We start from the raw sequence: 113,797 nt of genomic DNA, 5'->3' as shown, positions 1-113,797 counted from the left end.
TTGGAAACGTTTCACCGATTGACCGCCGCAGGGTTGCCGCTCGCCCTCAGCCTGCTGCTTGCCGCTTGCGGCGGTGGCGACAACAACGCGCCCGCCAGCGAACAACGCGCGCCCAGCGCCATGAAGCGCATGGGCGGCGCCATGGCGTCGGCCGAACCAGAAGTGGCGCTGACGCCGGTGGCCGCCACCGCCAGCGGTTCCGAGCGCGGCGACCTGTCGGCCGCCGCCGCCATCGACCACAACCCATCCACGCGCTGGGGCAGCCTGTTCAGCGACGACCAGTACCTGACGCTGGACTTTGGCGTGTCCAAGCCGATCAACCGCGTCCACATCGAGTGGGAAAACGCCCACGCCACCCAATACCTGCTGCAGGTGTCGGACGACAACGCCAGCTGGACCACCATCAAGACCGTGGACAACAGCCAGGGCGGCATCGAGGACTGGACCGGGCTCAGCGCGCAAGGCCGCTACCTGCGGGTGCAGGGCGTGAAGCGTTCCACCAACTACGGCTATTCCATCTTCGAGATCCAGGCTTACTCGGGCGGCTCGGGCGCCTCCACGCCGACCGATCCGACCACCCCAACCCCGGACCCGACGCCGGTCGACACCACCAAACCGGGCGTGCCGCTGAAACCTATCGCGGCCACCTCGTCGCCGGTGGAAAACGGCGCCAATTCGGCCGCCAACGCCATCGATGGCAAAACCGCCACCCGCTGGGCCAGCGCGTTTGACGACGGCGCGTGGATCCAGTTCGACTTTGGCGTGAAGACGCAAGTCGGCTACATGAAATTGCTGTGGGAAAACGCCTACGGCAAGCAGTACAACCTGCTGGTGTCGGACGATGGCAACAACTGGACGCAAATCCGCACCGTCACCAACGGCCGGGGCGGCACCGAGGAGTTCTACAACCTTGGCGTGAACTCGCGCTACATCCGCCTGCAAGGCGTGGCGCGCTCGACGCAGTACGGCTACTCGCTGTTCGAAGTCGAGTTCAAGACGCCGGGCAGCGACAACACCCTGGGCACCACGACCACTTCGGCGTTGAAGTTCCCCGCCAGCGGCGCCGGCTGGGCGCCCTTGCCTGCCGCCGCCGAGCCGATCGAATCGCTGCAGTTCACGCTGGCCGACGGCACGCTGGTCACCCGCTTCGGCGCGCGCGGTTTGGCGCGTCACGGCCGGGAGCGCGGAGAGGAATGGAATGAAATCGGCTATGGCCCCAACGAGACCGTAGACCCGGTCACCGGCCTGCCGGTCGACAAAGGCCCGGGCAACTACCTCACCTTCGTGCCGCAGTATTTCAAGAACCGCACCTGGGGCGTGGAGATCATCGACAACAGCAAGGTGGCTGGCGTGACCAAGCCGCAGCTGATCGTCAACCAATACACCACGGTCGATTTCCTCAACGGCGGCGTGGCCTTCTTCCGCGCCATCGACCGGCCGGGCGTGACCGGCTACGGCTGGATGGCGCCGGGCCAACTGGTGGACGACAGCGTCAAGGTCTGCAAGCCGATCGCCTACCCCGCCAACAACAAGCTGGCCAGCGCCAACGGCATCAACAGCGCCTGCACCTTGCTGGTCAAGGACTATCCGGGCATGACGGCGCTGGACGCCAACGGCTTCCCGATCGCCGGCAAGAACATCAACGCACGCCCGCTGGTACAGGGCGATGTGATCGAGGTGTCGCCATCGATGTTCTCGACCACCGAATCGATGCAATCCAAGGGCGACAACGGCGGCATCCGTTACTACTCGTACGAGTGGGTGTACGTGGTGGGCCAGGGCCTGAAGCCATGGTACGGCGTGCAGCCGCGCCTGAACTCCGTGCCGCTGCCGGCGGAGACGCTGTCCGGCGGCCTCGGTTCGGTCGGCTACAACTATTCGGACAACGCCCTGTTCATGTTCCAGCAGCCGCACACCAACATCGGCATGCAGAACATGCAGCGCTTCGTCGAAGGCCGCCGCCTGTTCCACACCAACTTCACCACCGGGGACCATAACGAGCCTGGCAACGACCGATACGATGCGGCGGTGGGCCTGCAAGGTCCGCACTTCAACCAATCGTCGTGCTTCGCCTGCCACGTCAACAACGGCCGCAGCGTGGCGCCGACCGCGTTGAACCAGCAGCTCGACTCGATGTCGGTGCGCGTGGCCACCACCAACGCGTCCGGCCAGCAGCTGCCGCATCCGGTGTACGGCACCACGGTGCAGATGAACGCCGTGTCGTCCAGCGGCGCGCCGCAGAACTGGGGCACCGGCGTGCGCGTCGGCGGTTTCGAAACCACCAGCAAAAAACTGGCCGACGGCACCACCGTCGAACTGCGCAAACCGAAGCTGGCGTTCGAAGGCCCGGTGCCGGACACCGTGTCGCTGCGCGCGGCGCAGCCCATCATCGGCGCCGGCCTGCTGGAAGCGGTGGCGGAAGCCGACATCCTGGCGCGCGCCACCAGCACCCCGGACGTCGATGGCGTGAAAGGCGTGGCCAACTACGTGTTCGATCCGGAGACCGGTGCGGTGCGACTGGGCCGCTTCGGCTGGAAGGCGTCGAAAGCGACCCTGCGCCAGCAGGCCGCATCGGCCCTGCTGCAGGACATGGCGGTGACCTCGCCGGTGTATCGCAACCGTTCGTGCAACACCGATCCCGCCGGCTGCGCCGCCGCTCCGGCGCAGAAAGGCATTACCGAAGCGGACCTGCAATCGCTGTCGCGCTACCTCGCGCTGGTGGCGGTGCCGGCGCAACGCAGCCTGGCCAGCGGCTTCCCGAAAGGCGTGGCGCCGATCGAAGAGCTGAACGTGGATCCGGCCAAGGTGGCGGCGGGCGCCAAGGTATTCACCGGCATGCGCTGCGCGGCTTGCCATACGGCGGAAATGAAGACCGGTAACGGCCACCTGTTCGCGGAGTTGCGCAACCAGACCATCCGTCCGTATTCCGACCTGCTGCTGCACGACATGGGCACCGGACTGGCCGACAAGTTTGTCGAAGGCCAGGCCAAGGGCAACATGTGGCGCACCGCGCCGCTGTGGGGCATCGGCTACACCGAGAAGGTGATGGGCAACGCTGCCAAGGTAGGCTACCTGCACGACGGCCGCGCACGCAACCTGACAGAAGCCATCATGTGGCACGACGGCGAAGCCGCCAAGTCACGCCAGCGCTTCGAGGCACTGTCGAAGACTGACCGCGACGCCTTGCTGGCCTTCCTGAAGTCGCTGTAACCGAAGGTCCAGGGTTTACAATTGACGCGGCAGATGTGGCGCCAAGCTGCTGACCAGCAGCTTGGCCTCCGCCTCATCTAACGACGAACCAGTCCGGATTGTTCTGGCCCCGTAATCAAACGCTATGAGGCCATGCCCGGCGCCGAAGAGCGGCGGGAACAATACGCGCTGGTTCGACGTAGGCGACGCGGGGCGTTCGGTGGCGCGGAGATTCTTGATACCGGATGCCGCATAGGAGCGGTTAACACCAAGGCCGAAGATCTCAACCCTATGTATGAGCGCTGTAGAATTGGCGGTAAGGACTTCGCGGCCTGCCAACTGCCAGAGGACACTGCCGAGGGCGAAAATGCCGCCAAGGGTCCAAGCGACTAGCCAGAAGACGAGAAAGGCGGCGGCTGTTTTTCCCCCGCCGTGGAGTAACTGGCCGGCTACGTTTGTTTCGCCCATTGCCCAACCGCCGAGCCACGCCGACAAAAAGAGCACGGTAACCCAATTTCTCCTGGCGGGAATGACGACTTTGAGTCCGTCAGCTGTGGCTTCGGTGTGAAATCGAGCTGCCTGCGGTTGTATGTCCATGTGATCACCTATTACGTCGAGTTAACTGCAAAGATGAAGAGCCGACAAATCCTAACGCCGCCCAAAACCCGCCAGTACAAATTTATTGACTACGCCGGCCAGGGAGGCCGCTTGGTCCTGCAGGGCCTCCGCCGACGTCGCCGATTGTTCCACCAGCGATGCGTTCTGCTGCGTGACGCCGTCCATTTCCAATATCGCCCGATTGACTTGTTCGATGCCCGCGCTCTGCTCACGGCTTGCGGCGGCGATGTCGGAGATGATGGCGCTCACGCGGCGCACGCTGTCAACCACTTCGCTCATGGTGCTGCCGGCATGGTCCACCAGCTGCGTGCCTGAATCCACCTTGCTCACCGAATCGTCGATCAGTTCCTTGATCTCTTTGGCTGCGGCGGCGCTGCGGTGGGCCAGGTTGCGCACCTCGTTGGCCACCACCGCGAAGCCGCGTCCCTGCTCGCCGGCCCGCGCCGCTTCGACGGCCGCGTTCAAGGCGAGGATGTTGGTCTGGAAGGCGATACCGTCGATCACGCCGATGATGTCCGCGATCCGTTTCGACGAGGCGTTGATCGCTTCCATGGTCTGTACTACGTTGGCGATCACGGCACCGCCCTTGCTGGCAACCTCTGAAGCTTTGGCGGCGAGACTGTCGGCCTGACGTGCGTTGTCGTCGTTCTGCCTGACCGTGCTGGTCAGTTCTTCCATCGACGATGCGGTTTCCTCGAGCGCGCCGGCCTGCTGCTCGGTGCGCGCGGACAAATCCAGGTTGCCTGCGGCGATTTCCTGCGACGCGCTGCGGATGGCATTCGTTCCCTTGCGGACCTGGCCGACAATGGTCTGCAAGCCAAGATTCATCTCCTTTAGCGCGGCCAGCAGCATGCCGGTTTCGTCGCCGCTGTCGACCACGATCTTGCTCGACAGATCGCCGCTGGCCACGGTCTGCGCGATGACCACCGCGCGCTCGATTGGAACGACAATGCTGCGCGTGATCAGCACCGAGACCACCGCGCCGGCCAGCACCGCCGCCAGGCCGATGCCGATCATGAGATTGCGCGCCATGCTGTAGGCCGAGTCGGAGGCCGCGGTTTCCTCCTCGTTTTGACGGTGTTCGCTCGCCACCAGCGCCGCCAGCGCGGCCTGCCATTTGTCATGCACCGGGCGCAATTGGTCGATCAGCATGGCCGTGGCCTCGGCGTTCTTGTTCTCCAAGCCGAGCGCCTGGATTTTTGCCATCAATGGCAGCGCGGCGTTGGATTGGGCCTTGGCCTCGTCCAGCAGGCGACGCTCGTCGTCTTCGATGCCGTGGACGGCGAAGGTGTCGAGCAGCTTGCGCTCAGCCTCGTCGTAAATTTTTTCCTGCGCGCGCATGCGCTCCACGTGCTCGCGCATCTGCGCCGGGTCCTCCAGCAGAATGACGTTGCGCAGCGCAAGCATGCGGTCTTCGACGCTGAGGCGCATGTCTTGGGCCAGGTTGGCCTCCACGTCGTTCCCTTGCGTGATCTCGGTCATGGAGCGGCGTATCGCCGACATCCGGTTGACGCCAACAGCGGCGACGATCATCAACATCAGCAACAGCACGCCAAACGCCGTGGCGAGGCGCGCGCCTATTTTCAAACCGGTGAAATGCATGTTCTGTCTCCTGGCGGGTTCGACCTCGCGAACCGATGAAATTCATTCTACGATGATTCCACCAGGGAAATTTCATCCTTTCCAAAAGGATAGGATTGAGGCCGGACACGAGGGTGTTGCGTATCCGGCCATGCTGTTATTTTTTCATTTCGTCCTTCTTCATCTCGTCTTTTTTCATTTCGTCCTTTTTCATTGCATCTTTCTTCATTTCGTCCTTTTTCATGCCGTCCTTGGCCATCTTGTCCTTGGCCATTTTGTCCTTCTGCATGGCCGGTTCCTCCTTCTTCATGGCGTCCTGCGCGTGGACGGCGCCGGACATGGACAGGAAAGCTGCGATCAGTGCGATGGTGATTTTTTTCATGATGATTCCTCTGTAAAGTGAATGAGGGTTCAGCTGCCGCCGAACCAGTTATACCCCTGGTCTTCCCAGTAGCCGCCAGAGTAGGTATTGGTGACAAAAATGGCTTGTACGTGCTTGGGATTCTTGTATCCGAGCTTGGTCGGCATGCGCAGCTTCATCGGGAAGCCATACTTCGGCGACAAAGGCTGGCCGTCATAGCTCAATGCCATGATGGTTTGCGGATGCAACGCGGTCGCCATGTCGATGCTGGTGAAATAGTCGTCGGCGCATTTGAAGCCGACATATTTGGCGCTCAGGTCCGCGCCGACGCGGCGCAGGAAGTGGGCAAACGGTACACCGCCCCACTGGCCTATCGCGCTCCAACCTTCCACGCAGATGTGGCGCGTGATTTGCGACTGCTGTGGCAATGCGCGCAGCTGTTGCAGTGTCCACGGCTTGCGGTCGGCGATCAGGCCACTAAGCTCCAGCCGCCACGCCTCGCCGTCCACCACTCGGATTTCGTCCTCGCCGTAATAGGCGTTGAACGGGAATGGCCACGTGATCATGCTGGCAGCATAGGTCGGCGCCAGGCGCGTCGGATCGAACAGCAGCGCCTGGGCGCAGTCGTTGAAACGCGACATGGCGGCCAGCGCGGTCTCCACGCTCTCGCTGTCGGTCAGCGAGCACCCGGTCAGCATGCTCAAGCCTCCTAGCGTCAGGCTACGCTGCAGGAAAGCACGGCGTGAAGGTTGGGCGACGCGGGCGATGGCGTCCTTGAGAATCAAATCGCGGTCGTTGGGCAGGATAATTTTCATGATGTTCAGCGGCCACGCAGCATGGCCAGCAAAGTACGAGGAACCAGCGCCACCATCACCACATGCACGGCGATGAAAACACATAGCCCGGTCATGGCAATGAAGTGCACATAGCGCGCGCCTTCATAGCCGCCCAGCAGTTCGCGCAACAGCGGGAACTGCACCGACTTCCACAGCACCAGCCCTGACAGCACCAACAGCGCGCTGTCCAGCATGACGAACACATAGGCCAGCCGCTGCACGCTGTTGTAGTGGCGCGGATCGGCGTGGGACAGCTTGCCGCGCAGCGCCGCCATCAGGTCACGCAGCAGTTGGCGCGGAGAGATCGGAAAGAACTGCCGGCGCAAGCGGCCTGACATCAGGTTGACGAGCAAATACAGCAAGCCGTTGGCGATCAACAGCCACATGGCGGCGAAGTGCCACTGCAACGCGCCACCGAGCCAACCACCTAGCGTAATATCGCGCGGGATTTTGAAACCGAGGAAGCCGGTGGCGTTGTAGATGCGCCAGCCGCTGCCGATCAGCAGCAGCACGGCGATGGCGTTAAGCCAGTGCGTGCAGCGCAGCCATGCCGGATGGACCGGTTTTGACTTGTCGGCGTCAGTCGGCATATCATGCTGACGCGGATTCGAACGTTTCATTGTGCATTACCTGCATTGTGGGGACAGTGACAGGTAATTCGCTGCAACCGGCGACAAGGTTACAGCGGCGAACAAAAATATTTTTGAATGAGACTGTTACCAATGGCGCCCATGGAACGAATAACAGAGCAGAACCCGCTGCGCCATACCGAGTTGCGCCTGCACGCGCTATTCCTGCAAGGACTGGACGGCGACGCCCAGGCCTATCGCCGCTTCCTGCAGGCCACCACGCCCTACCTGCGCGCCTTCCTGCGCCGCCGCCTGGGCGCGTGGCCGGACCAGGTGGAGGATCTGGTGCAGGAATCGCTGCTGGCCATACATAACCAGCGCCTCAGCTACGACAGCGGCTTGCCGGTGACGGCGTGGATTTACGCGATCGCGCGCTATAAGCTGATCGACTGGCTGCGTCGCTACGCGCGCCAGGACAGCCTGCATCAGCCTATCGACGATGAAGAGGCCCTGTTCGCCAGCGCCGACCAGGAAGCCGGCGACGCCCAGCGCGACGTGGAAAAATTATTGGCCACACTGCCGGACAAGCAGCGCGACGCCATCGTTTATACAAAGCTGGACGGCTTGTCCGTGCGCGAGGCGGCGCGGAAATTGAACATGTCCGAAGCCTCGGTCAAGGTGTCGGTACACCGGGGCTTGAAGGCGTTGGCGGCAACTTTGCGGGAAACGAAATGAAGACGGATGACCTGATCGATATGCTCTCCAGTGGGCCGGATGCCGGCCCTCCTCCGACGCGCACCCTGCTGCTGCCATTGTTAGGCGGCCTGCTAGCCAGCGGCGTCTTGATGCTGGCGCTGCTGGGCGTGCGTCCCAACCTGTTGGAAGAACTCACGTGGCCTGCGTTCTGGGGCAAGCTGGTATTCTCGCTGGCCCTCGCCGCCGCCGGCTGGCTGGCGGCCAAACGCCTGTCCGCGCCCGGCGCGCGCACCGGCGCGCTGCCGTTCCTTGTGAGCGGCCCGGTGTTGGCGGTGTGGATCGCGGCCGGCGTGGCCCTGGCGAACGCCGTGCCGGAAGCGCGCGCCGGCTTGTTCTGGGGCGCCACTTGGCGCTACTGCCCCTTGCTGATCGCTTTGATTTCGCTGCCGATGTTCGCCGCCGTGCTGAACGTGATGCGCAAGCGCGCGCCGACGCGGCTGCGTCTCGCTGGCGCGGCGGCCGGTTTCGCCGCAGGCGCCGCCGCCGCCGTCGTCTACTGCCTGCACTGCCCGGAACTGAGCATCGTGTTCGTCGGTTTCTGGTACCTGCTGGGCATACTCATTCCCACCGCGCTGGGCGCGTTGCTGGGACCGCGTCTGCTGGCGTGGTGACGCCAGCGCTCACGCGTCACGTCAGTTCCATCAGATCTTCTTGATGGCCTGGTTAATCGCCTTCATCGACCGTTCGTTGCGTTCGCTGTAGCGGTCGGTGAGATAGTCGGCCCGGCCGCGCAGCAATAGCGTCATCTTGAACAATTCCTCCATCACGTCGACCACGCGATCATAGTAGCCGGACTGGCGCATGCGGCCTTGCTCGTCAAATTCCTTGTAGGCCATCGGCACCGAGGACTGGTTGGGGATGGTGAACATGCGCATCCAGCGGCCGAGCAGGCGCAACGTGTTGACCACGTTGAACGACTGCGAACCGCCGCACACTTGCATGACGGCCAGCGTGCGCCCCTGGCTGGGGCGGATCGCGCCCATTTCCAGCGGTATCCAGTCAATCTGGTTCTTCATCACCGCCGTGATCGCGCCGTGGCGCTCCGGGCTGCACCAGACCTGCCCTTCCGACCACAGGCACAGCTCGCGCAACTCGGCCACTTTGGGGTGGTCTTCCGGCACGCTGCCCACCATCGGCAATTCCATGGGATTGAAGATTTTCACTTCGGCGCCGAAATGCTCCAGAATGCGGGCCGCCTCCTCGGTGAGGTAGCGGCTGAACGAACGCTCGCGCAACGAGCCATACAGCATCAGGATGCGCGGCGGGTGGTTCATATCGCCGACCGGAGCGAGCTTGTCCAGCGTCGGCAGGTCTAGCTGCGATGGGTTGATATTAGGCAGGTTGTCGATTTTGTCCATGATGTCTCCGTTAAGCGAGGCGCACCGCCAACGCGGCAAGAGTGATGGCGAGCACCGGCAAGGTCAGCACCACGCCAACGCGGAAGTAATAGCCCCACGATATCCGGATGTCCTTGGCGGCCAGCACATGCAGCCACAGCAGCGTCGCCAGGCTGCCGATTGGCGTGATTTTCGGCCCCAGATCGCTGCCGATCACGTTGGCATAGACCATCGCCTCGCGCACCACGCCTTGCGCTGAAGTGGCATCGATCGACAGCGCGCCAACCAGCACCGTCGGCATGTTGTTCATGATAGAGGACAGGATGGCGGTGATGAAGCCGGTACCAAGCGCGGCGCCCCACACGCCGTACTTCGCGCACTCATTAAGCAACGCGGTCAGGTAGCCGGTCAGCCCGGCGTTGCGCAATCCATAGACCACCAGGTACATGCCGAGCGAGAACACCACCACCTGCCACGGCGCGTTGCCCAACACCTCGCGGATCGAAATCCGGTGGCCGCGGCCGGCGACGATGAGCAGCAGCGCGGCGCCTGTCGCGGCGACGGCGCTGATCGGCACGCCCATCGGCTCCAGCCAGAAGAAGCCCATCAGCAGCAAGCCCAACACCCACCAGCCGGCGACGAAGGTGGCGCGGTCGTGAATGGCCTCCTCGGGCGCTTTCAGCTGCGCCAGATCGTAGCTGGCCGGGATGTCCTTGCGGAAGAACAACATCAGCGCCGCCAGCGTCGCCGCCACCGCCACCAGGTTCACCGGCGCCATCACGGCCGCGTAGCGCGCGAAACCGATCTTGAAGTAGTCGGCCGACACGATGTTGACCAGGTTCGACACCACCAGCGGCAGGCTGGACGTGTCGGCGACGAAGCCGGCCGCCATGACGAAGGCCAGCGTGGCCTTGGCCGAAAACCGCAGCGCGCGCAGCATGGCGATCACGATGGGCGTGAGGATCAGGGCCGCGCCGTCGTTGGCGAACAAGGCGGAGACCGCCGCGCCGAGCAAGACCAGCAGCACGAACAGGCGGCGTCCGCTACCCTGCCCCCAGCGCGCGACGTGGAGCGCGGTCCATTCGAAGAAACCGGCCTTGTCGAGCAACAGGCTGATGATGATAATCGCCACGAAGGTGCCGGTCGCGTTCCAGACGATGTGCCAGACAGCGGGAATGTCGGCGGTATGGATGACGCCAGCCAGCAGCGCGGTGAAGGCGCCGGCCGCCGCGCTCCAGCCGATGCCGAGGCCGCGCGGCTGCCAGATCACCAGGATCAGGGTGGCGAGGAAGATCAGAGATGCGGTGAGCACGTTTGTCCTTTATGGCTTATGCCGCGATGGCGCCGATCTTGTCCAGTTCCGCCTTCAGTTTTGTCTTGTCGTTGGCCAGCGTGGCCAGCGGCAGCGCCAGGAAGGCCTCGATGCGCGCGCGGATGATGCCGTATGCCGTTTCGAACGCCGCCGTGATTTCCTCCTCGGTGCCGACCACGTGGCTCGGATCGTCGACGCCCCAATGGGCGCGCAGCACCGGTCCCAGATAGGCAGGGCAAGTCTCGCCGGCGGCGCTGCCGCAGACGGTGACGACGATGTCCGGCGTCGCCGGCAGGTCGTTCCAGGATTTGCTGTAGTAGCCCTCGGTGGAGATGCCCTTGCTCTGTAGCAGGGAGAGCGCGCGCGGATGGAGCTTGCCGGCCGGTTGGCTGCCCGCGCTGATCGCCTTCAGGCCAGCCGGCGCCAGGTGGTTGAAAGTGGCTTCGGATATCACCGAGCGGCAGGAGTTGCCGGTGCAGAGAAACAGAATGTTCATGGTCAGGAGATGGGTCAGGTGGAAGTTGGGTTGGTGGCGCAGCCGGCGGGACCGCAAGGCGCCCCGCCGCAGCAGTTTTCGGTCAGGTAGCCAATTAGGCCGTTCATCACCGCGATGTCCGCCGAGTAGATGACAAAGCGGCCCTCGCTGCGCGAGGAAATGAGTTTGGCGTGGGTCAGCTCTTTCAGGTGAAACGACAGCGACGACGGCGCGATGTCGAGCTGCTCGGCGATCCTGGAAGCGGCCATGCCGTCCGGGCCGGCCTGGACCAGCAAGCGAAATATCGCCAGCCTGCTTTCCTGCGCGATCGCCGCAAGAGCGGCCAGAACGGCTTGGGTGTCCATCATCACACTTCCATAATTCAATAAATATCGAAATAATACCACAATAAAAACGGCGCAGCCCGCCCGGGACCGCGCCGTTGAATACTGGGCCGCTTACCTGGCGGCGTTGACGATGGCGCTGATCACCGCCGGATACGCTTGCGCGCCGGTGGAGCGGTTGAACAATCCCGACTGATGGTTGCTGGTCGGGCCATTGTCCCAGTACACCGGTACCAGACCGCGCTGGTACGCTGACTTGGTGATGTACTGGTCCCAGTACTGGCGGTATTTGCCGGGCGCATCGTACTCGGTGCGCAGGCTGGCCGCGTACTCGCCCAGGATCACGGCGACGCCGTTGTCGATGAAGCGGGTCTTCATCTTCTGGAACTGCGCATCCACATACGCTTCGTTGGCCCAGGTCTCGGTCGCGGTGGCGTCGGTGGCGATCGAACCCCATTGCCAGATCTTGCTGTCGGTGTTGAGCGTGAAGTTGTACGGATCGTAGAAGTGCACCTCCATCATCAAGCGCTTGGTGGCCGAATCGCTGGGCACCGTGTTGGTGGCGTAGGTGTAGTCGATATTGGTGTTATAGCCCTGCACGATCAGGTGGCGCTGGCCATTGTTGCCGCCGGTGCCGCGCACGGTGTTGACGAACAGCTGATTGAAGCCGTTTTGCACCGCGATGTTCTCCGCCGTCGGCGCGCTGTACACATTGGTCACCATCACCTCGTTCGTGCCGGCGAACAGCAGGTAGTCGTCGTAGTATTTGAAGGTGTTGGCGATCTGGGTCCAGAACTTGGCAAGGCGCGCGTTGGCGGCCGATTGCGCCGCGTAGGTTGGCTGCAGCCAGCCGCCATCCCAGTGCACGTTGATGATGACGTACAGGCCGGCGCCGCGCGCGGCGTCCACCACTTCCTTCACGCGCGTCATCCAGCTGGCGCTGATGTTGTAGTTGGCGTCCGCGTACTGGCTCCACGACAGCGGAATGCGCACGGTCTTGAAGCCGGCCGCTTTCACGGCGTTGAACAAGGCCTGGTTGGCGGGAGGATTGCCCCATGCGGTCTCGCCGCCGATGGCTTCCAGCGAATTCCCCAGATTCCAGCCCGGCGACATCTGCGCCGACAGCTGCACGCTGGTCAGGTTGCGGATCACGCCCACGCGCACCGCCGTGGCGGAACCGGAGTTGGAGCCGCCGGTGGCGGTGGTGAATTTCACCCAGTACCAGTATGGCACGCCAACCGCCGCCGTGGTATCGCTGTAGCTGGTGGCGCTGGCGGCGGGGATGGCGATGCGGCTGCGGCCATTGGCGTCGCCGTCGGTGTCGCGGTAGATTTGCAGGCCGGTGACGGCGCCGCTCACGGTCCAGTTCAATTTGATGTTGTCGGACGAACCAGTGGCGCTCAGGCACACGGTGGCACCGCCGCCGGTGCCGCAGTTTTGCGCCTGCGCGGCGCCGCAGGTCATGGCCAGCAGGGCCGCCGGCAACAGCAGGCGGCGGCGCGCCAGGCCCACCACCGTTGCCAGTCCGGCCAGCAGCAGCATTACGCCGCTGGGCTCCGGCACCGGGCTTTGCATGGTGAAATCGTCCATCACGAACCAGCCATCGTCACGCGCGATGGTCAGGTGCGAGACGCCGGAGAAGTTGGCCGAGATCCACTGGTAGCCCTGGCCGATGCCGACGTTGCCGGTGCTGCCGATCACGTGGTTGGCCGCGTCGTAGGCGGTGATGTTGATCCAGCTGGCCACCGCGCCGTTGGTGTTCGGCGCGGCGAACCAGGCGCCGGCGAAGTTGAAGGTGGTGGCGCTGCTCACGGTCAGGTTGTCGACGCCAAAGCCGTTGGTGACGAACGAGGTGCCAGAGTGCGCGCCATTGTCGTAGCCCTCAATCGTGGTGTCGCCGTAGTACCAGTCCTCGCTCCAGTTCAGGCCAGCGTACGGGCTGACCAGGGCGGCAAAGTCGCCGTCCGCGTGCAAGTCTTCGAAATCCACCGGCGCGGATTGCGCCTGCGACGTCAGCATCAGAGTCATGCCGGCGAACAGGCCGATCAGGAATTTTTTCATGGTGTCCCCTTGGTTAATTGCACGCATCGCCGGTAACCACGGGGATGGCCGAACCGCTGACGGTCATGCCGAATTCCACTGTATTGCCGGGGTAGATGTCGTGATTCCATGACTGGTTAGGCGTGGCTGTATAGGTCGGGCTGCTGCCTGTAACGGCGGCGTTCCAGTACCCTTGCACGACTGAGTTGTCCGTATAGGTCCAGCTGACCGACCAGCCGCTGATCACTGTGTTGCGATTGTTCGTGATGCGTACCGCCGCGTTGTAGCCGCCGTTCCACGACGCCGTCACCACGTAGCTGCATTGATTGACCGGTTGCGGATTGGGCGGCGGGCCGGCGGTGACCGGCGTGACCGGCACGTCGCCGTCCGCCGCCACGCTGCCGTAGGCAATGCCGCGGCCGGCGGTGCTCATGTACACGCGGCCGAACACGTTCAGGTCGCCGTTGATCATGTGGGCGTTGCCGCTGCCGCCGTACTGGTGGGCGTCGTCATTGACGCGCACCCAGGTGGCGCCGGCGTCGGTCGAGCGCAGCACGCCGCGCGTGCCGCCCACGGTGCCGAGCAGGTACAGGGTCGGATACGCCGCATCCGGCGAGGCCTTGCCGAAGCCGATGCCGCCGCACTGGTTCACGCTGGCGACCTTGGTGAAGGTGGCGCCAGAGTCGGTGGAGCGGGTCAGGCCGCCACCGTTCAGGCACACCCACACGTCCCCTTCGCGTCCCGGCGCCAGGCGGATCAGATTCGAGCCGCCGCTGCCCGGATTGCCGGAGGCCGCGAAGCTGGCGCCACCGTCCACACTGGCCAGCAGGCTGCCGCCGTCATAGGCGTAGAACTTGTTGGGGTTGACCGGGTCGGCCACCGGACGCGCGTTGTTCGCCGTCAGGCCGGCGATGGCGGTCCAGCTGCCGCCGAAGTTGGTCGAGCGGTAGCTGGTGCCAGAGTTGGCGGGACTGTGCAGCAGCACCGCGCCATCCGCCGACAGGGCCAGTTGGCCTTGCGAGCCGTTGAACGACGCCGACTTGTTCCAGCTTGCGCCGCCATTGGTCGAGTAATACAGCGACGAGCCGGCGCGCGCCATGATGCGCCCATCCTGCGGCGCGATCGCTAGGCCGCTGGTGGTGCCCATTTGCGGGTTGTGTTGGACGCCGTACTGCGCCGGGTCGGTGTTGGTAAAGCCGTCGAAGTCACCGATGGTCGAGACCAGCGGGCCGTCGGGCACCGTTTCAAAGTTGAACGGCACGGTTTCTTCCAGGCCGGCGACGTTGAAATTCCAGGTGGCGGTTGGCGCGTCGATATCGGTGGTTTTAAACAGGCCGTTGCCCGAGCCCACCCACACTTTCTTGGTGTCGAAGGGATCGAACTCGATCGAGCCGGCCCAGTGGATGGACTGGCCGTTGATCCAGTTGGCGCCGCCGCTATCGAGCGCGAAGCCGCGCGCCACCACGTCGGTCCAGGTGCGGCCGGCGTCCAGCGAGGTCAGGATGCGGTCGCCGTAGGCGCTGCCGCCCTGCTGCATCCAGGTGTTGATGGTGGACGCCACCAGGTGTTTGGGGTTGGCCGGATCCACGCTGATGCCGCCGAACGGACGCGCCAGGCCGGCCGGGGTGATGTTCACCCAGTTGCCGCCGACCGCGTTGTACTCCCAGATCTGGCCATTGTCCATCGGCTCGCCGTCGCCCGGATGCGGGCCGGCGCCGTTGGCGTAGGTGATATACAGCTTGCCCTTGGATGAAATGGCGGCGCGCTGCGGCATCAGGCTGCCGGTCGGCCCGCCTTTCACGGCGGTGAAGGTGTTGCCGCCGTCGGCGCTGAAGTACAGGTTAGGCGCGGTCGACGCGAAACGCGACACGCCCACGAACAGGCGCTTGGCCACGCCGCCGCTCACGCTGGACGGATCGGGCAGCACGAAGCTGATGCCGTTGTCGTTGGGCGTGGTGGTCACGTCCAGTCCCGCCAGGCGGTTCCAGGTCGCGCCGGAGTCCACGCTCTTGAACAAGCCGTTGCGGCGCGTGCCGACGTACAGCACGTTGCTGGAGCCGGGGTCGATCTGCAGTTTTTCGCCGTTCTGGCGTCCCATGCCATTGCCGTGCGCCTTGAACTGCGCGCTCACGTCGGTGACGGTGAAGGTCTTGCCATAGTCGCTGGAGTGCAGGATGGCGGTCTTGCCGCCGCTGAAGTAGCTGGTGCCGGCCAGCATATAGATGTTGGCGGCGTTGCGCGGGTCCACCGCCAGCGACTCGATGCCTAGCAGGCCGATGTCGGCCTCGCCGATCCAGTCATTGAGCGGGATCCAGCGGGCCGCGTTCTCGTCCCAGCGGTAAGCGCCGCCGACGTCGGTGCGCGCGTAGACCACGCCGCGCTCGGATTTGCTCGGGATGATGCCCGATACATAACCGCCGCCGCCGATGGCCACCGAGTCCCAGTGATAGTTTTCCGCCGTACAGGCGAGCGGCATCGACAACGCTGCCATGAGCAGCGCCAGGCTGTGTTTGACCTTCATTTTTCGTCTCCGTCGTTTTATAGTTATCGCGTATTGGCACGCGTGAAATCATTCTGCAACTGGTTTAATGCCGCCGCAATTATGAAATCCACCAACCCCGAGAACGAAATTTGGCAAATCACACATGAATATAGTCCCCACCATCGCCTGTTTCGCCTTCGCCGGAGTGTCGGCGGTGCTATGGCGGCGCCAACGACGCGCACGCCGCGAAGCCTATATCCGCGACTTCATCCTGCCGCATGGCCTATTTGACAAGCTGCGCGCGCGTCACCCTGACCTCAGCCTGAAGGACTGCCAACTGGTGGCCCAAGGACTGCGCCAGTTCTTCCTCGCGCATCTGAAAAGCGGGCGCAAATACGTGTCCATGCCCTCACAGGTCGCGGACGACTTGTGGCATGAGTTCATCCTGTACACCAAGAATTACGAGCAATTCTGCCGGCGAGCGTTTGGCCGCTTCCTGCATCACACGCCGGCTGCGGTGCTGGGCAAGGGCCAACAAGGGAATGCAGGCATACGGCGTACTTGGTTTTATGCCTGCCACGAGGAGAACATCAATCCCCACAAACCCACTCGCCTACCGCTGCTGTTCGCGCTGGACGGCAAATTGAACATTCCGAACGGCTTCGTGTACGTCCCGGATTGCCATGGTTTCCAGCGCAAGGATGATGTCGTCGGCGCCACGCCTTATTGCGGCGCGGACCTGGGGAACGCCAGTGGCGGCTGCGGCGGTGGCGATGGAATGGACGCCAGCGACTCCGGATCGGACGGCGGCGGCGACAGTGGAGGCGGCGGAGACGGCTGCGGTGGCGGCGGCTGCGGTGGAGACTGAGCACCGATCATAAAAATGATTAGATCGCGCAGGCCGTTGACACTTTGAGCACGAATCCCGATACTAACCCTGCACTCCTTCCCTGCCGGCTCACACTCTCCCTCGTCTCTTCGGCCGGCAGGGCTTTCTACTTAATCCAGCGGCGTCAGCTCCACGCGACGCAGTTCGTAGGGCGTGCCTTCCAGTTGGAAGCCGATCCGTCCCGACGCAGGCGCCACATGCGAGACCCGATTTTGCGGCACCCCATTCAAGCTCACTTCGACCACGCCGTCACGGCTGACGATATCGCATTCGTTCCATTCGCCCGCAGGCTTCTCGCTGTCCGGCGCGGTATGCGCCTTGATGCGGGTATCCGCGCCCGGCGCGCTGGTCAGCGGCTCGGCAAAGCTGGCCGCCGCCATCGGCAGCAGGTCGCCGGCATTGCCAAACTTGGTCTGCACCTGCAGGCTGACCGGCCACACCCGGTCGAAGGCGCCGGGGCTGATGTGCAGCAGCACGCCGCCGTTGCCCGGCTTTCCGGTCCAGCGCCACTCGACGTGCAGCTTGTAGTTGCGATAGCTCTCCCGCGTCGCCAGAAAGCCGGACGGCTTGCCGGTAGATGCGATCACGCCATCCGGCAGCACGTGGAAGGCGTCCGCGATCGCGGCGGCCGGCGTGGTTTGCAATTCCCAGCCGCTGAAATCGCGGCCGTTAAACAAGGCAACCGCGCTTGCGTTATGCGCGCAGACGGTTAATATCACGGCACCCAACAACTTGTTCACACTGTCTCCCCTATGAAAAAGATACTGCTTATTCTGATGCTCAGTGCCGCGGGATGGTCGTCGGCGGCGACCAATGTCATCACGCTCTGGCCCGAAGGCGTGCCGGGCAAGCGCGACATCGGTCCCGAGAAGGTTGGCGATGGCTACACCTCCAACGTCAGCGAGCCGACGCTGACCATGGTCGGGCCGGCGATCGATCATCCCAACGGCACGGCCGTCATCATCTGCCCCGGCGGCGGTTACGTGCGCATGGCGACCGCGCGCGAAGGCGATCAGTATGCGACGTGGCTCAGCACCCTGGGCGTGACCAGCTTTGTGCTCAAGTATCGCATGCAGGAGTACGGACATCCAGCGCCTTTGCAGGACGTGCTGCGCGCGGTGCGCATGCTGCGCTCGCGCGCGGCGGAATTCGGCATCCGTCCGGACCGCATCGGCGTGATGGGCAGCTCGGCCGGCGGCCACCTCGCGGCCAGCGCCGGTACCCTGTTCGACAATCCCTTGGGCCGCACTGGTGCGGCGCTGGACAGCGTCAGCGCCCGGCCGGACTTCCTGATGCTGATGTACCCCGTGATCACCATGCAGGACCCGGCCGCGCACGCGGGTTCGCGCAAGTCGCTGCTGGGCGCGACGCCATCGGCCGAAGCGTTGAACTTGATGTCGCTCGAAAAACAGGTGACGCCGGCCACGCCGCCCACGCTGCTGATCCACACCCAGGCCGATACCGCCGTCCCGGTGGAAAACAGCATCCTTTTCTACCAGGCCCTGACCAGGGCCAAAGTCCCTGCGGAGATGTATTTGCTGGAACACGGCGGCCATGGCATGGGCATGCGCGATGGGCTGGGCACCTCATCGCTGTGGCCGCGACGCGCGGAGGAATGGCTGCGCGATCGCGGCTTGCTAACGCCAGCTCAGGCGAAGTGAAACACCTGCTGTAACGGCCACTCGCGTGGCCGGTTGCCCGGTTCCACTTCCATCAGGTCCGCCATGTAGTCCCACCAGCGCCGCATGACGGGCTTCAGTGGAAGGTCATCGATCTTGTGGTCCGGCCAGAGCTTGAACACCGCGAACAGCTGCAGCGATTCCTCGTCCAGGAAGATCGAGTAATCGTAGATGCCCGCATCGCGCAGTGCCTTGGCGAGATGCGGCCACAAATCGTCATGTCGCCGCTTGTACTCGGCCGCCGCGCCAGGTTTCAACTGCATGCGGAAGGCGCGCATGCTCAGACGATGCCGCTGCTGCTGGCGCCGGCCCTGGCTGGCCGCGCTTCCGCCGCCTGCTCGCGATAGCCGCTGCCGCGGTAGAACGCCACCGGATCGATGGCGCCGCCGGCGCGCAGCCGCACCATCGCCAGGATCGGGCTGACGTCGGTGCGGTAAGCCTGCTTGAGCGTCTGCGCCGATTGCAGCGCGTCGTTGGCCTCCTGATACTGGCGCAGCGCCGCGCGATCCACCAACTGCGCCTGCACGAAGGCGCGCTGCACTTCCACCGCGCTGCTCATCAGGCTCTCGATTGGATCGGTCACGTTGTGCGACTGGTCCAACATATAGGCTGGCTTGAAGGATGCGCCATCACGCTCGGCCGCGTCGGCCAGCTCGTTAAACACCAGGAACAGCTGGAATGGATTGATGCTGCCCGAATCCAGATCGTCGTCGCCGTATTTGCTGTCGTTGAAGTGGAAGCCACCCAGCTTGCCGAATTGCGCAAGACGCGCCACGATCATCTCGATATTGGTGTTCGGCGCATGATGGCCCAGGTCGACCAGACAGCGCGCCTTCTCGCCCAGCGTCTGCGCGCAGGCGAAGCTGGTGCCCCAGTCGGCGATGGTGGTGGCGTAGAACGCCGGCTCGAACAGCTTATGTTCGATGAACATCAGCCAGTCCGCCGGCAAGGCCGCGTAAATCTCGCGCATGCTGCCCAGGTAGCGTTCCAGCGCGCCGCGCAGATTGTGCTGGCCCGGGAAGTTGGCGCCGTCGCCCACCCACACCGTGAGCGCTTTCGAACCGAGCGCCCTGCCCAACTCGATGCACTCGATGTTGTGGGCCACCGCCTGCGCGCGGGTGGCGGCGTTGACAGCGGTCAGGCTACCGTATTTATAGCTGTGCTCCTGCCCTGCCTGATCCCGGAAGGTGTTGGAGTTGACCGCGTCGAAATACAGGCCGTGGCTTTCGGCTTGCTGGCGCAGCGCGGCCGGATCGGTGGTTTTATCCCAAGGGAAGTGCAACGACACGCCCGGCGTGGTGCGCGTCAGTTGATGAATGACCGCGCAGTCGTCCAGCTTTTCAAACACATTGCGCGGCTCGCCCCGGCCCGGAAAACGCGCAAAGCGCGTGCCGCCGGTGCCGACACCCCAGCTGGGCAAGGCCACGGCGAAGCCTTGCGCGGCGGCTGTCAGTTTTTCGATGTCCACGCCGCGGCGGGCCAGCATGCCGCCCAGCGCCTCATAATCCGCATTCAGTCCGGCGCGCAGTTGAGCGTTGTGCTCGGCCACGCGGCCGCTGTCGATAATGGTGCTCACATTGTCTCCAATTCTTTTTATCGCGTGAACGCGCCCGCGTTGCCGGCGTCCACGTTCAGGATATTACCAGTGCTCTTGGCCGCCTTGTCGCTGGACAGGAAGTACACCGCCTCGGCGATATCCTCCGGCAGCACGCTCAGTTTCAGCATGCTGCGGTCGCGGTAGAAGGCCTCCACGTCATCGGCGTCGATCTTGTTCGATTGTGCGCGCTCCTGCTTCCATTTGCCATCCCAGATACGCGAGCCACGGATCACCGCGTCCGGATTCACCACGTTGACGCGGATGCCATGCGGCGCCCCCTCCAGCGCAACGCAGCGCGCCAGATGGATTTCCGCCGCCTTGGCGGTGCAGTAGGCCGACGCGCCGGCCGACGCCACCAAACCGTTTTTGCTGGCGACGAAGACCATGCTGCCGCCCAGCTTTTGCAGCTTCATGATGCGGAAGGCTTCGCGGCTGGCCAGGAAGTAGCCCTTGACCAGAATGTCCTGATTGCGCTGCCAGACGTCCATGGTGGTGTCTTCCAGCGGTGAGGAAGAGGCGATGCCGGCGTTGGACACCAGCAGATCCAGCCCGCCAAAGCGCAGCGACGCCGCCTTCAGCACGTTCTCGACCTCCGCCTCGCTGGTGATATCGGCGACCACGCTGCCGACATTGTCCTTGCCGCCGGCCTTGGCCAGATCCTCGTGCGCCTGCTCAAGCGCTTCCGGATCGATATCGGTCAGCATCACGCAAGCGCCCTCCCGCAGAAGCTGCTTCGCCACCGCCTGGCCGATGCCGCCGGCGCCGCCGGTCACCAGCGCGATGCGGCCAGCAAGGCTCTTGGGCTTGGGCATGCGCTGCAGCTTGGCCTCTTCCAGCAGCCAGTATTCGATATCGAAGGCTTCCTGCTCCGGCAGGCCGACGTAACTATCCACGCCGTTCGCGCCGCGCATCACGTTGATGGCGTTGACGTAGAACTCACCGGCGATACGCGCCGTCGCCTTGTCCTTGGCGAAGGACAGCATGCCGACGCCGGGGATCAGGTAGATGATGGGATTCGCATCGCGCACGGCCGGGCTGTTGGCGCGCTTGCAGCGATCATAGTAGGCCTTGTAGTCGGCGCGGTAGGCTTCCAGCGCATCATCCAGCCCGGCCACCAGCTTGTCGAAGTCCGGGTTCGCCGGATCGAAGTCCACCACGAACGGCCGGATCTTGGTGCGCAGGAAGTGGTCCGGGCAGGAGGTACCCAGTGCCGCCAGCGGCTGCAAGTCGCGGCTGCACACAAACTCCAGCACCGCCGCGCTGTCGTCGAAGTGACCGAGCTTGTATTCGTCTCGGCTGATTTTCCCGCGCAGCAGCGGCATCAGGCGCGCCGCGAACGCGCTGCGCTCCTCCGCAGGCAGTGGCGTGATCGCGGTGCCGCCGAACACCGGCTGCTTGACGTTGGCCGCCAGCCATTCCTCCGCGCGCTTGATGATGGCCAGCGTGGCTTCGTAGCAGGACTTGGCGGTGTCGCCCCAGGTGAACAGGCCGTGGCCCTCGAGAATGATCCCCTTCAGCTGCGGCTGCGATTGCGACAGCGCTTCCAGCTTGAGGCCGAGGTCATAGCCGGGACGCTGCCATGGCAGCCATCCCAGTTCGCCCTCGAAAATCTTTTGCGTCAGCGCCTGGCTGCTGGCGCAGGCGGCGATCGCGATCACCGAATCCGGATGCATGTGGTCGACGTGCTTGCGCGCGATGTACGCGTGCAGCGGCGTGTCGATGCTGGCGGCGCGCGGATTCAGGTTGAAGGTGCAGTGCGGCAGGTAGGCCACCATTTCATCCTCGTGCGCCAGCCCGCGATAGCGGCCCTTCAGCGCTTGCAGCTTGTCCATGTACAGCGTGGAGAAACCATCAATCTTGATGCTGCCCAGGTCACCACCGGAGCCCTTCACCCACAGCACCTCCACCTGCGCGCCGGTGAGCGGGTCTTCCATCATCACCTTGGCCGAGGTGTTCCCGCCGCCGAAGTTCGTGATGCGCAGATCCGATCCAAGCAGATTGGAACGGTATAGCAGCAGTTCCGGTTCGCTCATGCTGGCCGCCGCGGCGTCGTCCCACAAGGAAGTGATCGGGGGTTCTTTCATTGCTGGTCTCCGTGTTTGTGTTTTTACTTTATTCAGTAGAAACCGGCGCGCCATGGGTGTCAATGCGGAAGCAATCAAGATGATGAGCAAGAACGAAATAATCACATCGGTGATTAAAACCTGATCAGAAATGGTAGCGTGCATCAAAACAATCACGAAATTGATTGATCTGTGATTGACGGACGATTTGGAAGCGTTTAGCCTCTGTCGTTAATAAACGGGCACGCCGCAGCAATGACGGCAGTAGCACTGAATAAAAGGAGACTTAAATGGTAAATCACAAGCGTCGCAAGCGTTTGTTGAAACTGCTTGCCGAACATAATACGGCCAGCGTGCCGCAGCTGGTCGACTGGCTGAACGCCTCGCCGGCCACCGTGCGGCGCGATATCAGCTGGCTGGCCGCCCGCAGCCTGCTCACCCGGACGCGCGGCGGCGCCGCCAACCTTGAGCAGAAAAAACGCGGCTTCACGCTCACCAGCGAGACCTTCCAGAACAATATCCAGTGCCGCGCCGAGCACAAACGCGCCATCGCCCGCTACGCGGCCGGCATGTGCAACGAGGGCGAAACCATCATCATCAACGGCGGCACCACCACCTTCATGATGGCCGAATTCCTGACCGACCATCACCTCAAGATCCTCACCAACTCCTTCCTGATGGCCGAGCGCCTGCTGGTCTCCAGCGAGAACGAGATCATCGTCCCCGGCGGCAAGGTGTACCGCGAACAGAACGTCATCCTCAGCCCCTTCGACAACGACATCACCCAGCACCACTACGCCGCCAAGATGTTCATGAGCGTCTACGGCCTGTCGCTGCTTGGCCTGATGGAGGCCGACCCGCTGCTGATCCAGGCCGAGAAGCGCCTGATCTCGCAGGCCGAGGAACTGATCGTGTTGGCCGACAGCTCCAAGTTCGCCAAGAAGGCGGGCCTGATCCTGTGCGGCTTGAACCGCGTGTCGACCGTGATCACCGATACCGAGGCATCCGATGCGGCCGTGCAGCTGCTGGAACAATCCGGCGTGCGCGTGGTGACGGTGGAGCGTGAAGCGCTGCCGGTGCAGATGGCGCCATCCTCATTCAATGCGCCGTACGGCTATGAGGCCGTGGGCATGTTCCAGCCGGAGGCCACGCATTGAAGCTCAGGAAGATCGTATTGGCGGCCGTTGCCGCCGGCCTGCTCGCAGCCATCGCTGGCTGCAAGGAGAAAGCGCCTGACCAGATCCGCATCGCCATGGTGGTGAAAAACCTCGGCAACGGCTTCTTCGACGCCGCCCACACCGGCGCCAGGGACGCGGCCAAGGAACTCAAGAACGTCGAGATCATCTACACCGGCCCCACCACGCCCAGCGCGGAAGGCCAGATTGAGATCATCAATTCGCTGATCAGCCAGAAGGTCAACGCCATCGTCATCTCGGCCAACGATCCGAACGCGCTGGTGCCGATCACGAAGAAAGCCATGGCGCGCGGCATCAAGGTGATTTCCTTCGACAGCGGCCTGGCGCCGGAAGGCCGCTTGATGCAGCTGAATCCCTCCAACGCGGATCTGATCGGCGAGAAGCAGATCCAGATGGCGGCCGATGCCATCGGCGGCCAGGGCGAAATCGCCATCCTGTCGGCATCGGCGCAGGCCACCAACCAGAATATCTGGATCGGGGTGATGAAGAAGACGCTGGAAAAACCGGAGTACGCCAAGATGAAACTGGTGGCCACGGTCTACGGCGACGACCAGTCCGACAAGAGCTACCGCGAAGCGATCGGCCTGTTGCGCAGCAATCCGCACCTGAAAGCCATCATCGCGCCGACCACGGTGGGGATCAACGCCGCCAGCAAGGCGGTGGTGGATGAGCATTTGGTGGGCAAGGTGTTCGTCACGGGCCTGGGGCTGCCGTCCGAGATGGCGGGCCACGTGAAGAGCGGCGCGGTGCGCGAGTTCGCGATCTGGAATCCTATCGATCTTGGCTACGCGGCCACCTACGCGGCGTATGACTTCGTGAAGAACCAGCCCACCGCGCGTCCGGGCGGCAGCATCTCCGCCGGCCGCATGGGCAGCATCGCGATTGACGACAAGGGCGAAGGCGCGATGGCGCCGCCGTTCACCTACGATAGAGGCAACGTCGACAAATTCTCCAAGATCTTCTGAGCTGGAAGTCCTATGACCACGAATACAAGCCCGGTCCTGCGGCTGACCGGGATCTGCAAGCGCTTTGCGGGCATCGTCGCGCTGAATCAAGTCGCGCTGACGGTGCGCGCCGGCGAAGTCATGGCGCTGATCGGCGAGAACGGCGCGGGCAAATCGACACTGGTGAAAATCCTGACCGGCATTTATCAACCCGATGAGGGCAGCATCACGCTGGCTGGCCAGCCGGTGGCTTTCGCCAACGCGCAGGACGCCATGCGGGCCGGGATCACGGCCGTGCACCAGGAAACGGTGATGTTCGACGAACTGACGGTGGCGGAGAATATCTACGTCGGCCGCCAGCCGGTACGCGGTGCGCGCATCGATTGGAAACGGATTGAGTCCGAGGCGGAAAAGCTGTTCCAGCGGCTGGAGGTATCGCTGCCGGTGCGCGCCCGCGTGAAGGATTTGAGCGTGGCGCAACGTCATTTCGTGGAGATCGCGCGAGCGCTGTCGCAGGATGCGCGGGTCGTTATCCTGGACGAGCCGACCGCCTCGTTGTCGCAACGCGAGATTCAGGAACTGTATCGCATCATCCGCCAATTGCGCGCCGCCGGCACAGCGGTGATTTTCATCTCGCACAAGTTCGACGAAATCTTTACCGTCGCGGATCGCTACACGGTGCTGCGCGACGGTCAGTTCATCGCGGAAGGCGCGCTTGCCGACATCACGGAGCCGGAGCTGGTGGCCTTGATGGTCGGCCGCTCGGTCAAGGAAACCTATCCGAAAGCCGATGTGACGCCAGGCGACGTCGTGCTCGAGGTGCGCAACTTCAGCCATCCAAGCGAATTCGATGATGTGAGCTTCTCTTTGCGTCAGGGTGAAATCCTTGGCTTTTACGGTCTGGTGGGCGCCGGCCGGTCCGAGGTGATGCAGGCGCTGTTTGGCTTGACGCCAGGCGTGCGCGGCGCCGTGTCCATGCACGGCAAGCCGGCCGCCATCGGCTCTGCGGCGGACGCCATCGCCCATGGCATCGCCTACGTGCCGGAAGACCGCCAGCATCAGGGCGCGCACTTGACGCTGCCCATCCTGCACAACATCACCTTGCCGATCCTGTCGCGGGTTGGCTTCTTCCTGCGCGGCCGACGCGCGCAGGAGACGGCCATTGCGCGCCACTACGCGGAGCAGCTGGAACTGAAAGCGGCGCACCTGACGCAGAACGTGTCCGAGCTTTCGGGCGGCAACCAGCAAAAGGTCGTGTTGGGCAAGTGGCTGGCGACCGATCCCAAGGTGATTATCCTCGACGAACCGACCAAGGGTATCGACATCGGCTCCAAGGCCGCCGTGCATCGCTTTATCAGCGAGTTGGTGGCCAAGGGCCTGTCCGTGATCCTGGTGTCGTCCGAGCTGCCGGAGGTGATGGGTCTGGCGGACCGCATCATCGTCATGCATCAAGGCCGGATCGAGAGCGAATACCAGCGCGGCGAAGCCACCCCGGAGATGATCGTGGCCGCGGCTTCCGGCTGCGCGCTGGCGGTGGAGGAATGCGTATGAAGGCGCTGTTGAAAATGCGCGAAACCCAGCTGGCGCTGTGCATCGTGGCGCTGGTGGCGCTGGTCGGCGTGCGCGCGCCGGTGTTCGTGACGCCGGGCAGCCTGGCCAACCTGCTGACCGACAGCACACTGCTCATCATGCTGGCGCTGGCGCAGATGCTGGTGATCGTCACGCGCGGCGTGGATTTGTCGATGGCCTCCACGCTGGCGCTGGCGGGCATGATGTCGGCGCTGCTGGCGGCGCGCTTCCCTTCCCTGCCGCTGATGGTGGTGGTGCTGGCGGCGCTGGCCATCGGCCTGCTGCTTGGGCTGGTGAATGGCTGCCTGATTGGCTACCTGGATCTGCCGCCCATCGTCGTCACGCTCGGCACGATGAGCGTATATCGCGGCATGGTGTTTGTGCTGTCCGGCGGCGCATGGGTATCGTCGCACCAGATGCCGGCCGGGTTCATCGCCTTCCCGCTGGCGCGGCTGCTGGGCGTTACCCATCTGGTGTGGATCGCGGCGCTGACCGTGCTGGCGGCATGGTACGTGGCGCGGCACAGCCGCTTTGGCCGCGACCTGTACGCCATCGGCAACGAGCCTTCGTCGGCGCGCTATGTCGGTATTCCGATCGCGCGGCGCCTGCTGTGGACTTACGGCCTGTCTGGAGCCATGGCCGGCTTGTGCGGCTATCTGTGGGTGGCGCGATATGCCGTGGCCTACACCGAAATCGCCTACGGCTTCGAGTTCACCGTGATCGCGGCCTGCGTCATCGGCGGCATCAGCATCGCCGGCGGTTGCGGCAGCGTGGCCGGCGCTGTGCTAGGCGGCCTGTTCCTCGCGGTGATCGGCAACGCCCTGCCGGTCGTGAAGGTATCGCCGTTCTGGCAAAGCGCGCTGACCGGGATCGTGATCCTGACCGCGGTACTGATCAACGCCCGCAATGGCAAGCAAGGCGGCCGGCAGATCCTGCCGCTGCATGGGAGGAGCGTGGCATGAACGGCAGCAGCTTGTTATCCGACGCGACAAGGCCAGGCGGCGACGCGGTGCGCGCCAGCGGCCCGCCGTCGCGCCACGTCATCGCGGACCGCCCCGGCTTCCGCATCCGCGCGTTGCTGGGCCGGCGCGAGAGCCTGCTGGCCTTCCTGCTGCTGGCGGCGTTTGTGGCAAACAGCATTCTGCTGCCGAACTTCCTCGATCTGGACAACCTTGCCGACGGCACCTTCAACTTCAGCGAAAAGGCGCTGATCGCGCTGCCGATGGCGTTGCTCATCATCTGCCGCGAGATCGACATCTCCGTCTCCGGCATTCTTGCGCTGTCCTCGGTCGCGATGGGCTGGGCCAACGTCAACGGCGCACCGCCGGAGGCGCTGCTGCCGATCGCCCTCGCGACCGGCGCGCTGTGCGGCGGGCTGAATGGCGTCACGGTCACGCGCTTTGGCCTGCCGTCCATCGTGGTCACCATCGGCACCGTATCGCTGTTCCGGGGGCTGGCCAGCGTGATACTGGGCGATCAGGCCTACACCGGCTATCCGCAACTGATGGCCGACTGGGGCCAAGGCTACTTCTTCGGCAGCCTGCCGCGCGAATTCACCATCCTGCTGGTCTGCGCCGCGCTGTTCGCCGTGATACTGCACGCGACAAGCTGGGGGCGTCGCATCTACGCCATCGGCAACAACCCGGTCGCCGCGCGCTTCTCCGGCATTCCGGTGGACCGCTACCGCCTCGCGCTGTTCATCCTGACCGGCGCCATGGCCGGCCTGGCGGGCTACCTGCTGACGGGCCGCATCGGCAGCACGCGCCCCAACATCGCCATGGGCTGGGAGCTGGAGATCATCACCATGGTCATCCTCGGCGGCGTGAGCATCGCCGGCGGTGCGGGCACCATCGGCGGCGTGATGCTGGCCGTGCTCACGCTGGGCACCGTGACCTATGGGCTGTCGCTGGCCAACGTCCCCGGCATCTACATGACCATCGTCATTGGCATCCTGCTGCTGGCGACCATCGCCCTGCCACGGCTGCTGCGCGGACGTGGAAAATGAGCGCCACCATCGTTCTCGATATCGGTAAAACCAACGTCAAGCTGGTGCTGCTCGATGATGCGGGCGCGGTGCTGGCCGAACAGCGCAGCCCCAACACCATCGCGCGCGAGGGCCCCTATCCGCATCACGACACGGAGCGCATCTGGGAATGGATGCTGGACGGGATGCGGGATTTCGCCCAAATGACGCCGGTGGGCGCCATCGTCCCCGTCACCCACGGCGCCACCGCCGCGCTGGTGGATGAGGAGGGCCTGGTACTGCCGGTGCTGGATTACGAATACGAGCTGCCGGCCTCCCATCAAGCGCATTACGCGGTGGAGCGCCCGCCTTACTCGGCCACGCATTCGCCCAAGCTGCCGGCGGGCCTGAACCTCGGGCGGCAACTGGTGTGGCAATCGCAAGCCTTCCCCAAGCAGTTCCGCCGCGCGCGCCACATCCTGATGTATCCCCAATACTGGGCATGGCGGCTGTGCGGCGTGCCGGCCAGCGAGGTCACCTCGCTCGGCTGCCATACCGACTTGTGGCAACCATCGCGCAAACAATATTCATCGCTGGTGGAGCGCATGGGCTGGACCCGTTTGTTCGCGCCGTTGCGGCCTGCCTGGGCGCCGCTCAACGTCATCAAGCCGGAGCTGGCGCTGCGTACCGGCCTGCCGCCGGAATGCCGCGTGCTGTGCGGCATCCACGACAGCAACGCCTCGCTGCTCAGGCATCTGACCGCCACGCCATCGCCGGCCGTCCTGTCGACCGGCACCTGGGTGATCGCCGCCGCTCCCGGCATGCCGCTGGATAGCCTGCGCGAAAACGCCGACATGCTCGCCAACAGCAATGCGCTGGGCGAGGCCGTGCCCTGCATGCGCTTCATGGGCGGCCGCGAATTCGCGGAGCTGGCCGGCGGCGACCCCGAGCCATGCGGCATCGCCGATCTACAGGCCGTGATTGAACAAGCCACGCTGGCCCTGCCCAGCTTTGCCGGCGCGAGCGGCCCGTTCGGCCATCGTGCCGGCGCCATCGCCGGCCCCGTGCCGGCCAACCCGCGCCAGCGCTATGCCCTGGCGACGCTGTACTGCGTGCTGATGAGCGATTACTGCCTGGATGCGCTGGGCGTCCATCACGACGGCGCCGCCATCGTCATCGAAGGCAGCTTTACCGGCAATCCGTGGTTCGGGCCACTGCTTGCCGCATTGCGCCCACGCCAGCGAGTCAGCAGCACAGACGACAGCAGCGGCACTACCTGCGGCGGCTGGATGCTGCATCACTGGCGCCGCGTGCCTCCCGATCGCAAGCACACCGCCAGGCCACTCCATTTGGCCGGGTGGGACGACTACAAGCGACACTGGCTGAAAGTATTACTTTAGCATCTGGCGAGCAGCGGAAATTTCGCGCTAGACTATGGCCCATGGCCATCTACGACACTTTCAAAACCCGCACCGCGCAGGCGCTGCCCAAGTTAAACGCGACCGAGATCAAACGCGTCCAGCGCTTCGGCACCCTGATGTGCTTCCGCGATGGCGAGCGTTTGTTCGAGGCAGGCCTGACCTACTTCGGCATGTACGTGGTGCTGAAGGGCGGCATCCGCATCAGCCGCTACGACGGCCTGGGTAACTCCTCCATCATCACCGAGCACGGTCCCGGCGAGTTTGCCGGCGAAATCAGCCAATTGGCTGGCGCGCCCACGCTGGTCAACGGCCACGCCATCGGCGACGTGGAAGCCTTGATGCTGACCGTGGAAGGCCTGCGCGCGCTGATTGTCGCGGAGGCTGAGCTGGGCGAGCGCATCGTCCGCGCCTTCATCCTGCGCCGCGTGGAACAGATCGAAAACAAGGAAGGCGGTTTGGTGCTGGTGGCCACGCCGGGCCATCCGCGCATGCACGCCCTGCAGGGCTGGTTGTCCAGCAATGGTTTGCCACACCGCGTGCTCGATCCGCGCAGCGACCAGCAGGCGCGCGCCCTGTGCGAACACTATCAACCGGACGCGCAAGACTGGCCGCTGGCCGTGTGCCCGAACGGCGATGTCAAGAAAAACCCCAGCGTGGTCGACCTGGGCCGCTGTCTTGGCACGCTGCCGGAACTAAGCCCGGACGATGTCTGGGACGTGATCGTGGTCGGCGCCGGCCCGGCCGGACTGGCCACAGCGGTGTACGCGGCGTCCGAGGGTTTAACTGTACTGGTGCTGGAGACCCGCGCCTACGGCGGCCAGGCTGCCGCAAGCGCGCGTATCGAAAACTATCTCGGCTTCCCGACCGGTATCTCTGGCGGTGCGCTGGCCGGACGGGCTTTCGTGCAGTCGCAGAAGTTCGGCGTGAAGATGGCGATCCCCGCGCCAGCGGGCCGCCTGCTGTGCGACAGCTATCCAATACAGGTGGAAATGTGCGGCAGCCTGACGCACTTGCAGGCCCGTACAGTGGTGCTGTCGTGCGGCGCGCGCTATCGCCGCCCCTCGCTGGCCAATCTCCGGCAGTTCGAAGGCAAGGGCGTGTACTACTGGGCCTCCCCGCTGGAAGCCGGTTTGTGCGCATCCGAGGAAGTGATCCTGGTCGGCGGCGGCAATTCGGCCGGCCAGGCGGCGGTGTACTTGTCCGCCCACGCGGCCAAGGTGCACATCCTGATCCGCAAGGACAGCCTGGCTTCCACCATGTCCAGCTACCTGATCGACCGCATCGCCGCCACGCCCAATATCGAACTGCATACCGAATCGGAAATCGTCGCGCTGGAAGGCTCGGACGAGGAAGGCTTGCAGCAAGTGCGCGTGCGCGACAATCGCACCTCGCTGGAAAAGGACTATGACATCTGCCGTGTATTCCTGTTCATCGGCGCCGACCCTAACACTGGCTGGCTGGGTGATTGCGGTGTACAGGTCGACGACAAGGGCTTCATCCGGACGGGGTTCGACGTCCGCGACGGCGTCGCGCGGGCGGCGCTGGAGACCAGCGTGCCCGGCGTGTTTGCGATCGGCGACGTGCGCGCCAATTCCACCAAACGGGTGGCGGCCGCCGTCGGCGAAGGCGCGGCCGTGGTGTCGCAAATTCACGCCTTCCTTGCTGAAAAAGCGCGTTAACCTGGCTCAATCATTGCCCGCGTTCATCCACGCGCGCGTTTGATTTTTCTCAAACCTGAGCAGGAATCTCCCTGCGAAGATGGCCTCCGCTGCTACACCGGAATGGAGGCCGTCATGTTATTGGCTGAGAACGTCATCGGCGTCTGGCTATTCGCCAGCGCGCACCTGGCGGCGCCACAAGTGAGCGCCACCTTCACCTTGCGCCTGCCCGCGCCCAAGAGCGTCTACACGCACATCTCGCTCGCGCGCGATATCGAGGAAGGCGCGTCCTTCGGCATCCCCGGCGGCGACGTGCCGACCGAAATCCTGCCGCCCAGCCGCCTGTCGGCCTACATCCTGCGCTGGAGCAAATTCGACGACCAGGGTTTCGGCGGCAATGGCTTCGAGACCGGCGCCGAACCCAGCATGCTGTGGATGGCCGACTGCGTGGACATCACCTTCCAGCTCGATGCGCTGTTCCGCACCGGCGTGGCCACCGCCACAGTGATGGCATTTGACTAGGAGCGCATCATGAAGCAGACACAGGGCGATCTCAGCACTTGCGTGGTGTATGACGCCAGCACCGGCAATATCGTGCATACCCACTCCGTCATGGCGCTGCCCGGCGCGCCGGTCCCCACGCCGGACGAACTCGAAAGCGAGGCGCTGCAACTGGCGCGCAACCACCACGGGCGCGACGCGGCGCAACTGCGCGTGCTGCACGTGCCGCCACAGCAGCACATCAATCTGCGATCCGCGCGCCGGGTCGATCTTCAGCATCAGTCCCTGATCTAGGAGCACATCATGAATACGGCAAACATGGAAGAACAGTCGGCACGACTGATCCTGCTGGACGGCGGCGACGCCGGCGGTCTGTATCTGGACGCCACCGGCGTGCACACCCTGCCGCCACTGGCGCCGGCCATCCTGGCGCAGCTGCGCGGCGTCGCCAACCTGCTGCGCTCGGCGCAGGACGAGGCGCTCGACGAGCACATGGGGCAGGAACTGAACGCCCTGCTCACCCGCGTGTCCAACCTCGCCATCGAGCGCGTGGAGGCGGCGGTCGGGCCGCTGGCCGGCGAGGACGCGCTGGTGTATCTCGAGTATGACGACGGTTTCATTTGCGGCTCGACCGGGGCGCCGCCGCGTCCGCTGCCGTGGCCCACGGTGGGCTCGCCATCGCTGCCGGACCTGAGCCAGCACAACCAGCTCACCGCCGAAGTCAGCAACTTCCTCGGCGCCGCCAGCGCGGCCGGCGTGGCGACGGCGGACGTGTTTGAAGACCCCAACGCCACAGCGGAAAAGCTCGGCTTCCGCCTGTCCGAACATGCGGCGGCCAGCCTGCGGCAGGTCGCGCCCTCGCAGTTGGAAAGCATCACGGACCCGGTGAGCCGGGAAGTGGTTGAGCTGTACCACAAGGTCGCCGCCGACGGCCGCTTCATCGACCGCTGGACCGCGCAGCCGGCCGCCGTGGCGGAATCGCTGGGCGCCAAGCTGAGCGTCGACGCCATCGACCGCATACTCGGCAGCGCGGCCATCACGGGCGGGCCGGTCAGCACGCCGGAGGTGGTGACCGACGTGGTCATCATCGTCGGCGTGCTGCTCACCTTGCGGCCGGGCGGGATTATCGAGGATCGCTCGGGCCAGCCGAAATTCTAACGGCGCGCATCATGCACCAACGCGTGATCCCCATTCACCGGCCGCTGGCCATGGCGCCGCCGGCGCGGAAGGCGGCGCCGGCCGCACCGTCGCCGCGCGTGCTGCTGGTCAGTCCGCCGTGGACCTCGCTGAACGAGCCCAGTCTCGGCCTCGGCCTGTTGCGCGCGGTGCTGGACCGGCACGGCGTCGCCAGCCGCGTGCTGCACCTGAACCTGTTCGCGCTGGACTGGCTGCGCGGCGACACCTACGACGCGCTGGCCGACGTGTATGGCTTGAACGACTTCCTCTTCAGCGGCATCCTCGACCCCGTGGTCACGCCGGCCCAGCGCCGGCTGCTGTGGCGCAAGTGCGCGGAGCTCATTGCCGACGAGCGCATCGACCATCGGCGGTACGGCGGCATACCCGGCGTGGCGTCGCATATCCTTCATTTGCGAGAGCATGTGGTGCCGGCCTGGGTGCAAGCGCACGCGGACGACATGCTCGCATGGCGGCCCACCATGGTGGGCTTCACCTGCATGTTCGACCAGACCATTGCTTCGGCGGCGATCGCCGCCCGCCTGAGACAGGCACGTCCGGACCTGCTCATCGCGCTGGGCGGCTACGCCGTGCGCGAGCCCACCGGCAGCATGCTGCTGAAGGCCTTCCCGTGGATAGACTGCGTGTGCACCGGCGAGGGCGAGCCATGCATCGTGGAGCTGGCGCACGCCTCGGTCCGCCTGCCACGCGACTTCCAGCGTGTGCCCAACCTGCTGTATCGCGACGCGGCCGGCCAGGTCGCGCGTACGCCACCGGCCCCGCTGGTGGACATGAACGCGCTGCCGGATCCCAACTTCGACGATTTCTTCGCCGACCTGCGCCGGCTGCGCGATACCAGCCGGATCGACATCCTGATCGACCGCCTGCCGGTTGAAAACTCACGCGGCTGCTGGTGGGGCGCGGCGCACCACTGCGTATTCTGCGGCATCCACGACGACGACCTGCAATACCGGGCGCGCGGCGCCGACGCCGTGCTGGCCACGCTCGACCGGCTAAGCCGGCGCTACGGCTCGCACGGCTTCCGTTTCGCCGACTACATCATGCCGCAGCAATACTACGCCACCCTGCTGCCCCGGCTGGCGGCGCTGGGCGCGCCCTACCACATCAAGTGCGAGCTCAAGGCCAACATCACCGGTGTGCAAGCCCGGCTGCTGGCCGCCGCCGGTTTTGTCGAGGTCCAGCCCGGCATCGAGTCGTTCTCCACGCCCGCGCTCAAGCGCATGGACAAGGGCGTGTCGGGCATACAAAACGTCCACCTGTTGCTGCTGGGCCGGCGCCATGGCATCGTCATTCTGTACAACCTGCTGTTCGGCCTGCCAGATGACGACGTCGACGCCTATGCCCGGATGGTGCTGCAGCTGCCCCGCCTGGCACACCTGGCGCCGCCCGCCAACCGCACCCGCATGCTGGTCACGCGCTACGCGCCAATGCAAACTGAGCCGCAGCGCTTCGCCCTGCGCCCGACCGGCCACGAGCCCTCGTACGACCTGATTTTCTCGCCATCCTACCTGCGGCAATCCGGCTTCGACCTGGACCGCTACTGCTATATTTTTGACTCGTCGTTCGAACCGCCGCCGCGCCTGTCGCGGCTGTACCGCGACATCGATCGCCTGTGCGGCGCATGGAAGGCCACCTACTGCGAACGCGAGCCCAGCCTGCTTTACGAGCTGGACGGCCAAGGCCGCATGCGGCTGGACGACCAGCGATACGCGACGCCACGCCTGCATCAGCTGGACGCCGACGCCACCGCCGTCATGCTGGCGGCCGAACGGCCGCGCACCGCCGAAGCGCTCGCCAAGGATTTGCCGCAACTGGCGGACATGGAGGCGACCATCGCCGCGCTGGATGCGGCCGAACTGATTTACCGCGACAACCACCGCATCCTGTCGCTGGCGTTGCCGCGCAAGGATGTCGCGCCACGCCGTCTGTGGAGCGACAACTACGAACAACGCTGGCAGGCGCTGCCGAAGGAATTTTCCTGGGCTAACTGACGTCCGGCTCCTGATGCAGCGCGATGTGCAGATGCAGCGGTTTGCCGCGATGGAACACGCCACGCAGCTGGTTGCAGACATTCCACACCCGTTCGTAAGGATCGGCCACCTCCACCAGCGCCCAGGGATTGTCATCCATGCCCTGGCGCACCATCTCGACATGCGTGACGTGCAGATAAGGGGCCAGCTCCCTGGTCACGCTTTCCTCGCTGTCGTCGCCGTGCAAGCCGCGGAGGATGAGCTGCATCGGAGATTCCTTTCAGGCGATGATGTTGAGGCCGCCGTCGACATACACGGTGCTGCCGGTCAGCCGCCGCGCGTACGGTGAAGCCAGATAAGCGCAGGTGTTGCCCACGTCGATAATATCCACCAGCTCGCCCAGCGGCGCGCGCGCGACGGCGTCGGACAGCAAATGGTCGAAATCCTTCAGGCCGGAAGCGGCACGCGTCTGCAACGGCCCCGGCGAGATGGCGTGCACGCGGATATCCTTCGGACCCACTTCATAGGCCAGATACCGACAAGCCGCTTCCAACGCGGCTTTCACCGGCCCCATCACGTTGTAGTTGGGGACCACTTTATCCGCGCCGTGGTAACTCATGGCGAACATGCAGCCACCCTCGCTCATCAGCGGCGCCGCCAGGCGCGCCATGCGGATGAAGGAATGGCAGGAAACGTCCATCGCCTGCAGAAAGCCTTCCAGCGAACAATCCAGCAGTCCGCCCTGCAGGTCAGCCTTGGGCGCGAAGGCGATGGAATGAACCAAAATATCCAGCTTGCCCAGCGCGCCAAACACCGCCTCCATTTGCCCAGGCTGGGTGACGTCCAGCGGCAGCAATTGCGCGTCGATCTGTTCCGCCAGCGGCGCCACATGTGGACGAGCCTTGTCGTTCAAATAGGTCAGCACCACGTCGGCGCCCAGCTTGCGGAACGCCAGCGCGCAGCCCCACGCGATCGAGTGCTCGTTGGCCACGCCAACCACCAACGCACGCTTGCCAGTCAAAATCGGATACACGGTTTCCGTGCTCATGCCGCCTCCACCAGTTCCAGCGCGTGACGCGCGATCATCAACTCCTCGTTGGCCGGCACCAACCACACAGCCACCTTGCTGTCGGCCGAACTGATGCGCGTTATCCCTGGCGCCGGGGCCGCGTTGGCCGCCTCGTCCAACGCGACGCCCAGCCACGCGGCATCACGGCAGACCGCCGCCCGCAGGCTGGCGCTGTTTTCACCTATCCCGCCCGAGAACACCAGCGCGTCCAACCCGCCCAGCGCCGCCGCCAGCGAGCCGAGCTCGCGGCCGATGCGGTACACCATCAAGGCGATCGCCGCCTTCGCGCGCGGATCGTCGCTCCGCTCGAGCGTGCGCATGTCCGACGAAATGCCGGACACACCCAACAACCCGGACTCCTGGTACATCAGCTTCTGCACCGCAGCCACGTCCATGCCGAGCTCCTGCATCAGATAGAGCACCACGCCTGGATCGAGCGCGCCGCAGCGGGTCCCCATCGGCAGGCCATCGACCGCGGTGAAGCCCATGGTGCTGGCCACGCTGCGCCCGGCCCGCATGGCGCACATGCTGGCGCCGTTGCCTAGATGGGCGGCCACCACCTTGGCGTGCGTGAGCGCCGGGTCCGCCTGCGGCAGCACGCTGGCAATGTATTCGTAAGACAAACCGTGAAAGCCGTAGCGACGCACACCCAGACCGGTAATCCGCGCCGGCAGCGCGAAGGCTTGCGCCTCCTCCGGCTGGCCAACGTGGAAAGCGGTATCAAAGCAGCCGATTTGCGGCACATGCGGCGCCATCGCCAGCAGCGAGCGCACCGGCGCCAGATTACGCGGCAGATGCAGCGGCGCCAACGGCACCAGCTTCTCCAGCTCGTCCACCAACGCCGCATCCAGCAGCTCTGGCCCGCTGTGCGCCACGCCGCCGTGCACAATCCGGTGGCCGACCGCCACCACGCGGTGTCCGGCGAGATGCGTCTGGGCGAAATCGAACAGGAACCGCATGCCGCCCTCGTGATCGAGCTGCCCATCCCGCCAATCACGCTCGCCAACTGTACAGCCGTCCGCGTCCTGCGCGATGAAGCGCGCCACGCCGCTGTACAGGTTCTCTATCTTGCCGCGCAGGGTCAGTGCCAGCGCCGGGCCGCTGAACATCGAGAACTTGATGCTGGACGAGCCGGCGTTAATCACGATGATGCTGTCGTTGGCCCGCATGCCGTCAGCCTCCGGCACTGTGCGCCACCAGTACAGCCACCGCACACGACGCCAACCGTGCCTGTACAGTATCCGCACGGCTGGTGAGGATCACCGGTACACGCGCGCCAAGCACGATGCCGGCCGCGCTGGCGCCGGCCATGAAGGTCAGGCTCTTGGCCAGCATATTGCCAGCCTCCAGGTCGGGCGCCACCAGCACATTGGCCTGGCCGGCCACCGGCGACACCAGGTGCTTGATAGCCGCCGCCTCCGGATCGATGGCGTTGTCCATCGCCAGCGGACCATCGATCAATGCGCCGGTAATCTGGCCGCGATCGGCCATCTTGCACAGCGCGGCGGCGTCGATGGTGGAAGGCATTTTGGCGCTGACCGTCTCCACGGCGGCCAGTATCGCCACCTTGACGGGATCGAAGCGCAACACGCGCGCCAGATCGATCGCGTTTTGCACGATATCGACCTTGTCGTTCAAAGTGGGAATGATATTGACGGCGGCGTCGGTGATAATCAGCGGCTCGGCGCGGCCCGGCACGTCCATCACAAAACAATGGCTAAGCCGGCGCGCGGTGCGCAGGCCGGTGGCGGTGTCCACCACGGCGCCCATCAGTTCATCGGTGTGCAGGCTACCCTTCATCAGCGCGGACGCCTGCCCTGCGCGCACCAGCTCCACCGCCTTCGCGGCCGAAGCGTGACTGTGCTCCGTGTCGATCAGCGGCAGCGCGGAAATGTCCAGCCGCGCCGCCTCGGCCGCCTGGCGGATACGCTCGCGCGGTCCCACCAATATCGGCTTGATGATGCCGATTTTGGCCGCATCGAGCGCGCCCTCCAACGCATTGCGGTCGCATGGATGGGCAACCGCCACGGTCACCGGCCCTGCGTGCCGCGCCGCGGCAATCAGTCTATCGTAGTGCGGATGTGATACTTCCATGCGATCTCCTTGTAGGCAGCATGGAAATCATATCAACCCATGCAAATAAATCAATCGTTTTTTGTGCGCCGCCGCAAGCCATACCAGCAGCACAGCAGCACCGGCACGCCGAGTGCGACGGCGGATACATGATCCCAGACGCCATCACCGACCAGCGCCGACAGCAGTCCGATGACGGTCAGGATGGCCAGCGCGATCGGCGCGCCCCACATGCGCATGAATGGACCGTTCATGCCGTCGCCTCCAGCGCCTCTTCCTTGACGGCGGCCGCAGTCCGCGCCGGCGCCGGCGCGCCGCGCTTGAGCCACAGATACAGGCCGCTGCCCAGCACAAAAATCGTTATCACATCCAGCGCCGCCCACAGGAACTGCATCCACGCGCCGCCATAGTCACCGAAGTGCAGCGGCTGCGAAATCAACAGACCGGTGAGATACCACGGCAACTCGCGGCGATCCGTGATCTCGGTGGTTTGCGCGTCGATCAACACCGGCTTGTACAGGCGCGACGTCAGCGCTTCGTCCCCGCGCATGAAAATACCGTAGTGGTGAGGGCTGGTAAACGGCGTACCCGGGAAAGCCACGAAGCCGATCTTCATGCCCGGTTCGACCGCCACCGCATGCTCCAGCGATTTCTGCATCGAACCCAGTTGCGTTGGCGCCGGCATGCCTTTGTAAGGCGCCACCATCTCCGCCATTTCGGTGGCCTGCCAGTACTTCAGCATCAGGTCCGCCCAGGTGTTGATCATGCCGGTGGCGCCAACCACGAACGCCCAGGTCAGCGTGACGATGCCCAGCATATTGTGCAGGTCCAGCCACTTCACGCGCGGACCACGCTCGCGCCGCACCTCGCCGAAATCGAGCTTGCGCATGAACGGCGCGTACAACACCACGCCCGAGATAATCGCGATCACCAGCAGCAGCCCCATGAAACCGAGGAACAGCTTGCCCCACAGGCCCGCGTACAAGTCCACGTGCAGGTGGAACATCACGCCCAGGAAGCTGCCCTCGAACGAGGGCTCGCCCAGCACCTTGGCGGTGCGCGCATCGACCGCGATCGACTTGAATTTCTCGTCGGTCGGATTGTCACCCATGGTCAGGTACCAGATCGCCGGTTCGTCCGCCTCCTGCGACAGGTACATCGCCACCTTGTTCGGATACAGCGACTTGCCGGCGGCGATCACGTCATCCAGGCTGGCCTTCGGCGTGTCGGCCGGCATGGCTGGCGCCTCGATGGCGTTGCCCAGCGCGTGGTCGATCTCGTGGTGATAGATCAGCGGCAGCCCGGTCACACACAACAGCAGCATGAACACGGTGCAGACCAGGCTGCTCCACTTGTGTACCCATGCCCAGCGGCGGACGTTGATTGGTGTCATTTTGTTATCCAGTTACTGTACTTAGGCTCCAATGGTAATGCAAATCACTCTCATTTACCATCGAAAAAAGTGCAACTGAACGGGCTCTAATAGATCTCGCGGCGCAGGCGTTGCATTTGCTGGTCATGGCGATCCACCCAACGGCGGGCATCGTCCAGCTGGCGTTCAAGCCGCTGCAGGTAATCGTTCAACTCGCGCCGCTCCTGTTCGCGGCGCCGGTCCTGCTTGGCCGTTTCGTCGTTGACGGGACGGTCTTTCTGTTCCAGATTGGCGCGAATCTCGCGTTCCAGTCTTCCCAGGCGTCCGCGCGCATCGCGCACCCGACTGGCCAGTTCATTGGCCTCGTCCACCGCCTGGCGGTGCTTGGCCGCGGCGATCTCGAAATCCTGACCGCTCACATAGGCGTGCTTCAACTGGTTTTGCAGCGCCGGGGCGCAAACCTCCACCGCCATGCCGCTATTCGCGCGGCCGCGCTCAAAGGCATTGTCCGGCGTGCAGTAGCGCGCGTTCTCCGCCCGCCATGCGTTGGTGTACGCATCCTGCGTGCCTGGAATGACGAACACGCCATCGCGGCTCGCATTGCTGATGCGCTGCTCCAGCATGAAGGGATGGCCATAGCCGTCGGCCGCGCCGGTGTCGCGCCAGTACGTGAGCAGGCGCGCTTCCCACGCTTCGCGGTATTCGCGCTCATGGATTTTCAGCCCCTTGGCCTTGGCTTCGCGGCCACGCGTGCCAAATTCCTTGCCGCTGGTGGCGTCCTGCGTACCGAGATTGCGCCAGTAGTTGACGATTTCCGCATTCCACGCGGCGCGGTAGGAATCTTCCTGCACGTCGACGCCGGCGCTGCGCGCGGCGGCCGCGCGGTTGCGGAACTCGCTGTCAGGAATGCCGTTGCGGGCATCGTTGGCGCCGGCGTCCGACCAGAAGGTGCGATTGCCGGCGCGCCAGCCGTTGGTGTAAGCCTGATCGTCAAACCGCAGCTGCGCGGCGGCCGCCTTGCCACGATTGGCTTCCTTTTGTGTCAGCGCCTGGCCGGCGGCGCCTTCGCGCAGGCCGACGCCGCGCCAGTAGTCGGAATTCCCAGCCAGCCAGCCGGCGTCGTAGGCGGCGGGATTAAGCGGCGTCTTGTGCTTGCGCACGTCCTCGCTGGCGGCATGACGCTCGTACTGCGCTTGCGCGCCGGCCTTGCCATCCGTGCCGCCACGGGTGTACCACAAGTCCCAGTTCCCTTGCGCCCAACCGGTCGCATAGCGCGTGGCGGCACCCGTCGCCGCCGGCTTGTCGGCGTGGTCGTCGCAAAAGTCCTTGCGCTCGGCATAGTTGGCAGGCTCGCCGAGCAAGCCGTCCTTGTGGCCGATGGCGTTCCAGTCACCGACCTTGCAGTCGGCCACGCGCTGCATGTGGGACTGGCAGCCGGCCAGCAGCAGGATCAGGGGTATCAGGCGCAATGAAGTTTTCATGGCCTGAATTATAGTGCCAAATTGCTATCCTCAGGCTGCTATCGCCGTATGACTTTCCCTGTACTGGATGGCGTGCGCGAGGAAGGCGGCGGCGCTCAGCGGCTTAGCGAAGTGATAGCCTTGCGCCAGGTCGCAGCCCCAGTCGCGGATCAGGCCCAGCGACTGCTCGGTCTCCACGCCTTCGGCCACCACCAGGTAATCCAGCTCGCGCGCAAGCCCGATCAGCGAACGCACGATGCGTTGATCGCGCGGGTTGGCGTCGACGTTGCGTATCAACGATTGGTCCACCTTCACCACAGTGGCCGGCACCTTCTGCAGATACGCGAAGTTGCTGTAGCCGGTGCCGAAATCGTCCAGCGCGAGGCTCATGCCCAGGTCGCGGATGCCGTGCAGCGCTTTCAGGATGCCGGGACCTTCCATCCAGATGCCCTCGGTGCACTCGATTTCCACGTAGCGCGGATCGACGTCAAACTCGCGGCAGGTGGCCGCCAGGCGTTCGACGATATCCGGCTCCTCGAAGTTGTACGCCGACAGGTTGATCGCCACCTTGATCGAATTGCCCGCCGCATGCCATTCCGCGATTTGCCTGATGGCCGTGCGTATCACCCAGTGGCTCAAGGGTCCGATCAGCGCCGTCTTCTCGATCAGCGGAATGAACTCCGCCGGCGACACCGGCCCCAGTTCCGGATGGGCCCAGCGCAGCAGCGCCTCGGCGGCCAGGCAGGCGCCGCTGCCCAGTTCGTGCTTGGGCTGGTACACCAGCTCGAAATGGTCGTTGGCGATGGCATGACGCACGTCGTTCAGCAAGCGGAAGGCGCGCTTCTGTTTTTCGTCTTCGGTATTGCTGTAAAGGCTCCAGCGCCGCTGGTTGACCAGCGACAGGTTGATGGCGGAAGCGGCCTTGCGCGGCGCGTCCTTGGCCGAATGGGCGCACAGGTCGAACACCACGATGCCGCCGAAGCTGGGCAGCACCATCGGGATATTCAGGCTGTTGAAAGGCGCCAGCAACTCCGGCTCAAGGCTGTGCAGGTACTCGATGAAGCGTTCGGTCTCCTCATCCCTTGAGAGAACCGCGAAGCGCGCGTCGGTCAGGTGATACACATGCGCCCTGCCCTCGAACAATCGCACCAGGCGGGCGCCGACTTCACGTACCAGATCGTCGTACACCGCCACGCCCAGCACACGGATGATCTCAAAGGCCTTGGCGGCGTCGGGCATGTCGATGTCCGCCAGCACGCGCCGCTGGCCGGCGTGATCGCGCGCTTGCGCGGTCAGGTCTTCAAACAGCTGGTACTTGTTCGGCATGCCGCTCACCGCATCCACATGGCCGACCGCGCGGCCCAGCGTGATGTGGGCCATGACCATGCCGGCCAGCGTCGTCAGCCTATCCTTCTCGGCGGCGGTCAGGCTGCGCGGCCGGGTATCGATCAGGCACAGCGCGCCGATCGCATAACCGTCGTGCGTGATCAGCGGCGCGCCGGCGTAGAAGCGCACGGCTTGCGGTCCGGTGACCATGGAGTTGTTGACGAAACGTTCGTCCAGCAGCGTGTCCTCCACCACCAGCACGCTGGCTTGCTGGATGGTGTAGGTGCAGAAGGTCTGGTCGCGCTGCGTGTTCGGCGGACAGAAACCCACGGTGGACTTGAGCCACTGGCGGTCGCTGTCCAGCAGTGAGATGTAGGAGCCGGCCACGCCGTACATCTCCATCGCCAGCCTGGTGATGCCGTCGAAATACTCGCTGGTGTTGGTATTCAGGATGCCCAGTTGCTGGAGCGCCCGCAGGCGCTCGGGCTCCGACTGCTTGAGCAGGATTTCCCCCATCGTCAGGCTCCAACGGGCGCCGGCAGCAGGCCGGCCGTGGCGCGCACGCCGCCCGCCGGCGCCGCACTCGCCAACGCGGACGCGCCGTGCCAGCCATCGCGCTGAGTCTTGAACACGCTGACCGCGTGATTCAGCTGCGCCGCCTGGTCCTGCAGCACCTCCACTTCGCCGGCCGCGTGTTCGACCAGCGCGGCGTTTTGCTGCGTCACCTGGTCCATCTGCGAAATCGCGCGGTTGACTTCCTCGATGCCCTGGCGCTGCTCATCGCTGGCCAGCGTAATCGCTCCCACCATATCACTCACCTGTTTGACGCTGTCGACAATGTCACGCATTGTACTACCAGCGTGTTCCACCAGCTGAGTGCCGGCGTGGATCTTGGCCACCGATTCGTCGATCAGCGATTTCACCTCGCGCGCGGCGGTGGAGCTGCGCTGCGCCAGATTGCGCACCTCGGTCGCCACCACCGCGAAGCCGCGTCCCTGCTCGCCGGCGCGCGCGGCTTCCACCGCCGCGTTCAAGGCCAGGATATTGGTCTGGAACGCGATACCATCGATCACACTGATAATCTCCTCGATCTTGCGTGAGGATTCATCGATCGAGTTCATGGTCTGCACCACCTCGCCGACAATCTCGCCGCCTTTGCTGGCGATGTCGGACGCGTTCTGCGCCAGCGTGTTGGCGTCGCGCGCGCTGTCGGCGTTCTGTTTGACGGTGGCGGTCAGTTCCTCCATGGCGGACGCGGTTTCCTCCAGCGAGCTGGCCTGATCCTCGGTGCGGCTCGACAAATGCTGGTTCTGTTCGGAGATCTGATCGCTGATGCTGCTCACTGCCACCGCCGCCTCGTGCACCTCGGTCACCGTGGTGCGCAGGTTGCGGCTCATCTTCACCAGCACCGCCATGATGCTGTCTTGGTCCCGCCCGCGCGGTTCCACCTCGTGATACAGCTCGCCGCGATCGACCGCGTTGGCCAGCGCCTTCACCTCCGCCGGCTCGGCGCCCAGCGCGCGCAGCAGATACCGCGTCACACGCCACGCCACCACCACACCGATGGCGATGGCGATCGCCACCGCGGCCAGCGCCAACGATTGGAAGTTATGCGCGCCATGACGCGCCAGGGCCGATTCGGCCTCGGTCATGTCTTCCTCCTGGTCGATAAAGCCGTTGATGCTGGCCAGCCAATCGACGAAAGCCGGCTTGGCCTGCTCCAGCATCATCTTGCGCGCGCCCTCGATGTCGCCGGCGCGCCGCGCGTCGATAATCTTCCTGATCAGCGGCGTGGTCCGGGCCTCGCTTTGCTTGATCTTCTCCAGCCAGTCGCGCTCCCGCGGCAGGATTTTCGCCTTGGCGTCGCTGAACAAGGCGTCCAGCGGCTTGGCGGACAGCTGGTATTCGGTATCCAGCTTGTCGATCAAGGCCGTCACGCTGGACAGCTCGGCGTCGCTGACCAGCGTCACGTCGCGCAGCGCGATGGCGCGGTCATGCACGCTGCCGCGAAAATTGATCGCGTAGCGCTGCTTGACGTTATTCACCTCGCTGATGTGCAGCAGGCTGTTGTCGATGGCGTTCACCTTGAACACGCTCAGCACCGACAGCACCAGCATCATTGCCAAGATAATGCCAAAGCCGGTCCCTAGTCGCGCGGCCACGCTGATTTCTTTTTTATTGACTTCCATTCAAGCTCCTCTGGCAGATTATGAAACTGGATGAAACTTTACTACTTGAAGCCAGTTAAAACACCTCTCTAACGAGGGATGCTGTGCTACCGTTCGCCATGGAGACAACAATGTAAAAATACTATGCGTATCAATTCTGTCGATGCCGTGCGCGGCCTGACCGTTGCCGCCATGCTGCTGGTGAACGATGCCGGCGACTGGTCCCACATCTATCCCTGGCTCGAGCACGCACCGTGGCATGGCTGCACTCCGGCCGACTTTATCTTCCCGGTTTTCATGCTGATTGTTGGCATGTCGCTGCAACTGGCGCTGGGCCGCCAGCTCGATGCCGGCGCGGCGCCCGGGCCGATGGCGCGCGCAGTCCTGCTGCGCGGCGCCCGCATCGTGCTGCTTGGCGTGGCGCTGAACGCGATCTCGCTGTTGACCATGGGCGGCCATGGTTTCCGCCTGCTTGGCGTCCTGCAGCGCATTGGCATCTGCTTCGCGCTCGCCGGCATGATGGCCATCTACCTGCGCGGCGCCCGCACGCAGTGGACCGCGCTTGGCGCCATACTGCTGGGCTACTGGGCCCTGCTGGCCGGCGGCGGTGGCGTCGAGCCCAATCTGAATCTGGCGGACCGCATCGACACCGCGGTGCTGGGCGCCCTGTCCTACCAATGGGACGCCGCCACCGGTCTGGCGCACGAACCGGAAGGCATAGTAAGTACCTTGCCCTCGCTCGGCACCGTCATCCTCGGCATGCGCGCGGGCGACTGGCTGCGCAAGGGCCGCATCGGCGCGCTGGCCGCGGGTGGCGCGACGGCGATGCTGATCGGCGCCGCATGGTCGCTGGCGCTGCCGTTGAATAAGCAGTTGTGGACCTCGTCGTTCGTTTTGTGGACCGGCGGCTTCGGCATGCTGGCGGTCGCCCTGGCCTATCAATTGATCGACGTGCGCGGCTGGCCGCCATTGGGCCGCTCCATGGGCGTGAACGCCATCACCGCCTACGCCGGCTCCTGGCTGGCGGCGTGCGCGCTGGCTGCCAGCGGCGCCATGGGGCCGCTCTACGAACACGCGTTCCGCGCGCCGCTGGCGCCATTGTTCGGGCAGGAGTTCGCGTCGATGGCGTTCGCCGCCGCCTTCACGGCCGTGTTCTGGATCGCCATGGCCTACGCCTACAAGCGTGGCTGGCGCATCAGCATTTAAAACCGCCAGCGCAGCGACACGGTGAGGCTGCGTTCCTTTTGCAGTGGTGGCTCGCCGATCAACACACGCGCCGAACGGTCGCTGCGCACCAGCAGCGCCTCGGTCATCAGCGACAGGGTCTCGGCCAGCGGCCAGTCGTAGGCCAGCGCCACGCCGTAACCGGTTTCGTTATTCGGGTCCGAGGGCAGCAGGTCATGCTCACGAGTGCGGAAACGATCGTAGCGCAGCGCCGCCGTTCCGGGCCCCAGCGGATGGCTGACGAGCGCAAACCACGAGCTGAAATCGAGCGACACCGCGTCCGGCCCCATCAGCGTGTCGCCACGCATGGCCTGCATGGCCAGTTTCCATTGGCCTTGCGGACGCCACACCGCGCTGACATGGTCGAAGCGCGTGCGCCAGCTGTACTGCCAATCCTTGACCACCAGCGGGTCGCCGCGATTATCGTAGCGCAGTGCCGCCAGTTCCAGCCGCGAGCCGAAGTTCAGGTTGGCGCCCAGGTAGTAACCCAGCTTGCCGTCCACCTCGCGGAAAGGATGAATGTCGCGCCACTGGCGAGGGATTTCTCCGCTGCGGCGGTACACCGGCAAATCGGCCAGCTTCAGCGTGTCGAAACGGCCGGCGATGCGGTCGCTGATCGACCAGCCGCGCCATGCGAGCAGTGTACCGGTGGGGTCGTTGCCGGTGTAAACGGCGGCCAGTACACCCACATCGTAGGGCGCGCCACTGTACCGGCCCAGCCGGCGCGCGCTCCATTCCACGCCGTTGGTGCGCAGTTCCTCGCCGATCCAGCTGTTGATGGCGGAACTGGAGATGGTGTGCTTCGGCACCCAGCCCATGCTGTCGTAATCGATTTCCACGCTGGTCGGCGCGAAGAAGAAGCCGGCGCGTACGCGGGTTTTCCAGGCGCCGTCCGGCACCGGGCTCCAGCTCAGGAAGGCCTCGCGCACGTCGACCACGCCGCGATGCTGCTGGTCCGCGCTCAACTCCAGCGTGCCGCTGATGCTGTCGCTCAGGTCAACGTCGCCGCGCAGCACGGCCTGGCCGATGCTCAGGCGCGGCGAGTTCTCGTCATAACGGGTCTTGGCCAGGCCGCTGTCCAGGAAACCGCGGCCGGCGTCGGAATCGACCGCGCGCAGGTCCACAAGGCCGCGCCATTCGCTGGCGTGGGCGTTGACGGTGAGCGCCAGCAAAATCAAGGTTGGTAGCTTCATGCCATCATCATACACGGCTATAATCCAGCGTCCCCAACCTGGAAGAAGAAAGAAGCTTCGGATGATGAAAAGTACACGTATCGCCGGCGCGCTGCTGCTGGCAGGCCTGTCCGGCGCGGCCTTCGCCGAGACCATAGCCCCCGCGCCCCTGAACGAAGTATGGCTGAACGGCGGCTTCTACACCTGGCACTTCCAGCGCGACAAAGACCTGAACGGCGCCAACGGCGGCATCGGCGCCGAGTGGCGCTTCAACAGCGTGGCCTCGGTCACGGCCGGGCGCTTCTACAACAGCGACCGCGCCTACTCCAACTACATCGGCGCCTATTACCAGCCGTGGAAAATCGGACCGGTGCGCATCGGCGCGGTGCTCGGCGCGTTCGACGGCTACCCCAAAATGCGGAATGGCGGCTGGTTCCCCGCCGCCATTCCAACCCTCAGCTACGAATACGAACGCGTGGGCGTCAACGTCGCCATCATCCCGAGCTACAAGGACCGCCTGTACGGCGGCATCTCCGTGCAGCTCAAGCTGAAGGCGTTTTAATTACGCGCCTTGGTCACCGCGATCTGGTCGAGGATGTGCTTGGGCACCTCGGCGTAGTGCTTGAACTCCATGGTGTAGGTGGCTCGGCCCTGCGTCAGTGAACGCAGGGTGGTCGAGTAGCCGAACATCTCGGCCAGCGGCACCGAGGCCCGGATGATCTTGCCGCCGCCACCCGGAATCTCGTCCATGCCCTGCACCATGCCGCGCCGCGCCGTCAGGTCGCCCATGGCGTTGCCCATGAACTCTTCCGGCGTCTCGACTTCCACCTGCATCACCGGCTCCAGCAACACCGGGCCCGCGCGCTTCATGCCCTCCTTGAAGGCCATCGAGCCGGCCATGCGGAAGGCGTTCTCGTTCGAGTCCACATCGTGGTACGAGCCAAACGTCAGCGTGGCGCGCACGTCCACCACCGGATACCCCGCCAGCACGCCGGCGCGCAAGGTCTCCTGGATGCCCTTGTCGACCGCCGGGATAAACTCGCGCGGCACCACGCCGCCCTTGATGGCGTCCACAAACTCATAGCCCTTGCCGCCCGCCTCCAGCGGTTCCAGCGTCAATACCACGTGGCCGTACTGGCCGCGCCCGCCGGACTGCTTGACGAACTTGCCCTCGACGTCGGTCGCGGTCTTCGTGATGGTTTCGCGGTAGGCCACCTGCGGCTTGCCGACCGTCGCCTCCACACCAAACTCGCGCCGCATGCGGTCCACCAGGATCTCCAGATGCAGCTCGCCCATGCCGGACATGATGGTCTGGCCCGATTCCTCGTCCGTATGCACGCGGAACGACGGGTCCTCCTGCGCCAGGCGGTTCAGGGCGATGCCCATCTTCTCCTGGTCGGCCTTGGTCTTCGGCTCCACCGCCTGCGAGATCACCGGCTCGGGGAAGATCATCTTTTCCAGCACGATCACGTGATCCGGCGAGCTTAAGGTGTCGCCAGTGGTCACGCCCTTCAGCCCCACGGCCGCCGCGATATCGCCGGCGTAGACCTCCTTGATCTCCTTGCGCTCATTCGCGTGCATCTGCAGGATGCGGCCCAGCCGCTCCTTCTGCGCCTTGGTCGGGTTGTACACCGTGTCGCCGGAGTTCACCACGCCCGAATACACGCGGAAGAAGGTCAGCTGGCCGACGAACGGATCGGTCATGATCTTGAACGCCAGCGCGGAGAACGGGTCGCTGTCGGTCGGATGGCGCTCGATCGGCTTGTCATCCTCGTCGTGACCGGCGATCGCCGGCACGTCCACCGGCGACGGCAGATACTCGATCACCGCGTCCAGCATGGCCTGCACGCCGCGGTTCTTGAAGGCGCTGCCGGCCAGCATCGGCACGATCTCGTTGCGGATGGTGCGCAGGCGCAGGCCGGTCTTGATCTCGTCCTCCGTCAGCGTGCCGCCGTCCAGGTATTTTTCCAGCAGCTCGGGCGTGCCCTCGGCGGCGGCTTCCACCATCTTGTCGCGCCATTCCTGCGCCAGCCCTTGCAGGTTGGCCGGGATGTCCTCATAGGTGAACTTGACGCCCAGCGTCTCGTCGTCCCAGTTAATCGCGCGCATTTTGACCAGGTCCACCACGCCGTGGAAGTTGTCCTCGGCGCCTAGCGGGATCTGGATCGGAACCGCCACGCCTTTCAGGCGGTTGGCGATCTGCTCGCGCACGCGGAAGAAGTCCGCGCCCACCCGGTCCATCTTGTTGATGAAGGCGATGCGCGGCACGTGGTATTTATTCGCCTGGCGCCACACGGTTTCCGATTGCGGCTGCACGCCGCCGACGGCGTCGTACACCATCACCGCGCCATCGAGCACGCGCATCGAGCGCTCGACTTCAATCGTGAAGTCGACGTGGCCCGGCGTGTCGATGATGTTGATGCGGTGCTCGGCGAAGTTCCCGGCCATGCCCTTCCAGAAGGCGGTGGTGGCGGCCGAGGTGATGGTGATCCCGCGTTCCTGCTCCTGCTCCATCCAGTCCATGGTGGCGGCGCCATTGTGCACTTCGCCGATCTTATGGTTGACGCCGGTATAAAACAGGATGCGTTCCGTGGTCGTGGTCTTGCCAGCGTCGATGTGGGCGCTGATGCCGATGTTGCGGTAACGCTCGATGGGGGTCTTGCGGGTCATCACAATCTCCTTAGTGTGCGACATGATTAATGGCAACTAATGTAACCTCTTGCCTAACTCTACCTATTTGGGACCAATGGTATGCAATTGCAAGCGAAAAACATCCTCTTCCTATCTTTAGGCATGGCCCCGGCTCTGGCTTTGGCGCAGGCCTCCGACCTGGAACTGCGGCTGGAACGCTGCGCCGTGCTGGGAGACGCCAGCGCCCGCCTGGCCTGCTACGACGGCCTGGCCAAGACCACGCCGGCGGTGCAGGCGGCCGGCGACAACGCCATCGCGGCCCCGGCCGCCGGCAGCGAACCAGCCCGCACCCAGCCGGCCGCGCCGCCGCCCGCGCCGCAGGTGCCGGCCAAGGTCGCCGCGCTGACCACCATCCCGCCCGAGGACACGGTCTCGCGCATGGTGCAGGAGTGGGAACTGGACCGCTCGGCTAAGCGCGGCGTGTTCAACTTCCGTCCGCACAAAGACACCTACCTGCTGCTCGCCAATTACAGCACCAGCTCCAATGATGCGCCTTTTCAGGACTTTACGCCCGCCGGCATCAAATCCAAGCACGTGGAATTGACGTACCAGATCAGCTTCAAGATGAAGCTGATCGAGCAGTTGATGAGCACCCCGGTCGACCTGTGGTTCGGCTACACCCAGAACAGCTTCTGGCAAGCCTACAACCGCGCCGCCTCCAGCCCCTTCCGCGAAACCAACTACCAGCCCGAGCTGATGCTGACCACGCCGCTGGCGCTGGACCTGGGCGTGCTGGACGTGCGCTACCTGACGCTGGGCCTGAACCACCAGTCGAATGGCCAGACCTCCACGCTGTCGCGCAGCTGGAACCGGATTTACGCGGAGGTGGGAGCGGAAAAAGGCAAGTTCGGCGTCTCATTCCGCCTGTGGAAGCGGCTCGACAACGCGCGTTCGGACAACGACAACATCGACATCACCGACTTCCTCGGCCATGGCGACCTGACCGCGACCTACCGCTTCGACGGCCACGAGCTGTCGGTGATGGGCCGGCGCAACTTCAGCACGCGCCACGGCGCGCTCAAGGTGGGCTGGGCCTTCCCGCTGGCCGCCAATCTGAAAGGATATGTGCAGGGCTTCAGCGGCTACGGCCAAAGCCTGATCGACTACAACTATTCGCAGAAATCCGTGGGCGCCGGATTCCTGGTCGATTTCTAACGCGGGCTGCCACCCAGGATGCGCGCCGGCAGCATGACGATGGCGCGCAGCAGCTCAAACACCCCCTCCACGCCGATGCCGATCAGGCGGAATGGCAGGGTGATCAGCCACAGCAGCGGATACAGCACCAGCGCCAGCAAGGCCAGCGGCCAACAAAGGAACAACAAGCCTAGCCAAAGAATGAAACTCAGCATGAGAAGCTCCCGATACGATTGATTTATTATCTATAATGTCACTTTAATAGAGCGGCGGTCCGGGTGCAATTACCGTGCGACCAGCTGCAGATATCGGCGATCAATCGCCGGTTTTCGGGGACAAACGGAAAAATCATGCTAAAACCTTGGTACGCCGCGATATTGCTGGGTAGCGCCAGCCTGATGAATGCACACGCGCAGCAGGAAGCGCCAACGGCGCCCAGCGTGGTGGTGGCGGGCCAGCGCAACGCCTCCGAATGGTTCCGCGTCGAGAGCCAGCACTTCGTGGTGTATTCCAACACCAGCAATGACGACGTGGCCGTGCTGCTCAATCAGCTGGAGCGGCTGGACTTCATGCTGCGGATTTACACCCAGCCCTTCCTCAAGGCCAACGGCGCCGAGCCCAAGCTGACGTTCTACTACCATGACGGCGCGGTGGCCCTGAACGCCCTGGCGCTGAGCCAGCCGGCCAACGCCATCGGCCTGTACAACAGCTGCAGCGCCGGCGTGCAGGGTTTTGGCGCGCGGCTCGATACCAGCGACGAAGGCCTGTCCTACCTGTACGAGGCCTATACCCGCCACTTCATCTACCGCTACACGGACATCCGCGCGCCGATCTCGTTCATCGAGGGCCTGGCCCACTACTTCGCCAGCGCGCGCTTCACCGACACCCAGATGTCGATCGGCAAAACGCCGCTCAACGTCGGCCGCTACCTGGCCTTCCTGGACAACGGCCGGCGCTACAGCCTCGATTACAAGGACATACTGGAGCAAAACGACTCGCGCGGCGTGAACTACGGCTCGACGGCTGGCATCAAGCTGGAATTCGCCGCCCGCTCGTGGGTGCTCACGCATTACATGCTGTCCACCGAGGATAACCGCAAACGCATGGTCAACTATCTGAGCGCGGTGTACCGCGACGTGCCGATCACGCAGGCGTTCGAGCAGGCTTACGGCATCAAGCTGGCGGATCTCGGCAACACATTGTGGCGCTACCGCCTGCAGGCGGTGAAGGTATTGCTGGTGGACGTGCCGGACCTGCCGCTGGCGACCATGGAATTCAAGAGCCTGCCGCAATCGTCGGGCGAATTCGTGCTGGTCGAAGCGGCGCTCAAGTCCTGCCCGGCCCGCAAGGAAGGCGAAGCGCTGCTGCGCCGCGCCGCCAGCGCGGCCGCGCAATATCCATCGAATGACTACGCGCAGCGCGTGCTGAGCCGCGCCCAGGTGGACTGGGGCAATCCGCAGGACGCGCTGCCCTACCTGAGCGCCGCCGCCAAAAAGCCGGACGCCGAGGCGGCCTACCTGCTCGGCCAGGCGTATCTGCGCCTGTCGCGGCCGGACGCCGCGCGCGCCAGCCTGCAACGCGCGCTGGAACTCGACCCCACGTCGACCGAAGCCGCGTACGCGTTATATCAGCTTGGCCTGCAATCGGGCGCCGCGCCGGACGAGGCCACGCTGCAAGCGGCCATCGCCGCCTTCCGCAACGCGCGCGAAGTCAACACCCTGGCCCGTTCGGCCGCGCTGGCCTACGCCTACGCCGGTGACAACGCCCGTGCCCGCAACGCCCTCAAGCTGATGGCACACAACATCCGCGCGCCGGAAATGGCGGCGTGGGCGAAAACGTGGCTGGATAAGGTGGCGGCCGGCGTGGGACAGGCCGAGCTGCTGGCCGAGATGCGCACGCAACCGGCGGCCGGCACAGTGTTCAGGGAATGGACGATCGCCAACGCCGTGGTCATGCAGGATGTGGAGCGCAACGCCGGGCTGCAGGACGCGCGCGGCCGCATTGACCAGCAAAACATCAACCCGGCAAATCAGGACCGGGCTCCGCAATCGTCGTCTTATACGCGTTGATTACTGGCCTACGCAGATAATCTTGGTGACGTATTCCTTGGCGTTGGGCTTTTTCTTGTTGGCCCAGGCGATGGCTTCGTTCGCCTGCTCGATGGTCAGCACCGAAGCCTTGTCCTTGGACTTGATGAAGGACACCCCTTCGAACACGCCATCCTTGCTGCGCATGACCTTGGCAAACACCGGCGGCTTGGTTTCGCCGTCGGCGACCTTGTTTTGCTGAATCAGATATCGCTGGTCGATCCCGGTCATACGTTTCTCGCTTAAAAGGCAGGATTTTAAGCGAAGACGGCTGTTTGCTGTGCCTGTTGCATGACGGCTTCATACAAAATGTCTGCTTTCAGCGACGCTTGCAGCGAAGGGATCGAGCCGCCCGCGCGGTACTGGAAGCTGACCTGGAGCACATCGCCCTCGCGCGCCTTGACCGGCGTCGCCAGCGGCAGCGTCATGTAGTGATTGAGCCAGTCGATGGTGGTGGAACGCTCCTGCACCACGGCCAGGATGTTCTTGGTGACGAAGCGCATGGCGTTGATTTCGCCATTCTTTTCGACCACGAACTTGCCCTGCCAGGTGTAGATCAGGTCGTTCGGCTGGTTGAAGTCGATGATGCTGTACACGGCCGGCGGCGCCATCTCCACCGTGCCGGGATAGATCACCGTGGTTTCCTGGAATTGCACGATGGGCGCGTAAAAGCCCTCGAAATCGTATTCCTGCTGCAGCGGCTGCACCGCCATGATGACCGCTTCCGGCAGGAACACCGGCAGCGGGCCGCCAAAGCGTTCGGCGTAGCGGCGCTTGAACGATTCGATCACCTCCACCTGCTTCTCGCGCAGCATGCCGACGTGGATCATTTCGCAGATCACCACATCGACCGGCTCCGGCGGCAGGTATTCGAAGGCGTCGGCGTGGACCACTTCCACTTTGTCGCCATGCGGGTTTTTGGTGAGGAACTTGCGGGCTTCCTTGACCATGTCCGGGTTGAACTCGACGCAATACACCTTGGCCGCCTTGGCCGCCGCGAACCACGACAGCACGCCGGTGCCGCCGCCAAGCTCCAGCACCCTGGCGCCCGGCTTGACGGCATAGTCGATGGCCGACTTGAAGCCGTGCATGCGGTTCTGGTCCATCAGCATATTGTGATGGTAGTGGACTGGGATGAATTGTCCCAGGTAGCAGCTTTCAATCTCGCGTTCGTTCAGCATGGTGGTCCTTGGTGAGTGCTTTGGAACCATTATCGTTAAGATTGCCTTCCGGCCATGCAGGGAACTGGGCAACAAACACCCGCCAATTCCCCGTACCCGTCGTTCCGGCGAAGGCCGGAATCCATAGAACGGATGCGCTGCGTTAGCGCTGACGTTCTATGGATTCCGGCCTTCGCCGGAATGACGGATCTTCGTTTAGCGGGGCTTCTTATTCGCCAGGAAGGCGTTGATGGTCTTGGCGATCCACGGCTTGTCCGCCTTGAGGGCGAATTCGGAGGCGGTGAGGTGGAAACCGCCGTCCTTCAGGGTCGCGTCCGCGCCCTCCTTCAGCAACAGCTCAACCACTTCCTCCTGACCTTCACGGGCGGCAATCATCAGCGGCGTCATGCCCGACGGCGACTCGGCGTCGATGTAGGCATGCTTGTCGAGCAGGATGGTGGTTATTTCAACGCTGCCCGCCGCCGCCGCGTAATGTAACGCCGTCCAGCCGGTCTGATTCACCTGCGCGCCGCGCTTGAGCATCTCCATCAGTGCAGTCTTATTCTTGCGGAAGGCCGCCATCATCAGCGCCGTGTTGCCATTCGGCGCCTTGGCTTCCAGGTCGATGCCCGGCTGATCCATCAGCAGGCGGGCCACGTTCAGCGATTCATAGCGCATGGCGACGATCAGGCCGGTCTCGCCGTTCGCGTCGCGCACGTTCGGGTTGACGCCGCGCCGCAGCGCCGCCGCCACGCGGCTGGTCGCGTCCAGCTGGGCTGCGCGGAAGAACTCCACCTCGTCGTCGGTCTCTGCGGCGGCAAAAGCCGGTGCCAGCAAGGCGGCCGCCAGTGCCGCGACCACCACCCGCCGGCGCATCATGCAGCCACCTTGAACAATTCGCGGAAATTGGCAGTGGTCTGCGCCGCCACTTGTTCGACCGGCACGCCTTTCAGCTTGGCGAGATATTCGCCCACGTGGGCCACGAAGCCCGGCTCATTCACCTTGCCGCGATACGGCACCGGCGCCAGGTAGGGCGAATCGGTCTCGATCAGGATGCGTTCCAGCGGCAGCTCCAGCGCCACCGCCTGCAACTCCTTGGCGCTCTTGAAGGTCACGATGCCGGAGAAGGAAATGTAAAAGCCCATCTCGATGGCGGCCCGCGCCACCTCCAGCGACTCGGTGAAGCAGTGCATCACACCGGCCACACCGCCCGCCTCCGTGCCCGCGCCCTCTTCGCGCATGATACGTATCGTATCCTCGCTGGCGTTACGGGTATGGATGATCAGCGGCTTGCGCGTGATGCGCGACGCCTTGATGTGGGTACGGAAGCGCTCGCGCTGCCATTCCAGGTCGCCCTGCAGGCGGAAATAATCCAGCCCGGTCTCGCCGATGGCGATGATTTTCGGGTCATCGGCCAGCTCCACCAGCTGCTCGACCGACGGTTCAGGCGTGTCTTCATAGTCCGGATGCACGCCGACCGAGGCGTAGATGTGCGGATACTGGTGGGCCAGCGCCAGCACCTGCGGGAAATCCGGCAGATCGACCGACACGCACAGCGCATGGGTGACCTTGTTGTGCTCCATCTGGGCCAGGATATCCGGCATGCGCGCAGCCAGCTCGGGGAAATTAATGTGGCAATGGGAATCGATATACATGCCAGGATTGTACCCGATACCACACTTCGCAAGAAAACGCTTTCACATTTGCCAATAGTCGGATAGCATCCCGTTACATTATGTAATTACGTTACAACCAATAATAAAGGGGACCTATGAGTACGACCGAAATCTTCCTGTTGGCGATGCTGCTGATCTTCACCGCGCCGTATCTGGTGTGGCGCCTGGGCAGAACCGAATATTTCGCGCCGCTGGTGGTGGTGCAGATCATCATGGGTATCGTGCTGGGGCCGGGCGTGCTGGGCGCGGCGTTGCCAGACTACTTCAAATTCCTGTTCACTCCGGACGTGGTGAAAACCCTCAACGGCATCGCCCAATGGGGCGTGATGCTGTTCGTCATGCTGGCCGGCGTCGAGCTGGACCTGAAAAAAGTCTGGCAATTCCGCCGCGAAAGCGCCACCACCGCCGGCCTGTCGCTCGGCGTGCCGCTGCTGTTCGGCTGCGCCGCCGCCCTGCTGCTGATGCAATACCAGGGCTGGATCGGCGCCAAGGCCGCCAACTGGCAATTCATGCTGGGCACCGGCATGGCCTGCGCCGTGACCGCGCTGCCGGTGCTGGTGCTGCTGCTGGAAAAACTCGACATCCTGCGCCAGCCCATGGGCCAGCGCATCATGCGCTACGCCAGCCTGGACGACGTCGCCATCTGGGGCGTGCTGGCGCTGATCATGCTGGACTGGGAACGGGTGGGCCGCCAGGCCGGCTTCCTGGTCGCCTTCGCCCTGCTGACCTTCGCCTTCCGCCGCCTGATGGCGCGCCTCAAGGAAAGCGACCGCTGGTACGTGGCGCTGGTGTGGCTGATCGCGTGCGCGTTCGGCGCCGACTGGGCCGGCCTGCACTTCATGGTCGGCGCCTTCCTGGCCGGCGTGGTGATGGACGCCGAATGGTTTGGCCAGGAAAAGCTGGACCAGCTGTTCAAGGCCGTGCTGCTGGTGCTGATGCCCGTGTTCTTCCTGAGCACCGGCCTGCGCACCAAATGGGACCTCGGCGGCTACTCGGTGTTCTTCGTGGCGGGCCTGCTGCTGTTCGCCTCGGTCGGCGGCAAGCTGGCCGGCGCCCACATCGCCGGCAAGATGCTGAAGTGGAAGGACGGCGAGGCCAGCATCATTGGCTGGCTGCTGCAATCCAAGGGCCTGATCGAAATCGTGTTCGCCAACATCCTGCTGGACAAGCAAATCATCACCAGCGAGACCTTCACCGCCCTGCTGCTGATGGCGGCCGGCAGCACCATGTTGACGATTCCTGTCGTGCACCCTAAACTGAACCGTGCACAGAATCGCGGACTGGTGGGCCAAGCCAGCTCCTGAGTTTGAAAGGATGGAAACATGGCGCGCACCGGATTAACCAAGTCACAAGTCAGGGCCACGCGGGATCAGTTACTGGCCGAGGGACGCTATCCCTCCGTTGACGCGGTGCGCCACGCCCTGGGCGACACCGGCTCCAAGTCGACCATCCACAAGCACCTGAAGGAGCTGGCGGAGGAAGACAACGGCGCCGGCGTCAAGCGCGAGGACACGGCGCGCAGCCTGCAAACGCTGGTGGAACAACTGGCCGACAAGCTGCACGACGACGCCGAGCGCCGCTTCAACGCCCTGCTGGAAGAGAAAGAACGGGAACTGGCCGAACTGCGCCGCAAGGTGGAACGGCTGAGCGCCCGCATCGAAGAACTGGAGGTCGACGCCTATGCCGACCTGCCGCACGATAACGGCTTCGGCAATTTCAGCAATCTGTTCGCCAGCTCACGCGGCGGTCCGCGCGACGACACACCATTCAACGTCATCCTGGCGGGCGGCCGCACCATGACGGTCGATTTCGACAGCCCGCAAATCCAGCTTACGCCACGCGTTTTCCAAGGATAATCAGGTCGCGCTCGACGCCGTCCAGATTGGCCACCTTGGGCAGATGCGCCCAGGTCTCGAAACCGAATTTGCCAAACAGGCCGAGGCTCGGCTTGTTGTGGCCGAAAATGAATCCCAATAAGGTGTGCACCTTGATCCGCGGCGCGTAGGCGATCGCCTGCTCGATGCAATAGCTGCCCACGCCCTTGCCGCGCGCCGCCTCGGCGATGTAAATCGAAATCTCGGACGTGCCCGAATAGGCCGGACGGCCATAGAAATTCGAGTACGACATCCACCCCAGAATCTCATCGCCCCCGGCTGGATGAATGATCCACAGCGGACGCTTTTCCGGCGTGTGATCGTGATACCACTGCAGGCGCGACTCGACCGACACCGGTTCGGTATCGGCGGTCACTTCGCGCGAGGCGATGGTGCTGTTGTAGATGGCGACGATGGCGGGCAGGTCTTCAAGCGTGGCGAGGCGATGGCGGAAAGTCATGAGTCGGAACATTACAAAGTGTGAGTGGCGCGCGAGGAGCGCAACGCGGCGCCGAGGATTTCTTCGATGCGCAGGCGGGCGCGCTGGCCGCTCTCGTCGTCCGGGAAGTGCACGCCGATGCCCTGCGCCTTGTTGTTATGCGCGCCGGGCGGCGTGATCCAGGCGACCTTGCCTGCGATGGGGTATTTGTTGGGATCGTCCATCAGCGCGAGGATCAGGTAGATCTCATCGCCCAGCTTGTACGGCTTCTGGGTCGGCACGAACATGCCGCCGTTTTTCAGGAAAGGCATGTAGGCGGCGTACAGCGCCGCCTTCTCCTTGATCGCCAGCGACAGCACCGTCGGCCGTGGAGTCATCGGCACGGTGTTCGGGTCGAGTGGGCTGGCAGCGGACATTCCTTACCTTTCGCAGCAGTTGGCGTACTCCAGCAGCATATCCTCCAGGAACAGCTTGGGCGAAAGCGGATGGTCGGCCGTCGCGCGGCGTTCGTTGGCGCCCTTGATCGCGGCCATCAGGCGGCTCACATGGATCTTGTCCGCCAGGCCGGCCAGCTCTTTCTGGTAGCGAGGATAATAACGGATGTTACCTGCCAGTTTGTAGGAAAACACGTCATAAAGCCAGCGCTGCAGCCACGAAACCGGGCCGGCGAGCGGAACTTTTTGTAACTTGTCAGCCACTTTCAGCGCGCCTTCGACGCTGGGGTGGGCCAGCAGCTGCAGCAGTGTCTCCAGCTCCTCGCGGCTGCCGTTTTCGGCCTGCGCCATGGCGGCCAGCGGCGCGCCGCCCTGCTCGCGCAGCCAGCTGTCGGCATCCGGCACACCCTGCTCCTTGAGCCAGGCCAGCGCCTCGGCGTGGGTCGGCATCAGCATGGCGAACTTGCGGCAGCGCGACAGAATGGTCGGCAGCACCCGGTCCAGGCCATTGGAGGCGACCAGGAATACCGTGCCCGGCGGCGGCTCTTCCAGCGTTTTCAGCAAGGCGTTGGAGGCAGGCATGTTGAGCGCCTCGGCCGGATACAGCACCACCACGCGCAAACCCTGGCGGTGGGTGGAAATGTTCATGAAATCGGCCAGCGAGCGGATTTGCTCGATCTTGATTTCCTTCGATGGGGTCTTGGACTTGGCGGCCTTTTTGGCCTCGCCATCGCCCTCTTCGCCCTCGGCGGCCGGTTCATCCTCCATGGACTCGGGCCGCACGCGGCGGTAGTCCGGATGGTTTTGCTGCGAGAACCAGCCGCAGGAGGCGCACTGGCCGCAGGCGTGGCCGTCCGGCAGCACCGCCTCGCACAGCAGGCCTTGCGCAAAGCGCTCGATGAAATCGGCCTTGCCGATGCCGGCGGCGCCATGGAACAAGATGGCGTGCGGCATGCGCTGGCGCAGCGTTTGCAGCTGCCGCCACGACGATTCTTGCCACGGATAGATGGAATGACTCATTACTCAGTATTGTATTTCAAAAGCAGGCGTCAAGGATGGCGGCGATTTGCAACTGGATCTCGGCAATGCTTTGCGTGGAATCGATCACGCGGAAGCGCTGCGGAAACTGGGCCGCGCGGCGCAGGTACTCGCTGCGGGTGGCGGCGAAGAAGTCGGCTTTTTCCTGCTCAAACTTGTCCAGGTCGCGGGTGGCGTCCAGCCGCGCGCGCGCCACGTCCAGCGGCACGTCGAACAGCAGGGTCAGGTCGGGCTGCAGGTCGGGATGGACCCATTGCTCCAGCGCCTCCAGCTTGGCCAGGCTGGTGCCGCGGCCGCCGCCCTGGTAGGCGAAGGTGGAATCGGTGAAACGGTCCGAGATCACCCAGGCGCCGCGCGCCAGCGCCGGCTTTATCACCTGGGCGATGTGTTCGCGGCGGCTGGCGAACACCAGCAGCGCCTCGGTTTCGAGGTGCATTTTTTCATGCAGCACTATCTCGCGCAGCTTTTCGCCCAGCGGCGTGCCGCCCGGCTCGCGCGAGCTGACCAGCTCGAAGCCGCGCGCCTTGATGTAATCGGAAACGAAGGCGATGTGCGTGGACTTGCCTGCACCGTCGATGCCTTCAAAGGTGATGAATTTACCCATGTTGTTATTATCGTTGATACTGGTTGACTGCCCGATTGTGATCGTTCAGGTTGTCCGAGAACTGGCTGGTGCCATTGCCCCGGGAGACGAAGTACAGCGCGGCCGTCTTGGCCGGCGCCAGCGCCGCCGTCAGCGATTGCACGCCCGGCAAGGCGATCGGCGTCGGCGGCAGGCCGGCGCGCGTGTAGGTGTTGTATGGCGTGTCGGTCTCCAGGTCCTTCTTGCGGATCTTGCCGTCGTATTTGAGGCCCATGCCGTAAATCACGGTCGGATCGGTCTGCAGCAGCATGCCGATCTTCAGGCGGTTCACGAACACGCCGGCGATCATGGCGCGCTCGGATTTCTGACCGGTTTCCTTTTCCACGATGGAGGCCATGGTCAGCGCCTCGTACGGCGTCTTGTATGGCAACGCCGGATCGCGCTTGTCCCACGCCTCGGCCAGGCGGGTCAACATCATCGCGTGCGCCTGCTTGTAGATCTGTAAATCGCTGGCGCCCTTGGCGAACAGATAGGTATCGGGGAAGAACAATCCCTCGGGCTGCTTGTATTCCGACGCGATGGCGGTCATGACCTCGGCGTCGGACAGCGCGATGGTGTCGTGCTTGAGGCCCTTGTGCGCGGCGATGGCGGCACGCATCTGGCGGAAGCTCCAACCCTCGATGATGGTCAGCTGCTCCTGCGCGAACTCGCCGCGCGCCAGCTGGTCGATCAGGCGCAGTGGCGTCGAGCCCGGTTTGAGCTCGTAGGAACCGGCTTTCAGCCGGGCGCTCTTGTTGGTCACGCGTGCCAGCAGGTTGAACAGCAGCGGCTGGATCGGCACGCCGGCCTCGGCGATCTGTTGGCCGGCGGCGTGGGCGCCGCTGCCGGGCGTGATGGTGAATTCAATCGCCTCCGCATCGTCGGGAATGATGGGCTTTTGCGACCAGTACATAAAATACGCGCCGCCAAGAATGGCGAACAAAACACACAGACCAATTATTTTTTTGATAAAAACCATTATTAAGCCGGATGGGTGGATCAAGTCGATCTGACGCGATTTTCGCGACATCACTATAATAAGCCCGTAATGATAATGCCTTCCCAGTCAAAATATTGAAAATTATGTCCGCCCAGAACACCACCCATCTCGCAGCGGGATTTTTCGCCCCGATCACCGACCTCGGACTGATCGCGCTGGACGGCGAAGAATCGGCCAGCTTCCTGCACAATCAGCTGACCAATGACGTTGAGCACCTCGGCCAGAACGAAGCACGCCTGGCGGGCTACTGCTCGCCCAAGGGCCGCCTGCTGGCCTCGTTCCTGATGTGGCGCAACGCCTCCGCCATCTTCCTGCAACTGCCGCGCGATATCCAGGCGCCGGTGCAGAAACGCCTGTCGATGTTCGTGCTGCGCGCCAAGACCAAGCTGAGCGACGCCACCGAACTGCCCGCCAATCAGGTGGTGCTCGGCATCGGCGGCGCGGCCGCCCCGGCCGCCCTGCAAACCTGGTTCGACACCCTGCCCGCCCAACCCTACGCCAAGCTCGACCACGAACTCGGCACGCTGATCCGCGTGGCGGACGCCTTCGGCGCGCCGCGCTACCAGTGGCTGCTGTCGGCGGAAACGGCCGCCACCGTCAAGCCCGCGCTGGCCGTCAAGCTGGCCGAGTGCGACGCGAGCGCATGGCACCTGTCCGAGATCCACGCCGGCGTGCCGCAAATCACCAAGGCGACGCAGGAACAGTTCGTACCACAGATGGTGAACTACGAGCTGCTGGGTGGCGTCAACTTCAAGAAAGGCTGCTACCCCGGTCAGGAAATCGTCGCGCGCAGCCAGTACCTCGGCAAGCTCAAGCGTCGCACCACGCTGGTCAGCATTCCCGATCTGACGGCGGCGGCCGGCATGGAAGTCTTCGCCACCGCCGATCCCGAGCAGCCATGCGGCATGATCGTCAACGCCGCGCCCAACGGCAACGGCGGCGTCGATGCGCTGGTGGAAATGAAACTGGCCGCCATCGAGGCCGGCTCGGTGCGCCTCGGTTCGGCCGAAGGCACGCCGCTGGCCTTCCTCGACATGCCGTACGTGCTGGAACCGCTCGATCTCTAGCATGGACCTCTACATCTATTACAAGGTCAAGGATGCCGACGCGGCGTCCTTGCAGGCGGCGGTCGCCGCCATGCAGGCGACGCTGGCGCGGCGCCATGGCGTCGCGGGTCAACTCAAGCGCCGCCCGGAAGCCAGGGACGGCGTGCAGACGTGGATGGAGGTGTACCAGGCCACGCCCGAAGGATTCGCGGCCGAGCTTGAACACGCGATCCATGAAGCCGGCGTGCTGTCCTGGATCGCCGGCCTGCGCCATACCGAAATCTTCATGGATGTGGTCCCATGTGCCTGATCGTCTTTGCCTGGCAGGTGGTGCCCTCGGTGCCGCTGATCGCCGCGGCCAACCGCGACGAATACTATCAGCGCGCCACCGCCCCGGCCGCCCCGTGGCCTGAGCATCCGCAGATCTACGCCGGCCGCGACCTGCAGGCCGGCGGCAGCTGGATGGGCATCACGCAGCCGCAGCCGGGCGGCGACGGCGGGCCGTCGCGCTTCGCCGCCATCACCAACATCCGCGCGCCGTCCGAGCACAAGGATGACGCGCCGTCGCGCGGCCAGCTGGTCTCCAACTTCCTGGCCGGCAACATGACGCCGCAGGAATACGTCGAGGCCATCCGCCCCACGGCCGACCGGTACAACGGCTTCAACCTGGTGCTGGGCGACCGCGATACCCTGATCTGGTACTCCAACAAAGGCGACAGCGACCCGCGCAATGGCCAGCCGCTGGCGCCGGGCGTCTACGGCCTGTCCAACGCGCTGCTGGACGCGCCTTGGCCAAAAGTCCTGAAGACCAAGGCGCAATTCGCCAGCCTGCTATGCCTGGGCGCGCCGGACGACGCCTTCTTCGAAATGCTGTCCGATACCACCCAGGCCCCCGACCTGCGCCTGCCGGAAACCGGCGTGCCGCTGGATCTGGAGCGCGTGCTGTCCGCCGTCCGTATCGAAAGCCCCAACTACGGCACCCGCACCTCCACCGTGGTCAAGCTGTACGCCAACGCGCCCGCCACGCTGCGGGAAATGTTGATTCATTAATTTTCGGCGTTCCCACTCAACTTTTCTTCAGGCCTGCCGTTATTGCTAGTAACGCAGCAATCCATCTATTACCTGAAGGAAAGTAAGCATCATGGACACGAGCAGCATCAACCGCCTGGACTTGTTACCCGCAGCGCCCGCGCCCGCGCCGGTGTCCGGACGGGCTGCGAGCGCCGATACCCCCCAAGCCGCGGCACCGGTCGTCGCGAGCAAAGATGCGACGCCACCGCGCACGCCCAGCAAAGCGGAGCTCAAGAATTCCGTCGACGCGATTAACCGTTTCCTGGAAGACAACAGCGAGGTGCATTTCAGCATCGACGAGGACAGCGGCCTGTCCGTCGTCAAGGTGATCGATACCGAGACCAAGAAAGTGCTGCGCCAGTTTCCCTCGGAGCAGTCGCTGGAGATCGGCAAGAACCTGGGCAGCCTGAAAGGCATGCTGATCGACAGCGAGGCGTGACTCAAAAGGTGTGCCGCATATTGATGTGCGGTATGCCGGCCTCGTAAAACTCTTCCCCATCGATGCTGAACCCGTGGCGCTGGTAAAACGGCGCCGCGTGCGTTTGCGCGCTCAGCACCACGACCTTGTCGCCGCGCGACCTGGCCTGCGCCATCAGCGCCTGCAACAAGGCGCCACCGACGCCGTTGCCGCGCCCCAGCTTGCGCACCGCCATGCGGCCGATATGACCGTCCGGCAGCAGGCGGCCGGTGCCGACCGGCACGCCGGCCTCGTCGTAGGCCACCGCGTGCAGGCACACGGCGTCCATGTGGTCCATCTCCAGTTCGGGCGGAACGTTCTGCTCCTGCACGAACACTTCAAAACGGATCAGCTTGGCGTCGGCGTTGAGCGTATTCCAGTCGCCCAGTTTGATCATCGTGGTGCTCCCTTGATTTTCGCGCGCAAGCCTTCGCGCAATTGGGGCGCGGCGGCGTAGGGATCGGCCGGGTTGATGCCGGCCACGATGTGCTCCATGCGCTCGCGCACGCCGGCCAGCGCGTCCGGATGCGAGTAAATATAGAACTGGCCATCGGCGATGGCCTTGAAGGTGGTTTCCGCCACCGCTTCCGCCGACACTTTACCAGACGTCACCGCCTTGTCGGTCATGGCCTGCGCCGCCAACTGGCTGGCGGTCGGGCGATCGGTCATGCGCACGTCGTCCGGGCGGTTGCGGTGCGACTGGCTGATGCCGGTCGGTACAAAATACGGGCACAGCACCGAGGCGCCGATCGGCGCGCCGACCAGTTGCAAGTCCTGGTACAGGGTTTCCGTCAGCGCCACCACGGCGTGCTTGGAGACGTTGTACACCCCCATGGCCGGGGCCGTCAGCAACCCGGCCATCGAGGCCGTGTTGACGATGTGGCCTTCAAACGCCGGATCCTTTTCAGCGGCGGCCAGCATCAGCCGGGTGAAGATGCGCACGCCGTGGATCACGCCCCAGACATTCACGCCCATCACCCATTCCCAGTCTGCCTCGGTGTTTTCCCAGATCAGGCCGCCCGAACCGACACCGGCGTTGTTGAACACCAGGTGCACGGCGCCGAACTCGGCCACGGCGGCGTCGGCCAGGGCCTGCACCTGCTCGCCCTTGCGCACGTCGCACAGGCGGCCGATGACGCTGGCGCCTTGCGCCCGCAGCTCGTCCACGGCCCGTTCCAGCGCATCGCCCTGAACATCGGCCAGCACCAGCTTCATGCCCTCGCGCGCCGCCACATTGGCGAACTGACGACCCAAACCACTTGCGCCGCCAGTGATGACGGCGACCTTGTCCCGGAATGTTTTCATATGAGCTTCACCAGTTGTTTGCCAAAGTTATGCCCCTGCAGCAGGCCGATAAACGCTTGCGGCGCGGCGGCCAGGCCTTCGGCCACCGTCTCGCGGTACTTGATCTGCTTGTTCGCAACCAGCACCGCCAATTCCTGCAAGCCCTGCTGCCAAAACTCCATATGCTCGGTGATGATGAAACCGCGCACGGTCAGGCGGTTGATCAGGAGCACGCGTGAATTCTTGATCGGCATGTCGGCGCCGTTATAACCGGCGATCAACCCGCACAGCGCGATGCGGGCGAACGCGTTGGTGCGCGCCAGCGACGCGTCGAGGCAGGCGCCGCCGACGTTTTCAAAGATGGCGTCCACACCGTCCGGCGTGGCGGCGGCCAGGTCGGCCTCCAGATTGCCGGCCTTGTAATCGACGCAGGCGTCGAAGCCCAGTTCCTTGACCACGTACTCACACTTCTCCGGCCCGCCGGCGATGCCGACCACGCGGCAGCCGCGCAGGCGCGCCAGTTGGCCCACCACACCGCCAACCGCGCCGCTGGCGGCCGAGACCACCACGGTTTCGCCGGCCGCCGCTTCCATGATCTGATTAAAGCCATACCAGGCGGCCATGCCCGGCATGCCGACCACGCCCAAGTAGGCCGACAGCGGAATGCGCGTGGTATCCAGCTTGCGCAGCAACAAGCCATCGGACACGCCCATCTCGGCCCAGCCCAGCATGCCGTTGACGTAATCGCCGACCTGGTAAAACGCATTGCGCGAGGCCACCACCTGGCCCACCGTGCCGCCGATCATGGTGTCATCCACGGCCTGCGAGGCGGCGTAGCTGGCCGCCTTGCTCATGCGGCCGCGCATATAGGGATCGAGCGACAGGTAGTGGTTGCGGACCAGGACTTCGCCATCGGCCAGCTGCGGCACCGGCACGGTTTCGAGACGGAAGTTCTCCGGCACGACCGCACCGCGCGGCCGCGCCGCCAGCACGATGCGCTGATAAGACTCGGGAATGCTCATACCGCCGACACGCCTCCATCCACCGCCAGGATCTGGCCAGTGATGTGCTTGCCCGCATCGGAAGCGAACAGCACGGCCGCGCCCTTCAGGTCCTCGTCATCGCCCAGGCGGTTCAGCGGCGCGTGCTTGACCAGCTCCTCGCCCATCACAGACAGCAGGCCCTTGGTCATCTTGGACGGGAAAAAACCCGGCGCCAGCGCGTTGACGGTGATGCCATGGCGGCCCCATTCGCCGGCCAGCGTGCGGGTGAAGTTGACCAGCGCGCCCTTTGAGGTGTTGTAGGCGATGGTCTGCATGGTGCCCGGCGGGTTGCCGGCCAGCCCCGCGATCGAGGCGATGTTGATGATGCGGCCGTAGCCGCGCGGAATCATCGAGCGCTTGCCCACCAGTTGCGACACCACGAAGATGCTGCGGATGTTCAGGTCCATCACCTTGTCCCACGCCTCCACCGGATGGTCCTCGGCCGGCGCGCCCCAGCTGGCGCCGGCGTTATTGATCAGGATGTCGATGTGACCGAGATGGGCGATGGCGCCGTCCACCAGCCTGGCGGCCTGCTCGTCCTGCGACAGGTCGGCCGCGATGGCGTGGGCCTGGATGCCGTGCTGCGACAGGAAGGCGACGGCCTCGTCGAGGTCGGCCTGCTTGCGCGCCGACACTACGATGTTGGCGCCCTGCTCGCCCAGCGCCAGCGCCATCTGCAGGCCCAGCCCGCGCGAGCCGCCGGTCACCAGCGCGGTCTTGCCGGCCAACGAAAACAGTTCTTGGGTAGTACGCATTGTGTCTCCTTGTGTCAGCCCATGCACGTCGCACCGACGAAGGCCGGTGCCCATGCTGAGCGAGCGTTCCATAGGCACCGGCCTGCGCCGGTGCGACGGGTTAAAACCACGCATCCCGCATGTCGAGCGTGGTGGTGTCGATGCTGTCCAGCAGCTCCAGCTGCGGCCCGACTTTCGGCAGCTCCCAGCGGAAGAAATAACGGCAGGCCTGCAGCTTGCCGCGATAGAAATCCTCATCGGCTTTTTGCAGCGACGCCGCGGCCAGCAAGGCCTGCTGCAGCCAGACCCACGCGACCACAATATGGCCGCACGCTTCCAGATAGGTGCTGGCGTTGGCCAGCGTCTTGTTCATGTCGCCGACAGCATACAGCTTCCGCGTGGTTTGTTCCAAGCCCTGCCATGCCTGCTCCAGCGCATCGGCATGCGCCAGCAGCTCCTTGCCGATCTCCGAATAACCGACCGGCGCCGCTTCCGGCGCGCCCACGCTGCCACGCACCTTGCGGATGGTCTTGCGGATTTCGGCGGCCATGGCGCGGAACAACGCGCCATCCTGCATAGACACCTTGCGGCCCAGCAGATCCAGGCCGTGAATGCCGTGCGTGCCTTCGTGGATCGCGTTCAGGCGGTTGTCGCGGTAGAACTGCTCGACGTTGTATTCACGCGTGTAGCCGTAGCCGCCGTGCACCTGGATCGCCAGCGAGTTGGCCTCCACGCACCACTGCGACGGCCACGACTTGGTGATCGGCGTAAGGAAATCCAGCAGCCGCGCCGCATGTTCGCGCGCCTCCGGCGTTTCCGCGCCGTTTTGCTCATCGACCAGGCGCGCGCTGTACAACACCAGACCCAGCGCGCCTTCCACATACGCCTTCTGCGCCAGCAGCATGCGTCGCACGTCGGTGTGCTCGATGATGCGCAACTGCGGCTGCGCCGGATCCTTCTGCGCCGGATGACGGCCCTGCGGGCGATTGCGGGCGTAATCGAGCGCGTGCAAGTAGCCGGTATAGCCCTGCACCGCCGCGTTCAGGCCGACCGCGATACGCGCCTCGTTCATCATATGGAACATATTCGCCAGGCCCTGATGCGGCTTGCCGACCAGGTAGCCGATGGCGCCTCCCTTCTCGCCAAAATTGAGCAGGCAGTTGGTGGTGCCGCGATTGCCCATCTTGTGATTGAGGCCGGCGAGCGCCACGTCGTTGCGCTCGCCGAGCGAGCCGTCATCGTTGACCAGATACTTGGGCACGATGAACAGCGAAATGCCCTTCACGCCCGGGATCAGCTTGCCGTCCTCGCCGGGGATCTTGGCCAGCACCAGGTGAATGATGTTCTCCGCCAGTTCATGCTCGCCGGCCGAAATCCACATCTTGTTGCCGGTGATGCGGTACTGGCCGTCGCCGTCCGGCACCGCGCGGGTGGTGATGTCCGACAGGCTGGAGCCGGCCTGCGGCTCGGACAGGCACATGGTGCCGAAGAAGCGCCCCTCCAGCATCGGATTGACGAAGCGTTCGATCTGCTCCGGTGTGCCAGTCTTGAGCAAGGTGTTGGCATTGCTCATGGTGAGGAAAGTATAGGCCGAGGTGCTGACGTTGGCGGCCGTAAACCACGCCGCCAGCGCCTTGTCGACCACCGCCGGCAGCTGCATGCCGCCGCGTTCGTAATCCTGCCCGGCGGCCATCAGGCCGGCGGCGCTGAACGCGTCCAGCGCCAGCTTCACCTCGGGGATCAGTCGCACCTCGCCGTCCACCACATGGGGCTCGTGCTGGTCGGCCTTCTTGTTATGGGTGGCGAACAGCTCGGTGGCGAGCCGTTCGGCGGTGTCGATGGCGGCGTCGAAGGTTTCGCGGTTGTGGTCGGCGAACCGGCTGCGCTTGGTCAGCGCCTCCGCGTCCAGCCATTCGTACAGCATGAACGCCAGGTCGCGGCGCGACAGGATGGTCGAGTCCATGCGCTTACACCACTTCGAACAGGCCCGCCGCTCCCTGGCCGCCACCGATACACATGGTGACCACCACATATTTCACGCCACGGCGCTTGCCTTCGATCAGCGCGTGGCCGACCAGGCGCGCGCCGGACACGCCGTAAGGATGGCCGACCGCGATCGCGCCGCCGTTCACATTCAAGCGATCCATCGGGATGCCCAGCTTGTCGGCGCAGTACAGCACCTGCACGGCGAACGCCTCGTTGAGTTCCCACAGGCCGATGTCCTCCACTTTCAGGCCGGCCTTCTTCAGCAGCTTGGGAATCGCAAACACCGGGCCGATGCCCATCTCATCCGGCTCGCAACCGGCGACGGCGAAGCCACGGAACACGCCCAGCGGTTGCAGGCCCTTGGCGGCGGCGGTCCGGGCACTCATCACGATGGCCATCGAACCGCCGTCGGAGAACTGGCTGGCGTTGCCGGCGCTGATCACGCCGCCCGGCACGGCGGTACGGATCTTGGACACGCCCTCGTAAGTCGTGTCGGCGCGGATGCCCTCGTCGGCCGAGATGGTCACTTCGCGCGACAGCAACTGGCCGGTGGCCTTGTCGGCCACGCCCATCACGGTGGTCATCGGCACGATTTCCTTGTCGAACAGACCAGCGGCTTGCGCGGCGGCCGCGCGCTGCTGGCTTTGCACGCCGTATTCATCCTGGCGCGCGCGGCTGATGTTGTAGCGCTTGGCGACGGTTTCGGCGGTTTGCAGCATCGGCCAATAGATTTCCGGCTTGTGCTGCGACAGCCAGACCTCCTTGTACATATGCAGATTCATCTCCTGCTGCACGCACGAGATCGACTCGACGCCGCCGGCGGCATAGATATCGCCCTCGCCGGCGATGATGCGCTGCGCCGCCGTGGCGATGGTTTGCAGGCCGGACGAGCAGAAACGGTTGATGGTCATGCCGGCGGTGGTCACCGGGCAGCCGGCGCGGATGGCGATCTGGCGCGCGATATTGCCGCCGGTGGCGCCTTCCGGATTGGCGCAGCCGACCAGCACGTCCTCCACTTCGCCCGACTCGATGCCGGCGCGCTCGATGGCCGCCTTCAGCGCGTGGCCGCCCAGCGTAGCGCCATGCGTCATGTTGAACGCGCCTTTCCACGACTTTGCCAAGCCCGTGCGGGCGGTAGAAACAATGACGGCATCTAGCATGAGAGTCTCCTATGGAATGAGATGTTATCGGTCCAGAATAGCATAGTTTCAGCACGGTCGTTCGTAAATATTTTTGTAAGCTCCGTGTAAGTTTCAAGCAAGAATGACGTAAGGTTAAAGGTACAGACTGGGGGCAAGCTGACGAAGTAGTAACTATCTCGGCTGGGGAAAAAACATCCTACAAAATCAAAGGAGACACACATCATGGCAAATACAGGAACGGCTGATCCGCGCGCATCGGGCAAAGCCAGCCCGATTACCGCCGAAGAGCGCAAGGTGATCTTTGCGTCCTCACTCGGCACCGTGTTCGAATGGTACGACTTTTATCTGTACGGTTCGCTCGCATCGATCATCGCCAAGCAGTTCTTCATTGGCGACCCAAGCACCACCTTCATCTTCGCGCTGCTGGCGTTCGCGGCCGGCTTCATCGTGCGTCCGTTCGGCGCGGTCGTGTTCGGCCGCCTTGGCGACATGATCGGCCGTAAATACACCTTCCTGATCACCATCCTGATCATGGGTGCCTCGACCTTCATTGTCGGGTTGTTACCGGGTTACGCGGCGATCGGCATTGCCGCGCCGATCATCCTGGTCACCCTGCGCATCCTGCAGGGCCTGGCGCTGGGCGGCGAATACGGCGGCGCGGCCACCTACGTGGCCGAACACGCGCCGAACGGCAAGCGCGGCTCGTTCACCTCATGGATCCAGACCACCGCGACGCTGGGCCTGTTCCTGTCGCTGCTGGTGATCCTGGGCACCCGCACCGCGGTGGGCGAGGAAGCCTTCAACGCCTGGGGCTGGCGCGTGCCGTTCCTGGTATCGGTGCTGCTGCTGGGTATCTCGGTGTGGATCCGCCTGTCGATGAATGAATCGCCGGCCTTCGCCAAGATGAAAGCCGAAGGCAAGACCTCGAAAGCGCCGCTGACCGAAGCGTTCGGCCAGTGGAAAAACCTGAAAATCGTCATCCTGGCGCTGGTCGGCCTGACCATGGGCCAGGCGGTGGTGTGGTACACCGGCCAGTTCTACGCGCTGTTCTTCATGACCCAGGTGCTGAAGATCGACGGCGCCAACGCCAACATCATGACCGCGCTGTCGCTGGCGCTGGCCACCCCGTTCTTCATCTTCTTCGGCATCCTGTCGGACAAGATCGGCCGCAAATACATCATCCTGGGCGGCTGCGTGCTGGCCGCCGCCACCTACTTCCCACTGTTCGGCGCCCTGACCCACTACGGCAACCCGCAGCTGGAAGCGGCGCTGAAGAACTCGCCGGTGGTGGTGTACGCCGATCCGGCCTCGTGCAACTTCCAGTTCAACCCGACCGGCCAGAAGAAATTCACCTCGTCGTGCGACATTGCCACCAGCATCCTGTCGAACGCCTCGGTGAACTACACCAAGCAGGACGCGCCGGCTGGCAGCGTGGCCAAGATCAAGGTGGGCGACAAGGAAATCACCGCCTTCAACGCCGTGCTGACCCCTGACGGCCTGAACTTCGACAAGGCCAGCAAGGACGCCGACGCCGCGCTGAAGAAAGACGTGGCGGCGGCGGTGAAGGCGGCCGGCTACCCGGCCAAGGCTGATCCGGAGCAGATCAACAAGCCGATGATGGTCCTGATCCTGTTCATCCTGGTGCTGTACGTGACCATGGTGTACGGCCCGATCGCGGCCATGCTGGTGGAGATGTTCCCGACCCGCATCCGCTACACCTCGATGTCCCTGCCATACCACATCGGTAACGGCTGGTTTGGCGGTCTGCTGCCGACGATCTCGTTCGCGCTGGTGGCGTTCAAGGGCGACATCTACTACGGCCTGTGGTACCCGATCATCATCGCCCTGATCACCGTCGTGATCGGCGTGCTGTTCGTAGGCGAAACCAAGGACAACAACATCTACGCGGCCGACTAAGCGACGCCGCCTCCCCCAAGCCGCCTTCGGGCGGCTTTTTCATGCCCGCAATTCGGGGTCAGCTCTGACATTCGGACACGCAGCATCCACCTCTGACGCAGCTCAAAACGTGCTATCGATTTGTTGGTTCCGCCCACGTCACGCGGCTTTGTGAAATTGTGCCACTTCCCACCGATAGATCTTGATCTACCTCAAAAGTGGACGCTGCGTGTCCGAATGTCAGAGCTGACCCCGAATTAAAAAAAACCGCCCCGGAGAGGCGGTTGAAATATTACCCAAGGAGTTCCCTTACATACTGCGGTACTGCTTGCTGCTTACCGCTTGCGGCGGCGCGCAACGGCGCCCACCATGACGAGGCCGGCGAGCAGCATGGCGTACGTTTCCGGCTCCGGAACCGCTGCCGTGATGCTCGACGAACCAAACTCCACCCGCAGCCCGGTCGGATTGCCACCGTTCTGCGCCCAGTTGCTCACCACGAAGTCCAGCGTGTTGACGCCGGATACAAAACCACTGCTGGCGCCAAAACCGGTCCAGTCGGTAAAGCCGGTGGCGCTGCCAATTACGTTGTTGTTCAGCTTGACCACCACCGAGTTGTCGGCCGCCAGCCGGCCCGTGAAGGCGGCGCTCGCCGCGTCGTAGCCGCTCAGGTCGAACGACAACGAATAGGTGTAGCTGCCGGCACTCGATGGGTCAAAGCTCTGGCCCTGGCTGGCGGTCGGGGTGATCCACTTCGATACGCTGTCGTTGGCCAGCCATGGGCCGATCGGCCATTGGCTGTCGTAGGTGATGACCGGCGCGCTGCTCACCGCCGAACTGAGACTGTAGTTGCCATCGGCCTGGCCGCTGACGCCAAGACCGGTGTTTTTCAGGCCAGTGATGCTGGCGGCGTGGACGGAATTGAATGCGGTGAGCGCCAGCACGGCGGCGGCGATGAGATTGCGTTGCATGAGAGCCTCTAAAAAAGTGGGTTAGCCAGCATCGATGGGGATGCCTGGATTTCATCGAACCGTTTTTTAGGGCGTCGAAAGGAGGGAGCTGCTGATGGGAATTATAACGAGGTTTTACGGAAAATGCTCACATGCCATGTAAATTTCTTCACAGCATGTGAGCATCTACCCTGATTACGTCCGCTGGCGGCGACGCGCGACCGCGCCGACCAGCGCCAGGCCGCCCAGCAGCATGCCGTAGGTGGCAGGCTCAGGCACGGCGCTCACGTTCGACGATTCGAACTCGACGCGCAGACCGGTCGGGTTGCCGCTGCCCAGATGGTAGTTGCTGACGACGAATTCCAACGTGTTCTCGCCCGCCACGAAACCAGTGCTGGCGCCAAAGTCGTGCCAGCTGGAGAAGCCTTCGGCGCTGCCGATGGTCGTGCCGTTCAGCTTGACGGTGACGAAGTTGTCCGCCGCCATGCGGCCGTCGAACACGGCGCTGGAGGCGTTGTAGCCGGTCAGATCGAACTTCAGCGTGTAGGTGTAGATGCCATCCACCGACGGATCCAGCGACTCGCCTTGGGTGGCGGTCGGCGTGATCCACTTGGAGGTGGCGGTATTCAGCAGCCAGGTGCCGTCGACGGGCCAGATGTTGTTGGTGGTGATGGTCGGCACGCTGCCGCCCACGCTGGACGAGCTGAAGGTGTAATGGGCTTCCGGCGTGCCCTCGTCGCCGAGGCCGGTGTTGTACAGGCCGCCAATGGCGGCCGCGTGGGCGGCGGAGATGCTGGCCAGAGCCAGCGCCGCGGCAAAGATAGTGTGCTTCATGTGAACCCCATTTTATTAGTATGCATGCGGAGCGCCCCACTGAACTGCCAACCGTTTTCCTGGCGCGGGAAAACAAAAAACGGCCGGGTTCGATTATAACGAACCCGGCCGTGGCCGTGAGCATATTTATAATTGATGTGTTTTAAATGCAACACATGTTAGCTATTGAACAGCTTTCCTTCCTCCGCCAGTTTCAGCAGCAGCGGCGCCGGCCGCCACGCCTGCCCCTGGTGCCCTTTGGCGTATTTGTTCATGGCGGCCAGCACATTGGGCAGGCCGACCGTGTCGGCGTAGAACATCGGGCCGCCGCGATGCAGGGGGAAGCCGTAGCCGGTCAGGTAGACCATGTCGATGTCCGACGCGCGCAGCGCGATGCCTTCCTCCAGGATCAGCGCGCCCTCGTTGACCAGCGCGTACACCAGCCGCTCGACGATTTCCTCGTCGCTGATCTTGCGCCGCGCGATGCCGAGGTCGGCCGAGTGCCGCACGATCATGGCGTTGACCGCCTCGTTCGGATAGGCCTTGCGGTCGCCGGCCTGGTAGTCATACCAGCCGCCGCCGGTTTTCTGCCCGTAGCGGCCCATTTCGCACAACAGGTCGGCGGTTTTCGAATAGCTGATTTCCGGCTTTTCCACGTAGCGGCGCTTGCGGATGGCCCAGCCGATGTCATTCCCGGCCAGGTCGCCCATGCGGAACGGCCCCATGGCGAAGCCGAACTTCTCGGCCGCCTTGTCGACCTGTTCCGGCAGCGCGCCCTCCTCCAGCAGGAAGCCGGCCTGGCGGCTGTACTGCTCGATCATGCGGTTGCCGATGAAGCCGTCGCACACGCCCGACACCACGCCGGTTTTCTTCAGCTTTTTGGACAGCGCCAGCGCGGTGGCCAGCACGTCCTTGCCGGTCTCCTTGCCGCGCACGATTTCCAGCAGCTTCATGACGTTGGCCGGCGAGAAGAAGTGGGTGCCGATCACGTCCTGCGGACGCTTGGTGAAGGCGGCGATCTTGTCGACGTCCAGCGTGGAGGTGTTGGTGGCCAGGATGGCGCCCGGCTTCATCACCTCGTCCAGCTTGCGGAACACGGTCTCCTTCACAGCCAGCTCCTCGAACACCGCCTCCACCACGATGTCGGCCTGGCCGATATCGTCGTAGGACAGCGTGCCGCTCAGCAGGCCCATGCGCTGGTCGAGTTTTTCCTGGGTCAGCTTGCCCTTCTTGAGGCTGCTTTCGTAGTTCTTGCGGATGGTGGCGATGCCCTTGTCCAGCGCTTCCTGGCGGGTTTCCAGCAGCTTGACCGGAATGCCGGCGTTGAGGAAGTTCATGGCGATGCCGCCGCCCATCATGCCGGCGCCGATCACGGCCGCCGACTTGATGGCGCGCACCGGCGTGTCGGCAGGCACGTCCGGCACCTTGCTGGCCACGCGCTCGGCGAAGAAGGCGTGGCGCAGGGCCTTCGATTCGGTGGTCTGGATCAGGTGCATGAAGCGCTCGCGCTCGAACTTCACGCCGTCATCGAACTTCATGGTGACCGAGGCGGCCACGGTTTCCACGCATTCCAGCGGCGCCGGGAACGGACCGGCCATGGCCTTGACGGTGTTGCGCGAGAATTGCAGGAAGGCTTCGTGGTTGGGGTAGTCCACCTTGCGGTCGCGCACTTTAGGCAGCGGGCGCAGGTCGGCGATTTTCTCGGCGAACGCCACCGCCGACCGCACGATGTCGGCGTCGGCGGCAAAGATTTCGTCAAACAGCGCCGGCAGCTTTTCCGACGACACCGGGTTGCCCGACACGATCATGTTCAGCGCCGGCTCCAGTCCCAGCACGCGCGGCAGGCGCTGGGTGCCGCCGGCGCCCGGCAGCAAGCCCAGCTTCACTTCCGGCAGCGCGATCTGCGCGCCCGGCAGCGCCACGCGGTAATGACAGCCCAGCGACAGTTCCAGGCCGCCGCCCATGCAGACCGTGTGGATGGCCGCCACCACCGGCTTGGTCGCGCTCTCGGCGGTCGCGATCAGGGTGTGCAGGCTGGGCTCGGCCAGCGCCTTGGGGGTGTTGAATTCCTTGATGTCGGCGCCGCCGGAAAACGCCTTGCCGGCGCCGGTGATGACGATGGCCTTGACCGCGTCGTCGGCCAGCGCCTGCTGGATGCCCTTCACAGCCGCCGTGCGGGTGACCAGGCCCATGCCGTTGACCGGCGGATTGTTCAGCGTGATGACGGCAACCGCGCCGTGCACTTGGTATTCAGCAGTCATGTCTCTTCCTTGTTCTTGGTTGGAATGCTAGCCCGCTCACTATACCGCATAAAAAGAACGACCGTGTTATTTTTTTGTCGCCACGGCCATGCTTTTGAACGCGGCGGAAAAACTTTGTAATGCCGCGAACCGGCGCCACGGGTGTCGCTTGCAGAATACATTTTATAGTGCTGAGCTTGCGTCGCTTTTGAATAAGGGAAATAATTAATTCACACCGCGCATATTCCCCATCCCCGAATATCCCATTAAATTCTCTCTAAATATCACACATGTCGGTATTTAGTATCCTTACATAATACAGGGACTCCCATGAACGCTCCTAGCCAGGTAATCCAGACGCAGGATGTAGAACTCCAAGCCATCCATGCCGCACTCAATCGTGTGCAAGCGGTCATCGAGTTCGACCTGGAAGGCAAGATTTTGCACGCCAACGATAACTTCCTGCGCGCGCTGGGCTACTCGCTGGGCGAGGTGCAGGGGCGTCATCACTCCATGTTCTGCGAGGCGGAATACAGCGCCTCGCCGGCCTACAAACAGTTCTGGGCCAGCCTGGCCAGCGGCGAGTTCCAGCAGGGGGAGTACAAGCGCGTGGCCAAGGACGGCCGGGAAATCTGGATCAACGCCTCCTACAACCCGGTCATGGACGGCGACGGCAAGCCGTATAAAGTCATCAAGTTCGCCACCGACGTCACCGCCAGCCGCATCCGCAACGGCGAGTACGAGGGCAAGGTCAGCGCCATCAGCAAGGCCCAGGCCGTGATCGAGTTCGACATGCAGGGACATGTGCTGGACGCCAATGATAATTTCCTCGAAGTCATGGGGTATTATCTCGACGATATTAAGGGCGAACATCACCGCATGTTTTGCGATCCTGAATATGCCGCCAGTGCCGAATATAAACGTTTCTGGCAAAAATTGAATCGTGGCGAATTTGACAGCGGCCGCTATAAGCGCACGGGCAATAACAAGAAAACCATCTGGATACAAGCCACGTATAATCCCATTCTCGATTTAAATGGCAAACCATACAAGATAGTTAAATACGCAAGCGATATCACGGCCCAGGTGGAGCTGGAGGAATCGGTGGCCGCCAAGGCCAAGTCGGACGGCGAGAAAATCGCCCGCCTGCTGGAATCCGTCGAACGCGCCGCCAACGGCGACCTGACCAGCAAGATCACGGTCGAGGGCGGCGAGCCGCTGGACCAGCTGGCCGAGGGCATCAGCAAGATGATCGCCGACCTGCGCAAGGTCATCAGCGACGTCGTGATGTCCGCCAGCGGCCTGGCCGACGCCTCCACCACCATCGCCGAGCGCTCCAACGGCGTGGCGGTCGGCACCCAGGCGCTGGGCGCCACCGTGGAGGAGATGAACGCCTCCATCGACGGCCTGACCAGCTCGATCAACACCATCGCCAACAACACCTCCGACGCCGACGCCATGGCCAAGTCGACCCAGCACGAGGCGGAAGTGGGCGCCAAGGCGGTGGCCAAGTCGATCGAGGCCATGGACCTGATCAACCGCTCGTCGGAGGACATCGGCGAGATCGTCAAGGTGATCAGCGACATCGCCAACCAGACCAATATGCTGGCCTTCAACGCCGCGATCGAGGCCGCGCGCGCCGGCGAGCACGGCCTGGGCTTCTCGGTGGTGGCGGACGAGGTGCGCAAGCTGGCCGAGCGCTCCTCGCAGGCCACCAAGGAGATCTCCAAGCTGATCAATGAATCGGTCAAGCGCGTCTCGGCCGGCAGCGAGATTTCGCGCCAGGCCAGCGACGCCTTCGACAAGATCCTGGCCGGCGTGGTCAAGACCACCGAGGCGATCTCCGACATCTCCAAGGCCGCCAACGAGCAGCTGCTGACGGCGCGCGAGGTCAGCACGGCGGTCCAGTACATCGCCGAGGAGGCCGAGAAATCGGCCGCCGCCTGCGACAGCATCGCCCGCTCGACCGAGGGCCTGAACCAGCGCGCCGGCGACCTGAATAAAACCGTGTCCGGCTTCTCGGTGTGAGCATGGAAGTCGGCGGCATCACCCCGGCCACCCTGACCGCGCTGATCGCGCTGGTGCGCAAGCATACCGGCATCGCGATGACCGAACGCAAGAGCGTGCTGCTGGAGCGGCGCCTGCGCCCGCGCGTGCAGGCGCTCAAGCTCGGCAGCTATCAGGCCTATCTGGACATGGTCGAGCAGGATCGCGCCGAAGTGCCGCACTTCATCGATCTGGTCACCACCAACGACACCCTGTTCTTCCGCACCCCGCAGGTGTGGGACTACGTGGAGCGGGAATTCCTGCCGCAATGGTGGCGCGCCCACCCGGGCCAGCGCCTGCGGATCTGGTCGGCGGCGGCCTCCAGCGGCGAGGAACTGTATTCGATGGCGATGTTATGCGAGGAATTCGCCGCCGCGCATCCGGGGTTCGCCTACCAGATCCACGCCACCGATATCTCGCGACAAATCCTGGCGCTGGCGCGCGACGGCCGCTACACCGGCCGTTCCGTGGAGCGCATCCAGGAAACCCATCCGGAATGGGTCCGCAAATACTTCCACGCCAGCGCCAACGGCCTGCGCGTGATCGACGCCTTGAAAAAGCATGTGGAGCTGGCCCAGCATAACTTGCTGACGCCGCTCAAGCCCGCCCGGCAGTTCGACCTGGTCTTCCTGCGCAACGTCCTGATTTATTTCGACCAGGAACACCAGCAGACCATCCTGCAGCAGGCGCGCGCGAGCATGGCGCCCCACGCCATCATGATTGTGGGGGAATCGGAATCGATCTCGGGCCGCGATACCGCCTACCAGTTCGACCGGCCAATGATTTATAAGATGCAATAGGCAGCCAGCATGCACCCCACTTTACTCTCCCCCTTCATCCAAGCCGCGCTGCCATGGGGCGACAGCGACCAGGACGAGTTCGCCAACGCGCCGCTGCAGGTGGCCATGGGCCAGCTCAAGATCGGCAACCACAGCGGCCAATTGCAAGCCCTGCTGGGTTCCTGCGTCGGCATAGGCTTCATCTGGAAGAAACAGCGCCGCTGCGCGCTGGCGCACTGCCTGCTGCCGGAGTGCGGGCAATCCAACGGCGAACTCGGGGCGCGCTACGTCAGCCAGGCGGTGCCGTCGATGCTGCAGTTGATCGGCGCCAGCGAGGCCGATCACGGCGAGATCGAAGTGGTGCTCGCCGGCGGCGCCACCATGCTGAGCGGCTGCTCCAGCCGGCTGCAGATCGGCCAGCAGAACGCGGAGGCCGCCCGCAAGTATTTGCGCCAGTACGGCCTGAACATCAGCTACTGCCGGGTGGGCGGCAAGTCCGGGCGCACCCTGAGCATCGATTGCGCCAGCTACGAATACACCGTGCAGGAACTCGTTACCCCAAGCCCCGGAGTCGCCCATGCCTGATGCGTCCGCCGTCCCGAACACCGAGTTGTTTGGCTCCTTCGTGCTGGGCAACGATGAGTTCGCCCTGCCCGCCAGCTGCTTCCGCGAGGTGGTGAATTATCCGGACAAGGTGTCGGCGCTGCCGCTGTCGCCCAAGTTCCTGGAGGGCGTGTTCACCTTGCGCGGCAGCGTGATCCCGGTGGTCAACCTGGGCCGGGTGTTCAATCCCGAGGCGCGCGCGGCGCGGCCGACCGACAAGATCGCCATCCTGGATTACCAGGGCGTGCTGGTCGGCATCCTGTTCGACGCCACCGGCGAGATCTTGCGCGTGCGGCCGGAGCAGCGCAGCACGCTGACCTATCCCGACGGCGAAAAGCGCGGCGTGGTGGCCGGCACCATCCTGCTCGATCACGGCGCGCGGCTGGTGCAGGTGCTCGATCCGGACGCGCTGGTGCACATCGAGAACGTGCCGCAGGTGCTGGCGCTGCAATCGGCGGACCGGCAGGCGCGCCGCCATCACGGCGAGCGGCGCCAGTGCGTCAGCTTCCGCGTCGGCGCCTCCTCGTTCGCGTTCGAGATGGCGGCGATCCAGGAAATCATCCGCGTGCCGGAACTGCAGGCCTCGGTGCTGAACAGCGCGCTGTGCCTGGGCCGCATCAATTTCCGCGGCAATCCGGTGGCGGTGGTGGATTTCGCCACACTGCTAAACGCGGCGCCCGGCGAGCGCGTCGACCACCCCGAGCAGCGCATCATCGTCGCCCGCATCGACGACGCCACCATCGGCTTCCTGGTCGACTCGGTTGACAACATCGTCCATTTCTACAGCGAGGACATCATGCCGATTCCCATGCTGAGCAAGGCGCGCGCCGGCATGTTCGGCGGCTGCCTGTCCAAGCCGGGGCTGGGCGACATCTTCTTCCTCGATCACCAGCAGATCTTTTCCAGCACCGAAATCAAGGAGATGCGCAACGGCCACGCCAACCTCTATCCCAAGGATGAGGCCCAGGCGGCGCAAAACCAGCAGCGCGACGTGCGGCGTGGCCAGCGCAAGGTCTACATCACCTTCGCGCTGGAAAATTCGTACGCGGTGGAGATCAAGCAGGTGCGCGAGATTATCGACCTGAGCGTGGGCGAGATCACCCGGCCGCCCGGCCTGCCCGCCTTCATGCGCGGCATGCTGAACCTGCGCAAGCAGATGGTGACGGTGATCGATCTGCGCGGCCTGTACCAGATGCCGCCGCTGGCGGACACCTCGCAATCCAAGATCCTGGTGGTGGAGCGCGGCGACGAATGCTACGGCCTGCTGGTGGACGCGGTGGAAAACATCATGACCATCAACGACAACCGCCGCTTCGCCGCCCCCAAGATGATGCGCAACCCGGACGCCCATGGCGATCCGCGCGCGGAAATGGATGAAGTGATCGACATCGAGGGTGAAGGCGACGCGCACCGCACGCTGAGCGTATTCCAGTGCGAGCGCCTGCTGGAACGGCTGGGCAAGGAGATTCCGGCGCTGGCGGCGTGAGCGGCGCCGCGGTACAGTAGCGCATTGCTTACCTGGAGATTTCCCCATGCCCGTACCCCCGTCCGTATCCCGCCGCGCGCTCGCCCTGCTTCCGCTGACCTTGTTCGCCGCCAGCGCCTGGGCGCTGTCGCTGGCCGACCTCAGCAACAAGGACGCGTCCGGCGGCCTGAAGGCGGCGCTGGAGACCGGCTCCAACGCCGCCGTCGCCAAACTGGGCGCCGAGGGCGGCTTCCTCAACAACGACAAGGTGCGCATTCCGCTGCCCAAGATCCTGGAGCAAGCCCGTCCCATCCTGAAAATGACCGGCAAGGGCCAGCAACTGGACGACCTGGTGGTGCAGATGAACCACGCGGCCGAAGCCGCCGTGCCGATGGCCAAGCCGCTGCTGCTGGACGCCGTCAAGTCCATGACCATCAGCGACGCCAAGAACATCCTCACCGGCGGCGACACCTCGGTCACCGATTTCTTCCGCGGCAAAACCCAGAGCAAGCTGGCGGTGCAATTCCTGCCGGTGGTAAAAAAAGTCACCGACAAGTCGGGCCTGGCCACCAAGTACAACACCGCCATGAGCCTGGCGCCTCAGTTGGGTGTGCTGGCCAAGGACCAGGCCACGGTGGAAGGCTACGTCACCCAGCGCGCGCTGGACGGCCTGTACACCATGATCGCCGAGGAAGAAAAAGCCATCCGCGCCGATCCGCTCGGCACCGGCAGCAAGCTGATCGGCAAAGTGTTCGGCGCCATCAAATAAGGCTAATCGCGCGGCGGACGGGCTTTCTTGTCTTGCGCCGGCTGGAGCCGATCGCGGGCTTCCATTTCCTGGAGCAGCCGCCTGGCGTCAGCTTGCGTGGCGGCGACCTCCTTGCTCAACCGGCGGATCTCGGCTTGGCTCGCCGCTACCTCTTTGGCTGATTGAATGATCCCGGCTTGGGCTATCACGACCTCTTTGCCAGTTTGAATGATCCCGGCTTGGGCCGCCGCAATATCCTTGCCCGACTGAAAAGCAGCCAGCATATTGGAAAAGACCGTCGCATTGATCGCGCCCACCGCGAGCACTGACGCGATGGCGGTGACAATCATCGTGCTCTTGAGATTTTTGATATCCGCGCGCATTTCACTCTGGGACTGAATCAAACCGGCGATCGCGGTTTCAATGGCCGTAATCCGGGCATCCATCCGGGTTTCGACGGTCTTCAGCCTGGCGTTCAGGAGGTCTGTGGTTACGGTGGTCATGACAGCAATCGTACGATTGTCGCGCGGTGCGCGCAACGCGCACGATTGCCTGGCTTGACCGAGGTCAAGCCATTGCTCATTTCCGGACTAAACTGTAGGCAATTGATAGTCCCGATACTGCTCGCGCAGCTTGTTTTTCTGGATTTTGCCAGTCCCGCCGACGGGCAAGGCGTCGGCGAACACCACGTCATCCGGCAGCCACCACTTTGCCACCTTGCCGTCGAAATGCGCCAACAATTCCTCGCGCGTGACCGCGCTGCCGGGACGGCGCACCACCACCAGCAGCGGCCGCTCGTCCCATTTCGGATGATGCACGCCAATGCACGCGGCCTGCATCACGCCCGGATGCGACATGGCGATGTTCTCGAGGTCGATGGTGCCGATCCACTCGCCGCCGGACTTGATGACGTCCTTGGCGCGATCGGTGATTTGCATGAAGCCGTCCGGATCGATGGTGGCCACATCGCCGGTCGGGAACCAGCCGTTATCCAGCACATCGCCGCCCTCGCCCTTGAAGTAGCTGGCGATAATCCACGGCCCCTTGACCAGCAGGCTGCCGGAGGTCTTGCCGTCCCACGGCAGTTCCTCGCCCAGTTCGTCGACGATTTTCATGTCGACGCCGTAGATCGCATGGCCCTGCTTCTGCAGGATCTTGCGTTGCTCCTCCTTCGGCAACTCCATGTGCCTGGACAGCAGGCCGCCGGTGGTGCCCAAGGGCGACATCTCCGTCATGCCCCAGCCGTGGATCACCTCGACGCCAAAATCGTCGATCAGCGTATTCATCATGGCCGACGGGCAAGCCGAGCCGCCGATCACGGTGCGGCGGAAGGTCGAGAACTTCAGCTTATTCTGCAGGCAGTGGTTGATCAAGCCCAGCCACACGGTCGGCACGCCGGCCGAGAAGGTCACGCGCTCCCGCTCCATCAGCTCGTAGACCGACTTGCCATCGAGCGCGGCGCCGGGAAACACCATCTTGGCGCCGGACAGCGGCACCGAGTATGGCAAGCCCCAGGCGTTGACGTGGAACATCGGCACCACCGGCATCACGGAATCGCGCGATGACACGTTCAGCACGTTCGGCAAGGCCGAGGCGTAGGCGTGCAAGACCGTCGAACGGTGCGAATACAGCGCGCCCTTGGGGTTGCCGGTGGTGCCGGATGTGTAACAGAGTGTCGCGGCGGCGTTCTCGTCGAACACCGGCCAGGCGTAGTCGGCCGGCTGCGCCGCCAGCAAATCCTCATAGCACAGAAGATTGGGAATCTTGGTTTCGGCTGGCATGCGGTCGGCTGCGCCAAGCAGAATCCAGCCCTTGACCGTCTTGCAGTGCGGCGCAATCGCCTCGATCAGCGGCAGGAAGCAGAAATCGAACAGCAGATACTGGTCTTCCGCATGATTGCAGATGTACGCCAGCTGCTCCGGATGCAGGCGCGGATTAATGGTATGCAGCACCGCGCCGCTGCCGGACACCGCGTAATACGCCTCCAGATGCCGATAGCCGTTCCAGGCCAGCGTGGCCACCCGCTCGCCCATGCCTACGCCCAGCGCCCGCAGCGCGTTGGCCAGCTGCCGGGCGCGCTGATGGCAATCATGGAAGGTGTAGCGGTGCAGATCGCCTTCCACTCGCTGAGAGACGATCTCGCTGTGGGCGTAATGGCGCGCCGCGAACGCCAGGATGCCGGAAATCAGCAGCGGCTGGTTCATCATCTGGCCCATCAGGGGAGCTGGGGATTGCATGGGTACCTCCGGTTGTTTTATAGGCAAAGTTTCGTGCCCGTCACGGAGTAGCGTCAATGCTTTTCGATGCTGCACCGCCGCATTCGCGTGCTGCGGTAAAATCCCAAGCTTAGCTAACCTGGAGCACATCATTACTGCCGCCAAACTGCCGCTGGACAATTCCTTCGCGTCGCTGCCGCCCGTGTTTTACACCCGCCTGATGCCAACACCGCTGCCCGCGCCCTACCTGGTCGCGACCAGCGCGCCGGCGGCGCAGCTGATCGGCTTGCCGGCCGACCTATCCGACAGCCTCGACATCCTGATCGGCAATGCCGTACCCGAGCGTGCGCAGCCGCTGGCGGCCGTGTATTCCGGCCACCAGTTCGGCGTGTGGGCCGGTCAGCTGGGCGACGGCCGCGCCATCCTGTTTGGCGACGTCGCCACCAGCGCAGGTCCGATGGAACTGCAATGGAAAGGCGCCGGCCTGACGCCCTACTCGCGCATGGGCGACGGCCGCGCCGTGCTGCGCTCCTCGATCCGCGAATTCCTGTGCTCGGAAGCCATGCACGCGCTCGGCATCCCTACCTCGCGCGCGCTGTCGGTGGCCGGTTCGGACCAGGGCGTGGTGCGCGAAACCGTCGAGACCTCGGCGGTGGTGGTGCGCATGGCGCCCTCCTTCGTGCGCTTCGGCTCGTTCGAGCACTGGTACTACCGCAAGCAGACCGACCAGTTGAAGGTGCTGGCCGACTACGTCATCGACCGTTTCTATCCGGATCTGCGCCAGGCCGGGAATCCTTACGCCGCGCTGCTGGAGGAGGTCACGCGCCGCACCGCGCACATGATCGCGCACTGGCAGGCGGTCGGCTTCATGCACGGCGTGATGAACACCGACAATATGTCCATCCTCGGCCTGACGCTGGATTACGGTCCATTCGGCTTCATGGAAGCGTTCGACGCCAACCACATCTGCAACCACACCGACCAGCAAGGCCGCTATTCCTACGCCAACCAGCCGCAGGTCGGCCACTGGAACTGCTACGCGCTGGCGCAGGCGCTGCTTCCGCTGATCGGCGAAGTCGAGCCGACCCAGGCCGCGCTGGACGTCTACCAGCCCGAATTCGCCGCCAAGATCGACGAACTGCTGCACGCCAAGCTGGGCCTGACCATGCTGGAAGACCAGTTCGACACCGACCGCGCGCTGTTCGACGACCTGTTCGCCATCCTGCCGGGCGTGGATTTCACGCTGTTCTTCCGCCGCCTGAGCGGCGTGCGCGCGGCCGACGCCAGCGGCGACGAAGCGCTGCGCGACCTGTTCATCGATCGCGCCGCCTTCGACGCCTGGGCCGAACGCTACCGCACGCGCCTACGTGCCGAAAACAGCGAGGACGCCCGGCGCACGGTTGCGATGAATCAAACCAACCCCAAATACGTGCTGCGAAACTATCTGGCCCAAGTGGCCATTGAAAAGGCGCAGAATAAGGACTTTTCCGAGGTGGAACGCCTGCTGGCGGTACTGCAGCGCCCCTTCGACGAACAGCCCGAGCACGAGCACTACGCCGCCTTGCCCCCGGACTGGGCATCCCATCTTGAAGTGAGTTGTTCTTCTTAAGCGAGAAATAAGCCATGAGCAATAAATTTGTCAAATCCGACGCCGAATGGCGCGCCCAACTGGACCCGATGGAATACCAAGTCACCCGCCACGCCGCCACCGAACGCGCTTTCACCGGCAAGTTCTGGGATCATCACGAGGCCGGCATCTACACTTGCGTCTGCTGCAACACGCCGCTGTTCCGTTCCGACACCAAATTCGACTCCGGCTGCGGCTGGCCGAGCTATTTCGAACCGATCGATCCGGCCAACGTGATCGAAAAAGTCGACCGTTCCCATGGTATGCTGCGCACGGAAACCATCTGCGCCGTGTGCGACGCGCACCTGGGCCATGTGTTCCCGGACGGCCCGCCGCCGACCGGCCTGCGTTACTGCATCAACTCCGCTTCCCTGCGCTTCGACCCACAAGACTAATAAGACATCATGAAATTCCTGTTCGACATGATCCCGGTGCTGCTGTTCTTCGCCTCCTACAAGGTGGCGGGCATCAACGCCGAGGCATCCCAGCACCTCATCAACACCTACCTGAGCGGCATGATTTCCGGCGGCTCGGTCACAGCGGAGCAGTCGCCGATCGTGATCGCCACCTTGGTCGGCATCCTGGCCACCATGGCGCAGATCGGCTGGATCAAGGCGCGCGGCCGCAAGGTCGATGGCGTGCTGTGGGTGTCGCTGGGCATGTTCGTGGTGTTTGGCGGCCTGACCATCTACCTGCACGACGAGGATTTCATCAAGTGGAAACTCAGCATCGTCTATTGGCTATTCGCCGTGGTGTTGCTGTTCAGCGACCTGCTGTTTAAAAAGAACCTGATGCGCCAGTCGATGAAGGAAATCATCGAATTGCCGGCGCAGACCTGGTCGCGCCTGAATATGGCCTGGATCGCGTTCTTTACCTTCATGGGCGCGCTGAACTGGTATCTGGCGTTTGTCCTGTTTAAAGGCAATACCAACGCCTGGGTCAACTTCAAGGCGTTTGGCGCCACCGCCATCATGTTTGTGTTTATCGTCGCGCAAACGATTTATTTGTCGCGCCACATGAAAGATCAGGCATGAACCAGATTCAAGATACCCGCATCGCCCGCATGCGTGCCGCCCTCGAGGCCAGGCTGGCGCCGGTGGAACTGCTCATCGACGACGACTCGGCGGCCCATGCCGGCCATGCCGGCGCGGCCTCTGGCGGCGGCCACTACAACGTCAGAATTGTTTCGTTACAATTCGAAGGCCTTAAACTCGTCACAAGACATCGACTCGTGTATGATTCTGTGCACGATATGATGCATAAAGAAATTCATGCATTGGCCATTACCGCCTTGGCTCCGTCCGAAGTGTGATGGCCGCTATCGGCTTTTAAAATAATTGAAGACAAAGACCTAGCCGTCCAAGCTAATTCGCTATAACTTTCCCCTGACAGGAATTAATAATGACTTTCAAGCCAGCCAAGTTGCTGATCGCACTCCTCGTTGTTGCTGTACCAGCTTTCGCACAAAACGTTGCCGTGGTTAATGGTAAGGCTATCCCGACCTCGCGCGTCGACGCGGTCGTCAAACAAGTCGTGGCCCAGGGCCAGCAGCCTGACTCGCCGCAGCTGCGCGAACTGATCAAGAAAGACCTGATCGGCCGCGAAGTCATGATGCAGGAAGCTGAAAAGCAAGGTTTTGGCAAAAACGCCGACGTCAAGGCAGCGCTGGAAAACGCCCGCCAGGCCATCATCATCAACGCCCTGGTCGCGGACTACGTGAAGAAAAACCCGGTGTCGGACGCCGACATCAAGGCTGAGTACGACCGTTTCGTGGCCCAGGCCGGCGACAAGGAATACCACGTGCGCCACATCCTGCTGGCCACCGAAGCTGAAGCCAACGACGTGATCGCCAAGATCAAGGGCGGCGCCAAGTTCGAAGACCTGGCCAAGCAGTCGAAAGACACCGGCTCGGCGGCCAACGGCGGCGACCTGGACTGGGCCTCGCCTTCGTCCTTCCCGCCAGTGTTCTCGCAAGCCTTCGTAGCCCTGCAAAAAGGCCAGGTGACCGAGAAGCCAGTGCAAACCCCGAACGGTTTCCACGTCATCAAGGTCGACGACATCCGTCAGGCCAAGCTGCCTACCCTGGAAGAAGTGAAGCCGCAAGTGGCCGAAGCCCTGACCCAGAAAAAACTGCAAGCCTACCAGGAAGAACTGGTAAAGAAAGCAAAAGTGCAGTAATGTTATGAAAGGCGGCGCCCTGCGGGGCGCCGTTTTTGATTCTGCGTTGGTATCATGCACCTTCAGAGTGTAATTTTTTAAGGATTTAAATAATGATGTTGAAGCCAGCCCGCCTGATGTTAGCCCTGATCGCTGTCGCGGCAGCCCCCGCTTTCGCGCAGAACGTTGCGACCGTCAATGGCAAGGCAATTCCCGCCGCCAAGGTTGATCAAATGGTGAAACAAGTTGTGGCGCAAGGCCAGCAGCCAGATTCGCCGCAATTGCGTGAAGCCGTAAAAAAAGAACTGATCGGCCGTGAAGTTCTGCTGCAGGAAGCGGATAAACAAGGCTACGGTAAAAAGCCGGAAGTCAATGCCGCGATTGAGAATGCCCGTCAAAGCATTATTATCAACGCCATGCTGGCTGATTATGTGAAAAAGAATCCGGTAAAAGACGCCGAGATTCAAGCCGAATACGACAAATACAAAGCCGCTGTCGGCCCGACCGAATATCACTCGCGTCATATTCTGGTGGCAACCGAGCAGGAAGCCAAGGATATTATCGCCAAGCTGAAAGGCGGCGCCAAATTCGAAGATCTGGCCAAGGTATCGAAAGATCCAGGTTCGGGCGCGAATGGTGGCGACCTGGGCTGGATGACGCCAGCCAAACTGGTAAAACCATTCTCGGACGCGATGATCGCCCTGAAAAATGGCGAAATCACCCAGACCCCGGTCAAGTCGGAATTCGGCTATCACGTGATTAAACTGGAAGAATCGCGTCCAACCAAATTCCCTTCGTTCGACGAAGTGAAAGCGCAGGTTGCCGAAGGTCTGCAACAGCGCAAGATCGTGGCCTACCGCGAAGAGCTGCTGAAGAAAGCCAAGATCCAGTAAGCTGGGTCCTCCGCAACAAAGCGTCTGCATGCAGGCGCTTTTTTTACGCCCTTCATAAACTCAAAGCTGGCTTGAACAAGCCAGGAACTGGCATGAAATCTGACTTCCTAACCGATATAGCGATCGCCCTCGCCTCTGAAGCCAACGCCGAACGCGCCCCGGCCATGCGCGCCTATATGCGCGACCAGTTCGACTTCATGGGCGTCGGCACACCAGAACGTCGTGGCGCCTGCCGCGCCCTGCTGAAGTCCCTGAAGGGTGAGCCATTGCTGGAATACGCCCGTGCCTTATGGGAATTGCCGCAACGCGAATATCAATACGTGGCGCTGGATATGCTGGCCATGCATTGGAAGCAGTTAAATAGCGAAGATATTCCCGCGCTATTGGAATTAGTACAGGATAAATCCTGGTGGGACACAGTGGATGCGCTGGCAGGAATTATTGGCGATGTCTTACGCCACCGGCACGATTATATGGACGACGCACTACGCCATAATAATTTCTGGATGCGCCGTATTGCGTTATTACATCAATTAGGCTGGCGCGATAAAACTGACGAAAAGCGTTTATTCGATTATTCGCTGGCGCTGGCGCATGAAAAAGAATTCTTCATTCAAAAAGCCATCGGCTGGGCGTTAAGAGATTATGCGCGCCACGCGCCGCAGGCCGTACGCTTATTTACCCAAAAACAAAAAGAGCGGCTCGCGCCGCTCTCCTTCCGTGAGGCAAATAAACACCTCTGAACTCCGGGGTCAGGTCCTCCATTTCTACACGGCCTCTGCCGTAGCGCGCGCTACGGCAGAGGCCGTGTAGAAATGGAGGACCTGACCCCGGATTGGGGGTTAATTACCCAATGAATTTACGGGCATTACGGAACATACGCATCCACGGCGATTCCTCGCCCCACGATTCCGGCGCCCAGGAATGCTGGACGGTGCGGAATACGCGCTCGGCGTGCGGCATCATGACGGTGAAGCGGCCGTCCGCCGTGGTCACCGAGGTCAGGCCTTGCGGCGAACCGTTCGGGTTGTACGGGTAGGCTTCGGTCGCCTCGCCACGGTTGTCGACGAAGCGCATCGCCGCCACAGCTTCGGTGATGTTGCCGGTCTGCGAGAAGTCGGCGTAGCCTTCGCCGTGGGCGATGGCGATCGGCGTTTGGGTGCCGGCCATGCCCTGGAAGAAGATCGACGGCGAATCCAGCACTTCCACCATGGCGAAACGGGCTTCGAATTTCTCCGACTTGTTGGTAGTGAATTTCGGCCATGCGTGCGCGCCCGGAATCAACGGTTTCAGGTTGCTCATCATCTGGCAGCCGTTGCAGACGCCCAAACCGAAGGTGTCGCCACGGGCGAAGAACTTGGCAAACTGATCAGACAACGCGTTGTTGAACAGAATCGTCTTGGCCCAGCCCTCGCCCGCGCCCAGCACGTCGCCGTACGAGAAGCCACCCACGGCGATGATGCCCTGGAAGTCGTCCAGCTTGGCGCGGCCCGAGATCAGGTCGCTCATGTGGACGTCGATCGCGGCAAAGCCGGCCTGATGCATCACGTAAGCAGTCTCGATGTGCGAGTTGACGCCCTGCTCGCGCAGGATGGCGACGCGCGGACGCACGCCGGTCGCCAGGAATGGCGCGGCCACGTTCTCGCTCAGGTCGAAGGTGACTTTTGGCGTGATGCCTGGGTCTTGCTCGTCCAGCAAACGATCGTATTCGGCATCGGCACAGGCCGGATTGTCGCGCAGGCGGGCGATGCGCCAGCTGGTCTCACTCCACAGACGGTGCAGTTCAACACGCGGCTTGCTGTAGATGATCTTGGCGTCGCGCGTGAATTCGATCACGCCACGGTCGTTCAGCTTACCGATGATGTGGCTGCAAGCGCCCAGGTTGAACGAACGCAGCACGTCCATCACCGCCGATTTCTCGTCGGCGCGCACCTGGATCACGGCGCCCAGCTCTTCCGAGAACAGAGCGCGCAGAGTCTGCTCGTTGCGGCGCTCGGCCACTTGCGTCGCCCAGTTCTTGGCGTCGCCCTGGTCGGCGCCATGGCCCTCTTCCAGGGTCAGGATGTCGAGGTTGATCGACAGGCCGGCGCGGCCGGCGAAGGCCATCTCGGTCAGCGTGCCGTACAGGCCGCCGTCCGAGCGGTCGTGGTAAGCCAGCAGCTTGCCGTCCGCGTTCAGTTGCTGGATGGCGGCGAAGAAGGCTTTCACGTCTTCCGGATTGTCAACGTCCGGCACCGAATTGCCCAGCTGGCCCATCACTTGCGCCAGCGCCGAGGCGCCCAGGCGGTTCTTGCCGCGGCCCAGGTCGATCAGGATGATGGAGGTGTCGCCCACGTCGGTACGCAGTTGCGGGGTCAGCGACTTGCGCACGTCGTACACCGGCGCGAACGAGGACACAATCAGCGACACCGGCGAAATCACGGCCTTGGCCTGATCGCCATCTTTCCAGGTGGTGCGCATCGACAGCGAATCCTTGCCGACCGGGATGGAGATGCCCAGCGCCGGGCACAATTCCATGCCCACCGCCTTGACGGTGTCGTACAGCGCGGCGTCCTGGCCCGGCTGACCGCAAGCGGCCATCCAGTTGGCCGACAGCTTGATGTCTTCGATCGAGCGGATCGGCGCGGCGGCGATGTTCAGCACCGCCTCGGCCACGGCCATGCGGCCGGAAGCGGCGGCGTCGATCACGGCCAGCGGCGTGCGTTCGCCCATGGCCATGGCCTCGCCCTTGTAGCCTTCGAAGCTCATGGCGGTCACGGCGCAGTCGGCCACCGGCACCTGCCATGGGCCGACCATCTGGTCGCGCACCGACATGCCGCCCACGGTGCGGTCGCCAATGGTGATCAGGAAGGACTTGTCGCCCACGGTCGGCAGCAGCAGCACGCGCTTGGCGGCCTCTTCCAGATCCATGCCGGTCAGGTCGATGGCCGGGAAATCGTTTTGCACGTGATGCACGTCGCGCTGCATTTTTGGCGGTTTGCCCAGCAGCACTTCCATCGGCATGTCGACCGGGTTGTTGCCCAGATCCGGGTCGACCAGCTTCAACTGACGCTCCTCGGTGGCCACGCCGACCACGGCAAACAGGCTGCGCTCGCGCTCGCAGATCGACTTGAACAGTTCCAGATCGCTCGGCGCAATCGCCAGCACGTAGCGTTCCTGCGATTCGTTGGACCAGATTTCCTTCGGCGCCATGCCGCTCTCTTCCAGCGGAATCTTGCGCAGATCAAAAATCGCGCCGCGCTTGGCGTCGTTGGTGATTTCCGGGAAGGCGTTCGACAGACCACCCGCGCCGACGTCGTGGATCGAGATGATCGGGTTCTTCGGACCGAGCTGCCAGCAGGCGTTGATCACCTCCTGCGCGCGGCGTTCCATTTCCGGGTTGCCGCGCTGGACCGAGTCGAAGTCCAGGTCGGCGGTGTTGGTGCCGGTCGCCATCGACGACGCGGCCGAGCCGCCCATGCCGATGCGCATGCCTGGGCCGCCCAGCTGCACCAGCAGGCTGCCGACCGGGATGTCGTTCTTGTGGGTGTGCTGCGACGAGATGTTGCCGATGCCGCCGGCAATCATGATCGGCTTGTGGTAGCCGAACACGGTGTCGTGCGCGCCGGCGAACTGCTTGCCGATGTTCTGTTCGTAGGTACGGAAGTAACCGCCCAGCACCGGACGGCCGAATTCATTGCTGAAGGCGGCGCCGCCCAGCGGGCCGTCGATCATGATCTGCAGCGGCGAGGCGATGCGCTCCGGCTTGCCGTAAGGCGTGCCGCTGTCGCGGTAGTCGGCCACCGGCGCGGTGACGACCGCGTCGCTTTCCCACGGACGCACGGCGCCTGGCAGCAGCAGGTTGGAGACGGTGAAGCCGGTCAGGCCCGCCTTCGGCTTGGCGCCGCGGCCGGTGGCGCCTTCATCGCGGATCTCGCCGCCGGCGCCGGTCGAGGCGCCCGGGAATGGCGAGATCGCGGTCGGGTGATTGTGCGTCTCCACCTTCATCAGCGTGTGGGTCAGCTCGGTGGTCGGCGCGTATTCGTTGCTGCCGGCCTGCGGGAAGAAGCGCATCACTTCCGCGCCTTCCATGATCGACGAGTTGTCGCTGTACGCCACCACGGTGCCTTTCGGCTGCAGTTGGTGGGTGTTCTTGATCATGCCGAACAGCGATTTGGGCTGCGCCACGCCGTCGATGGTCCAGTCGGCGTTGAAGATCTTGTGGCGGCAGTGCTCGGAGTTGGCCTGCGCGAACATCATCAGTTCGACGTCGGTCGGATTGCGGCCGGCCTTGGTGAAGGCGGCGTCCAGGTATTCCACTTCATCTTCCGACATGGCCAGGCCGAGGTCGGTGTTGGCCTTGTCCAGCGCGGCCTTGCCGCTGCCGATCACGTCCACGGTTTCCAGCGGACGGGCTTCCAGTTCGCGGAACAGGCCGGCCGCGTCGTCGGCCGAGCGCAGCACCGATTCGGTCATGCGGTCGTGCAGCAGCGCCACCACGGCTTGCAGTTCCTCGTCGCTCAGCTTCTTGGCCGCGCCCAACGAGGTGCCCAGGATGCCGGTCTTCAGGTTGATGCGATACGCCACGCCGCGCTCGACGCGCTTGATGTGCGCCATGCCGCAGTTATGAACGATGTCGGTGGCTTTCGAGGCCCATGGCGAAATCGTGCCGAAGCGCGGGATGACGAAGAATTCCTCGGCATGGCCTTCGGTGTTGTCGGCGTGGGCCGGCTCGCCGTAGGTCAGCAGGCCTTGCAGGCGGCTGGTGTCGTCGGCCGACAGCGGCGCGGCGGCGTCAACAAAGTGGACATAGCGCGCCTGGACGGCGGCGACGGACGGCAGCACAGCTTGCAATTGATTCAACAGGCGTTGGCTACGGAATGCGGACAGGGCGTTAGAGCCCGGCAGAATCAGCATGGTTGGAAGATAGTTGATGCAGCTAGGCTGCGGTTTAAAGGGAGATGGGGCACGAGATACTTGTAATGCAGAATTTCCTTTGCGCGCATTATACCCCTGTCGGCCCCTCCCCCGCCACCCGCCGCCCCGGCAAATTTCGTCGCTGGGCGGCATAGGAACGTGCCACTGATGCAACATTTCAGGGCAAAAGAGGCAAAAAAACGGCTTTTCGGCTTGCCTTGGAGTATGCTCACTCGAAAGTAGCCGGCCTCCAGAGAGCAAGCAATGCATGACTATCGCAAGCTGTCGGTCCTGATCGTCGACCCCAACCAGAGCATGCGCGCCAGCGTGCACAATATGCTCACGCAGGTGAACATCACCAAGGTCGACCACGCGGTCAGCGCCGCCACCGCCATCCGCGCGCTGACCAGCCGGTCCTACGATGTGATCCTGTGCGAATACGACCTCGGCACCGGCGGCGACGGCGCCGGCCAGGACGGCCAGCAACTGCTGGAGGACCTGCGCCACCACAAGATCATCAGCCCCTGGGCCATCTTCGTGATGCTGACCTCGGAAGGCGTGTACGGCAAGGTGGTGAGCGCCGCCGAACTGCTGCCGACCGACTACATTCTCAAGCCGTTCACCGTGGACGTGCTGTCGCAGCGCATCGGCCGGGCGCTGGAACGGCGCGCCGTGTTCCAGCCGGTGTACCAGCTGATCGGCCAGGGCCGCGCGCGCGCGGCGATCGAGATCTGCCAGGCCAACCAGGCCGCCCAGCCGCGCTACGCCATCGATTATGCGCGCCTGCGCGCCGAGCTGCTGGCCAGCCTCGAGCGCCATGCCGAGGCCGAACAGGCCTACGCCGACATCCTCAAGCTCAAGCCGCTGGGCTGGGCGCAACTGGGCCTGGCGCGCGCGCTGCACGCGCTGGACCGGCTGGACGAGGCCGAGGCGCAACTGCGTCAGCTGCTGGCCGACAACCCCAAATTCATGGCCGCCTACGACATGCTGGCCCAGCTGCTGCGCGAGCAGGACCGCGACGCCGACGCGCGCCAGGTGCTGGAGGATGCGGTGGCGCTGTCGCCGCACATGGTGCGCCGCCTGCGCAACCTGGGCGACGTGGCGCTGGCCACCGGCGACGTCGCCTGCGCCGAGAAGGCCTACAAGCAGGTGGTGGCCAAGGCCAAGTATTCGGAGTTCCGCGATCCGGCCGACCATGTCAACCTGGTGCGGGCCCTGGTTCACAAGGGTGACGCGGCGGGCGCGGCCAGCGTGGTGCGCGACCTTGAACGCTCGATGCGCAGCACGCCGACCGTGGACGTGTGCCGCGGTTATGCCGCTTCCATGGTCAAGCAGCTCAACGGCGACGCCGAGGGCGCCGCCGCCGAACTGGCCAAGGCCATGGACAAGCTGGCCGAAGCGACCGGCATGTCCAGCAACTTCAAGCTGGGTCTGGCGCACAGCTGCCTGACCAACCGCCTCGACGAGCAGGCCTCCGCCCTGTTCGACCAGCTGATCGCCAGCCCGCACAGCGATGTCGACGCCGACCAGGTCATCGCCCTCTGCAAGCAGGCCGGCCGGCAGGAGATCGTCAAGCGCTACACGCAAAGCCAGGCGCAGGCGGTGGACGCGGTGGTGCGCGAAGCGGCCGTGCTGGCCCGCACCGGCGACATCCAGGGCGCTGTGGCGGCCCTGCAGGGTGCCCTGGAACGCTACCCCGGCCACGCCGACCTGTGGTCGGTCAGCGTGACCACCATGCTGCGCCAGATCGCCGAACTGGGCTGGGACGCCGAACTGGCCGCCCAGTGCACCGGCCTGATGCGGCGCATGCGCGAACACAATCCGCAGCATCCATTGCTGCCCGGTTTGCTGGCACAATACGCCTCGCTGCGCCAGAAGGCCGCAGCCAACCCCACGCCCACCTCGGCAGAAAGCTCCTGATGTCCGATTACGCCGCCCTCTCCGTCCTGCTGGTGGACCCAAACCAAAGCATGCGCGGCAATCTGCGCAATATGCTGGTCCAGGCCGGGATCACCAACATCGATGACGCCGTCAGCGCGGGCACGGCGATCCGCCAGATCAACAAGAAGAGCTACGACGTGGTGCTATGCGAATACGACTTGGGCAGCAGCGCCGGCGACAGCGGGCAGGACGGCCAGCAGTTGCTGGAGGACTTGCGCAACCATAAGCTGATCGCGCCATGGACGATTTTCATCATGCTGACCTCGGAGGGCGTGTACAGCAAGGTGATCGGCGCGGCCGAGCTGACCCCGACCGATTACGTGCTCAAGCCGTTCACGGTGGACGCGCTGCTGCAGCGCATCCGCAAGGCGGTCGACCGGCGCCAGGTCTTCATGCCGATTTATCAGTTGATGGAGCTGGGCAACCCGCGCAAGGCGATCATCGAAGCCAAGGCCGCCGAGGAGAAAAACCAGCGCTACGCCATCGACTTCGCCCGCCTGCGCGCCGAGCTGCTGTGTTCGCTGGAGGAGCTGGCCGAGGCGGAGATGGTGTATCAGTGGATCCTGATGACCCGCCCCATCGCCTGGGCGCACCTGGGGCTGGCGCGCTGCCTGTTCGGGCAGCAGAAATACATCGAAACGCAGGAAACGCTGGAAGCGCTGCTGGAACAAAATCCGCGCTATATGGCCGCCTACGACCTGCTGGCGCGTACCCATGAGGCCATGGGCCAGCAGGAGGCGGCCAAGAAAATCCTGGAGGACGCGGTCTCGATCTCGCCGCACATGGTGGGCCGGCTGCGCCACCTGGGCGAGGTGGCGTATGAAACCGGCGACGTCGGCGTGGCCGAAAAAGCCTTCAAGCAGGTGGTGGCCAAGGCCAAGTACTCGGAATTCCGCGATCCCGAGGATCACGTCAAGCTGGTGAAGACGCTGGTCAAGAAAGGCGATGCCAACCAGGCCAATGGCGTGCTGCGCGACATGGAGCGCTCGCTGCGCAGCGGTCCCAACGTGGATGTTTGCCGCGCCATCGCCGCCGGGCTGGTGCAGGAGATGGCCGGCAACCTGAGCGGCGCCGCCGCCGAGCTGACCAACGCGGTCAACGCGGTGGCCGCCAGCCGCGGCCTGTCGACCGGCCTGAAGATCGGGCTGGTGCACAGCTGCCTCAATATCAAGCTCGACCAGCAGGCCTCGGACCTGATGCTGAACCTGATGAACGATACCGAAAGCGGCGTCTCCATGGATGACGCGGTGCAGGTGTTCGAGAAGGCCGGCCGTCACGATCTGGCGCAAGGCATGGGTGAACAGATCAAGATTCAGGTGGACGAGCTGATCGCCCATGCCAGCGATCTGCGTGCGCACGGCGATCTGCGCGCGGCGGTCGATACGCTGAGTGCGGGGCTGCGCAAGGCGCCGGGCAACCTGGCGCTGCTGCCGGCCGCCGCCTCGGCCATGCTGAAGCAGCTGGACGACCTGGGCTGGGAAGCGCCGTTGGCCGAGCAGTGCTATTTCCTGCTGGAGCGCATGCGCCGGCTGGATCCCAACCATCCATCGCTGGAAGCGCTCATGGCGCAATACCAGCACACCCAGCGCAAATACGGTATCTCGGTGGTGGCCTAGGAATTATTCCGGGCTGTCGACCTGGTAGCCCTTGGCTTTCAACGCCGTCAGGTAGCTGTTCGGGCCGAGGATATTGGAGAGGCGCAGCGTGGCGAAGGTGCTGGTGTTGTTCTCCAGCGCTTTTTCAGCGGCGGCCATCCACGATGCTTGTATGCGTTCCTTCACGTTCTGGAAGCCGGGCGAATTCTTCACGAAATCCGCGTTGCGCACGGCCTCGGCGCATTCGGCCTCCTGGTCCTCGTAGCTGAGTTTCCGGATCGCCTCGATATCGCCTTTGGACCAGGCGTTGGCGCGCACGCGCATGGCGTCGATGTCGCTCTCCAGCCGCGCCAGCGTCTTGGCGAAGCAGGCGCTGTCGGCCAACGGCGATTTCTTGAAGTCCTTCAGGGTGCGCGACGGGTCGTCCATCTCCAGCTCGATCACCGTTTTGGTCTGCTTGATCTTGTGCTGCTTGACCATGCCGGCGATTTTTTTCTCGACGTCCCCGCTGCCCGTCAGGCCGGCGTTTTTCAGGCCGGCGTTGAACAAGGCGTCGGCGGCGAAGATCGGGCGTTCGCGCTCGATGTCGTCGTTCTCGCCCAGGTACTTGGCCTTCAGCGGCAGCCAGCGGGCGTAGACGTCGGCCGGGAGCACGTCCTTCAGGGTGGCGCCGTCCGGGTTCTTCTTCATGCCGATCATGCTTGGCAGCAGGGTCAGGCCGCGGAAGAAGCCGACGTGGGCGTACGCGCCCGGCGGCTGGATGTATTCCTGCGTCTGCGTCAGGATGGACTCCACTTGCTGCGAACGCCACTCCATTTTCTGCGGCAGCGGCGCATGCGTGCCGAATACCCACAGCACGTGATCGCCCTTGCTGACTTTCCACAGACCGGGGCCGGGACGCTGGCCGACCAGCAGGATGGTTTCCGGCGCGGCCTCGGTTGGCGCCTCTTCGGTTTGCGCGAACGCGCAGGTCAGGGGCAGGGTCAGGCAGAGAGCGGGCAGCAGGCGTTTGAGCATGTTCAGAAGCCGACCAGGCCGGCGGTGAGGTAGTGGCTGATAACGTACCAGGAGACGAAGTACAACCCACACAGCAGGAAGGCGGAAATGATGGCGGCGCGGGGCGAGCTGTGGGTGTGCAGGATACGCAGTAATGTTCGCATGATGTGTCCCCCGGGCCGGTTAAAAACCCGACTTTACGTCGGCGGCCGGGGGCGGACAAGGCGGGAATCGGGGGTAGCGCCAGGCGCCACCTCGGGTATCGCGTGGCGCGACGAAAATCAGGTGGGGATGGCCGCGCGCAACTCGGCTTCGGCGGCCCGGCCGAGCGCTTGCGGATCGATGCCGATGGTCTTGAAGGCGCGGCCGGCGGCGCTGTGCGCCATGCTCGCGGCGGCCAGCAGCACGTGCGCGCCGCACAGCGGGGCCGGCAGACGGCGCTGCAGCTCCGGCAGGCTTTGCATCAGCGCCTGCCCGGACGGCTGGGCATCGAACAGCCGCGTGGGCTCTGCCGGCGGTTCGGCGTGGCCGGCGTCAAGGCCCGGCGCGGCCAGGCCGATGCCGTTCAGCGCGGCGGCGTGGCGATTGACCAGGGCGGCGCGGTAGGCCTCGGGGTCGGCGCCGATGCGTTCGAACACGCGGCGCGCGCTGCCGTCCGGCAGGTCCAGCGCGGCCAGCGTGTAATGCTCGGCGCCCGGGTGCCGCTGCCCCTCCCCCAGCGCGCGCCGCTCCGCGTCCAGCGACAATGTCATGATGGTGCGGGTGTCCCGCCAGCGTTGCTTCAGTTTTGCGAACATCGTTGATCTCCGGTCAGCCGCGCGCCAGACTCGCCGCGTGCTTTTTGTGGGCGGCTTGCTTGCTGACGCCTAGCGCTTCAGCGATCTGGGCCCAGGTCCAACCGTCCGCCAACGCCTGCCTGACAGCCTTGCGCTCGACCTGGTCGGCCAGCTCGCGCAAGGCCAGCGCCGCCGCCATAGCGTCGCCGGGTTCGTCAGGAATTGTCAGGTGATGGAGATCGGTCATGCGTCAACTTTAGTTGACGATCCCGAGCCTGTCAACTTAAATTGACGAACCATAGCCCCCGCCGCCCGGCGTCTCGATGATGAACACATCGCCCGGCCGCATATCGGTCTTGCCGATATGGCCCAGCACCTCCACGCCTCCGTCCGCGCGCAGCACGCTGTTGCGCCCCAAGGCGCCCGGTTCGCCGCCGGCCATGCCGAACGGCGCATGGATGCGATTGTTGGACAGGATGGCCGCCGTCATCGGCTCCAGGAAGCGCACCTTGCGCACGCCGCCATCGCCGCCACGCCAGCGCCCCGCGCCGCCGCTGCCGGTGCGGATCTCGTAGCTGTCCAGGCGCACCGGGAAGCGGAACTCCAGTATCTCGGGATCGGTCAGGCGCGAGTTGGTCATATTGGTCTGCACCACCGACGTGCCGTCGAAGCCATCGCCGGCGCCGGAACCGCCGCTGATGGTTTCGTAATACTGGTACTTCGCGTTGCCGAACGTGAAATTGTTCATGGTGCCCTGCGCCGCCGCCATCACGCCCAGCGCGCCGAACAACGCGTTGGTGATGCAGGTCGAGGTCTCGACATTGCCCGACACCACCGAGGCCGGATAGTGCGGGTTCAGCATCGACCCCGGCGGGATCAACACCTTCAACGGCTTGAGGCAGCCGGCATTCAACGGAATCTCGTCGTCCACCAGCGTGCGGAACACGTACAGCACCGCCGCCATGCACACGGCTGACGGCGCGTTGAAATTATTCTCCAGTTGGGGCGAGGTGCCGGTGAAATCGATCTCCGCGCTGCGGGAGGCCTGATCCACGCGCACCGTCACCTGGATCCGCGCGCCGTTATCGAGCGGCAGCGTGAACGCGCCATCCTTCAGGGCGCTGATGACGCGCCGCACCGCCTCCTCGGCGTTATCCTGCACGTGGCCCATGTAGGCCTGCACCACGTCGAGGCCGAAGTGCGCCACCATCTTGTGCAGTTCATCGACGCCCTTCTGGTTGGCGGCGATCTGCGCGCGCAGGTCGGCCATGTTCTGGTCCGGATTGCGCGCCGGGTACTGGCCGCCGGCCAGCAGCGCGCGCGTTTCCGCCTCGCGCAGCTGGCCGCCGTCGACCAGCTTGAAGTTGTTGATCAACACGCCCTCTTCCTCGATCACGCGCGAATCGGGCGGCATCGAACCCGGCGTGGTGCCGCCGATGTCCGCATGGTGGCCGCGCGAGCCGACGTAGAACAGGATACGCGCGCCGGCCGCGTCGAACACCGGCGTTATCACCGTCACGTCCGGCAGGTGGGTGCCGCCGTTGTACGGATCGTTGAGCATGAAGACATCGCCCGCGCGCATGCGGCCGGCGTTCTCGCGCATCACCGTCTTGATGCTCTCGCCCATCGAGCCGAGGTGCACCGGCATGTGCGGCGCATTGGCGATCAGATTGCCGTCGGCGTCGAAGATGGCGCAGCTGAAGTCCAGCCGCTCCTTGATGTTGACCGAATACGCCGTGTTCTGCAGCCGCAGCCCCATTTGCTCGGCGATCGACATGAACAGGTTGTTGAAGATCTCCAGCATCACCGGGTCGGCCGTGGTGCCGATGGCGCGCCGCTCCGGCAGCGCGGCCACGCGCCGCAGCACCAGGTGGTCGTGCGGCGTGACCTCGGCCTGCCAGCCGGTTTCCACGATGGTGGTGGCGTTGGCCTCGGCAATGATCGCCGGGCCCTTGACGATGTCGCCGATGCGGGTGGCGGAACGCTGGTACAAGTTGGTCTGGCGCCATTTTCCGCCGCTGTACATCGGCACCACCGCGTGCGGCATCAGGCCGGATAGGCGGCGCGGCGCTGGTTCCACCGCCTCGCTCGGCGCGTCCGACTTGCCGATCGCCTCCACCGACACCGCCTCCACGATCAGCGCGCGCGCCGGCATCAGGAAGGAGTAGCGCTTGCGATACGCGGCCTCGAACTGCTGGCGCATGCTCTCCAGCGTATCGAACAGGACGATCAGCGCGGTATCCGTGCCCTCGTAGCGCAGGTGCACGCGGCGGATCAGCGAGATGCGCGCGTCGTCGACCTGCTGGTGATGCAGGTCGGCGCGCGCCTGTCGGCCCAGCGCGTGCAGGCGCGCCTCCAGCTCGGGCAAGGCCGCCTCGCCCAGGAGCAGCTCGACGGCCGCTTCGCGCATCGCGGTCTGGTCGGCCAAGCCCATGCCGTAGGCCGACATCACGCCCGCCAGCGAATGCACGAACACGGTCTTCATGCCCAGCGCGTCGGCCACCAGGCAGGCGTGCTGGCCGCCGGCGCCGCCAAAGCTGGTCAGCGCGTACTCGGTCACATCGTGCCCGCGCTGCACCGAGATCTGCTTGATGGCGTTGGCCATGTTGCCAACCGCGATATCGAGGAAGCCCTCGGCCACCTGCTCCGGCGTGGTCGCCTTGCCGGTGGCGGCGGCGATTTGCGCGGCCATCTCGCTGAAGCGCTGCTGCACGGTGGCGGCGTCGAGCGCCTGTTTGCCGTCGGCGCCGAACAGCTGCGGGAAGTGCTGCGGCTGGATCTTGCCCAGCATGACGTTGCAGTCGGTGACCGCCAGCGGCCCGCCGCGGCGATAACTGGCCGGGCCGGGATTGGCGCCGGCGCTGTCCGGTCCCACGCGATAGCGGCTGCCGTCGAACTGCAGGATCGAGCCGCCGCCGGCCGCCACCGTGTGGATGCTCATCATCGGCGCGCGCATGCGCACGCCCGCGACCTGGGTTTCAAACACGCGCTCGAACTCGCCCGAGAAGTGCGACACGTCGGTCGAGGTGCCGCCCATGTCGAAGCCGATCACCTTGTCGAAGCCGGCCAGCCTGGACGCGCGCACCATGCCGACGATGCCGCCGGCCGGGCCGCTCAGGATCGAGTCCTTGCCCTGGAACGCGCGCGCGTCGGTCAGGCCGCCGTTGGACTGCATGAACTGCAGGTTCACGCCGGGCAGCTCCTGCGCCACCTGATCCACGTAGCGGCGCAGGATGGGCGACAGATAGGCGTCGACCACCGTGGTATCGCCGCGCGCCACCAGCTTCATCATCGGGCTGATCTCGTGCGACACCGAGACCTGCGTAAAGCCCATCTCGCGCGCGAGGTCGGCCACCTTGGTCTCGTGCGCGTGGTAGCGGTAGCCGTGCATGAACACGATGGCCAGCGAGCGCAGGCCCATGTCGTAGGCTTGCGCCAGACCGGCGCGGGCGGCCGTCAGGTCGAGCGGCGTGACGGTGTCGCCATGCGCGCCGACCCGCTCATCGATCTCGATCACATGGCTGTACAGCAGCTCCGGCAGCAGGATGCGCCGATCGAACAGGCGCGGGCGGTTCTGGTAGGCGATGCGCAGCGCGTCGCGGAAGCCGCGCGTGATGGCCAGCGCGGTCGGCTCGCCCTTGCGCTCGAGCAGCGCGTTGGTGGCCACCGTGGTGCCCATCTTCACGGCGCCGATCTGTGCCACGGGGATGGCCTTGCCCTTGGCCACGCCCATCAGCTGGCGGATGCCGGCGATGGCGGCGTCGGCGTAGTGCTCGGGATTCTCGGACAGCAGCTTGAGCGTGCGCAGCCGGCCGTCGGGCGCGCGCGCCACGATGTCGGTGAACGTACCGCCACGGTCTATCCAGAATTGCCAATCCATGCGTGCCTCGATTTGTTATCAAGCGTCTATTGTAGTGCCGCCGGCGCCCCCCCACCAGCCGCCCGTGCAGAAATTTAGATGCTAGAATGACACCATGAATCCCCTCTACACCGTCGCCGAGATCCGCGCCATCGAGCGCGCCGCAGCCGCCGCGCTGCCACCGGGCGCGCTGATGCAGCGCGCCGGCCAGGCCAGCGCCAACGCCGCGCTGGACCTGATGCCCTTCTCCACCGCCAAGGCGCGCGTGCTGGTGCTGGCCGGCCCCGGCGATAACGGCGGCGACGCGCTGGAGGCGGCGGCCCACCTGTCCTTCACCGGCGCGCAAGTCACGCTGATCCATTTTGCGCCCGGCGGCACGCCGTCGGCGGAACGCGCGGAAGCGCTGCGGCGCGCCAAGGCCAGCGACGCGCGCTTCCGCGAGTGGGACGACGCCGACATCGCCGGCACCGAATGGAACCTGGTGTTGGACGGGCTGTTCGGCATTGGCCTGAAGCGTCCGTTGGACGGCCCCTATCGCGCCCTGGTCGAAGCCATCAACCAGCTGCGCTGCACCGTGCTGGCGCTGGACGTCCCCAGCGGCCTCGATGCCGACACCGGCGCGGTGGTGGGGCCGGACGGCGTCGCCATCCACGCCACCCACACCATCACCTTCATCGGCAACAAGCCGGGCCTGCACACCTGCGACGGCCGCGATTACGCCGGCCTGGTCGACGTGGCTCGGCTGGAGATCGACCCGGCCCACTATGCGCCGAGCGCCTTGCACCTGAATGACGTGAAGTTCTTCGCGCGGCATCTGCGCGCGCGCCGCCACAATTCGCACAAGGGCAGTTACGGCAACGTGGCGGTGATCGGCGGCGCGCGCGGCATGACCGGCGCGCCGATCCTGGCCGCGCGAGCGGCGCTCAACAGCGGCGCCGGTCGCGTGTACGCCCTGTTCGCGGAAGACGCGCTGGCGGGCGATCTCGGCCAGCCGGAACTCATGTGCCGCGCCGCCGACGACTTCGACTTCAGCCTTGCCACGCTGGTGATCGGCCCCGGGCTGGGCGCCTCGGACCACGCGCACGGCTTGCTGGCGCGCGCGATCGGCTGCGGCAGCGCGCTGCTGGCCGACGCCGATGCGCTCAACCTGCTGGCGGGCGACCCGGCCTTGCAAACGGCGATGGCGCAACGGCCGGCCGCCGTGGTGCTGACGCCGCATCCGCTGGAGGCGGCGCGCCTGCTGGGCAGCACCATCGGCGCCGTGCAGGCCGACCGGCTGGCGGCCGCGCGCACCCTGGCCTCGCGCCTGCACGCGGTGGTGATTCTGAAGGGATCCGGCACGGTGATCGCGGCGCCCGACGGCAACGCGGTCATCAACACCACCGGCAACCCGGCGCTGGCGACGGCCGGCACCGGCGACGTGCTGGCGGGGCTGTGCGGCGCGCTGCTGGCGCAGGGCTGGCCGCAATGGGAAGCGGCCCTGGCGGCGGTGTGGCTGCACGGCATGGCGGCGGACGTGCTGGTCACGGAGGGCTGCGGCCCGATCGGGCTGACCGCCAGCGAACTGATTCCCGCCATCCGCGTGGCGCTGAACCGCATGGTCCAACACCACGGCCGCTAGCACGTCATTCCGGCGAAGGCCGGAATCCATAGAACGCGTGCAAGCAAGCTCAGCATGGATTCCGGCCTGCGCCGGAATGACGCAGATCAGACCAGGCGGCCGGCGGCGATGGTGATGGTGCGGCCACAGCGCGCGGCCATGGCCTGGTCGTGCGTGACCAGCACCAGGGTCGAACCGTGCTGGCGGTTCAACTCAAACATCAGCTGAATGACGGCCTCGCCGGTGGCGGCGTCCAGGCTGCCGGTCGGTTCGTCGGCGAACAGCAGCGGCGGCTCGGTCACGAACGCCCGCGCCAGCGCCACGCGCTGCTGCTCGCCCCCCGACAAATACTTCGGATAATGCCTCAGCCGGCTCGACAAGCCCACGCGCGCCAGCATGGCCTCGGCCCGCTCGCGCGCCTGCGCCACGCCGGCCAGCTCCAGCGGCAACATGACGTTTTCCAGCGCCGTCAAATGCGCCAGCAGTTGGAAGGACTGGAACACAAAGCCAAGCTTTTCCTTGCGCAACGCCGCGCGGCCATCCTCATCCAATGCATAAATGTCCACACCGTCGAGCACCACCTTGCCCGCGCTGGGGGTGTCCAGCCCGGCCAGCAAGCCCAGCAAAGTCGACTTGCCCGAGCCGGAGGCGCCAACGATTGCCAGCGTCTCCGCCTTTTGCACGGTAAAATCCACCTCGTGCAGAATGGTCAGTTCGCCGCTGGCGTCGGCCACGCGCTTGGCCAGGCCGCTGACGGCGATGGCCGGCTGCACGCTGGCCGCCGTCACCGGCGCCGAAGAAGACGCCAAGGCCGGGCCATCCGGCATGAAATGAGTTGATGCATTAGGAAAATCGGGCATGCTGAATATATTCGATCGTTTATCTGTGAAGTTACTGGCCGCCCTGCTCTTGTTCTCGGCAGCGGCGAGCGCCTATTCTGCACCAAAAACCGTGCTTGTGCTCGGGGATAGTTTGTCGGCCGAATACGGCCTGGCGCGCGGCACCGGCTGGGTCGCGCTGGCCGAGCAAAAACTCAAGCAGAATAACATCGACGCGGTGGTGGTCAACGCCAGCGTCAGCGGCGAGACCACCAGCGGCGGCCGCTCGCGCCTGCCGGCCCTGCTGAGCAAGCACAAACCCGACCTGGTGGTCATCGAACTGGGCGCCAACGACGGCCTGCGCGGCCTGCCGGTCGCCGCCGCCCAGGCCAATCTGCGCGCCATGAGCGAGGCCGCCGCCAAGGCGGACGCCAAGGTGATGCTGATCGGCATGCGCATGCCACCCAACTACGGCCGCGACTACGCCGACAAGTTCTTCGCCATGTACGGCACGCTGAGCAAGGAAATCAAGGCGCCGCTGGTACCCTTCATGCTCGACGGCGTGGCCGAGAAGCCGCAGCTGTTCCAGCCCGACCGCCTGCACCCGCTGGCCGAGGCCCATCCGATCATCCTGGCCAACATCTGGCCAACCCTGCAAAAAACCATCAAGGCAAAATGAAGTACCCGGAAATACTCAGCATCGAGCAGGTGCTGTCCCAGCTTGACAGCTTCGACGCCATCATCGACGCCCGCAGCCCCGGCGAGTTCGCGCTCGACCACCTTCCAGGCGCCATCAACGCGCCGGTGCTGGACGACGAGCAGCGCATCCGCGTCGGCACCATGTACAAGCAAATCGGCGCGTTTGAAGCCAAGAAAGTCGGCGCGGCGCTGGTCGCCAAGAACATCGCCAAACATATCGAGGAGCTGTGGCTGGAGCAGCCGCGCGAGTGGCGGCCGCTGGTGTACTGCTGGCGCGGCGGCAACCGCAGCGGCTCGATGGCGCACATCCTGGCCAAGATCGGCTGGCCGGTGGTGCAGCTGGACGGCGGCTACAAAGCGTTCCGGCAGGAAGTGAACGCCGCGCTGGAGCAGGCGCCGGCGCTGCAATTCAAGGTGGTGTGCGGGACCACCGGCAGCGGCAAAAGCCGCCTGCTGGAAGTGCTGGCCGCGCAAGGCGCGCAAGTGCTGGATCTGGAACAGCTGGCCGCGCATCGCGGTTCGGTGCTGGGGCATCTGCCATCACAACCGCAGCCGAGCCAGAAGGCGTTTGAAACCCGCATCTGGGATGCGCTGCGCCGCTTCGATCCGGCACGCCCGGTGTTTGTGGAAGCGGAGAGCAAGAAGGTCGGCAACCTGCGCGTGCCGGCCGCGCTGATGGACGCCATGCGCGCCTCGGACTGCATCGCGCTGACGCTGTCGCGCGCCAACCGCGTGCGCCTGCTGATGGAGGACTACGAACATTTCCTGGTCAGCCCGCAGACCCTGAACGCGCAGCTGGAACACCTGGCGCAGCTGCACGGCCGCGAGAAGATCACGCATTGGCAAGCCATGTCGCAGGCTGGCCAGATGCCGGAGCTGGTGGATGAACTGCTGGAACAGCACTACGACCCGGCCTACCTGCGCTCCATCGACCGCAACTTCGTCAAATACGCGCAAGCTTTGCCGCTGTCGTTGGAGGATATCGACGACGCGGCGTTTGCCGCCGCCGCGCAGCAACTACGCACCGCGTAATGTCGTTCCGGCGCAGGCCGGAACCCATAGAACGCATATGCCGTGTTAGCGCAAATGTTCCATGGGTTCCGGCCTGCGCCGGAACGACAGCGGAATTACTTCACTTCGGTGACGGTGGTCGTCGTGATCGGCTTCAGGATCTTCACCTTGGCCTTCTGCTTCAGCAATTCGATATACTGCGCCATCTCCTGCTGGGCAATGATATTGCCGATCTGTTCCGCCTCCTGCTTGCGCTGCGCCTCATCGGCCTGCGCAGGCTGCTGCACCTTGGCGATGCGGTACAGGCCGTAGCCCATGCCCGGCACATCCACACCCACGTAAGCTGGCAGCTTGGTGGTATCAGCCTTCATGATCGACTGCATGGCCAGGCCATTGATGCCTTCAGGCTTGGAACGCGAGACCAGCTTGGCGGCGCCGAAACCAGTCGCATCGCCCGACTTCTTGAACGCGGCCAGTTTCTCTTCGCCCGCCTTGGCGGCCAGCTTGGCCGCTTCCTCCATGGTCACGCGCTGACGGATCTGCGCATCGACTTCGGCCAGCGGACGCTTGGTCGCAGGCTTGAACTCCACGATGCGGCCGGCCACCAGAGTGCTCGGCGCGGTTTCCACCGCTTCGGTGTTGCGCTTGCTGGTCAGCGAATCATTCGAGAACAGCGCGGCCAGGAACTTGGCGTTGTTGTACGGCGCGGCGCCCGCGACCGGCGATGGATTGCGCGACACATTGGCGGCGGTCTCGATCTTCAGGCCCAGCTTGTCAGCGACCGGCTTCAGGCTGTCCGATTGCTCATACACGGTGTTGGTGAAGGTCTCGGCCATTTCCGAATACTTCTTCGAGGCCTTCTGCTTTTTCAGCAGGTCGGCCACGTCGGCCTTGACCGCATCCAGCGGCTTGACCACGGCTGGTTTCAGCTCGGTCACGGTCAGCACGTGGAAGCCGAATTCCGACTGCACCGCGTCGCTGATCTCGCCCTGCTTCAGCTTGTTGATGGCGTTCTCCACCGGGGCCACCAGCAAGCCCTTCTCAATCACGCCCAGGTCGCCGCCCTGCTCGGCCGAGCCAGGATCTTCCGACTTGGCCTTGGCAACCTTGGCGAAATCGCCCGGGTTCTTGCGCAGCTCGGCCACGATGGCTTCCGCCTTGGCCTTGGCAGCCACGGTATCGGCGGCGCTGGCGCCCTTCTTCACGGCAATCAGGATGTGGCTGGCGCGACGGGTTTCCGGCGTGGTGAACTGGGCGGTGTTCTTGGTGTAGTAGTCCGACACCTCGGCGTCGGTCACGCTCACCTGGCTCAGCACGGCGTCGTTGTTGAACACCACGTACTCGATCCTGGCCTGCTCAGGCACCTCGAACTGCTTGGCGTTCTTGTCGTAGAAGGCCTTGACCATCTCGTCGGTCACCTTGACCTGCGGCACGAAGTCGGCCACCGGCAGCAGCAGCTCCTGCACCTCGCGTTCCTGGGCGGCGATGTCCGACAGCGACTTGGCCACCGAGCGCGGCGCGAAGCCGGTGCCCTCGATGGCGACGGCCAGCTGTTGCAGCGCCAGTTCGCGGCGCATGCGCGCGTCGTTGTCGACCGGGCGCAGGCCTTGCTGGGCCAGCACCTGCTTGTAGGTGTCCATGTTGAAATTGGCCGGGCCGCCGAACATGTCGACGATGGCTTTTTGCAGCTGGGCGTCGGTCACGCTCAGGTTGGCGTGGATCACCTCGGCGGCGATGGCGCGCTGGGCGATCAGCTGATCCAGCACGTTTTGCTTGAACTCCGGCGTATCGAACATCTTCTGGTCGAACTGCGCGCCCAGACGCTGGCGGTAGGTCTCCAGCTGATTGCGCACGGCGTTGTCGAATTCCAGCTGGGTCAGCGGCTTGCCGTCGATCTTGGCGATGGTGCCGGCGTCATCGCCAAAGCTCTTGTAACTGCCGATACCGACAAATGCAAACGATGGCACGATGATGATGGCCAGGAAGATTTGCATCAAGCGTTGATGGGTACGAATAAATTCAAACATGGTCTACCAATTCGGATGATTATTACTTGCACATGCAAAAAAGGCGAACTCTCGTTCGCCAATTCTCTTTTTATTCAATGACTTGCACTGCAAAGTGAAGCCGGAGTCTGCCGAAAAAATCAGTACCGCACGATTCTACAGGCGTGCCGGTGGCTTAGCAAGCATTCGCTTGCTACTTTGCTCACTGGGGACTGCGGTCGCCCCGAGAGGTTGGCGGCAACCGCCCAGCCCACAGCGCAAACCATGCTGACGATCGGCGCACGTCCTGATCTCCCAGAACTTGGTACGCTTATCGATTCCAAAATCATCAAACTCCAGGTAGCCCGGTATATTCCCTTCGATAGGAGCCACAGCCAAGGCGTCAGGCGCAGGCGGAACACGCCAGGCCGCCTTCGCTGCCTAGCATGGCCGCTTGCGTGATTTCGCCGTGGAATTGGGTTCGGCTGCCGTCGGCCAGGCTGACGGCCAGCGCTGCCTGCCGACCGAGCAGCGAGGCCAGATCGACCGCGGCGTTGGCGGACAACACGATGATGTCGCGCGGGCCCACGCCCTGCGCGCTATCGTCCAGCGTCAATTCGTACAAACGGGTGACGCTGGAATTTGTCAGACACTGGCTCTAATATGTAAATTACTCGGCCGAGTATATTACTATTCAGCGCATTCGTATTGTCTTGGTGACGCTGTCCCATAATGTGATTAATCCCTCTTCATCTTGCGCATCACTTCCTTGTGCGTTCATCTCAAGATGAATTTTAGGAGCGCTGATGGAGGGTACGGGCCGCATCGTTTCCAGTGCAAAGCTAGCTTGTTTCTCGCTGTCGTCATCCCCGAGCAGGACGGAAGCTCCCCATTCCTGAGCGCGCATACCTGCAACAGTGAGTTCCTTTTTCCTTAGCACTTTCTCCTTGGCTTGAAATTTTCTCAGCAGGGAATCCTTGCCACCCACGCGCTGCAACAAAGATTCGGTATCGTCTTTGCGGAACGTATCAAGGTCCAACGCAAATGAGATCTTCGAAGAGTTGCTTCGATAGCCAAGACTTGCGGACTCCGACCGATACTTTCCCTTGACAGCCACTTCCCCAAGACAAAAAGCTTCCGGCAGTTCCTTGGCGGACCGCATGTATTCGACATTGCTTTTAAATTCCAGCAGCAATGCCTCCGCACTTTTCACCTGATTGTTGTACGAATCGATGCGCGCGACGAGGTACCGATCATGTAACAGCCAATGAACTTCGCTCTTATACGCATCGTCGATTTCGTTCACCCGAAATAGCATGCCACCATCACCGGTCTCCTGTGATAAAACAAGCTTGTCCATGGTTCCATGGTTAACCTCTGCCAGTGCGACTTGACGCTCCTTAACTCGTTTTGCAAAGCCGGCCTGGTTCGTTTTTTCCTCGACAACCAGATCGATGCTGGCATCTGCCACCCTATCCTGGTTCGGCACGAAGATGCCCAATGCACCCGGACTCGACGCATATCCTTCGGGCAGGTCGATAAGGCCATGGCCGATACAGTGTGTGTTCATTGCCGAAGTCATTTTGAGTTTTTCAGAGGTTTTTTTCGTCGCATCACATCCTACAACTAACAGGACGAGCACTAGAAGAATAGTTTGTTTCATAGCTTTGCTAACGCTGCGATTTTTGTAATCGCATAATGTGTTACTCGCTGAGCCGTGGGATTTTTGTACGACGGCTCATGGGCGAAACCTTGTAAACGGAATTGTTGCTTAATATGTGAGCCCCCCATCTTCCGTGGTGCTCCGCCAGAACTTACTGGGACCGTACCATCCCCAAGCCCATCCTGCTTACCACACTGGATTTCCCAGAAACTGGTATCGTAAGTCACCACGCTGCCACCAGCTGGACCGTACATCGTCTCTATTTTCGTTTCCCCTCCTACGAATATTTTATTTTCGCCTTCCTCCCTTACCATGTGATGCGTGAACCCAGTAGTCTCTTTTTCAGATGGCCTTCGCCCCTGCTCGGGCTCAAGCCCTTTACGCATGCGCCATTCGATTTTTTCGAAGCTAGACTGCGCACCACCGCTCGCACCATAATAAACAAACGTGTGAGGATGGTAGCGCCCAGATATCTGACTGTGAAACTGCTTGGCCCTCTTCACGTTTTTGACGAACTGCTCCCATTTAATGGGCATGCCGTTTTCCGGAGATAACCATTCTTCTCTGACCACACCCCACCAACGATCTTTAACTAAGTAAATTTCGTCATAGGGATCAGCAGCCGGAAGATTGAGGATACCCTTGCCCTGCGCGTCTTTTATCGACAGCCAGCGCGCCTGATACTCTTGAGATGGTAACAATTGCAAGGCCCCAGGTGCTTGGGAAAACACCGCAGTGACTTCCTGCCCCGTGGAACCGATCACCAGTCCAGCGACGTAGTCCTCATCTCCCATACCGATTTTACAGCGACGATAAGCCACAGCGGCACCAACTGCCGGCATGACGCCGTGCACAACGCCGGCAATTTTGTCCTGCATTCCCGGAAGTTGGGCACAACAGCGAGCTACCAGCCCTCCCATGGAATGCGTGACCAAGATCACCTGATGACATTTAAACGCGCCGTTATTATTCTCTGCAATGACTTTCTCTATCCTCGATTTTAGGTGATCAGCAGCGTCTTGATTGGACGCGAGCCAATTGTAGCCACAAGCGTAAACAGGAAAGCGGCACTTAGAGCGCTTAAGCAAGTCATCCGACATCACAGGAGCAGTAAAATGTCCTTCTTCGGCAAAGCGCGGCAGTCCGCTCATTTCCATCGTAATGCCAGGGAAAAGCTTAGGTTCGGGTGGGCGGGTGCCCGGTGCAGGCGACGCACTAACGGACGTGTAAAAAAAATCCTGCCATTTTGCCGGGTTATAGCCTTCACCATTCATTTTGTTTTCGAGCCAGAGCAGGAACTCGTGATAGCTGGTCTCGCCTACTTCGCCCCAGCCTCGATCTTTATAGACCTGACGCTGTGTTATGGTGCCTACCAACTTCTTCGGTACATTACCATCTACGTAAACCTTGGTGCGGTCTGGATGCAGCACTTGTTGACGTGCTCCCGGCCCTTTAGTGGCCCATCTCCATGCCAAACCGATGGGCGCCCCACCAGTGCTATTCATTAGCCAGACCGGATCATTCCGCAAATTTGCCAAATTACTTCCCATAATTCCCGGCACAAAAATAATCGGCAACGACACCATAGGCGGCAAAGTCAGCTTGACTGTATCGAGCAAGCTGGTGCCGGTCAGTTGCCAGTCGAAGGTCGGTTTGCCATTGGCGTCGAATCGCGCCTGTTGGCCACGCTCTCTGTTGGGTGGTACTGATGACATCACAAGTCCTTATTTAGCAAGACCTAGAATAACGATCTGTAAGTTCTCCGGCCTGAAGCCGCTCTGCAGTGGAATTCGGCCTTCGCCGTCCGTGACACCTTCAATACGCCCGCCGTCATCTTTGAGGATGGCGTAGCGCATGTTCTTGATAGGATCGCCAGCGGAATCCAGCAGTTGGAACTTTTCATCAAACGCCAGTGTCCCGCGTGGCAACGAAGGCATTTCCGCGCTCAAACTGGCCGCGCCACCAAAATTCTTCTTACCGGCATGAACGGTCAACTTCCCCGGGCACTGCACCGTGATGTTGCCGCCGTCGATGGTGATGTTGGCGCCGCCGGCCGTGGACAGGCTGATGCGCTTGGCGGCCGCCCAGTCCACTTCGCCATTGGCGCTGATGATGCTGACTTCGTCGCGCGCCTGCACCTTGAGCGTGTCGGCCTGCGCCTGGATGTCGATGGCGTCCTTGGCGGCGATCAGTTGGAGGCCGAGGTTGTCCTCGCCCGCTTTCACCGCGCCGCCCAGCACGCCGATGGCCTGGCCGCTGTGTGCGCGCAGTTGGCCGCCGACCATGAACTGGCTGTCGTTGCCGCTCATGAGCGAAATGGTTTCGCCATTCGCCAGCTGCACCGCCGCGCCGGACGTGACGCCGATGCCGCTCTTGCCGCTGATGGCGATGATGGGCGCGCTGGCGTGCGGCAGTTGATCATCGCCGGGGGCGGTTTTCTTGTCGGCCGCGTCGGCCTTGGCCACGTCCAGGCTGGCGTTGCCGACCATGCCGGACACCGCCGTCAACATCGCCTGCAGCGGTGCGGCCTTGTCGTCCAGCGTGCTGGCGTTGGCCTTGGCCGCGCCGAGGTGGCTGGCCAACGTCACCGTCTCGTGCGTTTTGGCCGCCTCGTTGAAGGTTTCGCCCAGCTTGACCGCTTGTTTGAGCAGCGCGATGCCGGCCGCGTTGTCGCCGGCGGGGTCGCGCGCGTCGGCGCTGTGGCTGATCTTGTAGCTGCTGATCAGCAGGCCGGCGCCGGCGCGCACGGCGCCATAGGCATCGGTGCGCAGTTCCGCACCCTGCCCGCGCAGGCTGCCGCGATAGTTGTCGGCGCTGTGAATCAGGTGGCCCAGCGTCAGTTCGCTGGCCGCATGGGTCGAGCGCAGTTGCACGCGGCCTTGGGCGTCGGTGTCGTCGAACAGCAATTGGTTATAACCCTTGCCGCCGAACTCCTTGCTGCGTACGCCCCACTGCGCGGCGGCGTTGCGGTGGCCGGCGCTTTCGGCCGAGGCGCCATGCCACAGCGGGCTGTTGCCGCCGGCCAGATTGCCCTGCGCCGACACGGCGTGGTCGCTGGCCGGCAGGAAGCGCTGGGCCTGATCCTCGCCGCCGCTTTGCGCGCCCGGCGTCGGCGCCACACCGCCCTCGCCCTGCCCGTTGTACAGCGCGCCGATGATGATGGGCCGGTCGATGTCGTTCTCGATGAATTGCACCAGCACTTCCTGGCCGATGCGCGGCAGAAACTGGCTGCCCATGCCGCCGCCGGCCGAACGCTGCGCCACCCGCACCCAGCAGGTGGCGTCGCCGTTGTCTTGCCAGTGGTAGCGGATGCGCACGCGGCCCAGCTTGTCGCAATACAGTTCGTCCGCGCCCGAAGGCTGCGCCAGGCCGTCGGCGCCGATGACAATGGCGCTCTGCGCGCCGCGCGCGGTCGGTTTGGGATGGCTGCGGCCATCGCTGCCCGGCAGCTGTGGTCTCCAGATGACATCGGCGGCGACGGCCTCAAAGCTGTTGGCGTAGCCGGTCTGGCGCGCCTGCGCGATGGTGAGGGCAAAATCGTCGCTGGCGTCGACGGCAAGTTCCTCCAGCAATTCCGGCAACGGTCCGAACAGCTCGGCCAAAGCCTGCTGCGCTGGCGATGGCAGGTTGTTGACGCCAACGCTGCGCACGCGCAGCAGCACGTAGGCGGGCGCGGTATCGGCCAGCGACAGCGGTCCTTGCGTGAGCGTGAAGCGTGTGCCCGCCGCCATGGTGCGCACGGTGGAGCGACCGCGCCACAGCTGGGCCGCAGCTTCACGGCCTTGCATCTGGATGTCGGCGTAACGCTGCGCCTGCGCGGCATTGGCGTAGGCGTACTGGCCCGGCACGTCGTAGCTTTCCAACGCCGGCAGTTTGCCGGACTGCAGGCGCGACGGCGCGCTGGCGTTGACGGCCTGCTTGGCCTTGTAATCGTAGCTGAGCAGCGTGGTCAGCGAGGCGGTGACGGCGCGGCGCGCCTGCAAAGCTTGGACGGTGTCGCTCGCTTCGCCGGCGCGCACGCCGTGGAAGCGGATGCCGCCATCGGCCAGGCTGCTGGCGTCTTCCGGCGTGGCGCTGAGCTGGCTGCTGTCGGCGAACAGCACCACACCCACGCCGTCCTCCAGCTGTTCGTAGCGCCAGGCCAACCCTTCCTCCGTCAACAGGCGCCGCACGAAATCGAGGTCGGATTCGCGGTACTGGCA

The 113,797-nt window shown here is 63.9% G+C and carries 103 protein-coding genes and 1 pseudogene (1 of these 104 cut by a window edge); 45 read left to right on the top strand and 59 right to left on the bottom strand.

Going from position 1 to position 113,797, the window contains the following annotated elements:
* Positions 1–3,210, top strand: the 3' portion of a protein-coding gene (locus FHW83_RS26790) for a di-heme oxidoredictase family protein (RefSeq protein WP_176649415.1). The gene continues 30 nt to the left of window position 1, outside the view; 3,210 of the gene's 3,240 nt are visible here — the last part of the coding sequence; its start codon lies off the left edge, out of view; it ends in the stop codon at positions 3,208–3,210.
* A 15-nt stretch (positions 3,211–3,225) separates the two neighbouring features.
* On the opposite strand, the gene FHW83_RS26785 is transcribed toward FHW83_RS26790, so the two are convergent.
* From FHW83_RS26785 to FHW83_RS26765, 5 genes are all read right to left on the bottom strand, one after another.
* On the bottom strand, positions 3,226–3,786 hold the full coding sequence (locus tag FHW83_RS26785; protein ID WP_176649414.1) for a hypothetical protein: 561 nt from the start codon (positions 3,784–3,786) through the stop codon (positions 3,226–3,228).
* A 51-nt stretch (positions 3,787–3,837) separates the two neighbouring features.
* Complete coding sequence (locus FHW83_RS31190) at positions 3,838–5,409, bottom strand: methyl-accepting chemotaxis protein (protein ID WP_176649413.1); 1,572 nt, start codon at positions 5,407–5,409, stop codon at positions 3,838–3,840.
* Between the two features lie 136 nt (positions 5,410–5,545).
* Positions 5,546–5,770 carry a pentapeptide MXKDX repeat protein gene (locus tag FHW83_RS26775; protein WP_176649412.1) on the bottom strand — a complete coding sequence of 75 codons (225 nt, stop codon included), beginning with the start codon at positions 5,768–5,770 and terminating at the stop codon, positions 5,546–5,548.
* Between the two features lie 29 nt (positions 5,771–5,799).
* Entirely contained in the window at positions 5,800–6,564 is a 765-nt protein-coding gene (locus tag FHW83_RS26770) for a molybdopterin-dependent oxidoreductase (protein ID WP_176649411.1), read from the bottom strand.
* A gap of 5 nt (positions 6,565–6,569) precedes the next feature.
* Positions 6,570–7,205, bottom strand: a complete 636-nt coding sequence (locus tag FHW83_RS26765) for a cytochrome b/b6 domain-containing protein (RefSeq protein WP_229224377.1) — start codon at positions 7,203–7,205, stop codon at positions 6,570–6,572.
* Between the two features lie 111 nt (positions 7,206–7,316).
* Between FHW83_RS26765 and FHW83_RS26760 the strand changes: the two genes are divergently transcribed.
* A complete protein-coding gene (locus FHW83_RS26760; protein WP_229224376.1) occupies positions 7,317–7,889 on the top strand; it encodes a sigma-70 family RNA polymerase sigma factor in 573 nt (190 codons plus the stop codon).
* Positions 7,886–8,521, top strand: a complete 636-nt coding sequence (locus tag FHW83_RS26755) for an NrsF family protein (RefSeq protein WP_176649408.1) — start codon at positions 7,886–7,888, stop codon at positions 8,519–8,521. Before FHW83_RS26760 ends, FHW83_RS26755 begins: the two co-directional genes overlap by 4 nt.
* 30 nt (positions 8,522–8,551) lie before the next feature.
* On the opposite strand, the gene arsH is transcribed toward FHW83_RS26755, so the two are convergent.
* From arsH to FHW83_RS26725, 6 genes are all read right to left on the bottom strand, one after another.
* Complete coding sequence (arsH, locus tag FHW83_RS26750) at positions 8,552–9,268, bottom strand: arsenical resistance protein ArsH (RefSeq protein ID WP_176649407.1); 717 nt, start codon at positions 9,266–9,268, stop codon at positions 8,552–8,554.
* Between the two features lie 10 nt (positions 9,269–9,278).
* Positions 9,279–10,559 (bottom strand): arsenic transporter, encoded by a 1,281-nt coding sequence (locus FHW83_RS26745; RefSeq protein WP_176649406.1) that lies wholly within the window; start codon positions 10,557–10,559, stop codon positions 9,279–9,281.
* A 16-nt stretch (positions 10,560–10,575) separates the two neighbouring features.
* Entirely contained in the window at positions 10,576–11,055 is a 480-nt protein-coding gene (locus FHW83_RS26740) for an arsenate reductase ArsC (protein ID WP_176649405.1), read from the bottom strand.
* Positions 11,056–11,069: 14 nt separating this feature from the next.
* Positions 11,070–11,399, bottom strand: a complete 330-nt coding sequence (locus FHW83_RS26735; protein ID WP_176649421.1) for a helix-turn-helix transcriptional regulator — start codon at positions 11,397–11,399, stop codon at positions 11,070–11,072.
* A gap of 93 nt (positions 11,400–11,492) precedes the next feature.
* Positions 11,493–13,439, bottom strand: coding sequence for a glycoside hydrolase family 5 protein (locus FHW83_RS30950; RefSeq protein ID WP_229224375.1), 1,947 nt, complete (start codon positions 13,437–13,439; stop codon positions 11,493–11,495).
* 13 nt (positions 13,440–13,452) lie between these two features.
* Positions 13,453–15,939 (bottom strand): cellulose binding domain-containing protein, encoded by a 2,487-nt coding sequence (locus tag FHW83_RS26725; protein ID WP_176649404.1) that lies wholly within the window; start codon positions 15,937–15,939, stop codon positions 13,453–13,455.
* Between the two features lie 124 nt (positions 15,940–16,063).
* On the opposite strand from FHW83_RS26725, the gene FHW83_RS26720 reads away from it, so the two are divergent.
* The gene (locus FHW83_RS26720; RefSeq protein WP_176649403.1) at positions 16,064–16,768 is read left to right on the top strand and encodes a hypothetical protein; all 705 of its coding nucleotides are present in this window, start codon (positions 16,064–16,066) and stop codon (positions 16,766–16,768) included.
* Positions 16,769–16,899: 131 nt separating this feature from the next.
* On the opposite strand, the gene FHW83_RS26715 is transcribed toward FHW83_RS26720, so the two are convergent.
* Positions 16,900–17,529, bottom strand: coding sequence for a DUF1080 domain-containing protein (locus FHW83_RS26715; protein ID WP_176649402.1), 630 nt, complete (start codon positions 17,527–17,529; stop codon positions 16,900–16,902).
* Between the two features lie 12 nt (positions 17,530–17,541).
* Here FHW83_RS26715 and FHW83_RS26710 point away from each other — a divergent pair, with 12 nt between their 5' ends.
* Positions 17,542–18,450: an alpha/beta hydrolase gene (locus FHW83_RS26710; RefSeq protein WP_176649401.1), complete on the top strand. Its 909-nt coding sequence runs from the start codon at positions 17,542–17,544 to the stop codon at positions 18,448–18,450.
* Here FHW83_RS26710 and FHW83_RS26705 read toward each other — a convergent pair.
* Genes FHW83_RS26705 through FHW83_RS26695 form a run of 3 tightly spaced genes read right to left on the bottom strand, consistent with a single transcriptional unit; the run spans position 18,438 to position 22,149 of the window.
* On the bottom strand, positions 18,438–18,731 hold the full coding sequence (locus FHW83_RS26705; RefSeq protein WP_176649400.1) for an L-rhamnose mutarotase: 294 nt from the start codon (positions 18,729–18,731) through the stop codon (positions 18,438–18,440). The two genes, FHW83_RS26710 and FHW83_RS26705, sit on opposite strands and share 13 nt — an antisense overlap.
* Positions 18,732–18,748: 17 nt before the next feature.
* The gene (gene rhaI / locus FHW83_RS26700; protein WP_176649399.1) at positions 18,749–20,044 is read right to left on the bottom strand and encodes an L-rhamnose catabolism isomerase; all 1,296 of its coding nucleotides are present in this window, start codon (positions 20,042–20,044) and stop codon (positions 18,749–18,751) included.
* 17 nt (positions 20,045–20,061) lie between these two features.
* A complete protein-coding gene (locus FHW83_RS26695) occupies positions 20,062–22,149 on the bottom strand; it encodes a bifunctional rhamnulose-1-phosphate aldolase/short-chain dehydrogenase (RefSeq protein WP_176649398.1) in 2,088 nt (695 codons plus the stop codon).
* Positions 22,150–22,418: 269 nt separating this feature from the next.
* Between FHW83_RS26695 and FHW83_RS26690 the strand changes: the two genes are divergently transcribed.
* From FHW83_RS26690 to FHW83_RS26640, 11 genes are all read left to right on the top strand, one after another.
* Positions 22,419–23,285: a DeoR/GlpR family DNA-binding transcription regulator gene (locus FHW83_RS26690; RefSeq protein WP_176649397.1), complete on the top strand. Its 867-nt coding sequence runs from the start codon at positions 22,419–22,421 to the stop codon at positions 23,283–23,285.
* The gene (gene rhaS, locus FHW83_RS26685) at positions 23,282–24,289 is read left to right on the top strand and encodes a rhamnose ABC transporter substrate-binding protein (protein ID WP_176649396.1); all 1,008 of its coding nucleotides are present in this window, start codon (positions 23,282–23,284) and stop codon (positions 24,287–24,289) included. The genes FHW83_RS26690 and rhaS overlap by 4 nt, the downstream gene beginning before the upstream one ends.
* A 12-nt stretch (positions 24,290–24,301) precedes the next feature.
* Positions 24,302–25,819 carry a sugar ABC transporter ATP-binding protein gene (locus FHW83_RS26680; protein ID WP_176649395.1) on the top strand — a complete coding sequence of 506 codons (1,518 nt, stop codon included), beginning with the start codon at positions 24,302–24,304 and terminating at the stop codon, positions 25,817–25,819.
* On the top strand, positions 25,816–26,799 hold the full coding sequence (locus tag FHW83_RS26675) for an ABC transporter permease (RefSeq protein WP_176649394.1): 984 nt from the start codon (positions 25,816–25,818) through the stop codon (positions 26,797–26,799). Before FHW83_RS26680 ends, FHW83_RS26675 begins: the two co-directional genes overlap by 4 nt.
* Positions 26,796–27,842, top strand: a complete 1,047-nt coding sequence (locus FHW83_RS26670; RefSeq protein WP_176649393.1) for an ABC transporter permease — start codon at positions 26,796–26,798, stop codon at positions 27,840–27,842. The genes FHW83_RS26675 and FHW83_RS26670 overlap by 4 nt, the downstream gene beginning before the upstream one ends.
* A complete protein-coding gene (locus tag FHW83_RS26665) occupies positions 27,839–29,200 on the top strand; it encodes an FGGY-family carbohydrate kinase (RefSeq protein ID WP_176649392.1) in 1,362 nt (453 codons plus the stop codon). The genes FHW83_RS26670 and FHW83_RS26665 overlap by 4 nt, the downstream gene beginning before the upstream one ends.
* 41 nt (positions 29,201–29,241) lie before the next feature.
* Complete coding sequence (locus tag FHW83_RS26660) at positions 29,242–30,900, top strand: FAD-dependent oxidoreductase (RefSeq protein WP_176649391.1); 1,659 nt, start codon at positions 29,242–29,244, stop codon at positions 30,898–30,900.
* Positions 30,901–31,014: 114 nt separating this feature from the next.
* Entirely contained in the window at positions 31,015–31,401 is a 387-nt protein-coding gene (locus FHW83_RS26655) for a hypothetical protein (protein ID WP_176649390.1), read from the top strand.
* Positions 31,402–31,410: 9 nt separating this feature from the next.
* Entirely contained in the window at positions 31,411–31,674 is a 264-nt protein-coding gene (locus FHW83_RS26650) for a hypothetical protein (RefSeq protein WP_176649389.1), read from the top strand.
* A 9-nt stretch (positions 31,675–31,683) separates the two neighbouring features.
* Positions 31,684–32,538, top strand: a complete 855-nt coding sequence (locus FHW83_RS26645; RefSeq protein WP_176649388.1) for a hypothetical protein — start codon at positions 31,684–31,686, stop codon at positions 32,536–32,538.
* 11 nt (positions 32,539–32,549) lie between these two features.
* A complete protein-coding gene (locus FHW83_RS26640; protein WP_176649387.1) occupies positions 32,550–34,565 on the top strand; it encodes a RiPP maturation radical SAM C-methyltransferase in 2,016 nt (671 codons plus the stop codon).
* On the opposite strand, the gene FHW83_RS26635 is transcribed toward FHW83_RS26640, so the two are convergent.
* The 9 genes from FHW83_RS26635 to FHW83_RS26595 form a co-directional block, all read right to left on the bottom strand.
* Positions 34,558–34,812, bottom strand: coding sequence for an RNA-binding protein (locus FHW83_RS26635; protein ID WP_176649386.1), 255 nt, complete (start codon positions 34,810–34,812; stop codon positions 34,558–34,560). The two genes, FHW83_RS26640 and FHW83_RS26635, sit on opposite strands and share 8 nt — an antisense overlap.
* A 12-nt stretch (positions 34,813–34,824) precedes the next feature.
* Entirely contained in the window at positions 34,825–35,592 is a 768-nt protein-coding gene (gene fabI, locus FHW83_RS26630; RefSeq protein ID WP_176649385.1) for an enoyl-ACP reductase FabI, read from the bottom strand.
* Positions 35,589–36,782 carry an acetate/propionate family kinase gene (locus FHW83_RS26625; protein WP_176649384.1) on the bottom strand — a complete coding sequence of 398 codons (1,194 nt, stop codon included), beginning with the start codon at positions 36,780–36,782 and terminating at the stop codon, positions 35,589–35,591. Before FHW83_RS26625 ends, fabI begins: the two co-directional genes overlap by 4 nt.
* 4 nt (positions 36,783–36,786) lie before the next feature.
* Positions 36,787–37,707, bottom strand: coding sequence for a phosphate acetyltransferase (locus tag FHW83_RS26620; RefSeq protein ID WP_176649383.1), 921 nt, complete (start codon positions 37,705–37,707; stop codon positions 36,787–36,789).
* A gap of 50 nt (positions 37,708–37,757) precedes the next feature.
* Entirely contained in the window at positions 37,758–37,940 is a 183-nt protein-coding gene (locus FHW83_RS26615; RefSeq protein WP_176649382.1) for a hypothetical protein, read from the bottom strand.
* Positions 37,937–39,079 carry a PepSY domain-containing protein gene (locus tag FHW83_RS26610; protein WP_176649381.1) on the bottom strand — a complete coding sequence of 381 codons (1,143 nt, stop codon included), beginning with the start codon at positions 39,077–39,079 and terminating at the stop codon, positions 37,937–37,939. The genes FHW83_RS26615 and FHW83_RS26610 overlap by 4 nt, the downstream gene beginning before the upstream one ends.
* Before the next feature lie 86 nt (positions 39,080–39,165).
* Entirely contained in the window at positions 39,166–40,539 is a 1,374-nt protein-coding gene (locus FHW83_RS26605) for a DUF2799 domain-containing protein (RefSeq protein ID WP_176649380.1), read from the bottom strand.
* Between the two features lie 30 nt (positions 40,540–40,569).
* Positions 40,570–42,360 (bottom strand): EAL domain-containing protein, encoded by a 1,791-nt coding sequence (locus tag FHW83_RS26600; protein ID WP_229224374.1) that lies wholly within the window; start codon positions 42,358–42,360, stop codon positions 40,570–40,572.
* 2 nt (positions 42,361–42,362) lie between these two features.
* Positions 42,363–44,033 carry a methyl-accepting chemotaxis protein gene (locus tag FHW83_RS26595; RefSeq protein ID WP_176649379.1) on the bottom strand — a complete coding sequence of 557 codons (1,671 nt, stop codon included), beginning with the start codon at positions 44,031–44,033 and terminating at the stop codon, positions 42,363–42,365.
* A gap of 123 nt (positions 44,034–44,156) precedes the next feature.
* On the opposite strand from FHW83_RS26595, the gene FHW83_RS26590 reads away from it, so the two are divergent.
* Positions 44,157–45,218, top strand: a complete 1,062-nt coding sequence (locus tag FHW83_RS26590) for an acyltransferase family protein (RefSeq protein ID WP_176649378.1) — start codon at positions 44,157–44,159, stop codon at positions 45,216–45,218.
* Here FHW83_RS26590 and FHW83_RS26585 read toward each other — a convergent pair.
* On the bottom strand, positions 45,215–46,429 hold the full coding sequence (locus FHW83_RS26585) for a hypothetical protein (protein ID WP_176649377.1): 1,215 nt from the start codon (positions 46,427–46,429) through the stop codon (positions 45,215–45,217). The two genes, FHW83_RS26590 and FHW83_RS26585, sit on opposite strands and share 4 nt — an antisense overlap.
* 61 nt (positions 46,430–46,490) lie before the next feature.
* Here FHW83_RS26585 and FHW83_RS26580 point away from each other — a divergent pair, with 61 nt between their 5' ends.
* Positions 46,491–46,970 (top strand): hypothetical protein, encoded by a 480-nt coding sequence (locus FHW83_RS26580; RefSeq protein WP_176649376.1) that lies wholly within the window; start codon positions 46,491–46,493, stop codon positions 46,968–46,970.
* Here the strand turns inward: FHW83_RS26580 and fusA are convergent.
* Positions 46,967–49,078, bottom strand: coding sequence for an elongation factor G (gene fusA, locus FHW83_RS26575; RefSeq protein ID WP_176649375.1), 2,112 nt, complete (start codon positions 49,076–49,078; stop codon positions 46,967–46,969). The two genes, FHW83_RS26580 and fusA, sit on opposite strands and share 4 nt — an antisense overlap.
* Positions 49,079–49,201: 123 nt before the next feature.
* On the opposite strand from fusA, the gene FHW83_RS26570 reads away from it, so the two are divergent.
* Positions 49,202–50,254, top strand: coding sequence for a phospholipase A (locus tag FHW83_RS26570; protein WP_176649374.1), 1,053 nt, complete (start codon positions 49,202–49,204; stop codon positions 50,252–50,254).
* On the opposite strand, the gene FHW83_RS26565 is transcribed toward FHW83_RS26570, so the two are convergent.
* A complete protein-coding gene (locus FHW83_RS26565; protein WP_176649373.1) occupies positions 50,251–50,448 on the bottom strand; it encodes a hypothetical protein in 198 nt (65 codons plus the stop codon). The two genes, FHW83_RS26570 and FHW83_RS26565, sit on opposite strands and share 4 nt — an antisense overlap.
* Before the next feature lie 135 nt (positions 50,449–50,583).
* On the opposite strand from FHW83_RS26565, the gene FHW83_RS26560 reads away from it, so the two are divergent.
* Positions 50,584–52,302 (top strand): tetratricopeptide repeat protein, encoded by a 1,719-nt coding sequence (locus FHW83_RS26560; RefSeq protein WP_176649372.1) that lies wholly within the window; start codon positions 50,584–50,586, stop codon positions 52,300–52,302.
* Here FHW83_RS26560 and FHW83_RS26555 read toward each other — a convergent pair whose 3' ends face one another.
* The 4 genes from FHW83_RS26555 to FHW83_RS26540 all read right to left on the bottom strand — a co-directional run bounded on the left by FHW83_RS26555 (position 52,303) and on the right by FHW83_RS26540 (position 55,135).
* Positions 52,303–52,551: a hypothetical protein gene (locus tag FHW83_RS26555; protein WP_176649371.1), complete on the bottom strand. Its 249-nt coding sequence runs from the start codon at positions 52,549–52,551 to the stop codon at positions 52,303–52,305. It lies immediately after the preceding gene.
* 26 nt (positions 52,552–52,577) lie between these two features.
* Positions 52,578–53,501, bottom strand: a complete 924-nt coding sequence (locus FHW83_RS26550; RefSeq protein WP_176649370.1) for a methyltransferase domain-containing protein — start codon at positions 53,499–53,501, stop codon at positions 52,578–52,580.
* Between the two features lie 195 nt (positions 53,502–53,696).
* Positions 53,697–54,359, bottom strand: coding sequence for an ankyrin repeat domain-containing protein (locus tag FHW83_RS26545; protein ID WP_176649369.1), 663 nt, complete (start codon positions 54,357–54,359; stop codon positions 53,697–53,699).
* The gene (locus FHW83_RS26540; RefSeq protein ID WP_176649368.1) at positions 54,356–55,135 is read right to left on the bottom strand and encodes a TatD family hydrolase; all 780 of its coding nucleotides are present in this window, start codon (positions 55,133–55,135) and stop codon (positions 54,356–54,358) included. Before FHW83_RS26540 ends, FHW83_RS26545 begins: the two co-directional genes overlap by 4 nt.
* A gap of 116 nt (positions 55,136–55,251) precedes the next feature.
* Between FHW83_RS26540 and FHW83_RS26535 the strand changes: the two genes are divergently transcribed.
* A complete protein-coding gene (locus FHW83_RS26535) occupies positions 55,252–56,460 on the top strand; it encodes a cation:proton antiporter (protein WP_176649367.1) in 1,209 nt (402 codons plus the stop codon).
* An 18-nt stretch (positions 56,461–56,478) separates the two neighbouring features.
* Entirely contained in the window at positions 56,479–57,012 is a 534-nt protein-coding gene (locus FHW83_RS26530; protein WP_176649366.1) for a DNA-binding protein, read from the top strand.
* On the opposite strand, the gene FHW83_RS26525 is transcribed toward FHW83_RS26530, so the two are convergent.
* From FHW83_RS26525 to mltG, 5 genes are read right to left on the bottom strand one after another with little or no spacing between them, the layout of a single operon-like run.
* Positions 56,987–57,490, bottom strand: coding sequence for a GNAT family N-acetyltransferase (locus FHW83_RS26525; RefSeq protein WP_176649365.1), 504 nt, complete (start codon positions 57,488–57,490; stop codon positions 56,987–56,989). The genes FHW83_RS26530 and FHW83_RS26525 overlap by 26 nt on opposite strands.
* A gap of 11 nt (positions 57,491–57,501) precedes the next feature.
* Positions 57,502–57,885, bottom strand: coding sequence for a PilZ domain-containing protein (locus tag FHW83_RS26520; RefSeq protein WP_174821652.1), 384 nt, complete (start codon positions 57,883–57,885; stop codon positions 57,502–57,504).
* Positions 57,886–57,888: 3 nt separating this feature from the next.
* The gene (locus tag FHW83_RS26515) at positions 57,889–58,923 is read right to left on the bottom strand and encodes a DNA polymerase III subunit delta' (protein WP_176649364.1); all 1,035 of its coding nucleotides are present in this window, start codon (positions 58,921–58,923) and stop codon (positions 57,889–57,891) included.
* A gap of 16 nt (positions 58,924–58,939) precedes the next feature.
* Positions 58,940–59,545, bottom strand: a complete 606-nt coding sequence (tmk, locus tag FHW83_RS26510) for a dTMP kinase (protein WP_176649363.1) — start codon at positions 59,543–59,545, stop codon at positions 58,940–58,942.
* A 7-nt stretch (positions 59,546–59,552) separates the two neighbouring features.
* Entirely contained in the window at positions 59,553–60,542 is a 990-nt protein-coding gene (gene mltG / locus FHW83_RS26505) for an endolytic transglycosylase MltG (protein WP_176649362.1), read from the bottom strand.
* 104 nt (positions 60,543–60,646) lie between these two features.
* On the opposite strand from mltG, the gene FHW83_RS26500 reads away from it, so the two are divergent.
* The 4 genes from FHW83_RS26500 (at position 60,647) to FHW83_RS26485 (ending at position 63,119) form a co-directional block, all read left to right on the top strand.
* Complete coding sequence (locus FHW83_RS26500) at positions 60,647–61,630, top strand: folate-binding protein YgfZ (RefSeq protein WP_176649361.1); 984 nt, start codon at positions 60,647–60,649, stop codon at positions 61,628–61,630.
* A gap of 1 nt (position 61,631) precedes the next feature.
* Entirely contained in the window at positions 61,632–61,919 is a 288-nt protein-coding gene (locus tag FHW83_RS26495; RefSeq protein WP_176649360.1) for a DUF4936 family protein, read from the top strand.
* Positions 61,910–62,659, top strand: coding sequence for an NRDE family protein (locus FHW83_RS26490; protein WP_176649359.1), 750 nt, complete (start codon positions 61,910–61,912; stop codon positions 62,657–62,659). Before FHW83_RS26495 ends, FHW83_RS26490 begins: the two co-directional genes overlap by 10 nt.
* 91 nt (positions 62,660–62,750) lie before the next feature.
* A complete protein-coding gene (locus FHW83_RS26485) occupies positions 62,751–63,119 on the top strand; it encodes a flagellar protein FlaG (protein ID WP_176649358.1) in 369 nt (122 codons plus the stop codon).
* A 1-nt stretch (position 63,120) separates the two neighbouring features.
* Here FHW83_RS26485 and FHW83_RS26480 read toward each other — a convergent pair whose 3' ends face one another.
* The 6 genes from FHW83_RS26480 to FHW83_RS26455 form a co-directional block, all read right to left on the bottom strand.
* Positions 63,121–63,534, bottom strand: coding sequence for a GNAT family N-acetyltransferase (locus FHW83_RS26480; RefSeq protein WP_176649357.1), 414 nt, complete (start codon positions 63,532–63,534; stop codon positions 63,121–63,123).
* Positions 63,531–64,442 (bottom strand): SDR family oxidoreductase, encoded by a 912-nt coding sequence (locus FHW83_RS26475; RefSeq protein ID WP_176649356.1) that lies wholly within the window; start codon positions 64,440–64,442, stop codon positions 63,531–63,533. The genes FHW83_RS26480 and FHW83_RS26475 overlap by 4 nt, the downstream gene beginning before the upstream one ends.
* A complete protein-coding gene (locus FHW83_RS26470) occupies positions 64,439–65,437 on the bottom strand; it encodes an NADP-dependent oxidoreductase (RefSeq protein WP_373997274.1) in 999 nt (332 codons plus the stop codon). The genes FHW83_RS26475 and FHW83_RS26470 overlap by 4 nt, the downstream gene beginning before the upstream one ends.
* 2 nt (positions 65,438–65,439) lie before the next feature.
* On the bottom strand, positions 65,440–66,219 hold the full coding sequence (locus FHW83_RS26465) for an SDR family oxidoreductase (protein ID WP_176649354.1): 780 nt from the start codon (positions 66,217–66,219) through the stop codon (positions 65,440–65,442).
* Between the two features lie 100 nt (positions 66,220–66,319).
* Positions 66,320–68,161 (bottom strand): acyl-CoA dehydrogenase, encoded by a 1,842-nt coding sequence (locus FHW83_RS26460; protein WP_176649353.1) that lies wholly within the window; start codon positions 68,159–68,161, stop codon positions 66,320–66,322.
* Between the two features lie 4 nt (positions 68,162–68,165).
* Positions 68,166–69,344: an acetyl-CoA C-acyltransferase gene (locus FHW83_RS26455; RefSeq protein ID WP_176649352.1), complete on the bottom strand. Its 1,179-nt coding sequence runs from the start codon at positions 69,342–69,344 to the stop codon at positions 68,166–68,168.
* Positions 69,345–69,548: 204 nt separating this feature from the next.
* Between FHW83_RS26455 and FHW83_RS26450 the strand changes: the two genes are divergently transcribed.
* Positions 69,549–71,243, top strand: coding sequence for an MFS transporter (locus tag FHW83_RS26450; RefSeq protein WP_218106457.1), 1,695 nt, complete (start codon positions 69,549–69,551; stop codon positions 71,241–71,243).
* Between the two features lie 314 nt (positions 71,244–71,557).
* Here the strand turns inward: FHW83_RS26450 and FHW83_RS26445 are convergent, their stop codons facing one another.
* The 3 genes from FHW83_RS26445 to FHW83_RS26435 form a co-directional block, all read right to left on the bottom strand.
* Complete coding sequence (locus FHW83_RS26445; RefSeq protein ID WP_176649351.1) at positions 71,558–72,190, bottom strand: PEP-CTERM sorting domain-containing protein; 633 nt, start codon at positions 72,188–72,190, stop codon at positions 71,558–71,560.
* 174 nt (positions 72,191–72,364) lie between these two features.
* Complete coding sequence (locus FHW83_RS26440; RefSeq protein WP_176649350.1) at positions 72,365–73,003, bottom strand: PEP-CTERM sorting domain-containing protein; 639 nt, start codon at positions 73,001–73,003, stop codon at positions 72,365–72,367.
* Between the two features lie 158 nt (positions 73,004–73,161).
* The gene (locus FHW83_RS26435; RefSeq protein ID WP_176649349.1) at positions 73,162–75,243 is read right to left on the bottom strand and encodes a 3-hydroxyacyl-CoA dehydrogenase NAD-binding domain-containing protein; all 2,082 of its coding nucleotides are present in this window, start codon (positions 75,241–75,243) and stop codon (positions 73,162–73,164) included.
* A gap of 309 nt (positions 75,244–75,552) precedes the next feature.
* Between FHW83_RS26435 and FHW83_RS26430 the strand changes: the two genes are divergently transcribed.
* From FHW83_RS26430 to FHW83_RS26410, 5 genes are read left to right on the top strand one after another with little or no spacing between them, the layout of a single operon-like run.
* On the top strand, positions 75,553–77,250 hold the full coding sequence (locus tag FHW83_RS26430) for a methyl-accepting chemotaxis protein (RefSeq protein ID WP_176649348.1): 1,698 nt from the start codon (positions 75,553–75,555) through the stop codon (positions 77,248–77,250).
* 2 nt (positions 77,251–77,252) lie between these two features.
* Positions 77,253–78,068, top strand: coding sequence for a protein-glutamate O-methyltransferase CheR (locus tag FHW83_RS26425; protein WP_176649417.1), 816 nt, complete (start codon positions 77,253–77,255; stop codon positions 78,066–78,068).
* A 9-nt stretch (positions 78,069–78,077) separates the two neighbouring features.
* Positions 78,078–78,632: a chemotaxis protein CheD gene (locus FHW83_RS26420; protein WP_176649347.1), complete on the top strand. Its 555-nt coding sequence runs from the start codon at positions 78,078–78,080 to the stop codon at positions 78,630–78,632.
* A complete protein-coding gene (locus tag FHW83_RS26415; RefSeq protein WP_176649346.1) occupies positions 78,625–80,136 on the top strand; it encodes a chemotaxis protein CheW in 1,512 nt (503 codons plus the stop codon). The genes FHW83_RS26420 and FHW83_RS26415 overlap by 8 nt, the downstream gene beginning before the upstream one ends.
* Positions 80,137–80,182: 46 nt before the next feature.
* On the top strand, positions 80,183–80,884 hold the full coding sequence (locus FHW83_RS26410) for a DUF4197 domain-containing protein (protein WP_176649345.1): 702 nt from the start codon (positions 80,183–80,185) through the stop codon (positions 80,882–80,884).
* A 2-nt stretch (positions 80,885–80,886) separates the two neighbouring features.
* Here FHW83_RS26410 and FHW83_RS26405 read toward each other — a convergent pair whose 3' ends face one another.
* Positions 80,887–81,366, bottom strand: coding sequence for a hypothetical protein (locus tag FHW83_RS26405; RefSeq protein ID WP_176649344.1), 480 nt, complete (start codon positions 81,364–81,366; stop codon positions 80,887–80,889).
* A gap of 87 nt (positions 81,367–81,453) precedes the next feature.
* On the bottom strand, positions 81,454–83,100 hold the full coding sequence (locus tag FHW83_RS26400) for a 3-(methylthio)propionyl-CoA ligase (RefSeq protein WP_176649343.1): 1,647 nt from the start codon (positions 83,098–83,100) through the stop codon (positions 81,454–81,456).
* Here FHW83_RS26400 and FHW83_RS26395 point away from each other — a divergent pair.
* The 7 genes from FHW83_RS26395 (at position 83,099) to FHW83_RS26365 (ending at position 88,499) form a co-directional block, all read left to right on the top strand.
* The gene (locus tag FHW83_RS26395; protein WP_176649342.1) at positions 83,099–84,688 is read left to right on the top strand and encodes a protein adenylyltransferase SelO; all 1,590 of its coding nucleotides are present in this window, start codon (positions 83,099–83,101) and stop codon (positions 84,686–84,688) included. The genes FHW83_RS26400 and FHW83_RS26395 overlap by 2 nt on opposite strands.
* Positions 84,689–84,702: 14 nt before the next feature.
* Entirely contained in the window at positions 84,703–85,101 is a 399-nt protein-coding gene (gene msrB, locus FHW83_RS26390; RefSeq protein ID WP_176649341.1) for a peptide-methionine (R)-S-oxide reductase MsrB, read from the top strand.
* Between the two features lie 9 nt (positions 85,102–85,110).
* Positions 85,111–85,740 carry a septation protein A gene (locus FHW83_RS26385; protein WP_176649340.1) on the top strand — a complete coding sequence of 210 codons (630 nt, stop codon included), beginning with the start codon at positions 85,111–85,113 and terminating at the stop codon, positions 85,738–85,740.
* Positions 85,737–86,018, top strand: a complete 282-nt coding sequence (locus FHW83_RS26380; RefSeq protein WP_176649339.1) for a BolA family transcriptional regulator — start codon at positions 85,737–85,739, stop codon at positions 86,016–86,018. The genes FHW83_RS26385 and FHW83_RS26380 overlap by 4 nt, the downstream gene beginning before the upstream one ends.
* 89 nt (positions 86,019–86,107) lie before the next feature.
* Complete coding sequence (locus FHW83_RS26375; RefSeq protein ID WP_176649338.1) at positions 86,108–86,884, top strand: peptidyl-prolyl cis-trans isomerase; 777 nt, start codon at positions 86,108–86,110, stop codon at positions 86,882–86,884.
* A gap of 92 nt (positions 86,885–86,976) precedes the next feature.
* On the top strand, positions 86,977–87,756 hold the full coding sequence (locus tag FHW83_RS26370) for a peptidylprolyl isomerase (RefSeq protein ID WP_176649337.1): 780 nt from the start codon (positions 86,977–86,979) through the stop codon (positions 87,754–87,756).
* Positions 87,757–87,848: 92 nt separating this feature from the next.
* Positions 87,849–88,499, top strand: coding sequence for a DNA alkylation repair protein (locus tag FHW83_RS26365; protein ID WP_176649336.1), 651 nt, complete (start codon positions 87,849–87,851; stop codon positions 88,497–88,499).
* A 103-nt stretch (positions 88,500–88,602) separates the two neighbouring features.
* On the opposite strand, the gene purL is transcribed toward FHW83_RS26365, so the two are convergent.
* The gene (gene purL, locus FHW83_RS26360) at positions 88,603–92,652 is read right to left on the bottom strand and encodes a phosphoribosylformylglycinamidine synthase (protein ID WP_176649335.1); all 4,050 of its coding nucleotides are present in this window, start codon (positions 92,650–92,652) and stop codon (positions 88,603–88,605) included.
* Positions 92,653–92,916: 264 nt separating this feature from the next.
* On the opposite strand from purL, the gene FHW83_RS26355 reads away from it, so the two are divergent.
* Both FHW83_RS26355 and FHW83_RS26350 read left to right on the top strand, forming a co-directional pair.
* Positions 92,917–94,572 carry a tetratricopeptide repeat-containing response regulator gene (locus FHW83_RS26355; RefSeq protein WP_176649334.1) on the top strand — a complete coding sequence of 552 codons (1,656 nt, stop codon included), beginning with the start codon at positions 92,917–92,919 and terminating at the stop codon, positions 94,570–94,572.
* On the top strand, positions 94,572–96,209 hold the full coding sequence (locus FHW83_RS26350; RefSeq protein ID WP_176649333.1) for a response regulator: 1,638 nt from the start codon (positions 94,572–94,574) through the stop codon (positions 96,207–96,209). Before FHW83_RS26355 ends, FHW83_RS26350 begins: the two co-directional genes overlap by 1 nt.
* A gap of 3 nt (positions 96,210–96,212) precedes the next feature.
* Here FHW83_RS26350 and FHW83_RS26345 read toward each other — a convergent pair whose 3' ends face one another.
* The 5 genes from FHW83_RS26345 to FHW83_RS26325 form a co-directional block, all read right to left on the bottom strand.
* Entirely contained in the window at positions 96,213–97,205 is a 993-nt protein-coding gene (locus FHW83_RS26345; RefSeq protein ID WP_176649332.1) for a TraB/GumN family protein, read from the bottom strand.
* Between the two features lie 2 nt (positions 97,206–97,207).
* Positions 97,208–97,348: a hypothetical protein gene (locus FHW83_RS26340; protein ID WP_176649331.1), complete on the bottom strand. Its 141-nt coding sequence runs from the start codon at positions 97,346–97,348 to the stop codon at positions 97,208–97,210.
* Positions 97,349–97,465: 117 nt separating this feature from the next.
* Positions 97,466–97,981: a Clp protease N-terminal domain-containing protein gene (locus tag FHW83_RS26335; protein ID WP_176649330.1), complete on the bottom strand. Its 516-nt coding sequence runs from the start codon at positions 97,979–97,981 to the stop codon at positions 97,466–97,468.
* Between the two features lie 13 nt (positions 97,982–97,994).
* Positions 97,995–98,207, bottom strand: coding sequence for a helix-turn-helix domain-containing protein (locus FHW83_RS26330; protein WP_176649329.1), 213 nt, complete (start codon positions 98,205–98,207; stop codon positions 97,995–97,997).
* A 36-nt stretch (positions 98,208–98,243) separates the two neighbouring features.
* Entirely contained in the window at positions 98,244–101,840 is a 3,597-nt protein-coding gene (locus tag FHW83_RS26325) for a hydantoinase B/oxoprolinase family protein (protein WP_176649328.1), read from the bottom strand.
* Between the two features lie 94 nt (positions 101,841–101,934).
* Between FHW83_RS26325 and FHW83_RS31420 the strand changes: the two are divergent.
* Both FHW83_RS31420 and FHW83_RS31415 read left to right on the top strand, forming a co-directional pair.
* Positions 101,935–102,561 (top strand): annotated as a pseudogene (locus FHW83_RS31420) (NAD(P)H-hydrate epimerase); the annotation flags it as partial.
* The gene (locus FHW83_RS31415) at positions 102,553–103,440 is read left to right on the top strand and encodes an NAD(P)H-hydrate dehydratase (protein ID WP_373997273.1); all 888 of its coding nucleotides are present in this window, start codon (positions 102,553–102,555) and stop codon (positions 103,438–103,440) included. The pseudogene FHW83_RS31420 and the gene FHW83_RS31415, both read left to right, overlap by 9 nt.
* An 86-nt stretch (positions 103,441–103,526) precedes the next feature.
* Here FHW83_RS31415 and FHW83_RS26315 read toward each other — a convergent pair whose 3' ends face one another.
* The gene (locus FHW83_RS26315) at positions 103,527–104,246 is read right to left on the bottom strand and encodes an ABC transporter ATP-binding protein (protein WP_176649416.1); all 720 of its coding nucleotides are present in this window, start codon (positions 104,244–104,246) and stop codon (positions 103,527–103,529) included.
* Between the two features lie 31 nt (positions 104,247–104,277).
* On the opposite strand from FHW83_RS26315, the gene FHW83_RS26310 reads away from it, so the two are divergent.
* Together FHW83_RS26310 and mnmH are read left to right on the top strand one after the other, a co-directional pair.
* Positions 104,278–104,916: an arylesterase gene (locus FHW83_RS26310; protein ID WP_176649326.1), complete on the top strand. Its 639-nt coding sequence runs from the start codon at positions 104,278–104,280 to the stop codon at positions 104,914–104,916.
* Positions 104,913–105,968 carry a tRNA 2-selenouridine(34) synthase MnmH gene (gene mnmH / locus FHW83_RS26305; protein ID WP_176649325.1) on the top strand — a complete coding sequence of 352 codons (1,056 nt, stop codon included), beginning with the start codon at positions 104,913–104,915 and terminating at the stop codon, positions 105,966–105,968. Before FHW83_RS26310 ends, mnmH begins: the two co-directional genes overlap by 4 nt.
* A 95-nt stretch (positions 105,969–106,063) precedes the next feature.
* On the opposite strand, the gene FHW83_RS26300 is transcribed toward mnmH, so the two are convergent.
* The 5 genes from FHW83_RS26300 to FHW83_RS26280 form a co-directional block, all read right to left on the bottom strand.
* The gene (locus FHW83_RS26300; protein WP_176649324.1) at positions 106,064–107,974 is read right to left on the bottom strand and encodes a SurA N-terminal domain-containing protein; all 1,911 of its coding nucleotides are present in this window, start codon (positions 107,972–107,974) and stop codon (positions 106,064–106,066) included.
* A 361-nt stretch (positions 107,975–108,335) separates the two neighbouring features.
* On the bottom strand, positions 108,336–108,557 hold the full coding sequence (locus tag FHW83_RS26295) for a hypothetical protein (RefSeq protein ID WP_176649323.1): 222 nt from the start codon (positions 108,555–108,557) through the stop codon (positions 108,336–108,338).
* A 69-nt stretch (positions 108,558–108,626) separates the two neighbouring features.
* Positions 108,627–109,595: a T6SS immunity protein Tli4 family protein gene (locus tag FHW83_RS26290; RefSeq protein ID WP_176649322.1), complete on the bottom strand. Its 969-nt coding sequence runs from the start codon at positions 109,593–109,595 to the stop codon at positions 108,627–108,629.
* A complete protein-coding gene (locus FHW83_RS26285; RefSeq protein WP_176649321.1) occupies positions 109,592–111,310 on the bottom strand; it encodes a triacylglycerol lipase in 1,719 nt (572 codons plus the stop codon). The genes FHW83_RS26290 and FHW83_RS26285 overlap by 4 nt, the downstream gene beginning before the upstream one ends.
* A 9-nt stretch (positions 111,311–111,319) precedes the next feature.
* Positions 111,320–113,797, bottom strand: a 2,478-nt coding sequence (locus FHW83_RS26280; RefSeq protein WP_229224372.1) for a type VI secretion system Vgr family protein, incomplete at its 5' end; no start/stop codon positions are given.

Source organism: Duganella sp. SG902 (assembly GCF_013376005.1).
Lineage (GTDB): Bacteria > Pseudomonadota > Gammaproteobacteria > Burkholderiales > Burkholderiaceae_D > Rugamonas.
This window is presented reverse-complemented; position numbering and strand designations above follow the sequence as displayed.

Excerpts from the sequence above, each read along its gene's own strand:
- FHW83_RS26335 (WP_176649330.1), bottom strand. The coding sequence starts at position 97,981 with ATGTTCGCAAAACTGAAGCAACGCTGGCGGGACACCCGCACCATCATG.
- FHW83_RS26465 (WP_176649354.1), bottom strand. The coding sequence starts at position 66,219 with ATGCGTACTACCCAAGAACTGTTTTCGTTGGCCGGCAAGACCGCGCTG.
- arsH (WP_176649407.1), bottom strand. The coding sequence starts at position 9,268 with ATGGACAAAATCGACAACCTGCCTAATATCAACCCATCGCAGCTAGAC.
- FHW83_RS26725 (WP_176649404.1), bottom strand. The coding sequence starts at position 15,939 with ATGAAGGTCAAACACAGCCTGGCGCTGCTCATGGCAGCGTTGTCGATG.
- FHW83_RS26485 (WP_176649358.1), top strand. The coding sequence starts at position 62,751 with ATGGACACGAGCAGCATCAACCGCCTGGACTTGTTACCCGCAGCGCCC.
- FHW83_RS26375 (WP_176649338.1), top strand. The coding sequence starts at position 86,108 with ATGACTTTCAAGCCAGCCAAGTTGCTGATCGCACTCCTCGTTGTTGCT.
- FHW83_RS26740 (WP_176649405.1), bottom strand. The coding sequence starts at position 11,055 with ATGAACATTCTGTTTCTCTGCACCGGCAACTCCTGCCGCTCGGTGATA.
- FHW83_RS26765 (WP_229224377.1), bottom strand. The coding sequence starts at position 7,205 with ATGAAACGTTCGAATCCGCGTCAGCATGATATGCCGACTGACGCCGAC.
- FHW83_RS26365 (WP_176649336.1), top strand. The coding sequence starts at position 87,849 with ATGAAATCTGACTTCCTAACCGATATAGCGATCGCCCTCGCCTCTGAA.
- FHW83_RS26520 (WP_174821652.1), bottom strand. The coding sequence starts at position 57,885 with ATGTCCGCTGCCAGCCCACTCGACCCGAACACCGTGCCGATGACTCCA.
- FHW83_RS26675 (WP_176649394.1), top strand. The coding sequence starts at position 25,816 with ATGAAGGCGCTGTTGAAAATGCGCGAAACCCAGCTGGCGCTGTGCATC.
- FHW83_RS26640 (WP_176649387.1), top strand. The coding sequence starts at position 32,550 with ATGCACCAACGCGTGATCCCCATTCACCGGCCGCTGGCCATGGCGCCG.
- FHW83_RS26480 (WP_176649357.1), bottom strand. The coding sequence starts at position 63,534 with ATGATCAAACTGGGCGACTGGAATACGCTCAACGCCGACGCCAAGCTG.
- FHW83_RS26515 (WP_176649364.1), bottom strand. The coding sequence starts at position 58,923 with ATGAGTCATTCCATCTATCCGTGGCAAGAATCGTCGTGGCGGCAGCTG.
- fabI (WP_176649385.1), bottom strand. The coding sequence starts at position 35,592 with ATGAGCACGGAAACCGTGTATCCGATTTTGACTGGCAAGCGTGCGTTG.
- FHW83_RS26720 (WP_176649403.1), top strand. The coding sequence starts at position 16,064 with ATGAATATAGTCCCCACCATCGCCTGTTTCGCCTTCGCCGGAGTGTCG.
- FHW83_RS26735 (WP_176649421.1), bottom strand. The coding sequence starts at position 11,399 with ATGGACACCCAAGCCGTTCTGGCCGCTCTTGCGGCGATCGCGCAGGAA.
- FHW83_RS26540 (WP_176649368.1), bottom strand. The coding sequence starts at position 55,135 with ATGTATATCGATTCCCATTGCCACATTAATTTCCCCGAGCTGGCTGCG.
- FHW83_RS26580 (WP_176649376.1), top strand. The coding sequence starts at position 46,491 with ATGATGAAAAGTACACGTATCGCCGGCGCGCTGCTGCTGGCAGGCCTG.
- FHW83_RS26355 (WP_176649334.1), top strand. The coding sequence starts at position 92,917 with ATGCATGACTATCGCAAGCTGTCGGTCCTGATCGTCGACCCCAACCAG.
- FHW83_RS26635 (WP_176649386.1), bottom strand. The coding sequence starts at position 34,812 with ATGCAGCTCATCCTCCGCGGCTTGCACGGCGACGACAGCGAGGAAAGC.
- fusA (WP_176649375.1), bottom strand. The coding sequence starts at position 49,078 with ATGACCCGCAAGACCCCCATCGAGCGTTACCGCAACATCGGCATCAGC.
- FHW83_RS26785 (WP_176649414.1), bottom strand. The coding sequence starts at position 3,786 with ATGGACATACAACCGCAGGCAGCTCGATTTCACACCGAAGCCACAGCT.
- FHW83_RS26310 (WP_176649326.1), top strand. The coding sequence starts at position 104,278 with ATGCTGAATATATTCGATCGTTTATCTGTGAAGTTACTGGCCGCCCTG.
- FHW83_RS26475 (WP_176649356.1), bottom strand. The coding sequence starts at position 64,442 with ATGAAAACATTCCGGGACAAGGTCGCCGTCATCACTGGCGGCGCAAGT.
- FHW83_RS26770 (WP_176649411.1), bottom strand. The coding sequence starts at position 6,564 with ATGAAAATTATCCTGCCCAACGACCGCGATTTGATTCTCAAGGACGCC.
- msrB (WP_176649341.1), top strand. The coding sequence starts at position 84,703 with ATGAGCAATAAATTTGTCAAATCCGACGCCGAATGGCGCGCCCAACTG.
- tmk (WP_176649363.1), bottom strand. The coding sequence starts at position 59,545 with ATGGGTAAATTCATCACCTTTGAAGGCATCGACGGTGCAGGCAAGTCC.
- FHW83_RS26600 (WP_229224374.1), bottom strand. The coding sequence starts at position 42,360 with ATGGGGGAAATCCTGCTCAAGCAGTCGGAGCCCGAGCGCCTGCGGGCG.
- FHW83_RS26560 (WP_176649372.1), top strand. The coding sequence starts at position 50,584 with ATGCTAAAACCTTGGTACGCCGCGATATTGCTGGGTAGCGCCAGCCTG.
- FHW83_RS26460 (WP_176649353.1), bottom strand. The coding sequence starts at position 68,161 with ATGGACTCGACCATCCTGTCGCGCCGCGACCTGGCGTTCATGCTGTAC.
- purL (WP_176649335.1), bottom strand. The coding sequence starts at position 92,652 with ATGCTGATTCTGCCGGGCTCTAACGCCCTGTCCGCATTCCGTAGCCAA.
- FHW83_RS26655 (WP_176649390.1), top strand. The coding sequence starts at position 31,015 with ATGTTATTGGCTGAGAACGTCATCGGCGTCTGGCTATTCGCCAGCGCG.
- FHW83_RS26615 (WP_176649382.1), bottom strand. The coding sequence starts at position 37,940 with ATGAACGGTCCATTCATGCGCATGTGGGGCGCGCCGATCGCGCTGGCC.
- FHW83_RS26690 (WP_176649397.1), top strand. The coding sequence starts at position 22,419 with ATGGTAAATCACAAGCGTCGCAAGCGTTTGTTGAAACTGCTTGCCGAA.
- FHW83_RS26495 (WP_176649360.1), top strand. The coding sequence starts at position 61,632 with ATGGACCTCTACATCTATTACAAGGTCAAGGATGCCGACGCGGCGTCC.
- FHW83_RS26610 (WP_176649381.1), bottom strand. The coding sequence starts at position 39,079 with ATGACACCAATCAACGTCCGCCGCTGGGCATGGGTACACAAGTGGAGC.
- FHW83_RS26345 (WP_176649332.1), bottom strand. The coding sequence starts at position 97,205 with ATGCTCAAACGCCTGCTGCCCGCTCTCTGCCTGACCCTGCCCCTGACC.
- FHW83_RS26660 (WP_176649391.1), top strand. The coding sequence starts at position 29,242 with ATGGCCATCTACGACACTTTCAAAACCCGCACCGCGCAGGCGCTGCCC.
- FHW83_RS26595 (WP_176649379.1), bottom strand. The coding sequence starts at position 44,033 with ATGGAAGTCAATAAAAAAGAAATCAGCGTGGCCGCGCGACTAGGGACC.
- FHW83_RS26455 (WP_176649352.1), bottom strand. The coding sequence starts at position 69,344 with ATGCTAGATGCCGTCATTGTTTCTACCGCCCGCACGGGCTTGGCAAAG.
- FHW83_RS26425 (WP_176649417.1), top strand. The coding sequence starts at position 77,253 with ATGGAAGTCGGCGGCATCACCCCGGCCACCCTGACCGCGCTGATCGCG.
- FHW83_RS26385 (WP_176649340.1), top strand. The coding sequence starts at position 85,111 with ATGAAATTCCTGTTCGACATGATCCCGGTGCTGCTGTTCTTCGCCTCC.
- FHW83_RS26650 (WP_176649389.1), top strand. The coding sequence starts at position 31,411 with ATGAAGCAGACACAGGGCGATCTCAGCACTTGCGTGGTGTATGACGCC.
- FHW83_RS26555 (WP_176649371.1), bottom strand. The coding sequence starts at position 52,551 with ATGACCGGGATCGACCAGCGATATCTGATTCAGCAAAACAAGGTCGCC.
- FHW83_RS26395 (WP_176649342.1), top strand. The coding sequence starts at position 83,099 with ATGGGTACCTCCGGTTGTTTTATAGGCAAAGTTTCGTGCCCGTCACGG.
- FHW83_RS26680 (WP_176649395.1), top strand. The coding sequence starts at position 24,302 with ATGACCACGAATACAAGCCCGGTCCTGCGGCTGACCGGGATCTGCAAG.
- FHW83_RS26290 (WP_176649322.1), bottom strand. The coding sequence starts at position 109,595 with ATGAAACAAACTATTCTTCTAGTGCTCGTCCTGTTAGTTGTAGGATGT.
- FHW83_RS26400 (WP_176649343.1), bottom strand. The coding sequence starts at position 83,100 with ATGCAATCCCCAGCTCCCCTGATGGGCCAGATGATGAACCAGCCGCTG.
- FHW83_RS26500 (WP_176649361.1), top strand. The coding sequence starts at position 60,647 with ATGTCCGCCCAGAACACCACCCATCTCGCAGCGGGATTTTTCGCCCCG.
- FHW83_RS26315 (WP_176649416.1), bottom strand. The coding sequence starts at position 104,246 with ATGCCGGATGGCCCGGCCTTGGCGTCTTCTTCGGCGCCGGTGACGGCG.
- FHW83_RS26440 (WP_176649350.1), bottom strand. The coding sequence starts at position 73,003 with ATGAAGCACACTATCTTTGCCGCGGCGCTGGCTCTGGCCAGCATCTCC.
- FHW83_RS26340 (WP_176649331.1), bottom strand. The coding sequence starts at position 97,348 with ATGCGAACATTACTGCGTATCCTGCACACCCACAGCTCGCCCCGCGCC.
- FHW83_RS26620 (WP_176649383.1), bottom strand. The coding sequence starts at position 37,707 with ATGGAAGTATCACATCCGCACTACGATAGACTGATTGCCGCGGCGCGG.
- FHW83_RS26585 (WP_176649377.1), bottom strand. The coding sequence starts at position 46,429 with ATGAAGCTACCAACCTTGATTTTGCTGGCGCTCACCGTCAACGCCCAC.
- FHW83_RS26605 (WP_176649380.1), bottom strand. The coding sequence starts at position 40,539 with ATGAAAACTTCATTGCGCCTGATACCCCTGATCCTGCTGCTGGCCGGC.
- FHW83_RS26525 (WP_176649365.1), bottom strand. The coding sequence starts at position 57,490 with ATGACTTTCCGCCATCGCCTCGCCACGCTTGAAGACCTGCCCGCCATC.
- mltG (WP_176649362.1), bottom strand. The coding sequence starts at position 60,542 with ATGGTTTTTATCAAAAAAATAATTGGTCTGTGTGTTTTGTTCGCCATT.
- FHW83_RS26665 (WP_176649392.1), top strand. The coding sequence starts at position 27,839 with ATGAGCGCCACCATCGTTCTCGATATCGGTAAAACCAACGTCAAGCTG.
- FHW83_RS26755 (WP_176649408.1), top strand. The coding sequence starts at position 7,886 with ATGAAGACGGATGACCTGATCGATATGCTCTCCAGTGGGCCGGATGCC.
- FHW83_RS26410 (WP_176649345.1), top strand. The coding sequence starts at position 80,183 with ATGCCCGTACCCCCGTCCGTATCCCGCCGCGCGCTCGCCCTGCTTCCG.
- FHW83_RS26415 (WP_176649346.1), top strand. The coding sequence starts at position 78,625 with ATGCCTGATGCGTCCGCCGTCCCGAACACCGAGTTGTTTGGCTCCTTC.
- FHW83_RS26535 (WP_176649367.1), top strand. The coding sequence starts at position 55,252 with ATGAGTACGACCGAAATCTTCCTGTTGGCGATGCTGCTGATCTTCACC.
- FHW83_RS26530 (WP_176649366.1), top strand. The coding sequence starts at position 56,479 with ATGGCGCGCACCGGATTAACCAAGTCACAAGTCAGGGCCACGCGGGAT.
- FHW83_RS26645 (WP_176649388.1), top strand. The coding sequence starts at position 31,684 with ATGAATACGGCAAACATGGAAGAACAGTCGGCACGACTGATCCTGCTG.
- FHW83_RS26435 (WP_176649349.1), bottom strand. The coding sequence starts at position 75,243 with ATGACTGCTGAATACCAAGTGCACGGCGCGGTTGCCGTCATCACGCTG.
- FHW83_RS26450 (WP_218106457.1), top strand. The coding sequence starts at position 69,549 with ATGGCAAATACAGGAACGGCTGATCCGCGCGCATCGGGCAAAGCCAGC.
- FHW83_RS26760 (WP_229224376.1), top strand. The coding sequence starts at position 7,317 with ATGGAACGAATAACAGAGCAGAACCCGCTGCGCCATACCGAGTTGCGC.
- FHW83_RS26325 (WP_176649328.1), bottom strand. The coding sequence starts at position 101,840 with ATGGATTGGCAATTCTGGATAGACCGTGGCGGTACGTTCACCGACATC.
- mnmH (WP_176649325.1), top strand. The coding sequence starts at position 104,913 with ATGAAGTACCCGGAAATACTCAGCATCGAGCAGGTGCTGTCCCAGCTT.
- FHW83_RS26445 (WP_176649351.1), bottom strand. The coding sequence starts at position 72,190 with ATGCAACGCAATCTCATCGCCGCCGCCGTGCTGGCGCTCACCGCATTC.
- FHW83_RS26285 (WP_176649321.1), bottom strand. The coding sequence starts at position 111,310 with ATGTCATCAGTACCACCCAACAGAGAGCGTGGCCAACAGGCGCGATTC.
- FHW83_RS26380 (WP_176649339.1), top strand. The coding sequence starts at position 85,737 with ATGAACCAGATTCAAGATACCCGCATCGCCCGCATGCGTGCCGCCCTC.
- FHW83_RS31190 (WP_176649413.1), bottom strand. The coding sequence starts at position 5,409 with ATGCATTTCACCGGTTTGAAAATAGGCGCGCGCCTCGCCACGGCGTTT.
- FHW83_RS26420 (WP_176649347.1), top strand. The coding sequence starts at position 78,078 with ATGCACCCCACTTTACTCTCCCCCTTCATCCAAGCCGCGCTGCCATGG.
- FHW83_RS26350 (WP_176649333.1), top strand. The coding sequence starts at position 94,572 with ATGTCCGATTACGCCGCCCTCTCCGTCCTGCTGGTGGACCCAAACCAA.
- FHW83_RS26550 (WP_176649370.1), bottom strand. The coding sequence starts at position 53,501 with ATGCTGAACGAACGCGAGATTGAAAGCTGCTACCTGGGACAATTCATC.
- FHW83_RS26430 (WP_176649348.1), top strand. The coding sequence starts at position 75,553 with ATGAACGCTCCTAGCCAGGTAATCCAGACGCAGGATGTAGAACTCCAA.
- FHW83_RS26590 (WP_176649378.1), top strand. The coding sequence starts at position 44,157 with ATGCGTATCAATTCTGTCGATGCCGTGCGCGGCCTGACCGTTGCCGCC.
- FHW83_RS26695 (WP_176649398.1), bottom strand. The coding sequence starts at position 22,149 with ATGAAAGAACCCCCGATCACTTCCTTGTGGGACGACGCCGCGGCGGCC.
- FHW83_RS26370 (WP_176649337.1), top strand. The coding sequence starts at position 86,977 with ATGATGTTGAAGCCAGCCCGCCTGATGTTAGCCCTGATCGCTGTCGCG.
- FHW83_RS26545 (WP_176649369.1), bottom strand. The coding sequence starts at position 54,359 with ATGATGCGCCGGCGGGTGGTGGTCGCGGCACTGGCGGCCGCCTTGCTG.
- FHW83_RS26775 (WP_176649412.1), bottom strand. The coding sequence starts at position 5,770 with ATGAAAAAAATCACCATCGCACTGATCGCAGCTTTCCTGTCCATGTCC.
- FHW83_RS26300 (WP_176649324.1), bottom strand. The coding sequence starts at position 107,974 with ATGTTTGAATTTATTCGTACCCATCAACGCTTGATGCAAATCTTCCTG.
- FHW83_RS26710 (WP_176649401.1), top strand. The coding sequence starts at position 17,542 with ATGAAAAAGATACTGCTTATTCTGATGCTCAGTGCCGCGGGATGGTCG.
- FHW83_RS26670 (WP_176649393.1), top strand. The coding sequence starts at position 26,796 with ATGAACGGCAGCAGCTTGTTATCCGACGCGACAAGGCCAGGCGGCGAC.
- FHW83_RS26570 (WP_176649374.1), top strand. The coding sequence starts at position 49,202 with ATGGCCCCGGCTCTGGCTTTGGCGCAGGCCTCCGACCTGGAACTGCGG.
- FHW83_RS26625 (WP_176649384.1), bottom strand. The coding sequence starts at position 36,782 with ATGCGGGCCAACGACAGCATCATCGTGATTAACGCCGGCTCGTCCAGC.
- FHW83_RS26330 (WP_176649329.1), bottom strand. The coding sequence starts at position 98,207 with ATGACCGATCTCCATCACCTGACAATTCCTGACGAACCCGGCGACGCT.
- FHW83_RS26405 (WP_176649344.1), bottom strand. The coding sequence starts at position 81,366 with ATGACCACCGTAACCACAGACCTCCTGAACGCCAGGCTGAAGACCGTC.
- FHW83_RS30950 (WP_229224375.1), bottom strand. The coding sequence starts at position 13,439 with ATGAAAAAATTCCTGATCGGCCTGTTCGCCGGCATGACTCTGATGCTG.
- FHW83_RS26705 (WP_176649400.1), bottom strand. The coding sequence starts at position 18,731 with ATGCAGTTGAAACCTGGCGCGGCGGCCGAGTACAAGCGGCGACATGAC.
- FHW83_RS26490 (WP_176649359.1), top strand. The coding sequence starts at position 61,910 with ATGTGCCTGATCGTCTTTGCCTGGCAGGTGGTGCCCTCGGTGCCGCTG.
- FHW83_RS26565 (WP_176649373.1), bottom strand. The coding sequence starts at position 50,448 with ATGCTGAGTTTCATTCTTTGGCTAGGCTTGTTGTTCCTTTGTTGGCCG.